Raw genomic sequence first — 115,343 nt, forward strand, 5'->3', positions numbered from 1 at the left:
GAACGGTCCAAACAGCTTACAAGGTGCTGAAGTAGCAGCAACTGATTTACGTGCTGCAGCTGCATTAATCTTAGCTGGTTTAGTATCAGAAGGTTACACTCGTGTAACTGAGTTAAAACATCTTGACCGTGGCTATGTAAACTTCCATAAGAAATTAGCTGCATTAGGTGCAACTATTGAACGTGTAAATGAAAAAGTAGAAGAAGTGAAAGAACAAGAAGTTTCTGATCTTCACGCTTAATTGAAATAGTCTCTATGTCTTTTGACATGGAGGCTATTTTTTTGGGCTTATTACTGTTATAGTCAAGAAATTCTATACTTATGCACGTACCAGTAAAAATATTTAGAAAATTTTTGTTTTATATGGTTCCCCTTAAGTATGTTCTAAAAGAAAGAGTTGTTCCATAAGAATGAATGGAGTAAAGCTTTTTCATATTGGGGGAAATAAGATGAAATTTTCAAAGCCACTTTTTATTACAGTAGTGCTTCTCATAGCGCTCGTTATCATTGTACCTGCTGCTCTTGTGATTCCGTTTGCGAAAGCAAAAGTAGAGGGAAAAGCAGCTTCTAAAACTCCTCCAGCGATAGAAAGTATACCAGCTCCAGGGAAAGTGGATACAGCGGTTCAAGTTGCTGTGTATCGCGAGAAACAGAAAAAGGTAGAGTCATTACCTATGGAGGAGTATGTGACCGGTGTAGTAGCTTCTGAGATGAATGCCAGTTTTGAAATAGAGGCGCTAAAGGCGCAGGCATTAGCAGCGAGAACATTTGTCGTGCAGCGTATGCTAAGCGGAGGTAAGAAAAACAATGCGGACGTGACAGATACGGTGAAAGATCAAGTGTACAAAAGCAAAGAAGAATTGAAAAAACAATGGGGCAATAACTACGAAAATAATTTGAAGAAAATCGAAGAAGCTGTTTCGAAAACCGCAGGACAAGTTTTAACGTATGACGGAAAGCCAATCTCAGCATCCTTCTTCTCAACGAGTAATGGCCGGACAGAAAATGCGGCTGATTATTGGGGAAATGATTATCCGTACTTAAAGAGTGTAGATAGCCCGTGGGATCAAGCCTCTCCGAAATTTACGAGCGAGCAAACCTTTACCGTAGCTGACTTTCAAAAACGTCTCGGTGTGAAAGTGCTAGCAGACGGAAAAGTTGGCGACATTAAAGGGCGTACGGAAGGAAAACGTGTAAAAGATGTAGCATTTCAAGGGAAAACATTAACCGGAAGAGATGTGCGTGACAAATTAGATTTACGCTCCTCTGATTTCACGTGGAAACAAGAGGGAGATAAAATCGTTGTTACGACGAAGGGCTTCGGTCACGGCGTTGGCATGAGTCAATACGGCGCGAATGGTATGGCAGCAGAGGGCAAGAAATATACAGATATCGTCGCTCATTACTACAAAGGCGTTGAAATAAAGACGATGAATGATTATGAAGGTAAGTTGATGGTGAAGAAGTAGGTGTCAGGGTCTCCTGGCACCTGCTTTTTGTTTAAAATATCATAATTTTCCATTAATTGTTTGGTATAATAAGATAAAAAGTATTTGGGGGAGACAAAATGGCGTTACTGGAGTTGAAACAGTTAGGTAAGACGAACCAGTTACCGGCAGTTGAACTGAAGGTTGAGAAGGGGCAATGTGTTGTTTTGCAATGTAATAACCATACAGCTAAAGTGTTGCACCGCATTATTATTGGTCAGGAAGAAGCTTCAACTGGCAATGTGCTATTTGAAGGTGAAGCGATTGGAAAGAGAAATTATTCTCGCATCGGCTTTTGTTTTTTGAAAGATGAAGCATATGATCGTTTGAAGGTAATGGAATACTATAAGTTTTTATTAGGGCTGTATGAATCAAATATGAGTATAGAAGAAGTTGTACAATATGTCGGCCTTTTAGATAAATTAAACGTTAAAATAGAAAAACTATCATTTTCAGAGAAACGTCGTCTTCATATTGGGCGAGTTATGATTCATAATCCGGATTTAGTTATTTTGGAAGAACCAGAGCAAAATGTAGATACAGAGAGTACGATTATGATTCGAAAAGCAATTATGAAAATGAAAGAGCAAGGAAAGGCGATTTTTATTACATCATCTTTCCTATCAGATGCCCTTTCGTTAACAGAAGATGTATACATATTAAACAATGATGGTGTGAAAAAAGTAGAGATTGAACAAGAGGAAGCAGAAGAGGTTGATGAAGAAAAAGTCGTTCAAATGATTCCGCAAATGAAGTTAGAAAGAATACCAGCGAAAGTAAACGATAAAATCATCTTATTAGACCCAATGGAAATCCATTTCATTGAAACGCAAAACGGAGTGACTCATATTCACGTTCGTGAAGGTGATTTCGTATGCGTATTAACATTAAGTGAACTAGAAGCGAGATTAACAGGTTTTGGTTTCTTTAGATGTCATCGCTCTTACCTTGTGAATTTACAAAGAGTACGAGAAGTAATTACTTGGACCCGTAACAGTTTCAGCTTAATTTTAGACGACGAAAGAAAAAGTTCAATTCCGCTTTCGAAAGGACGAATGGATGAGTTGAAAGGTGTAATTGGGCTATAAAAAGTGCTCCAATAAGCTCAAAATATGATCCATTCACCGGTAAAAATACTCCTTTTACCGGTATTTTAATGCGTAAACCCTTTGATTTTCATATGATTGAGTCAAGAAAAGCGAAACAAACAAACGAAAAGCGCTAAAGCGACTTTCATCTATAAAAGAAAAAAACAAAGGGGATGACGAGATGACATTGGCAATTGAAATGAAAGATGTAATGAAAAGTTTCAACGAAAAAACAGCACTTCGAAATGTAAATATTGAAGTGAAGCAAGGAGAAATTTTTGGATTCCTCGGACCGAGTGGATCTGGGAAAACGACGACAGTAAAAATATTAACTTCTCAATTACTTCATAGCGTTGGAACGGTAAAAGTATTAGGGAAAGATATTACAGGGCCAAGCAGCATCGATTATAAACGAATTGGTATTTTAACAGACAACAGTGGTTTATATGAAAGACTTAGCATTTATGATAACTTACTATTATTTTGTGACTTATATGATTGCAAAAAAGAACGAATCGATGAAGTATTAGCGCAAGTGAACTTATTAGATGATAAAAAAACATTAGTAAAAAAACTATCAAAGGGAATGAAGCAGCGCGTTACACTAGCAAGAGCAATCCTTCATAAACCAGATATCCTCTTCTTAGACGAACCAACATCTGCACTTGATCCAGTAAACGTACAAAACATTCATAAAATCTTAAAGGATTTAAATAAAGAAGGAACGACGATTTTCTTAACGACGCACAACATGGACGAAGCAGAAACGCTTTGTAACCGCATTGCCTTTCTATGTGGCGGAGAAATTGTAGCGCTTGATACACCGGAGAACCTTCGCTTACAATACGCGAAAGATCAAATACAAGTCGTGTTAAAGGATAAGAAGAAAGAAACGGTACAAAAAGATGAATTAGGTGCAAAACGCATTTCAGAATGGATGAAAAAAGGTGAATTACTATCCATTCACTCAAACGAACCAACGCTAGGCGATATCTTTATTGAAGTTACTGGGAGGGGATTATAATGACATTTTCAATGAGACGTGTATCAGCTATTTTTAGAAAAGAAGTACAAGATTTTAAGACGAATTCACAAGTGCTGCTAATGGCATCTTTACCAATTATATTTGCATTTATATATAGCAGGTTTGGACAAGGGAGTGCAGGGGTTGGCATTATTACTTTAATGGCCTTTCTATTTGTTGCTGGGTTTGTTCAATCGATGGTAATTGCAGAAGAGAAAGAAAAACATACGTTACGTGTGTTGATGCTATCACCGGCTTCTTCTGTTGAAGTTCTTTTTGGGAAAAGTATATTAACAGCATGTTTAACGTTAGGTATTTCTATTGTAAACTTATTCATTTTAGATCAATTAAGTGGAAATTTCTTATTGCTAGCATTTGTTTTCTTATGTGGAACAATTCTATTTACTTTAATTGGAACAATGATTGGATTACTAGCTGAGTCTGTCCCACAAACATCACTAATTGGAATGCCGATATTAATGACGATGTATTTAGCTGTACAATTTGAGCCAATGGTTGAAAATAAAGTAATTAAGACAATGATTAGTTATCTTCCAACATCTCATCTCGAAAAGGCAATTAAAAGCTTAGTAGAGGGTGCAGGATTTAGTAGTATTAGTGGCCATATGATAAATGTTGGAGCTTGGCTTATTATTTCACTTATTGCATGTTTAATCGTGTATAAAAAGAAACAATTAGATTAAAAACTGAGCCAAAACGCTCAGTTTTTTCTTTTTTCTATCATTTCCTCGGAAATTTTACAATTCCTATACATATTTTTACAGATTTTGTCGAAAAGTAATTAGTTATACGTTGTATAGGATGCGTGAATATTGTTCAAAATGATTGCTGAGGTGATGATGGAATGCGAGGAAGAAATAATAAAAAGTCGCAAAAGGTAGTACATTTATTTCAAAAAAGATGGGTATTTCCGGCACTATACATTGCTTGTGCAGCGGTAATTTTAATGGTTGCACTATGGTTCCAAGGAGCTAATCCGAAGAAGACTCCGAACCAAGATCAAGCAACGCCGTATACACAAACAGAAGATCCAGCAGTACCAGTAACGAAGTCTTCAGAAGTAGTGAAAATGCCAGCTCCTGCTAATGCGGAAGTAGTTGTACAGAAGAAGTTCTATGAAGATGCAGCAACTGAGGCGGAACAAGAAAAAGCACTTGTCTTTTATAACAACACATATTCCCCGAACAAAGGAATTGACATTGCTGCGAAGAATGGAAAAGAATTCAATGTTACAGCTGCTTTAAGTGGTACAGTAACGAAAGCTGAAAAAGATTCACTTCTTGGTTATGTTGTAACAGTTGATAGCGGAAATGGTGTAGCAGCTTCTTATCAAAGCTTAGGCAGTGTAAAAGTAGAAAAAGGTGCACGAGTTGTACAAGGTGAAGTATTAGGAAAATCCGGTCTAAGTGCAATGAATAAAGAAGCAGGTTCTCACGTTCACTTTGAAGTACGTAAAGACAATGTGGCTGTGAACCCTGAGCGCTACTTAAATAAGTCAGTAGCAGAAATTAAAGCTGATGCAGGTGCTGCAAAGGCAACGAACGCTTCTGGTAAAAAAGCTGATGACAAATCTCAAAAAGAAGAAAAGTCAACGAGCACGAAACCAGAAAGTAAAACAGAAGACAAGTCTCAAAAAGAAGAGAAATCAACTAGCGGTTCAACTAGTGACAAAAAAGAAGAACCGAAGAAAGAAGAAAAATCAACAAATGGTTCTACAGAATCATCTAACAGTTCTTCTTTACAAGAATAAGAAAGTGAAAAAATCAGTTCTCACTAGGAGAGCTGATTTTTTTATTTCCATATAAAAATACTCATTTTCGAGAAAAAAGTTGCAATAACAAGGAAAAATGACGAGATTCTCGAATATATATTACAAAAAGGAGGGGATACTGTGTCATTTTTGTTTGTTCTGTCGACTGCTATTATTTTATTGTTTGTTTTATTTACTTTATATTATTACATTGCCGGTAAGAAAGAGGTTCCCCACCATCAATTGTTAGAAGAAGAGTTAGAACGAGAAGAATGACGCCTTGTATACAAGGTGTCATTTTTTTCGCCAAAATAGTCACTGTTAACGTATTTCTCACAAAAAAACGTAATTTTTCTTAACTTAGTCCGCAAAAATAGTGAACATGTAGCATATATCAGTAGTGCGGGCAATACAATGGTATAAACCAAAGCAAAGAGAGTGTTTGAGGTGAGAAATCGTGAATCATTTCATTATAAATCCAAGAATGTTTAACGCTTACAAACAGCACTCACACTTACTTCTTAGTCGTATGCAGCGAGGCTCATTTCACCCTTCTCACATCCAATTTAGGGAGGCGAGTGGTGTGCACGATTACATCAAAGAGAGAACTATCAAGATTGGTAAGTATATCGTGGAGACAAGAAAGACAGTGCGTGTCATTGCAAAGGAATTTGGGGTATCAAAGAGTACAGTCCATAAAGATTTAACGGAACGTCTACCAGAAATTAATCCAGAGCTCGCAAATGAAGTGAAAGAAATTCTTGATTATCATAAGTCTATTCGTCATTTAAGAGGCGGAGAAGCAACAAAACAAAAGTATAGAAAAGAAGATGTAGAAAAGCCGGTACGTCAATAAAGGTACAATCGTGAACATTCCGTTTCAATTCGGTAATATTTTTCAGAAGAATTCTTTTTGCGAATATTACGTTTCTGTTAAATTTATGATAAAATCAGAAATTAGGTGTAAAAGAATTCGGGTGTAACCTGATTTTGAATATCGAGGAGGAAAAAACGGGAATGTTTGCGCGAGATATCGGAATTGACCTAGGTACGGCTAACGTATTAATCCATGTTAAAGGTAAGGGTATTGTATTAAATGAGCCATCTGTTGTTGCTATTGATCGTAACACAGGTAAAGTATTAGCAGTAGGTGAAGAAGCAAGAAGTATGGTGGGACGTACGCCTGGTAATATTGTAGCCATTCGTCCACTAAAAGATGGTGTAATCGCAGATTTCGAAATTACAGAAGCAATGTTAAAGTATTTCATTAACAAATTGGACGTAAAGAGCTTCTTTTCAAAACCTCGCATTTTAATTTGTTGTCCAACAAATATCACATCAGTAGAACAAAAAGCAATTCGTGAGGCTGCTGAACGTTCAGGTGGTAAAACAGTATTTTTAGAAGAAGAACCAAAAGTAGCTGCAGTTGGTGCTGGTATGGAAATCTTCCAACCAAGTGGTAACATGGTTGTTGATATTGGTGGAGGTACAACAGATATCGCTGTACTATCTATGGGTGATATTGTTACCTCTTCCTCTATCAAAATGGCTGGCGATAAGTTTGATATGGAGATCTTAAACTACATTAAACGTAAGTATAAGCTATTAATCGGAGAACGTACTTCAGAAGATATTAAAATTAAAGTTGGTACAGTATTCCCAGGTGCACGTAGCGAAGAACTTGAAATTCGCGGACGTGACATGGTAACAGGTTTACCACGTACAATTACAGTATGCTCAGAAGAAATTACAGAAGCATTAAAAGAAAATGCGGCTGTTATTGTACAAGCTGCAAAAGGCGTACTAGAGCGCACACCACCAGAATTATCAGCGGACATCATCGACCGCGGTGTCATTCTAACAGGCGGTGGAGCTTTACTACACGGTATCGACATGCTTCTAGCAGAAGAACTAAAAGTACCAGTGTTAATTGCTGAAAACCCAATGCACTGCGTTGCGGTTGGTACAGGTATTATGTTAGAGAATATCGATAGATTACCAAAGCGTGCTTTACGATAAAGTGAAAGGAACTAAGGTGTAAACCTTAGTTCTTTTTTTGTATTTTTATTTTTTTATTTCGATTTTTTGAGAAAATAGAAGAAAAATAAAGAAAAACGAAGAATATAGGTAAAATATTCATATATATGGTTAAATTTAATATTTCCGTATTTGAAAACGTTTATAATATAATGAGTCGAATACGACATTAAGGCAAATCATGTTTTAATACATATTGCCTTTCCCTAATCTGGGCATACACTCTTTTCTACCTCCGTGTCAGTTGCAAGGATATGCAACTATTTTAAGGGAATAGAGTGTGTGCATTTTTTTGTATATAAAGCTGAAAAGATATTAAAGTTTCACTTTATAATGACAAACAATAAACAAAATGGGATAATAAACAATATGTCCAAGTGGTAAGACCAATATTACAAAAGGGGCGATTGTTATATGCTAAATATAGAACAAATTAAAGAAATCATTCCTCACCGCTATCCATTTTTACTTGTTGATAAAATATTAGAAGTAGATGAAGGAAAAAGAGCGGTTGGAATTAAAAATGTATCCGCAAACGAAGAATTCTTTAACGGGCACTTTCCTGACTACGCAGTTATGCCCGGTGTACTTATTGTAGAAGCATTAGCACAAGTTGGAGCAGTTGCTGTATTAAAGAAAGAAGAAAACCGCGGAAGACTTGCTTTCTTCGCAGGTATCGACAACTGTCGTTTCAAAAAACAAGTACGTCCAGGTGATCAACTTCGTCTAGAAGTAGAAATGACGCGTGTACGTGGTCCAATCGGAAAAGGAAAAGCAATCGCAACAGTAGATGGTGAAGTTGCATGTGAAGCTGAAATTACATTTGCGATTGGTGATAAAAAAGAATAGATGTGAATTAAAAAAATTCTTCTGCAACATGCAGGAGAATTTTTTTAATTCATATATTTTTTATCCGAAATATTAAAATACAGATTAATCAGAATTCTTGTTGTAAATGAATGGAAATTCGTATATAATGACGCTATAAATATCTTGAAATTAAGATAAATGATAGCGCGATAAAAATAGAGACGCGGTTGTCACATTATAAAGGTTATGAGGTAGGACAAAGCTTATTATGATTGGTTATGATGAAGTGTAGAGGAAAGTGATGGGGAAAATTAACAGTATAAACAAATGAAAAATGAGCGTAGCATATCGAACATAGAGAGATAAAGGGGAAAGTGTCGCATTTTGAAAAGAGGAGATCATACCATGTTCGGGAGAAAAAAAAGAAAACCATTACGACAATTAATTACACATAAAGAGCCTAAGTCACGCATTACGGAACAGTACCGTAATATCCGTACAAATATTGAATTTACATCTGTAGATAACCATATTCGTTCTATCATTGTCACTTCGGCAGATCCAGGTGATGGGAAAACAACGACCATTTCTAATCTAGCAGTTGTTTTTGGACAACAAGGTAAAAAAGTATTGTTAATTGGAGCTGACTTACGTAAGCCAACATTGCAAAATTTATTCGCTGCACACAATCCAAATGGATTAACGAATTTATTATCAGGACAAGCATCATTTGTGCAATGTATTCAAAAAACAGACATAGAGAACGTATATGTTATGTCAGCGGGTCCAATCCCACCAAACCCAGCAGAGCTACTTGGGTATCGTAAAATGGACGAATTACTTCTAGAGGCATATAACATGTTTGATATCGTTTTGATTGATACACCACCTGTATTAGCCGTTACAGATGCACAAATACTCGCTAATAAATGTGATGGAGTTATATTAGTAGCACGCAGTGAAAAAACAGAAAAAGATAAACTAATAAAAGCAAAACAAATATTAGATAAAGCATCTGGAAAACTACTTGGTGTTATATTAAACGATAAAAGAGAAGAACAAGAACAATATGGATATTATTAGAAAATAATGTATGAAATAGTATTTTTTAAAGCTAGTAATTTTTTGCTAGCTTTTTTGAATTATTTTAAAATTAAGTATCGTATTATATAAAAAACATGATATAATGGAATTTTTGGCAAATTGATGGAATGTGTTGTCATATTTAAGATTATTTTGTAAGATTATATATGTTTTTAAATAACAATCGTACATAGATATTACTAAAATAAAAAAATGTAAGATTATATGTTATAATTTTTGTTATGTGTAAAATTTAGAAAGTTGGAGGAACTTATGGAAGAAACAATTAGTTTGAAAGAGTTATTTCATATTTTAAAAAAACGTTTAGCAATGATCCTCGTAATCGCCTTTGGTGCAGCTATTGTAAGTGCTATCATTAGCTTCTTCTTTATGACACCAATCTATCAATCTTCGACGCAAATTCTTGTTAACCAGAAGAAACAAGAGGGATCGATGTTTCAAGCTGGTGAAGTTCAAACGAATATTCAATTAACGAATACATATAAGGTTATTATTAAAAGTCCAGTAATCTTAGAACAAGTAAATGAAAAATTAAATTTAAATATGACAGCGCAAGCTTTAACGAAGAAGGTTAATGTTGCGAATGAAAAAGATTCACAAGTTATTTCTGTTACAGCTGATGATAAAGATCCAAAAGTAGCTCGTGATATTGCGAATGCAACTGCGGATGTATTTAAAGGTGAAGTTGCAAAAATTATGAACGTGGATAACGTAACAGTACTATCTAAAGCAGAAGTTGCAGAAAATCAATCTCCAATTAAACCACGTCCAATGTTAAATGTGGCAATTGCCTTCGTTGTTGGCTTAATGGCCGCAGTTGGTCTTGCATTCTTACTAGAATACTTAGATAACACAGTAAAAAAAGAAGAAGATGTAGAGAACTTACTTGGTTTACCAGTGTTAGGTATTGTAGCTCGTATGGATGAAGAAACAATGAACGTGAAATCACACGCTCCATCATCAAGAAAAGTGAGGGGACAAACAATTGGCTCTTAATTTATTTAAAAAGAAGAAGAATCATCGTCAACGTCGTCAATTAATTGCTCATCAACAACCGAAATCACCAATTTCAGAACAATATCGTAATATTCGAACGAATGTTGAGTTTGCAGCTGTTGATACGAATTTACATTCATTAATGGTAACATCAGCGAATCCAAGTGAAGGGAAAACGACGACAACAGCAAATATGGCAGTCGTGTTCGCTCAACAAGGAAAGAAAGTATTATTAATTGATGCAGATATGCGCAAACCAGCGATGCATCAAATGTTTCAAGTTGATAATATTTTCGGATTGACGAACGTGTTAACACATAGTGAACGTTTAGAAAAATGTGTACAAACAACATTGGTTGATAACTTACACTTTTTAGCTTGTGGTCCAATTCCGCCGAATCCAGCGGAATTGTTAGGATCAAAGTCAATGCAAGAGCTGCTTGCGCAAGCGTACAGTATGTATGATTTAGTTATCTTCGATTTACCTCCAATTTTAGCTGTAACAGATGCGCAAATTATGGCAAATGTATGTGATGCTTCTATTCTTGTCGTTCGTAGTGAATCGACAGAAAAAGAAACGGCGGTAAAAGCAAAAGGATTGTTAGAGTCAGCTAAAGGTAAATTGTTAGGCGTTGTTTTGAATGATCGCGAACGTGAACAAAATTTATATTATTACTACGGTGCAAATTAATGAAAAGAGTGAGATATGGGAGGAACATATCTCCTTTTTTCCCTTGAATATGAGATGTCTCATATTCAAGGGAAAAAAGATTATTATAAGAGAGGGAGGACAAAACAAATGATTGATTTACATTGTCACATTTTACATGGTATCGATGACGGTGCACAGACAGTAACTGATAGTTTAGCAATGGCACAGCAAGCTGTGGCAGAAGGCATACATACAATTGTCGCAACACCACACCATCAAAATGGAAAATATATAAATGAACGTACCTCAATTATTCATCAAGTAAAACAACTAAATGATGCACTACAACAACATGAAATCCCGCTGAAAGTTTTACCAGGACAAGAAGTCAGGTTATACGGTGATTTACTAGAAGACTATGAAGCGGGTAAAATCGTTACTTTAAATGAAACAAACAAATACATATTCATTGAATTTCCATCTAATCATGTACCTCGTTATGCAGAACAACTATTTTATGAACTACGTGTAAAAGGAATGATCCCAATTATCGTTCACCCCGAACGTAATGCCGAGTTAATCGAGCGGCCAGATAAGTTATATAACCTTGTCAATAAAGGTGCATTAACACAAGTGACAGCAGGTAGTTTACTAGGTAAGTTTGGTAAAAAAATTAAAAAGTTTTCACTGCAGCTTGTGGAACATAATTTAACACATATGATTGCATCAGATGCACATAACACAACAACAAGAGGATTTCATCTAGCAGAAAGCTATGAACTGATAGAGAAAGAATTCGGCGCAACTGTTATGAATGATTTAAGAGAGAATCCGTATTTAATCATTAGCGGGAAAGCAATTTATAAAGAAGATCCAGAACAAATTCGTCGTAAAAAATTGTTCGGTATTTTTTAAATAAAGAATTGGTGATGTCTCCTAACCGTTATCAACGGAGGCACTCGGTCGTGCTGTGGGTAGAAATTTTTATTTCGAACCTACCTTAGACGCTTGTCGTCGGGAGTATGACGTGAGGATGGGTTAGATGCCCATAATTTATTTCTAATAGAAACTCTACCTATGGAGTTATAAAAATGACTCTATAGGTAGGGTTTTGTTATTGTTACATATAAATAAATGGATATTGGAGGGCTACAATTGAAAAAAGTGAGAAAAGCAATTATCCCAGCTGCTGGTCTTGGGACGAGATTTTTACCAGCAACGAAAGCGATGCCGAAAGAAATGTTACCTATCGTCGATAAACCAACAATTCAATACATAATAGAAGAAGCGATAGAATCAGGAATTGAAGATATTATTATTGTTACTGGAAAAGGAAAACGTGCAATTGAAGATCATTTTGATCATTCATTCGAACTAGAACAAAACCTTTTAGAAAAAGGAAAGTATGAAATGCTTGAAAAGGTACAAGCTTCTTCAAGAATTAACATTCATTACATAAGACAAAAAGAACCAAAAGGACTTGGACATGCAGTATGGTGTGCACGTAAATTTATTGGAAACGAACCATTTGCGGTATTACTTGGTGATGATATTGTACAAGCGGAAAAGCCTTGTTTGCGTCAATTAATGGATCAATACGACGGAACACAATCATCCGTTATTGGTGTACAAACAGTCCCAGAAAATGAAACACATCGCTACGGTATTATTGATCCAGTTGAGCAAAATGATCGTCGTTATCAAGTACGTCAGTTTGTAGAAAAGCCGGTTCAAGGTACAGCACCGTCTAATTTAGCGATTATGGGACGTTACATATTAACACCGGAGATTTTTATGTTTCTTGAGAACCAACAAACAGGTGCTGGTGGAGAGATTCAATTAACAGATGCGATTCAACGATTAAATGAAATTCAACGAGTGTTTGCATATGATTTTGAAGGAACTCGTTATGATGTTGGAGAAAAATTTGGATTTATTAAGACAACGATTGAAATAGCCCTTCAACATAAAAATTTAAATGAAGAGTTAATTAATTACATGGACGAAATTGTAAAAAGAGAAAAGATAAACGTATAAAGGAAAGGTGATATATTTGGGAAATCGTGAGATAGCAAGTGAGCCATTAGAACAAAGTGCGTTAGAAATAAGAAAGCCTAGCGGCATGTATTTATGTTTAAAAAGGGCTATGGATCTACTTGGAGCAATGGTTGGATTGATAATTTTCTCTCCAATATTTCTTTTAATTTCGATTTTATATATGGCAGGGGACAATAAAGGTCCTGTTTTTTTTAAACAGGTTCGTATGGGGAAAGATGGGAAAGAATTTTATATTTATAAGTTCAGATCCATGGTTGTGAATGCAGAGGAAAAATTAAAGGGAAATAGGATATTATATAAAAAATATATAGATAATAATTATAAATTAGAACCAAATGAAGATCCACGCATAACAAGAGCTGGACAATTTTTAAGAAAAACTAGTTTAGATGAACTTCCACAATTTTTAAATGTTTTAAAAGGTGAAATGAGTCTTGTTGGTCCAAGACCCGTAGTCCAAGAAGAGTTAATGGAGTATGGCGAAAGAAAAAATGAGTTTTTATCTGTAAAACCAGGCCTTACAGGCTATTGGCAAGTCAGTGGAAGAAGTGATGTAGGATACCCAGAAAGGGTAGATTTAGAGTTATATTATGTTTATAACGCATCATTATGGTTTGATATTAAGATTTTGCTATTAACTGTCAAGAATGTTGTAGTCGGCAAAGGAGCATATTAAATTTTTTGAGTTGTTTAGAAAGTAGGAGAAATATATGGGAATAAATGTTGAATTACACACCCATACTTGCTATTCACATGATAGTACCTTAGGCAAGTGGTTCTATTTACTCATGTTAAAATTAAGAAGAATAAATGTGGTAGCGATTACGGATCATGATGAAATTGAGGGTGCATTAAAATTCAAACCTTTTCTTGAGAAACATTCCATTAGGGTAATTATTGGAGAAGAAATATTTTCTAGTAAGGGTGAAATAATAGGCTTATTTATAAATGAAAAGATAAGCCCAGGAAAATCCCCAAGAGATACAATGTTAGAGATAAAAAGACAAGGAGGAATAGTATATATTCCTCATCCGTATGATGAAAAAAGATATAAAACAGTTTTGGTGGAAGAAGAAATTCAAAAAAATATAGATTTAATTGATATCATTGAAGTTCACAATGGTAGAAATATAAAGAGGTATTTTTCAGAAATTCAATTAGAAATTGCGAACAGATATAATACAACTAAGGCTATAGGTAGTGATGCGCATACATTTATAGAATTAGGTAGAAATTACAATGTTATGGAAGAGTTTAATGGTGATCCACAGAAATTCAAAGAAAATTTAAAAACGGCAAAACATGTTCAAAAAGAATGCCTACAGGTGGCTCATCATATAACTAAGTTTGCTAGGATTTTTAAATTAATAAAAAGAGGTAAATACAGTGAATTGTATAGAATTATCAATAAGAAATTTGGAAATAGAAAGCAAAAAATTAGCAAATAAAATTGAACAGGATTTTCAGCCAGATGTAGTTATATTTATAGCTAAAGGGTCATTTTTAATAGGACAAACAATAAGTGAGCACTTAAGGGTGCCGTTATTAGAAATTCAAGCAGTACGTAAGGGAAATAAGTTAAAAGAATTTATAAAACCTGTAATAAAAATTATTCCTAAATTCCTTAAAGAATATTTAAGACGTAAAGAAATTCAATCCGGAGTTCATAATCAGAATGTAGATAGAGAAATTTATTTTGATATGAATAAACATGAGATGAAGAATATAAATAAAATTTTGGTTGTAGATGATTCAGTAGACACGGGTCACACAGCTAGTCAAGTGGTAAAATATTTAGGGAATATGTATACTGAAACGGAAATTAAATTTGCAAGTTTAAATTATTTTAAAGATAGTGCGAATATTTTTCAGGTGGATTACTCTTTATATAAAAATCACATTTTAATGGGGCCTTGGTCCAATGATTCCAAATATAATAAAGAATTTATTGAATTATATAATCAATGGAAGGAGGTAAACTATGGAGAAGCCTAAAATTAGTATAGTTGTAGCAGCATATAATGTTGAGGATTATATTGAAAAGTGTTTGGAAAGTCTTACTGCACAGAGTATTAAGGAAATTGAAATATTAGTTATAAATGATGGTTCACGTGACAATACAGTAAATATCGCTAATGAGTTTACAAAGTGTGATAAACGTATACGAGTAATTTCTCAAGAAAATGGTGGCTTAAGTGCCGCAAGAAATACGGGAATTAACCATGCTAATGGAGAATTTATAGCATTTGTAGATGGTGATGATTATTTAGATAAATCTATGTATGAGATTTTGTATGAAAAAACCATTACAGATAATCTTGATCTGGTAGTTTGTGGATTCAAAAAGGTTTGGTTGGATGAGGATGCAAATAAATTACGTGAGAAAGAATATTACTTTAACAAAGAGTTATTGAATGGTAATGTTCTAGAAAATTTTTTGTGTAAACATGATGAGCCTTTTGTTGTAGCTTGGAATAAATTATATAGGACAGAAATAATTAAGAAGAATAATATATATTTTGAAAATCGTGCTTTTTTTGAGGATGTTGGGTTTATGCCTCGATACCTTTACTATGCTAATAAAGTTGCTTGTTTAGATAATGCAATGTACTATTACGTGCAAAGAAAAGGATCAATTACTAAGAGCTATAACTCTATGATTGAGAGTTCTTTAATTAATACTTTAAGATTAGTTAAAGAATTTTTTAAGAAGGATATATCTCTTAGACCATGCATTGATACTTTAGAATTAAGGTTGAAAATATATCATTTAAATTACTTAATAGATAACAAAAAGGATATAAAGGCGATAAGACAAGAAATTATCGGAAATGAAAAGTTAGCCGGAAACTTACCTTTTAAACATAAGGTATCAATATTTTTGTTGAAAAATAATATGTATGAATTTATTTACAAAAATATTTGGGGGAAATTTAATGAAAAATAAGAAAAGCTTAAAAAGGTATTAAATCCATGGAAAAAAATTTGATGAAAACATATGATAAATTAATTATATACTTTATCATGCTTGCAATATTCAGCTTATTTATAGAAGTTAAGATATATATACCCATATTTATTTTAATAACATTTATGTGTTTACCATATTTTAAAAATATCAATAAGTGGCAGATGTATCTGTTTTTCTTTTTAATATATGGAGTAGTACTTAATATTTTTTATATTAATAATTTTGATATCAATTTATATATAAAATTTATTGTGAACCTTAGTTTTTTATTGGTAGTGCCCAGCTTTTTGGAAAAATTGCCAGAAAACCCTGAGACTAAAGATAAATTCAAAATATACCTAGAGCTAATTATTATTTTGAGTTCTATACAAATAATATATATATATGTTGTTCAAAATATACCTTTTACCTATTTTTTAAATATACAAAGTTCTATAGATGCGTACGCTATTACTAGGACCGTGGAGCCGATTTTTGGCCATAGTAATAAAAACATCTGGGCATCTAAATTGTTTTTAATACAGTTAATATATGTATATTTTATTTTGAATGGAAAAATAAAAATCAGAGAATTTCTTATACTTTTCCTATCAATTAGTAATATAGTACTTCTTTTATCGAGAACAGCTCAAATTGCAATGGTTATACCACTTGTATATGTTTTTTATAAAAAAATATTTTCTAGGAATAGTTATATTAGATTCTTTTCTTTATTTCTAGTTCCCTTATTATTAATTGGTCTAATTGGGCTAGTAACAGATGTTATTTTAAGGGTTGGTGATCCAAGTGAAGATGGCGGAGCATCTAGAATAGCATTGTGGAAAGCATTTTTTGAAAACTTTAATCAAACAAATTATTTGGTTGGAAATGGCTTATATTCAAGCTATCAGTTCTTAATGGAATATGTTCCACATTTGGTGAATACTAATATGCATAATTTTATTATAAATATTGCTATGGAAACAGGCATATTAGGAGTAATTATATATATTTTGTTTTTTGTATTTCTATTCAAAAGTCTCCTGTTAAATTTAGGGAAATACAAGATTGAATTTTTGTTGGTATTTATCTTGCCAGTTGTAATAATTTTATCTTTACAATATTTAGGATATGACAATGATATTGTTTTATATTTCGCGTTGCTATTTTTAATAAAGAATTTTTATATGAAAGATTTGGAGAAAAATAGGGAATAAAATCGGTAGATTTAAAAGTGGTTTAAGGTAAAACTGTTATTACCGTGATGAATGCAGTTTAGAAGGGAATATCATTAAATATGAAGCGAGTATTGGTAAATAGTTATTGGTATTATCCTGAAAATACAGCACGTGCTTTTCAGGTGAGAGGAATTGTCAATGCCCTATTAAAAGATGGGTATAAAGTAGAATTGATTATACCTCATAGTGAATTATATAAAGACTTAAGTGAATTAGAGACAGAGGCACTAACTATACATCAAGTTAAACCAGGTTTTATCCTTCATAGGAGTAAAAATAGATGGGATATTAATCGAAATATATTGAATGAACAAAGAAATAATTTCTTAAATAAACTATTGAAAAAAGCCTATGATTATTTGGTTTGGCCTGATAGGACGATAGAATGGGCTATTAATGCATATCGTTATATAAAAAAAAGAAAATTATATAATAACTGTGAAGCTATTATTACTGTTGGATTACCAGTTTCTACGCATATTATAGGGCATTTATTGAAAAAAAAATTCCCCGATATAAATTGGATTGCGGATTATGGAGATCCATTTTCATATAATCCTGATCGTGTGATAAGAAAACATGATAGTTTTTTTGAAACTAAGATTCTTGATAATGTAGATTCTATTGTAATTCCCACTAGCAATGCAATAGAATGTTATACGAATTTAGGGGTTAATAAATCAAAAATCAAGGTAATCCCCCAACTTTTCGAAGAAGAAATTAGAGAAAGTAATTATGAGATTGATTCAGATAAATTTAATATAATGTATGCGGGCTCTTTTTATAAAGGAATACGAAGTCCTGTAGAGTTTATTCGAGCTTTGAAGTTATCTCATGAAAAAAATGAAAAAATATTCTTCCATTATTTTGGGAATGTAACAGCTTTAGAGGAATTTTTAAAAGTTGAAGATATAGATGTTGAAGAACTCCCTATCCGGATAAATGGATTCAAAGATAGGAGTGAGATTATAGGAATTATGAAAAAGATGGATACATTAATAAACTTAAATAATGAAAGTACCAGTCAAATTCCTAGTAAAATTATTGATTACCTATATACGGATAAGTTTATTTTAAATATAGGGTCTAGATTGAATGATACTTTTGCAAACGTGGATAATCAAAAAGAAAAGATAGCAAATAAATTAGTTGAAATTAGTTTATCAGACATGGAATTTGATTATTCAGAATTGAAGAAGATGTATAGTTATAAATATAATTCTAAGAGGTATGTAGACTTGGTAAACAATAAATAAATTAGACTGGATCGATGGTTTAAATAGTTATATTTAAAAGGAAATATTCACTAAGTGATATAAAATAAATGGATAGGATTGATGGATATGAATAAAAAAATTTGCGTAGTTGGTTTGGGGTATATTGGACTACCGACTTCAGCCATATTCGCTCAAAATGGATATCAAGTTACAGGGGTAGATGTTAACAAGCTAGCCGTTGATATGATTAATGAAGGACAAGTTCATATTGAGGAAGTTGGATTAGGAGAATTAGTTAAGGAGGTAGTATCTAAAGGGAAATTAAATGCTAGTTTACAACCTACTGATGCGGATGTTTTTATTATAGCAGTTCCTACTCCACATAATGCAGATCATACAGCCAACTTAAAGTACGTGGTAGAAGCAACGTATTCTATTTTACCATTTTTAAGAAAAGAGAGTCTAGTAATCGTAGAATCTACTATTCCACCAAGAACAATTGATGATGTAGTAGCGCCAATTATTTCTGAACAGGGGTGGAATGTAGGCGAGGATATTTATTTGGCTCATTGTCCAGAACGTGTATTACCAGGTCGTATTTTAATTGAACTAGTAGAAAATACAAGAATTGTAGGTGGAATAAATAAAAAATCTACTCAAAAAGCTGCAGAGGTATATAGTAGTTTCGTAAAGGGGAAAATCCTTGAGACTACTGCAGTTACTGCGGAAATGTCTAAACTTATGGAAAATACATTCCGGGATGTAAATATTGCACTAGCTAATGAGTTAGTGAAAATATCGGAAAGTTTAGGAGTAAATGCTCTAGAAGTTATTGAGTTAGCAAATCATCATCCTAGGGTGAATTTGCACTTACCAGGTCCAGGGGTAGGTGGACACTGCCTAGCGGTAGATCCATATTTTATTATTGAGAAAGCACCGGAACAATCCTTATTAATTTCTGATGCACGTCTTATTAATAATTCAATGCCATCTTTCGTGGTAGAACAGATGAAGAAGATTGTACCAAATAATACATCTAAAATTGCTGTTTTGGGGATCACATACAAAGGAAATATTGATGATGTTCGTGAAAGTCCTGCTATGGTAATAGTGGATATGCTTATAAAAGAAGGGTATGAAATAGCAGTTCATGATCCACATGTTTATAGTAACCAAGTGAATTTTGAATTGTATAGTTTTGAAGATGCTGTAAAAGATGCTGAGTGTATGCTTATATTAACAGATCATAATGAGTTTAAACAATTAGATGAACAGTTAGTAATTGATAATGCAAAAAAATCAATTATTTTTGATACTCGTAATTGTGTTGAGATTAAAAACAAAAAGATTAGTTATTACAATTTCAATAGTTTATATAAATTAAGAGAGTTTAAAACAATTGAAATGTAATGAGAAATATAAAAAACCTCCTTTTAATTAGAAGGTTTTTTAATTCCTATTTTTCTTTTATGTTGAATTTCTCCTTCTGGTAAAGGTAAGATGGTTTTTATGAAATAGTTATAAATAGTAAGATGGAGAGGAAATCTCATGGATAATAAAATAAAGAGTATAGTATTACTTCTTAGTAAAACATTCACTGTTTGTTTAAATTTAATATCTATAATGATTATATCAAGATGTCTAAGTGTAGAGGTATTTTCTGAATATAGGCAGATTATTATTGCTATAACCTTGGTAGTGTCAATAGCATCGTTGGGATTACCATCAGCTGCATTATATTTTATGTCCTCAGAGAATAGAAATATATATTTACCTAATTTTTACGTAGTTATGTTAGGGTTAAATATATTATTAATTCCAGTGTGTGCGTTAGGCATTTATTACTTTGATTACAACTTTAATACAGATTTGTTTACTAATTATTTTTGGCTATTTTTAATTTTGTTTTTACTGAGTTTTACAAATGCTTCTATAGAAAATATTTTTATAGCATTTAATCAGTTTAAACTAATAATATTAGTATCATTGCTACCTAATTTTTTCTTCATTGTACAGTTATTACTTTTCTTATATAGTGGAAAGGGCATTGAAGGTATTGTATTAGCGCTGCTGTTAAGGGAAGTTTTGAAAATAATAATATTGTTTTATTTTATATATAAGACAAAATTTGAGGTTAGAAATGTATCTCTTGTGAAAATCAGGGAAATAATCATGTTTAGTGTACCAATAGGATTAGCATCTATAATTGGTGTAATTAATATAAATTTGGATAAACTAATTACAGGGAAGTTACTAAGCAAAGAGGAATTTGCAATGATTGCTACCGCTTCCTATGAAATCCCAGTTTTAGGTTTGATAGGAATGTCCTTGTTTAACATATTAATTCCATCATTAAAAGATAAATATAACGTAAGTAATAATAGAGAAATAATAGACTTATGGATGCGGGCAGGAAAAGTAATGATTACAATAATAGTGCCTATTACAATAGCTCTTATTATTTTTGCTAAGGAAGTTATAGTTATTCTTTTTTCAGATAACTTTCTAAATGCTACAAATCTTTTTAGAATTTATCAATTGAATGCACTAGCGCGGATATATTATTATGGGGCTTTTTTCTTGGCGTTGGGTCTTAATAGATTATATACAATTAATTCTATAATTAATTTACTTAGTAATTTATTTATAAGCTTCTTTTTAATAATTAAATTTGGTGTCGTTGGCGCAGCAATTGCAATTGTAATAAACACTTATTTTCTAGTTTTTATTCAATGCTATCAAATTGCCAAAACATTAAATGTGGATATTAAAGAAATATTTCCAGTGTATGAACTTATAAAGGGAATAGTTATTACAGGCATTATTACTCTTTCTATTTATGGTATATACATATATATATTTACATTTAATTTATGGATTGGACTAATTATGATGGTATTGGCGGTTATAATTTGTGTGATAGTCTTAAATTTATGTATTAACGATGAAATTCTTAAGTATGGTAATAAAATATTTTGGAAGTTGAGGGAGAAAAAGTATGTTTCCTCTAAATAAGATGAAAAATGCAATTAAAAATTATACTTATTTCAAGGATTATTTTAGGATAAGGGAAAATAAAATTCCAATTTCATTAAAACAATATATATATTATAAGTTATTTAATAGAAATAAAAAAATATATTGGCCTGTACATCCTAGATCAATTGTTTCGGGAAATGTAAGTATAGGTATTAATAGTTCAGTAGGGGCAACACCCGGTTGTTATATACAGGGTATAGGGGAAGTATATATAGGGGATTATACACTCATTGGTCCTAATGTAGGAATTATAAGTGCAAATCATGATATCTTGGATTACAGGGAGCACTTTGGAAAAAAGGTTGAAATCGGAAATTATTGTTGGATTGGAATGAACTCTGTAATTTTACCCGGAGTAACTTTAGGAAATCATACAATTGTAGGAGCAGGGTCTGTTGTGACAAAAAGTTTTGATGAAGGGTATTGTATTATTGCGGGAAACCCAGCTAGAATAGTAAAGAGATTTAATAAAAATGAGAAAATTGATTACAAAGATGAGTACGAATATTATGGTTATATACCAAAAAGTGATTTTGAGAGATATAAAGAGAAGTATCTAAATCATTAATAAATTAAATTATTTAAAATCTAATTATCTAGTATAATGGAAGTGAATAAGAACAATTAAAAATGATATCTCTAATAGAGTCATATCATTAGGAGGAAGGGAAAAGAATTGAAAAAGAAGATTCTCTTTTGGTTTTTAGGTATTATAGGCTTTCTGATAATTGCAGGGGGAGCATATGCATACTATGTTTATTCTAATGTATCAAATACATTAGATGCAGTACATAAGCCATTAGATCGTGATAAGTCTGAAAAACGTGATAAGAAAGTAGATGTCGCTGATAATAAGCCAATATCTATTTTGTTAATGGGGGTGGATCAAAGAGCGGATGAGACAGGACGTTCAGATTCGATGATGTTATTTACTTTAAACCCACAAAAAAAATCTATGAAAATTACTAGTATTCCACGTGATTCTTATACAGAAATTGTAGGTAAAGACAAAAAGGATAAGATTAATCATGCATATGCTTTTGGTGGAATCGATATGGCTGTCAAAACGGTGGAAAATTTCCTTGATGTACCAGTCGATCACTATATTGAAGTGAACATGGCCGGCTTTAAAGATGTTGTCGATGCAGTTGGTGGAGTAGATGTTAATAATGATTTAGCATTCAAATATGAAGGATCACAATTCGCTAAAGGGAATATACATCTTAATGGTACAGAAGCATTAAGATACTCTCGTATGCGTTACGAAGACCCACGCGGTGACTTTGGTCGCCAAATGCGCCAACGTCAAGTCATCCAAGCTGTAATTAAAAAAGGTGCAAGTGTATCTTCTCTAGCAAGCTACGGTGATGTATTAAAAGCAATTGAGAAAAACGTAAAAACAAGTTTAACTCAAGAGCAGATGTTTGATATTCAGAAGAACTATAAAGATTGCATGCAGAACAGTGAAGAAATCCAAATCCCAGGTGACGGCCACAAAGCCGCTGATGGTATTTGGTACTACTACGTTCCAGATGCAGCGAAACAAGATTTAACGAATAAGTTAAGAGCACATCTTGAATTGACTAAGTAATATGTAATAACCCAACTCCTTTGGTAGGAGTTGGGTTTATTTTTGCGTGAATTTATATTAGTATTATATGTTGTGAGAATAATAGATGAGGTGAATCGATGAATAAGAAAGCAGTACTTGTCCTAGTTATTTTTGTATTGTTTGTTGCTTCGGTTGTGAGCGGTAAATTATATTGGAATAAGAAGGTTGCGAATGCAACAGGACAAACGAGTGAAGTAACGAAAACGAAGTCTGAAGTGAAAGATAGTGAAGCGAAGAAATTAGAGAAGAAACAAGATGCGAAGTCATCTTTTAATGAAGCATATGCGAAGAATTTACCAGATGAAGTGAAAGAAAAGTTAAAGAAAGCTGCTGAGGAGAAAAAGGCAGTAAATCTTGTTATTGTTGGTGATGAAGCTTCTTCATCTGAAAAAGGTGCTTGGGCAGCTAAGTTAACGGCTAACCTAGATGCTTCTTATGGTAAAGGTTTATGGAATGTGACGGTAAAGGAATATAAGGGTGAAAGCACAGACGAGCTGATTGCGAATAAACGTGATAAAGAGATTGCGAAAGAAAAGCCAGATGTGATTCTATTCGAACCACCGTTTATTACTGACAATGGTAAAACTGGTAATGGAAACTCTGTAGCAAGTACGCAAAAATTTGTACAAGCACTTTCTACTAGTGCAAAGGGTGCTACAATTATGATTCAGCCATCAAACCCAGTGTATGGTGCGAAGAATTATCCAAAAGCAATTGAGGCGTTAAAGCAATTTGCGACGCAAAATGGTTATACATATGTGGATCATTGGGGAGCATGGCCTGATGCATCAAAGAAAGCTATCCTACCATATTTAAAAGAAGAATTTGGTTTCCCAAGTGATAAGGGGCATGAAGTTTGGGCGCAATACGTAACTGATTATTTTGTAGCTAAGTAATGAAGGAGAGATAAAAGGTGTACGAGTTCCTGTATACCTTTTCTTTTTATCATTAAGAGATCTGAAAATAGTAGGAGGAAAACAATGAACTCAATCTTAATCTGCGGCGGAGCTGGATACATCGGTTCTCACGCTGTGAAAAAATTAGTAGACGAAGGTCTGTCTGTAGTAGTAGTAGATAACTTACAAACGGGTCATGAGGATGCAATTACGAAAGGTGCAAAGTTTTATAATGGCGACCTTCGTGATAAAGCATTTTTAAGAGATGTGTTTACACAAGAAAATATTGAGGCGGTTATGCATTTCGCGGCTGATTCTTTAGTTGGAGTTAGTATGGAGAAGCCTCTGCAATATTATAATAATAACGTGTATGGTGCACTTTGCTTATTAGAGGTAATGGATGAGTTTAAGGTAGATAAGTTTATTTTCTCTTCTACTGCGGCGACGTATGGTGAGGTAGATGTAGACCTTATTACTGAGGAAACGATGACAAATCCAACGAATACGTATGGAGAGACGAAGTTAGCAATCGAGAAGATGCTTCATTGGTATAGCCAAGCTTCTAATTTACGTTATAAGATTTTCAGATACTTTAATGTGGCTGGTGCAACTCCAAATGGTATTATTGGGGAAGATCACCGTCCAGAGACGCATTTAATTCCTCTTGTATTGCAAGTGGCGTTAGGTCAACGTGAGAAGATTATGATGTTTGGTGATGACTATAATACGCCAGATGGTACTTGTATCCGTGATTATATTCATGTTGAAGATTTAGTGGCAGCTCACTTCTTAGGTCTTAAAGACTTGCAGAACGGCGGAGAGAGTGATTTCTATAACTTAGGAAATGGTAATGGTTTCAGTGTTAAAGAAATCGTTGATGCAGTTCGTGAAGTTACAAATCATGAAATTCCTGCTGAAGTAGCACCGCGTCGTGCGGGAGATCCAGCACGTTTAGTTGCTTCTTCTCAGAAAGCGAAAGAGAAGTTAGGTTGGGATCCTCAGTATGTAAATGTGAAGACAATCATTGAGCATGCTTGGAATTGGCATCAGAAGAAACCTAATGGGTATGATAAGTAAGACTAATAAGTGAAGGAGAGGGTATTGTCGTTCAACATATGTTCGACAATACCCTCTCTTTTTTTATAAGATTTTTGCTATACTAAACTGTACTATAATACAGGTTGGAAGGAGGAGAACAATGAAAATACTTGTAGTGGATGATGAGTCGAGTATTCGTAATTTGATTCGGATGCAGCTTGAGATGGAAGGATATGAAGTGCTTACGGCGGCTGACGGGAGAGAAGCTTTAGAGAGATGGAATGAAGGGCCAGATGTTTTGATTTTGGATGTTATGCTTCCGGATACAGATGGATATGAATTACTTCGTTTGTTCCGAGAGAAGGATCGGGATATTCCAGTGCTCATGTTAACTGCGAAGAGTCAGATGAATGATAAATTGCTTGGCTTGCAGCTTGGGGCAGATGATTATGTGACGAAGCCGTTTAATTATGCGGAGCTTATTCTTCGGGTCAAGAATATGACGCGGCGCGTGAAGAAGAAAGAGGTAACGGTAAGCCATGAAGTAATCGAGGCGGGAGAGATAACGATCTGTCCTAAGGAAAGAAAAGTGCATGTGAGTGGACAAGAGGTTCAGTTAACGTACAGAGAGTTTAATTTATGTCAGTTGTTTGTTTCCAATCCGCAGCGTGTATTTATGAGAGATGAGCTACTTGAGAAAGTATGGGGATTTGAGTATATCGGAAATACGAGAGCGGTTGATATTATGGTACAAAGATTGCGGAAGAAGCTCGGGAATAGCGGGGAATATATTAAGACAATTTATGGCGTTGGCTATAAACTAGATTGTTAAGTGGTGATGGTATGTCTTTAAAAAGAAATATGGTGTTTGGAATCGTTGGACTATTAATCCCGATATTTGTTCTTTTGTACGCAGTTGTTTATATTACGTTAGAAAAGAATATGTATCATAACGCGGCAAATTCTTTAGAAAAGTTAAGTGTAGAAGCACAAATTTATACGATGAATTATTTAGAGAAGGAAGCAGAGGTAGAGACGCTCGGTCCGAATTCACTTTTAATCGCTTCTTATTTAGCGAAGCGCATGGATGTCCGTGTACAGATGATTGGGAAGAATGGAGATGTTGTGGCGGATACGCAAAAGGGAGCGCTTCTTCATCGGAATATTGATATTGAGAGTTCCTTGAAGGGGAAGAAATCTTATGTGTTTGAAGAGGGAGACCCAGCTCCAATTCTTTTGTTTTCAAGCCCGGTTTATTATGGAAACGATGTCATTGGAAGTGTTCGTTTTATAAATGAGTTAACGGGTGAGAAGGAAGTTTTAACAAATGTCGGTTGGACGTTTTTAATGACGTCTCTTTGCCTCGTAGCTGCAGGTATTTTCTTTGCAATTCGTTTGGCGAAGTCTCTTCATAAGCCGATTGATCAGTTAAGACAAATGGCGCACCGGCTTGCGAATGGTGATTATAAAAGTAAGATTGAGCTAAATGAATATGTGGAAATTGCGCAGCTTTCAGCGTCTTTTAATGCGATGGCTGATGGGATTGAACTACATATTAAGCAATTGAAGGAAGAGAAAGAGAAGCAGAAAGATTTCTTAGACCGTATTACGCATGAGCTAAAAACACCGCTAACGGCGATTATTGGCTATGTGGATTTAATTCCGAAGTTAAAGGCGAAGGAAGATGTACAGGAGAGTTTGCGCTATGTCGCTGTAGAAAGTGAGCGTTTATTATCACTTGTAGAGGAATTACTTAAGTCTTCAAAGTACGGGACGAGTACGTTTGAAATATCACCTACAGTTGTTAATATAAAGGAGTTAGCCGAAGAAGCAGTTTCAATCGTGAAACCTCGTCTGCAGAAGTTTGAAATTGAAGTTATCAATGAGTTAACAGATGTATATGTTGTTGCCGATTTCGATAAGACGAAACAGATCTTCTTAAACGTGCTTGATAATGCGATAAAATATAGCGACGCTGCGCAAATTCGTATGAATGTCATTGTAAATGAACGTGAGGCAAAAGTTTTTGTTCATGATGATGGCATTGGTATAGATGAAGGTGTGCTGGCAGAGTGGAATGAATCGCCAGAAGGGAAGGTACTTTCTTCTAGTTACGGGAATGGTTACGGTTTGTATATTTGTCAGGAGATTATGAATAAGCAGGGCGGAAGCATGCGGATTGAGAGTAGTGAAGAGGTTGGTACTACCATATTTATTACATTCTTACTTCCGAGAAGGATGGAAGACATAAAAAACTTGAAAGCGGTTAAATGATACATTTATGAAACAATTATGCGGTATTTTCGAAACAACGTTTTTTTATCTTGGAGGTAGGCAGAAATGAAAAGGCTATCATTTCAAATTCTTATGTTTGTCCTTTGTATAATTGTTTCTCTTATTTTGTTTTATGTGATGGAGAAGCAAATATATAATCGGATCACAATTGTGAATGACAAACAAGCTGTTTTACAAAGAGTGAATGAATCCCTGCCTACTGAAATGAAGGTTAGGCATGAAAAGTGGGGAGAAATTGTTATAACGGATGAAGTTCGTTTGCATACGATTGTTTCATTCTTTGACCGAATTCAAATCAATCCGAGTGAAGCTAAGAATCAAGAACAAGTATTTACTGGAGAAGTAACGTACTTGAATGGACAGAAACGTACTTTTGCAGTAGGTGACTTGTTCCAGTACGGGGCTGATATGTACGGAAAGAATGGTACGGATCCAATGATTTCAGCATTGCAAACGTATTTGTTAAGCCTGTATTACACACCAGAACGTATTCATGATTTTTTTGCGTCAGCACAGGATGTCATAGTACGTCAAGGTGATGTAGAACGTGCGGTGAATGTTACGCACATACTTGATTCGATTCGGTATGCAAAGCAAATTACAGATTACGGAGAAATTCAGAAGTTATTACAATCACAGAATGAACCGATCGCTTATGTTACCGCTTATAAAACTGGTAAGCGTATAAAGAATGAGCGTGAAGACATTCTTACTATTTCTGTGTATCCATCGTATTTTGTTGTGCAATATCTCGGTGATAATAATGGGAATGTCATGTATATGAAAAGCTCCCTCGCAAATGTATTTGTAAAGGAGAATGTGTCATGAGAAAGATAGCCTTTTTCTTCTTTTTGCTAGTAATTGGAGGAGCGATGTCTAGTTGCTCTCGAGATACGACCTCTATTAAATATAATAAAAGTGGTCTCCCTATTTTGAATGATCGTCATCTTGTTGCGTATGTAGCGGCTCGCGAGGAAGTGGGGGAAGCGTTGCTTTCATCATTTTGTAAACCACGCGGCTGTACGTATGAATTTATTCGTCTTTCGACAGAAGAGCTTCTTCGGAGGGTAGAAGAGGAAGCTGGAAATCCGAAAGCGGATATTATTATTGGCGGTACGGTAGATGCACATCAAATGATGAAGCAAAAAAATCTATCTATTCCTGTTACGAGCCAGCATGCGAACCGTATTTCAAAAACTGTTAAAGATAAAGATGGTTATTGGTACGGTTATGAAGTAGAGAAGCTGGCAATTGCGATCAATAAAGAGCGGTGGAACGAAGAATTAGCACCGCTCGGACTTCCTTATCCATCAAGGTGGCAAGATTTATTAAATCCGGTATATAAGGGAAAGATTGTTATGCCAGATCCAAATGTTTCAGGAACAGCCTATACGTTTTTTCAATCACTTATTGATACTGTAGGTGAAGAGGAAGCGAAAGAATATGTTAAGAACTTTGCAGGGCAAGTTGGTGAAGTAACAGTGAATGGTTACATGCCAGTAGAGCTTGTTGCGAGTGGTGAGTATATGATAGGCATCAATTTCATGGGAGACCAGAGAATGCTTCAAAAACAAGGCTTTCCAGTTGTAAGTATCGTACCTGAGCAAACAGGTCTATCTGTTAATGCGATTTCGAAACTAAAACGTGCACCGAATGGTATTATTGCGGATTTATTTATTGATTATTGTTTATCAGAAGAAGCGGGTCACATTTTAGAAAAGGTTTCGTTTGGCGTGCCAACGATGTTTGCGAAGAACGAGAAAGAAATAGAAGGACAGCCGGTTAGAAGAACGAACCAACATATATCAAATAGTGGAATAATCGAGATATGGAATAGACAACGTCTCTCTCAGAAGTGAGAAAAGGAGACGAAAGAATATGTTTAAATGGCTCAAGCCAGCACCTGCAATTGAAAGATTGCCTGCGGATATGATCGACCGTGTATATCGATTACTACGTATTCGTGTGTTAATCGGAATTTCAGTTGGATATGCTGCTTATTATTTAGTTCGTAGTAATTTTAATTTATCTACTACATATTTAGTTGATGAGTTCGGATTTAGCACTACACAAATTGGGTTATTGGGTGCAGTAATGGCTGTTGTTTACGGACTTAGTAAATTCTTTATGGGTAATTTATCTGATAAGGCATTTGCTCAACGATTTATTGCAGTAGGTTTATTTTTATCTGGACTTGTTAATATTTGTTTCGGCTATGCATCTTCCTTTGGGATGATTTTAACATTACTTGTTCTAAACGGTATTGTGCAAGGTATGGGTGCACCACCTTGTAGTATCGTTATGACGAAATGGTTTTCAAAGAAAGAACGCGGTACGAAAACAGGTCTTTGGAATATTTCACATAACGTTGGAGCACTACTTGTTCCGCCATTCATTGGAATTGGTGTAGGTATTTTTGGGGAAAGTCATTGGCAAGGTGGCGTATTTATTTTCCCAGCGATTATCGCAATGGTAATTGCAGTTCTTGTTTGGATTAATGCGAAAGATACACCAGAATCAGAAGGTCTTCCGCCAATTGATGAATATCGTAATGACTATGAAGAGCTTGAAAAAGTAGATAACGCTAACAAGATGTCACCAAAAGAAATCTTAATGAAGTATGTAGTGAAAAATAAATTTGTATGGTTCTTATGTATTGCGAATGCATTTGTTTACTTAATTCGTTTCGGTGTTATTAACTGGGTACCAATTTATTTAACAACAGTTAAAGGTTTTACAAAAACAGAGGCGCATTTTGCGTATTCAATATTTGAAACAGCAGCGATTCCAAGTTCTTTAATTGTCGGTTTTTTAAGTGATAAATTATTCAAAGGGAAACGTATGCCGTTATGTGTTATAAGTATGGCTGGGGTTGTTGTTGGAACAATCGTGTATTGGCAAGCAACTAATATTATAGTTGTGAGTATTGCAGTTTCTATTATCGGTTGTTTAATTTATGTACCACAATTCTTAATCGGTTTAAGTGCAATGGAATTAGTACCGAAATTTGCAGTAGGTACGACAGTTGGTATGTGTGGTCTGTTCGGTTATGTTGGAGGAAGTTTCATAGCAAACGCCGCAATTGGTATTATTGTTGATCGTTCTGGCTGGGATGGTTGCTTCATGTTACTGTTAGCAGGTGGTATTTTATCAACAATATTCTTATTGATTGTTCAAATAGGACATGAGAGAAAAGCTTCTAAAGTAGCATAATATTTCATCTTAAAAAGCTATCCAGTTTATATACTGGATAGCTTTTATATTTTTATACGAGGAAAATCAGTATGTAAAATTGCAGTTTAATATGTAAATGATTTTTATTAATTAATATAATTTTTTTAGATTTAATAAACCAATTACGTACATAGTTAGACCGAAAAATCCGCCGCCACAGATGAAAATTACAACTTTAAATAAAGAAATAGAGATTTCCTCCGAACCTACATAGGGAAGGATATAATTCATAAAAACAAACATTTGAAAGCCCCAAAGCAAACCTGCTTTTAAGCCAGCTTTTCTTAATTTTTTCTTGTGTTGCAAATATTCTTCTTTTGTTGCACATTCAGTATCACTTAAACCTTTTTTCTTGAATTTAAAGGCTAAATAATTAGCATAAATCATATTAGATAGAAAAACTAATATAGTTCCTATAGATATTGTATGGTTCATAGTATCAACAAGTAACATAATAAGCATGACCAACATATTTAACCACCATAAACCAATTCCAGCTACAGATAATTCTTTATTGATTTCTTGTTTTTGATATTCATCTCGCTCACTCATTGTTCCAACGAAATTATTATAAACCCTTTCTTTCCATTCAATTTTCATCATTTAGTTCCCCTCCCAAAATAGACTGTTTAAATCTGTTTTTAGTGCTTTTGCTAATTCGATACATAAGGCTAAAGAGGGATTATATTTATTGTTTTCAATTAAGTTTATTGTCTGTCTCGCCACTTTAACTCTTTTAGCTAATTCTAGCTGCGATAGACCTTCAGATTTTCGATATTGTTTAACGTTATTCAAATATAAACCTCCTATTAATAGTTGTAGACCTTGTGTACCAGAATGTCATGTATATGTGACATTTTATAATTGAATAAATTAAATGTCAAATATATATGACAAAAATGGCAGTGGTACAATTAGGAAAATGATTTTAAGAATTTATCTTGTTAAGTAGTTTATTAATAAACGATAGCTTTTCTTATATTACTATAATCTTTCCTTAAATCTATCTTAAAAGACATAATGTCATATTTCTAATCATTGGAATTTTTGTTACAATATAAATGGATGTGTAAAACTTTGTAAAAAGAATGTAATAATATGTAATTCGTTTTCAGAAAGTTTTATACAATTTTATATTAAACTATTAAGTTATAAAAAGGAGAGAGAATATGGTACCAAATACGGTTCGTACTCCAAACAAGAAGAAGAAATGGATTATTATCGGGGTTATTGCACTAATTGTTATTGTAGCAGCAATTAATATTTTTGTAATGCAAGGGAAGAAGAAGGGGGCATCAACATCGGCTGATGCTGTAAGTTTCGAGAAGGTAACAGAGCGAAAGCTGAATAATACGAAGTTAATTTCTGGTCAGGTGAAGCCTGGGAATATTGAAAGTTTTTATGCGGATCCAGCCAAAGGAAAAGTGAAAGATATTGAGGTAAAAGAAGGGCAAGAGGTAGAGAAAGGTGCGAAGTTATTCTCTTATGATAATGAAGAGATTAATCTTCAAATGAAGCAAGCTGAGCTGGATCAGAAGATGGCAAATATGCGTTATGATCAAGGGAAAAAGAAGATTGATTCGCTGAAGAAAGAAATTAAGAAAGCGAAAGATAGCGGAGCTGGGAAAGAAGTAACAGATCCGATGGAAGAGCAAGTAAGTGAGTTAGAGATAGCACAAAAGACAACTGATCTTGAGAAAGAAAAAGGGAAGTTGCAGAAAGAAGAGTTAAGTAAAAAGCAGAAAGAGCTTACGATTTATAGTAACTTTGCTGGTGTCGTTCAAAAGTTAGATAAGGATGCGGCGCAAAGTTCCTCTCAAGCGTTAGGTGGTCAAGGGAAAGCATTTTTACAAGTGGCTTCTAAAGATCCATTCCAAATTCAAGGTACGTTAACTGAGCTTCAAAAATCACAAATTCAAAAGGATCAAACATTTACTGTAACTGCGAAAGCAAATAATAAGAAGAAGTGGACAGGTAAGATTACAGAAGTAAGTGAATTCCCAACAAGTGCAGAGATGGCGCAAGCTGGCGGTATGGGTGAAGCGACTCAAAATATGTCTCAATATACATATAAAGCAAGTCTTGATAGTCAAGATGGTTTATCTCCAGGTTATCACGTTTCTCTGCAAGTAAATTTAGAGAATAAGAAGATGGTTGCTGTTCCGACTAAGAGCATCGTAGAAAAAGACGATGATACATTTGTTTATGTTGAGGATAAAGGGAAGCTTCGCAAACAGAATGTGAAAAAAGGTTCTACTGATGGAGACTGGACAGAGATTACTGAAGGCGTAACAGTGGGGCAAAAGGTGGTTAAAAATCCTTCCGACGATGTGTATGACGGAATGGAAGTGAAAGAGAAATGATTACGTTAAACCATATTGCTAAAACGTATTATCAAGGAAAATTGGCAGTGCCGATTTTGCACGGTATTAGTTTAACGATTCAGAGCGGCGAGTTCGTTTCGATTATGGGACCGTCTGGTTCTGGTAAATCAACGCTTATGAATATTATCGGTTGTTTAGATCGTCCAACAGAAGGCGAATATATGCTGAACGATGTGAATATCTTAACAGCAGACGAGTCAAAGCTTGCTTTAATTCGTAATGAATATATCGGTTTTGTGTTTCAGCACTTTAATTTGCTGCCGCGTCTTTCAGCAGTCGAAAATGTTGAGCTTCCGCTCGTATATGGCGGCGTGAAGAAGGCAGAGCGTCGTAAGCGTGCTTTAGAGGCATTAGGTAAAGTCGGATTAGCAGACCGCGTGCATCATTTACCGAACGAATTGTCAGGTGGACAGAAGCAGCGTGTCGCAATTGCAAGAGCGATCGCGAATAATCCAACGTTCATTATGGCCGATGAGCCGACTGGTGCACTTGATACGAAGTCTGGTGAGCAAGTTATGGATATTTTCACGAAGCTTAATGCGGAAGGTACGACGATTGTTATGGTTACGCATGAAGAGGAAGTAGCAGCGTATTCTTCCCGCCGCATTGTACTGCGAGACGGGAAAATTACAGAAGATAGAAGGTGTGCGGTATGAGTTTACTAGATAGTATAAAAATTGCCCTCTCTTCTATTTTAGCTCATAAATTGCGTTCAGCTCTTACGATGCTCGGTATTATTATCGGTGTTGGTTCCATTATTACTGTCGTTGCAATCGGGCAAGGCGGGGAAGCAATGCTGAAGTCGAAATTCGCAGGTTCTGGTGGTAATAATCTTATGCCAATTCAATTTCAACCAGATATTAATGATGAGTTTGCTATGGGTGGATTTGAAATGCCAAAGTTAACGGAAGAGGATATTTTGGAAGTAAAACAAGTCAAAGATGTTTCACACGTTATTACGACAAACCGGAATTCAGAGGTGCTTGATGTAAATGATAAAAAGGCAAATCTGAATGTTATTGGTCTTGATAATGAATATTTTGCCGTTAATAAAGTAAAGGTCGTAAAGGGACGTACTTTAAGTGAATCAGATATTACTCATGCAAATAACGTTGTGATGATTAGCACAAAAACAGAAGAAACGTTATTTAAGGACGTAAACCCAGTTGGACAAATTATTGAGATGAAGGGGCAGCCAATGCAAATTGTTGGTGTGTATACATCTGATAATGAGTTTATGGGATTTGAAATGGAAGAAGCGCTAATCCCTCTTACGTTATGGCCTGTTTTATACGGAACAGATGAGATTCAAAACATCGCAATTCAAACTAAAAATGTAGACGATTTAGAAAAAGCTGGGAAACAAGCTGTTGATGTACTGAATAGTCGTAAGCCAAGTGAAATTCCAGGTAAATACGAACTGGTGAATTTAAAAGAATTACAAGAAAATGTTTCTAAAGTCACTAGCATCATGACGATGATTATCGGCGGTATCGCGGGTATTTCATTAGTCGTTGGTGGTATTGGCGTTATGAACATTATGCTCGTATCTGTAACGGAGCGTACGCGCGAAATTGGAATACGTAAAGCACTTGGAGCAACGCGTAGTAAAATTTTATTACAGTTTTTAATTGAAGCAGTTATGTTAACACTTCTAGGTGGTTTGATCGGAATTGGTCTTGGATATGGCGGAGCATATATCGTTTCCACGTTCGCAAAATGGCCACCTCTTGTTTCATGGGAAGTTGTCGTTGGCGGCGTATTATTCTCGATGACACTCGGCATTATTTTCGGATTAATTCCAGCAAATAAGGCTGCGAAATTAGATCCAATTGAAGCATTACGTTATGAGTAATTACTAGTGTAGTAGAACTATATACTACCGTTCTAGTGGGCGGTTCGTAGCCTCTATATGAGGAAGTGAACCGCCCGTTAGAACGGGTTATATAAATAGAAGGAGGCGTTATAATGGAAGCTAATGTGAATACGCAAAAAGCTGGTGGCGAGAAGCCATCATTGTTCGGAATGATTACTTCTCCTGGTTTACAGTTTGAGAGAATGAAGACGACTGAGAAAGTTTGGGGTATGTTCTTCATAGTGGCGCTATTACAAGGACTTGTGGGTGGTTTAAATTCGTATATTACGTATACATCACCTGAGATGATTGAAATGCAAAAGAAATTGGGAGGCGAATTTGCAAAGCAGGGTTCGCTTGCATCAGATGTAGTTTCTGGTACGATATGGGGAATAGTAGGTGTTATGATTGCAACATTAGTTGTTGCAGCTATTTATAAGGTGTTTATGATGTTCTATGGGAATGATACTTCTTATAAAAAAATAGTAATGATTATTGTATATGCGGATATTGTTGTTGTTATTGGTGGACTTATTAATGGTGTTATAGCTTTAATTTTAGGTGCTGGACCAACTGCGTATACAAGTTTAGGACCACTATTCGATCAAGGTTCACTTGCATATGGAATTGGTAATACAATTGAATTGTTCTATTTATGGAATTTAGTTTTAATTTGGTTAGGATTACAAGTTACAGCAGGATTAAGTAAAGTGAAAGCAGCTATTCCAATTATTGTTTTATTCATTATTAAAGCGGGATTCCTAGCTGCGATTGTTGTATTGATTGCAAAGTTCTTACCTGGTTTACCTGTATAATAATATGATTGAATTAAAGGGTGACTCTTTAAGGGGGTCACCTTTTTTATTTTTACCCTTATTTCAAATAAGACCAGCAAAATTTCAAATTCTACCCATTGTAATTTCAAATTTCAGCGATACTATTTAAAATTACCCACAGTGAATTCCCCTCTTTATTTTTATATTGTGGAGGTACCGGCGGAATAACAAAGAGGTATACCTTTTAGAAGTGGGTACTGTGTGAAGCCAGCGACTTTTAAAGAGGCAGTTGTTTTGTATGAGGGAATGATCGTAAATCAAATAAAGAAGTTAGGGATTTATCAAGATTATGAAGAGTATTATCAATGTGGGTTAATCGGTCTTTGGCATGCGTATGAAAAGTTTGATGCGGAGAAAGGGAGTTTTCCTGCATATGCAGTTATAACGGTACGTGGTTATATATTAGAGAGGTTGAAAAAAGAATTCACAGTGCAAGAAAAGTGTGTATGTGTAGGAGAGTATGAGGATATCTTTCGTTTTGAAGATATTGAAATGAAAGTGAAGGATTTTATGAGTGTATTAGATGAGAAGGAGAAGTATATTATTTTTGAACGTTTTTTTGTAGGAAAGACGATGGGGGAAATCGCTTTAGAGACAGAGATGACCTATTATCAAGTGAGGTGGATATATCGGCAGGCGCTTGAGAAAATGCGAAATAGCTTAAGAGGATAAATAGTATCATAAGAATGGAAGGCAAGGGATATTGCTTTCCATTCTACTTATTTTGTTAAGGTAGTAAATGTAATAAGAGGTTTTTAAATTGTAGTGAATCTTGCATGTTCATACGTGATAATACATATCCAGCTTTTAATAATTGTTGTTTTAACTTATGGGGACTGATATGTATAGTTGTAGTCGTGCCATTTGAAAAATGAATGGTAGCTTTTTTACTCTGTTTGAAAAATTCTATGTCATCTATATGATTATAAAATAACCATATACAGTTTGGAGAAGAAGGAGACTCTGTTGGGAAAGCACAAATATATTCTCTATGATTAATTGGAATCGGGACATTTTGTTTGAAATGAAAGTTTGTTTGAACTGCTTTCCGTCTGCCTTGATAAGTAGAGTGAACATTGGTTAAACAAGATTTTTTTATGAGCTGGAGAGCGGTTTGACAGGAGTAAAGATGGTTCCCACTACTGTCGATCACTTTTGTGTAATAAGAAGGGTGCTTGCAGGGTTCTAACATCATTGTTGAATTAGAAATAATAATAGCATTTTCGTCATTCATAACTTTAATTCCCCCTTTATAAATGATAATAATTCTCAATATAATTATATACGAATTAAGTAAATTAATTGTTAATCTTTTATTTCATATTGTAAATTTTAGCTATTCGTTTACAATCAATAGATGATAGTCTTTCTAATTTGCATCGCTTGTACATATATATGAAAATAGAAAAGAGTAGGCGGTGAGATAGTATGAAGAAAAGGTATATTATTATGGCTCTAGTTGTTGTTCTTCTAGTATATTTAGCAAATAGTAATCCGAGTAAAGGTGAATATACGGATTGGGCAGCGAAGCAGTTTATGAAACGTAATGATGTAAGTAAGAAGCTAGACGAAGTTCAAAAGGAAAATGAAGAGGGGCTCCTTGGCGATTTAGCATCGGCTGGTAAGAAGTTGGCGAAAAAATATGTTGAGCCGCAAGTTGGATTGTTAATCGATCATTATACGAAGCGAGATGATTATATATTCTTCTCAACATATAAGACGGAATTTGATATCGGCGGAGAACACTATAAATATGTATGCGTCGGTTTTTCAAAAATCTTTATTCCAATTGAAATGCCGAAGAAAAAAGACGAATCTGCAAAATGATGCAGATTCGTCTTTTTGTCTATAAGGTAATGGGAACTTCAGATACAGTCCTTTCTACGAGACGAGCTCCTTTTTTTCGGGTATTTTCATTAATTGATGAAAATACAGATGAGGCAAGGATCGTATCCATTACTTGATTTACGACTTGTGCATCAATAGGTGTGATCGGCTTCTCGATAGAAAAGACAACTGTTTTTCCATCTTCTTTCGCGAAAATTAATTCTAGTACTTGCATACATTGTTTCCTCCTTTTTATTTATCTTGTAATCAGTGGGGGCATCCCCACTGATTACATTGCCACCTTAAAGGTTAGAAAGATCTGATGTGCTAACAAGTTGTACAGCGTGAAGTGGTGATGCTTGTAAAGAAGCAAGAGCACGTGCTACGTTTTGTACTTTCTCTAAGTTTGCGTTTGTTTTTACGCGCTTAAATTGTTTGTTCTTAAAAACTGTTTTTCCATTCTTATCTAATCCATTGTTTAAGACGAGACGTAAAGTTAAATCCATTACGATTGTTTCGACTGCCATGTTTATCACCCCCTTTCACTATATAAATAGGATGCAAATGTCATGTTTTGGCGTGAAATTTATTCTTTTTTTTGGTACTCTTAAAAGACTAAGAGAGGGGTTTCGGAAGAATGAATCGTAAATGGTTATTTTGGATTCCTGTTTTACTATGGATGGGGCTGATTTTCTATTCCTCGGCACAACCATATAAAAAGCAGGATATGCGTTCGGATATTGAACAATATGTAAATGTGGAGTTTGTGAAAGAGCATTTTTCATGGGTATCTATCGATTACGGTGGTGGTACACCTGTTAGCATTGCAAATAAAGGTGTAGGCGGATTTATTGAGTTTTTCCTTCGTAAAGGTGCTCATTTTATGGTGTTCTTTATGCTCGGTTCATTGACGTATTATGCATTTCATCGATCGGGTTGTTCGAGAAAACGATGTTTCATGTACGCGCTCCTTTTCGTTGCGGGATATGCAACATTTGATGAAATTCATCAATGGTTTACGGGCGATCGTACACCGATGTGGCAAGATTCATTACTGGATACGTGCGGTGGATTAACAGGGATTATAATAAGTAATTGGTTTTGGAATAGAAAAAGGAGCTAATCTTGTGAGATTAGCTCCTTTTGTTTATACACCAAGTAATTCTTTTAGCTCATCTGTAGATAGTTCTGTCATCCAACTATCGCTTGTAATGACGGCGTTGTTTAATGATTGTTTTCTTTCTAACATTTCATCGATTTTCTCTTCAAGTGTCCCCGTTGTAATCAGTTTATGAACGTGAACGAAACGCTTTTGACCAATGCGATATGCACGATCTGTTGCTTGATTTTCTACCGCTGGATTCCACCAACGATCGTAGTGAATGACATGGTTGGCAGCTGTTAAGTTTAACCCTGTACCACCTGCTTTTAACGATAAGATGAAGATGTCATACGTTCCGTTTTGGAACTGTTCGATCATTTTGTCACGTTCTTTCTTCGGTACACTACCGTTTAAGAAGAGGACGCGCTGACCGAAATGTTTTTCTAACACATCTTTTAGCATGTTCCCCATACCGATGTATTGCGTGAAGATTAAACAACTTTCATTTTGATCCTTTATATTTTCAATGAGTTCCATGAGCGTGCTCGTTTTCATGGAACGTTCGATAATGTTTTTCGGTTCTGTTTCTTTTAAATAAAGAGCAGGGTGATTACAAATTTGTTTAAGTTTGTTCAGCATGAGTAATATAAATCCGCGTCGTTCAATTCCGCTTAATCCTTCTACATTTTGCAACGTATCTTGAACAAGTTGTTCATATAAGGAAGCTTGTTCACCAGTTAGTGGACAGTAAGCTTTCTGTTCTTGTTTATCTGGTAAGTTTAATGCGACTGTTTGATCTTTCTTCGTACGACGCAGTAAAAACGGCGAGATAAAACGTTGAACTTGTTGGATTTTTCCTTCGTCACGGTCCTTTTCAATTGGTGAGACGAAGCGGCGCTGGAATTGTCCTAAGCTGCCAAGATATCCATGATTAATGAAGTCGAAAATAGACCAAAGCTCGGCAAGGCGGTTTTCCATCGGTGTTCCAGTTAATGCGATTTTGTGATTTGCTTGTAAGTTTCGCACTGCTTTAGACTGTTTCGTATGTGGGTTTTTAATATTTTGTGCTTCATCCAAAATAACAGCATCCCAGCATAACGTACTAAGTTCTTCCTCATCAAGCTGAGCTAATGCATAAGACGTTAATACAACATCTGCTGATTGAAGGAAATCTTTAAAGGATTCCCCTTTAGCTCGGTTACTGCCATAATGTAACTGAACGCGTAAATTCGGTGCGAAACGCTCAAATTCTTTTTGCCAATTTCCAAGAACAGATGTCGGAGCCACGATTAAAGCAGGACCTGTTTGGAGATTGTTCTCTTTTATATATAGTAAGTAAGTGATCGTTTGAATACTCTTTCCAAGCCCCATGTCGTCAGCTAACAATGCGCCGAATCCAAGCTTTCTTAAATATAATAACCACTCAATGCCATGTTGTTGATACGGGCGGAGTGTAGCGTTTAGTGAAGAAGGGACATCTACTTTCGGAATATCTCCAATGTGCAATAGTTTTTGGAATAAGTCTTCATAATATCCATCTAGTTCAATTTCAATATCGTTAAATGGACTATCTTCTTCTACAATTTCTGTTTCAGCCGTGTTGGATAAATGTTGCTGAAGGACATCTTTCATTTCAAGTCCATACTTATCAGCACGATTCATGAGCTTTCGTACTTCTTCAATAAAGGCTGGATCTAGTCGCATCCATTGACCATTTATATTGAATAACCGCTTGTTTTGTTCAACGAGTTCAAAAAATTCGCTTTCTGATAAATCAATGCCGTTCGTTGAAATGCGCCAGTCAAAATTAACGAGTGTATTCATGCCGAAGAAAGATTGCGTTTGCGTAGCATTTTGCTTCAGTTGCACACGTAATTTTGGTTTTGTCGCTTTTAAATTTTGCCACCACGATGGTAATAAGATTGTAATACCTGCGGCGAGTAATTCGTTACTTGCTTCTGTTAAGAAGTTCCACGCTTCTGTTTCAAAGAGTTCACTTCGGAATGTATCCCCTTCTTTTAACCACGGTACGAGCTTACTGAAGCTTTCTTGTGTTTCAAGAATACGTTCTTCATAATCGTGCCATCGTTTTGGTAAAGAATCGATACTTTCATATACATATATGCGATGTGCCCCGCGCTTTGGTGTAACAATTGTTTCAAGCTTCCACATTTCAAATTCTTCTTGCGGCTCTTGTAGTCGTAGTCCGATTGTAAAGGGAAGGTCATCTTCAATGTAACCAATTTTTCGAAGCCAATCTTCTTCATGTAGTGCTGCGTCTAATTGTCTTTTCGTAAAGTCGTAATGTTCATAAAGTCTCTTTGCATCTTCCCATCCGTCATTTGAACGGTTATCTTGTAATATGCTTTCATTTACTGCAGCCGAGAAAAGAGATGCCAATGTTTCATCTTCGATTGGAGTATTTTGAACTTTCCAAGATGGTTGTTTAGGCCAGCGCTCCATATCAGGTACGAAGCTACCGCTTGTGAAGGCATCCCATAATTCGTTCGCATCTTCCGTAAGTGCTGTAATAGGGCCGTTCATTTGAATACGGGCAAAGGAGTTCATCGGTTTATTCGCGATGTATTCAAATGCTTGTGCGTTTGTTAGCATAACCCCTTGTCTTCCTTCAAAGCTTGCTTCTTTTAGAAACGTGCCGTAGAAGGAAGTGGAGTGCCATGTAAATGCATTTCGTTTCCAACTTGTTACGGATAATGGAGTACCGCTATCATCTTCTCCCCAAAGGAACCAACCGTGACTAACGTGCTGGAGCCTAATTGTTACTTCAGTTTGATTGATCATCGATTAATTTTCCTTTCCGTAATTCCTCTTGTAGTGCACGCAGACGTGAATGTAAGTTTGCGATGTGAATAATGAAAGCATCCCATTCATCGGTACGCTTTAATCGTTTATATAATGTACGTAATTTCTTTAAGTAACGAACTGCACGTCTATATGATTTGCGATTTCGCTCTTCAATAGCTTCGGTAGTAGCAAGGTGATAAAGAGGAAGGGCTGCTTCTGGTGCTTCCTTTTCAATATCTTTCAGCGGCTCTTTCAAAAGTTCAATCGCTTCAAATCCATGTAAGAGTTGAAGTTCTGCCCATGTTCGATACTGTTTTTTCGCGAGTACGTATTGCTCATAGTTTGCGAAACTATATGGTAATAGCTCTTGCAAAATCATTTCGAATCCAGCTTGTTCATTTGTATGAGTTGCATACGTTTCATACATGATGACGAATAAGCGAACGATATCTTTTATGAAAATTGTATTTTCGTGCTCATGTATCGTTTTCTTCACTTGTTTATACGTAAAGGAAAGCCAGTTTTTCGCACGATCCCATTTCATTGCATTTAATAACTCTTCTAACCAATAGAAGTAAAGACTTACAACAGAAGCAGGCTGTTTTTTTAGTAAGTCCATCGCTAATCGATCTTCGTCATTTAAAAAGAGTAGATGAGAAGATGCTAATGCTTTGGAAAGTGGATTCATTTTCGTATCGATTCGTTTTTCTTCTTCTTGTAGTTGCTCGTTATTGTGTAACAGTTCACTCCATATGTGACGATAAATAAAGAACCTCTCTTGCGTATAGGCATCAGTGGAGAAGAATACTTCGTGAACGAGACGAGCTGTTTCCTGCAGAATTGATTTAGACTCTGAAGGAATCGATTCTGATTGTAAGTCCCGAACGATAGATTCCACCTTATCTACAAATAGGCGAACGACGTTAACAGGCTGATGATAAGAATACGTTTTATTTGCTTCAAAGTCCTGAATTTCTTCTAATAATTTTTGAAAGCAATAAAGCGCTGCATGTAACCTGAACAATTCATGTATCACAACGATACGCGGAGCCTTCCGCTCAAGTTTCGTATAGAAGTCCGTAAAAATACTCATAAGAAAATACATTTGTTTATAAGTAAGCCGAGCTTGTTCTTTTTTAAATGATTTATATTCGCTATCAAAATAGGATTGCCAACTTTTATAATCCGTTTCTTCAAAAGCTGATGATTGCAATACTTGTCTTGCAGTTCGAATAGGAGGAAGAGAAGGTTTCGTATTATTTTTAAATAAATTTAATACATCTCCTACTTGCCCGAAACTAGATGCTGCCGATAGTAACACAGCGAGCATATGCTCACATTGCGTTGGTGCGAAGCAATCGCAATAGCTTTCAGCTACGTTACGAATCGGGATATGGACGCTATATACGCTGCCTTCAGCATCTACAGTTCCTGATAGCGTATAGCCATCAAAGTCAACGTTGTAGACAACACCACTACGATATAGGTGCCGAGCTGTAGCGACATGTTCCTGATCAGCTGTTTGCTGTGGATCTAGTCCTTGAACGAACTCATTCGCAATCATCATAATTTCATCTTTCGTAATTGAGTGTTGCAGCATAATATTCCTCCGTACACATATTTCTTTCCTTTACCATTATAAACAAAAAATGCTCAAAACAGAAAAAATGAAATTTAGATTACATTACTTGAAAATCATGGTAATATATAAAATGTTAATTTCGTATATTACTATATATTTATGGAGGGATTAGGTTTTGTCAGATTTACAATCGAAGTTTGGTAGTGGTATGAACAAATTGCAAGAGGGAATCGAGCAAGGGAAGATGAAATTACAAGTAGCCCAAGAGGTTGCGCAATTAAAGAAAATTACGCAAGAGAAACTACAGGCGAAAACGGAAATTTTGCTGGAACTTGGTCAAATGGCCTATATGCAACTCCGCAATGATGAAGTTCGAGTAGATGTGTTAAAAAATATTATAGAACCAGTACAAGATCTGGATGTAGCTATTTATAACACACGTAAGCAAATAGCTAATTTACAGAATCAAGGACAGAAAGGGCAATGTAGCTGTGGCGGTCCCTTATCAGTAAATGATAAGTTTTGTGGACAGTGTGGGAAAGAAAATGAGTTACTCCTTCAATCAAAAAATGATGAAAATGAATCATGTACTTCATGTGGTGAACAAATTGCAACAGAGGCTACATTCTGTCCAGTTTGTGGTATGAAGCAAAGTAAGGAGTGAGGAACATGTATTGTAAAACTTGTGGTTTAGAACAATCGGATGTAGCGAATTATTGTACACATGATGGATCAAGTACAGGTAGTGTAGAAAGTGAAGTTACGTTAGCACCGAAAGACTCAAAGTATTGCCGAACTTGTGGAGTGGAAAGTAAAGGGACCGCTACATATTGTGAGAAATGCGGGGATTCCTTATTAGGTATTATAAAAAAAGAAATGAAAACGAGATTACCAGACGAAAGTTTACAATTGCATGTAAGTCCATCTGGAAGCACTTTGAAAAAAGGTTTACTTGGTGGTGGGCTTGCAATTGCATGTATGTTTATAGCCGGTTGGATTGGTAGCTTAGTTGTCGATGCGGCGATTAACGATCTAGTGAGAACGATGCTCACAAAGATGGACGGTATGCTGAATGAGACTACTGTTAATCAATCTTTCATTGGCATAGCACCATTAATTTTAATGTATCATTTAATAGGCCTTGAAGTTAGTGGGAGCGGGGCATATACGATGTCATTTATCCTTCATTTCCCATTGTTCATCTTGTTAGCAATTCCGGCACTTATATTAGGTGGAATTGGATTCTTTGTAGAGAAAAGCAACCCTTCTGTTATTTGGCGTGAGAAGTTACTAACATCGAGTGTTATCGGTATTGTATATGGAATTTTCTTGTGTATTGTCAGCTTTATTGCAGGTTCTTCTACGACAATTTCTCAATTTTATAAAACGATGACAATCAGTATTGGTTATTCACATGTTAGTAGTTTATTGTATGGCATTATATTTGGTTTATTATTTACCTTTATTGGTATGTGTATTCAAGCCGGGCCACACCGTCTATTATCTTCTATAAGTCGAAGTATTCCATATGCAACATCTATTTATTATAGTGTGGTAACTGTATTAAAAGGATTGCTTATTACATTTGGTATTATACTTATTACAATTTTATTTAGCAGTTCAAAGTCAGTGGGACCAATTGATTTTCCAGAGAAAACATATAAAACATTCATTTCATTAGAAGCAACACCATACATGTGGAATATGGCTCACTTTGCTCCAACAGCAATTGAATGGGGAGATATGGATAGAGAAATGAGAAGATACGCAATGGAAAAAGGGCCATTGCATTTATCTTATACGTCAGGAATATCAATAAATGGTACGTCATTAAAAGATTTGGAAATTGCTAACGGAGCTAATCTTCAACGAGTAAAAGAAATTGATGACTTTAATTCCTATATGCACTGGTGGGGGTTATTAATTTTATTACCATGTATTTTACTATTTAGAGCTGGAATGAAATTGGCTCAATATCCGATGAAAAATATGTACGTAACTATCGCTGTGTTTAGTGTGGTGTATACTGTGATGATGCTTTGTGTAAATGGATTGGCCAAAATTCATGTTGAGGCCTCAGGGAGTAAAGAAGTGATGAAAGAATTTGCTGGGATTTCCGGTCCATTGTTTTCTATTCAAAGTAGCACGCTGTACTTAATAGTAGGTAGTTTTCTTCTTTCTTACGCATTAACATTCGCCGGTATGAAGTTAGGGAAAAAATAAGGGGGAGAGCCATTTGAAGTTTTGTGGGAAATGTAATAAACAAGTTGCAGATCATTTGAACTTTTGTTCCGAGTGTGGAAGTAAGGTAGATGTAATTGCTGATCAGGTAGCTTCTTCTCGTTCAGAAGTGCAACGAGAAATAAAGCCAGTGAAAAGTAAGAAAAATATAATGTTACTCATAGGCTTTGTTGTTATCTTTGCTATATTGTTTGGTGCGTATAAATTTGGAGCAAGCAAGTTTTCGAAAGAAAAGCAGGTCAATGCTATGATTGAAGCATTCCAAAAGAAAGATGCGAATGCAATTGATGAGTTTGTAAAAGTAGATGATCCGAGTTTGAAAGTGAAAGTTGACGATATTAAAGGATATATCCGTTATTTAAAAGAAAATCCTTCTTATAATAAAGAACTGCTATCTTATTTACAAAGAGAGACAGTAGATCAAAAACTAGCAAGTGATAAAGCATCATTTAAAGATGGTCAAATTATAGAAGACGGGAAAGAATGGTTCTTATATCCGAAATATAAATTTAATATGAAATCTTATTATATGAATGTAAGCACAACTGCGAAAAGCGCTGAAATATATGTGAATGATAAGAAAGAGACAGAGTTATCGAGTGATAAAACTTCAAAAGAAGTTGGTCCATATTTCCCTGGTTCTTACGTTGTAAAGGCAAAAGCGAAGACGGAACTAACTGAGTTAGAAACAGAAAAAGAAGTGGACTTGGCAGATGAAAAAGAGGCGAAAGTGGATGTGACATTATCATTAGAAGGAAATTATGTAACCATTTCTTCTGATGAAAATGATGCAACTGTATTTGTGAATGGAAAAAAACGTGGAAAATTAAGCTATGGAAGTTATAAGCTTGGTCCTGTATCCACAGATGAAACAGTAGAAGTACATTTAGAGAAAACTACTGATTTTGGTGTGATGAAATCTGAAAGTGTTAAAATCGGAGACCAGAGCACGTATTACTTAAAATTCCCGAAAGAAACATCCAGTTCGGCTGTCGGCGACTTTGTACGAAATCATCTTTATGATAATGTGCGTGCGATTTCATTAAATGATTTTAGCCTAATTGAAAATAATTATGATAAGAGCGGGAAATCGTACAAGGAAGACCGTGATTACATACAATATTTACACAAAAAAGGAATTACAGAAGATTTATTAACAATGGAAATTCGTAATGTAGAGCGTCAAAGTGCTACGAAATATAAAGTAACGACATATGAAGAGTATCATATTCGTTACGGTGATGGCTCTGTGAAGTTCAAAAGCTTTAATAATGATCATATCGTTACTGTGAATGGAAATGGAAAGATATTGTACCATTCTCTTGGAGCGAATAATACGTTGAAATCAGAGGAAGTATCTGGTCCAACTCATTAATGCAAAAGACTATCTCATGATTGAGATAGTCTTTTTTCGATTAGAAGCGTGTTTCCTTTAATATCGCTTGTACATACGGATCATGTAATATTTGCTCTATGATTGGTAACATGTTTTGTTCGAATGGAATGTCGATAGGGAATGGCTTTTGTGAGCCGGGTTTGACTCCATATTGGACAAATTTGTAATGTGTATTTTCTTCAGACTTGAGCACAATTAATTTATAGCGATTGTCGTCGCCAGCCAGTGAAAAATCAATAGAAGTAGCGTCATATGTTACTTCATCTTTATATATATACGGTTTTGGTGTACCGATCCAGTCTACTTTTGCTTGTACATTCATGAGTATAGCCTCCTTATAACTATTATAAAAAAATAAAAGCCAGCTCTCAACAAAGAGAACTGGCCTTAGCAGTCATTGGTTATTTTAAAATTTTCACTTTAACAGTTTTGCGGCCCCATTTTTGAGCAGCACTATCTGATCCAAGTAGGATGTCGATACGGTTACCTTTAATTGCACCGCCAGTATCTCCAGCGATAGCTTCTCCGTAACCTTCTACCCATACTTTAGATCCTAATGGGATTACTTTCGGGTCAACAGCGATCATTTTCATGTTTGGGTTCGCTGTTAAGTCATGACCCATTGCAGTTAATACACGGCCGCCATATGTGCCACCGTTTTCGCTCGGATGAGCTGTATATGCTGTAGCTACAACTGTTAACTCACGACCACCAGAAGGTGTACTAGTTTCAGCAGCCTTTACAGCAGGCTTAGCAGCTTGTTTTGCAGGTGCTTGAGCTGGTGCTACGGCTTTAGCAGGAGCAGGTTGTTCTTGTTTCTCAATAACAGGTGCTGTACCTGTTAAGAAAGGAACGTGAACATAAGCTGTTTTTCCGTTATATTCGAATTGTAACCACTCATTTTGTACTTGGTTCGTTGTTTCGATCATATCGTCTTTCTTTAACGTTCCAAGAATTTCTGAGTTTGTGTTCGCTTCAGCACGTACGTTTAATACGTTAGCTGTTACGTAGTAGATGCTTTTAGTGAACTCTGCACTTACGAATGCGTCTTTACCATCTAAAGTGATTTTTGACCATCCGTTCTCTGTATTTTGAACATCTATTTTATTACCGCTTAGTAATTTACCGACAACTTTTGATTCAGTAGTAGGGTTTTCGCGTACATTTAGTACGTCTGTTGTTACAACAGTTTCTGCATTAGCAGATGATGTGAAAATCCCAAGACCAAAAACTGCTGCTGTTGCTATACCAATTAATTTTTTCATGATAGCCTCCATTGCGTTTGTTTTCGTGTCCTCATTATAGCAACAGATTTTTTCGGATTTGGGGAAAACACACAATTACAAACCATTCGTAATAAGTCGTTAACATGCTGTAATATAACAAAAAATATAGGAAAGCGTTTTTCATTCTATATGATTAGTAGGTTTCTGATTATATTCAAAATATTTAATACAAGATATTGTTTTCGGCGTAAATAAAAATATTACAGGAGTGTTACATAATGTTTACTAAACGATTACATTCCTTGAGTATTTTACCGTTTTATGGGTAATATAGTTATATAAACATAAACATTTCGTTTGTGAAACTATAAACACGTGCTATATACTAGCAAAAAAACCGCATAATTGTTACAAAAAGAAAGGGTTGCAAGGAAGAAAAATGCCCTTTTTTACATCTGTAACACACCTTTTTTTGGGGAAATACATTCCCATCCGCATTTTTCTCGCACAATTTGACAGCAGTATTTCGATCTTTTAGCTCTTGCAGAGTGAAAAGATTATACGGAAGGTAAGGCTGTCCATAAGAATTCTAGTTGGTGAAGGTGAAAGTAAGAAAATCACCGCAAAATTATAGTTTTCTATCCGATTTTACATATCGGAATTAATGTTATTTACAAAAGTAAAACCTACGAAGGGGGATTTGATGAGGAAACTGACAAAAACATTCATCGTTTCATTAACATTATGTATTGCATTTACAATTTGGGGGATTATTCCCGAATCTATTATCGGAAAAGGTAGCTTAGGAAATGTAACAACCGCAATTCAAACTGCATTAGTTAGTAAGTTTGGATGGTTTTATATTATTTCTGTTTCTATTATTTTAGGTGTGTCTATCTTTTTAATTGTTTCGAAATACGGTTCTATTCGTTTAGGGAAAGATGATGACGAGCCTGATTATAGTTATATGACATGGTTTGCTATGTTATTTAGTGCTGGTATGGGTATCGGCTTAGTGTTCTGGGGCGTTGCCGAACCATTAAACCATTTATACGCGCCTCCGTTTGGAGAAGGTGCAACTGAGGAAAGTGCGCGTCTTGCACTGCGTTTTTCATTTTTCCATTGGGGATTACATCCGTGGGGACTATATGCATTTGTAGCGCTTTGTATTGCTTACTTTACTTTTAGAAAAGGAAAAGCAAGTACAATTAGTGCGACAGTAGGACCGTTATTTAAAGGCGGGGACCATGGGCGTATTGCTCATTTATTTGATGTATTAGCTGTTTTTGCTACTGTGTTTGGCGTGGCAACATCATTAGGTCTTGGCGCAAAACAAATTGCCGGTGGTGTTAGTTATTTAACATCTATCCCGAACTCATTAACGACGCAGTTAGTCATTATTGCAATCGTAACAGTGTTATTTATGTTATCTGCGCAGACAGGTCTTGATAAAGGAATTAAATATTTAAGTAATACAAACATTATTTTTGCGTTTGCACTTATGATTATTGTATTGTTTGCAGGTCCAACAAACTTTATTATGAATTACTTCACTTCGACAATCGGTTCTTATATTCAGGAATTGCCAAGTATGAGTTTCCGATTAAGTCCATTAGATGAAGGTGGAAATCAATGGATTCAATCATGGACAATTTTCTATTGGGCATGGTGGATTGCATGGTCACCATTCGTAGGTACATTTATTGCTCGTGTTTCACGAGGGCGTACCATTCGTGAATTTGTTATCGGTGTGTTACTCGTACCGACAATAATTGGTGCTCTTTGGTTCTCAGTCTTCGGCGGGACGGGTATTCATATGGAACTGTTCGGTGATGCACATATCTTTGAAAAAATTAAAGAGATGGGAACAGAAGTAGGATTATTCGCCATGTTTGATCAGATGGGAAGCTTTGGATCAGCGTTATCTGTTCTAGCTATTCTTCTTATTTCTACATTCTTTATTACATCTGCAGATTCAGCGACATTCGTTTTAGGGATGTTAACGACACATGGTAGTTTAAATCCACCAAATCGCATTAAAATGATCTGGGGTATCGTTTTAGCTGCTCTAGCTTCTATCTTATTATATGTAGGTGGATTAGAAGCCTTACAAACAGCGGCTATCATTGCAGCATTCCCATTCGTCTTCGTTATTTTCTTTATGATGGCAGCATTATTTAAAGAGTTACAAAAAGAAGGGCGTATGAAGCGTCATAAATAATAGAAGGAAAAAGAGTTGATTATGTATCAGCTCTTTTTTTATATAGAAGGAACTTGAACTGCAAGTAAGGGAAATAAAATACTTTACTATATGAGTAGTATGCCTTTTATATGAATGAAAATCGATATATTTCGACAATGTTCGATGTTTTGCAAATTCTATTCGTATTTTTGACAAAAAATTGTCGGAAATGTGTTGTCACGTTTATATATATGTGCTATATTATTTCCTGTAAGCGATTTCAAATAGTTTTAAAGCGCATTCAAGGGGGACATCTAGAATAATGAAACGTTACGAAAGAAAGTGGAAGCATATTTGTTTGAAACGTGTGGCACATCGTAGTGTCCAAGAAAGCACGGAACCTAAGACTGAAACGCGCAAAGAGCAGCAAGAGAAGCAATTGGTTCTACAAAAATAGCAATCACTTTTTCGTATATAAATGAAGGTCGATCGTTCGTTGGGGGATGGACGTGAAATTACTTTCAGCTAAGGGGTATTGTCTGATATATAATTTATACGGCAATAAATAAGCACAGAGCATACGGCGCTCTGTGCTTATTTTTATTATTTATCTTTTTTGAATCGAACAGTTTTATCCCAGCCAATGACTTGTTTCTTGCTTTTTGCACGTAAGTATAAAATTAAGCTACGAATGAATAAGTACGTAAAGAGCTGTGCGTACGTAAAGTACATGATAACACTAATAAAAATATTAGTTGGTGTAAAGGTTCGTTCCACACTCTGGGCACTAAATAATTGAGAAACATATGTAACATATGCGACATACCACATAAATAGTAGTGGAATGCTATATTGAATTTGGAATATCCCGAGTAACCCAATTACAAACCAAACGTTCGAAATGATTAAGAATAACCAAAATACAACATACACTAAAACTTGTTGTAAAGAATGGACGAGCAGTTTTCCTTTAAAGAAACTTAATGAAGAAAACATTTTTTCTAAAATGTACAAGTTCCCTTGAAGCCAACGTGTACGCTGCTTAATAAGGATTTTTAAATGCTCAGGTTCTTGTTCCCATGTAATTGACTCTGGAACGATTGGCAGGAGATAACCTTTTTGTGTAATTCGTAATGTTAATTCAGCATCTTCAGCAATTGCATAAGGGTCATAGCCGCCAAGCTCTTCTAATGCAGCGCGACGAAGAAGCATGTTTGTTCCTGTTAGTGAACCTGTTTGGAATAGTAACCAGCGTCCGGATTGCATAAGGAGCTGGAAGATTTGAAATTCTAACGAAATCATTCGTGTTAGCCAGTTTCTTTTTTCATTTACAGTACGAACATGCCCAACAGCTCCAACAGCATCCTCGGTTGTTTCAGCGTGTTCTACAAGCATTCGCAGTGCATGTGGTTCAGGCTGGTTATCTGCATCATAAACACAGAAGTATTCACCATCTGAAATACTAAGGCCATAGTTTAATACACGTGATTTCCCTTTTGGTTCACCAGGTGGAACGCGAATGTGACGAATATGAGCATAAGCTTTGTCAAAATCGTCACCAATTTCAGGTGTCTCATCTTGCGAGTTATCGTTTAATAAATAAACAGTTAGTTTGCCTGGATATTCAATCTTTGCCATCGCCTCTAAAGTATCCTTAATAACGACGCCTTCATTGTGAGCTGGTATTAAAATATCGACGCTTGGGTAATGTTCTAGCGTACGATCTTTTTGTTTCCTACTTCGGTGAACTAAACCTGCGAGTGTTAAGAAAGAATAGTAAACGAGTAATCCAGAGAATAGAAAGGCTGTAAAAATAAGTACATACTTAATTGAAAATGTGATGCTGATCCAAAAAACGAGTACGCAAAATAGAAGGAATAAAAGAAGTATAACGAGTGTCATCATAATAACTTCGGTCCTTTTGTAGCGATTTGTTCTCGTTTAATCTTGATGTCTTGAATAGCCTCATCTGCAAGCCATTTTTCCATTTTAGGCTGTAGACGGTTCATTACAATATCGGCACCCGCTTCATTTGTATTTTGTAATAAAGTGACTAATGTGTTGTTATCATACTCAGCAACAAGGTCAAAGTCAGCTCTTACCGTTTCAACTAATAAGGAAGCTACACGGTCCATAACACTTTCCTTTGTATATTTACTAAAGGAAGTGAAATCAAAATAAATCATAACGCCTGTTTCATTACGACGATTCATTGCATTGATTAATAATGCTTGTCGTCTCTCAAATTCTTATCTTGTTAATAATTTCGATTCTCCGATGTATTGTTCTAACGTTCTCACACGTTCGGTTAATTCTTTATTTTCATGAATAACCTTCTTTAATAGATGAGTGGAGATATATACAATGAAGAAATTTGCTGCCATTAGGAAGTGAGTAATAATGTATTCCCATTGTTCTGATGTACTCCATAAGTAAAGCCATGCTTGGTAGAACAGGTAGAATACCGAAATAATGGTTCCTAATATGAAGAAAATAAATGCAGTTTTATCAGGCAAAAATAGAAATAGTACATTAACAATTACATATATAATTGTAAAAATGAGAGCATGCTCATATTGCGTTACATGTACAGTTGTAAAATAAAATAAAATTTGTAAAATCCACATAGAGAGGACTTTATAGAAGTTATCTTTCACAAAACTTTCCTCCTTAAAGATAATTCATACAAGGATACTTGTAGTATGCGCAATTATTAAGAAATAGACCGGATGACTATATTCTTTTTGAGAGAGCAACAATAAGTAGTATCCCTCTTTTGTAAGAAAAAATAAACAGACTTGATAATTATTGTATCATAATGTTTTTATATTTCGGCATAAAGTATTTAATATATGCTAAGAAAATAAAAAGTCCCCTCTTTAGAAAGAGGGGACTTGCTTTATTTTATAAGAACATCATACCTGCAACTGCTGCGTTTAAGAAGTTAGCTAGTGTACCAGCGATAACTGCTTTAATCCCTAATTGTGCAATTTGTTTACGGCGAGTAGGAGCTAATGTTCCTGTTACACCTAATTGAATTGCGATAGAAGAGAAGTTTGCGAATCCACAGATTGCGAATGTTAAAATTAGATTTGTTTTTGCAGAGAACTCTGCCATATGTGGTCCTAAGTTTGCGTATGCAACGAATTCGTTGATTGCAAGTTTTTGACCGATAAAGCTTGCTGCTTGTACGGCTTCACCAGGAGAAACCCCGATTAAAATTGCAAATGGTGATAGTAAGTAACCGAAGATTAAATCAAGGCTAAGTTTAATATCGAACCAAGAGCCAATCCATCCTAATAGGCCATTTAATAAAGCGATTAATGCGATGAAAGCCATTAACATTGCTGCTACGTTAATAACAAGTTGCATACCTTCTGATGCACCACGTGCTGCTGCATCAATAACGTTTGCATCTTCACGCTCTGTAGAAAGTTCAACGTTATTATCTACTTTTTCTGTTTCTGGCATAATTAGTTTTGCAATTAATAGACTTGATGGAGCTGCCATAATTGCTGCTGCTAATAAGTGTTCTAACGGAATACCCATTGCTGCATAGCCGACAAGAACTGATCCAGCAACAGCTGTCATACCGCTTACCATAATAGCGAAGAATTCACTATTTGTTAAACGTGCTAAGTAAGGTTTGATTAAGATTGGAGCTTCAGTTTGTCCTAAAAATACAGTTGTTACTGAGTTTAAACTTTCTGCTTTAGAAGTTCCAAGAAGTTTACTTAATGCGCCACCAACGATACTAACAAATTTCTGCATAATACCGAAATGATATAAGATTGCTACTAATGAACTAATAAATACGATTGGAAGTAGTGCTTGAATAACGAATACAAATCCCCAAGGTCCTTTTGCGTTGACTAAATCCCCAGCAACGAACTTAATTCCCTCGTAAGAAAAATTAATTAATCCTTGAACGCCATCTGCAGCGTGTTTTAAACCTGCTTTTCCGGCATCCCAGCGTAATACGATAAATGAAAATGACATTTGTAATGCTAGCGCGATTAAAATTGTGCGCCAATTAATAGCTTTGCGGTTGGAAGATAGTAAGAAAGCGATTGCTAATACTCCAATCACGCCGCCAATTCCCCATAAAAGATTCATGCAGTGTATGCTCCTTCCTCATAGTAAAAAAATGTATAAAACAGTTGTCTATACTTCTGCAAATATAACATCTTAAGTAACTTATCATAATGGACATCAGAGGTCAAACGTCTAACGAAAAGTTTAAATAAAAAGAAAATTCTTCAAAAAAACACATATAAAATGATTAGACATGAAATAGGTTATGTTTTTTATGTAAAAATATACATTATGATAACGTTATGGATCATTATTGTAGAATATAGTGTATGAAATAGGAAAATAGATACATTATTTTTTTAAGGAAATAGGTTATACACATTAAAAAGAGCCTTCTAGTAATCTAGAAGGCTCTAAAAATATAACTTAAGGTGCTTTCGTATAACCTAAGAAGTGCTTACTCCAATAAGAATTGCTTAATGAAGCGATTGCTACACCTTTATCTCCAGCTTGGATAAATGATCCGCCCCCAAGGTAAATACCCATATGAGAAGGACCTGATTTATAAGTGTTTTGGAAATAAATTAAGTCACCAGGTTGTGGATTTGAAGTTTGTGGTAGGCTACCCCAATATCCTGCAACACTTTGACGGCTAATGTTATGACCAAATTTCTTAAATACGTGGTAGATGTAACCACTGCAGTCAACACCAGTAGCAGAAGTTCCGCCCCAAACGTAAGGTACACCTTGCATTGATTTTGCATATGCAAGTACGGAAGAACTGTTGCCGCTATTATTGCTTGTATTGTTATTATTATTGTTGTTGTTTTGATTGTTGTTAGGCTTATTATCTACTGCGCCACCAACTGGTGTTTTAGAAAGGTAACGTGTGCCGATATAACCAGTTTGGCCGTTGTAGTTAATTTTGCTCCATCCAGAGTTTTCAGAGATTACTTGAACCTTCTGTCCTTGTGGAAGTGCGCCTATGATTCTATAATTTGTACCTTCACCACTACGTACATTTAAGGCAGAAGCATTAATGTAGTAGTCACCAATTGCACCTTGATTAGGTTGTTCAGGTTGTTTTGGTTGCTCAGGAGTAGTAGTGCCACCTTTAACGAATTTCATGAATTCGCTACTAACGTAGCCTGTTTTTCCTTGATAGTTAACTTTAAACCAGCTACCTTCAGAGCCAATTACGTTTAATGTCGTACCATTTAATACGCCACCAATTACGCTATGGTAAGTAGCAGGGCCTGTACGTACGCGTAGAGATGTTGCGTTAACAACGTAAGTACCGCCAGTTTGGACAGTTACATTATTATTTTGTTCTTGTTTGTTATCTTGGTTGTTTCCTTGTGTAACGTTATCGTTAGAACCGCCTTTTGTTACGTAGTCTTTACTTACGTAAGCTGTTTGGCCTGCATAATTGATTTTGAACCAATCTTGAACTTCGCCAACAACTTGTACGACTTGTCCTTTCGTAACAGAACCTACAGTTGTGTGAGAAGTGCTAGGACCTGTACGAACACGAAGGGAAGATACATTTACTGTATAGTTTCCGCTTGCTGGTTTTACAGATTCTTGGTTGTTATTATTCGTATTGCTGTTTGAAGAACCTGCATTAGAAGAAACACCAGATACGAATTCGCCACTTACATAGCCAACTTGTCCATTATGATTGATTTTTACCCAACCATTTTCTTGACCAATTACGTTTAATGTTTGTCCTTCATATACACGTCCTGAAACAGAACTAGAAGTGTTAGGAGCGGTACGTACACGTAATACATCAGCAGTAACTTTATTTTTTCCACCTGTTGTACTTACATTTGAATTGCTCGCACCATTTTTTGATACAAATTCGCCACTAACAAAGCCTGTTTGTCCATTCATGTTAATTTTGTACCAACCATTTTCTTCGCCAATCACGTTTAGTGATTGACCGTTATAAACGCGCGAGATGATGTCGTGAGAAGTACTTGATCCTGCACGAACATGTAATACGCTAGCGTTTACCGTATAAGATGAGCTGTTTGATGCAGAAGCTTGGACAGTTGTAGCAGCTTTTTGTGTATTTTGTTCAGGGGCAGCTTGAACACTATCAAGTGTAGGTGCTGCTCCTCCTGCTACAGACACTGCCGCAAGACCGGCAAGGTATTTTTTCATAATTTGTCGATTCCTTTCTGTCTGTAATGTAGTGAAGAAATATTTACCAACTGTTAAAAATTCTAAAGAGCATGTCGATTACTGTCAAGACTTATGCGGGAATCTGAATATGACAAAAAGATTACAAGAAAAAATCAAGGTATAAATCTATACCTTGATTTCCATTTAAATACATATATTGAATGTAGAAAGGATAGAAATTATTCGTGTTTAAGAAGATGACATATTGGATTGTAACAAACTCTGAGAAAATGATCGTTGCAGCATTTTCGTGATAGGGCCAACTTGACCATCTCGGATTGCGGTTCCATCAAGATGAGTCATCGACAAAATTTCAATCGTCGTTCCTGTAAAAAAGCATTCATCCGCTTGATAAACATCACGAACGCTGAAAAGCTCTTCTTGTACTGGAATACGAAGGGTTTTCGCTAAAGAAAGAACATATTGACGAATAATGCCATTTAAAATAAGGTGATTAGCTGGATGTGTGTAAAGAGTTCCGTTTTTAATTAGAAAGAAGTTAGAGTGGCTGCCCTCAGTTACAGTACCATTTCGTACGAAAAGGGCCTCTTTACAACCTTTTCGTTCCGCTTTCGTAGTAGCTAATATATTCGGTAATAAGTTTAATGATTTAATATCACAGCGTAGCCAGCGCGTATCCGGTTCTGATATGGCACGTACACCATATTCAATCCATAACGCTGGTCTTTCTTTCTTTGTAATATAGGCATAGATTGTTGGAGGGACGTCATATGAGAACGTATGGGTACGAGCTTGTACACCACGAGATACTTGCAAATAAATCGTTCCATCTTCGTGGAAATTATTATTTTCGATTAGTTTATAAAGTAGGGTAATCAGTTCCGCTTTTGAGAAAGGGAGTGTTAATTCTATTTCTTCCATGGAGCGATATAATCTTGTGATATGCGGATCTAATAAGTGAAAGTTCCCTTTATATAGACGAATAACCTCGTAGACACCATCCCCAAACTGCAAGCCTCTTTCCTCAAGGTCTATGTACGTTTTTTGTTTCGTTGTATCAATAACTGCATCATTCCAAAGTACAAATCTTTCATATGCCAATTTTCGTCCCATCCTTTCGTAAGTGCATAAGTAAAGTGAAGTTTTCATTCATTTGGAATAAAAATCACTACAGTAATTTTTATGTGAGTAATTCTTTACATATGACGTATATGTATTTGTAAATGGTAGAGAAGTGGTAGTGATTTACAGCATTTCGTATATACAAATTCGAAAATAAGAAATAAGAATCCTGCTTTTAAATAAAAAAAAGCAACATTCTTATGGAATGCTGCACAAGGAGGGTAGCTATCTTTCATAGGGACATCGTCTTATTGAATGTTTTGTGTATGGAAACAAAACATATTGAAAGACAATTATAAGAAAGTAGAAATAAACGATTCACATATTTCTTTAAGGGATCTTACTACAGATGAGAGATAAGAAATATATAGAACCTCGTTTACATATTTTATTATAGAGATACTTCATTAATTTTATGTGAATATTTGGTAAAGGTTATGTAATGTTAAAGTTAATGAATATAAGTAATTGTATGGAGGAATATAAAAAAAGAGGCTGAGATTACTCAGCGCTCTTCTTTTCTTCTTTAATAGCTGTCTTTACTTCACCAGTTTTGATCTTGTTGCTTTCAGAGAAGCGAAGTAAGTCACCCTCAATGATTTTGTCAGACATGCTCAATTCATTTTGGGCGCGATCAATAAGTGGTTGAGATTCTTCTTTTGGTAGTTGTACAACTTCGCCAGTAGCACGGTCGTAGAATGTACTGTTCGTATACATGTACTTATCTGTAACGAAGCTACCATCACGAAGAACAACGAATCCTTTATTGTCAGGTGAGAATACGTCATGACCGAATCGAACGTCATTCGTAGAATCTACACCAAGTAAGTTTAGAATAGTTGGTTTAATGTCAATTTCACCAGTTGGTTTTGAAATTGTTTTACCTTCCTTTTGACCTGGAACGTGAATAAACATCGGTGTTTTTTGTAAGTTCATATGGTCAAACGCAGTAATTTCTTCTTTTCCTAAGAACTGAGCCATTGCACGGTTATGGTTTTCAGAAATACCGTAGTGGTCACCGTAGAATACGATAACTGAGTTGTCGTAAATACCTTCTGCTTTTAGACGTTCAATAAAGTGTTTCATTGCTTCGTCTAAGTAGCGAGCTGTTACCATGTAACGGTCAAATACGCCATCGCCAGAATTGTATTCATCAATTAATTTTGTATTGTCATCATAAGTGAATGGGTAATGGTTTGTTAAAGTAAGGAAGCGAGTATAGAACGGTTGCTTCACTTGTTTTAACATATCGATAGATTGATCAAAGTACTCGATATCTTTTAATCCCCAGTTTAATTTCGTTTCTGGCGTAATCTTATAGTCAAGCTCGTTGTAATAACGATCATAACCAAGTGCCGGATACATAATGTTACGGTTCCAGAATGTTGCGTTGTTTGCGTGGAATACTGCAGTGTAGTATCCTTGCTGACGTAAAATTTCTGGAGTTGCTGTGTATTCGTTGTTACCGTGTGTGAAGAATACAGCACCACGGTCTAGTGGATACATTGAAGTATCTACTAAGAATTCAGCATCAGATGTTTTTCCTTGCCCAGTTTGATGGAAGAAGTTATCAAAGTAATAACTTTCTTTCGTAAATTGGTTTAAGAATGGTGTAACTTCTTGTCCGTTAACTGTTGCACCAATTAAGAATGTTTGTAATGACTCAAGAGAGACAACGATTACGTTCTTCCCTTTTGCAGTACCAAACATATTTGGATCTGGTTTGCTTTGCGTTGTTTTTACGTAGTTTTCTGTTTCCTGTAACTTACTACCGTCAGCAAATGCCTTTTGTGAACTTGATTTTGCTTGTAAGCCAAGATCATACACTTGGTGTACATATAAACCTAAGTTTTTAACAAGCATAACGCGGTCGAATGAACGTGTTAATAGTTCTGGACGCTCAGCTTCTGCCAATCCTAAGTTTGCGAAGAAAATAGCAATTGTTGACACGAAGTATAGGGAACGCATTGGGCGTGCTACACGTTCTGTCGGTGCAAAATTCTTCATCTTCTTCAATAAAATGAAGAATACGATAATATCAGCAAATGCGAGGATAATTTTGTAGTTAAACAATTCTTTTACACTAGAACCTAAACTTCCGAAGTTAGATGTTTGTCCTAGTACTGGTAAAGTAACGAAGTCATTGTAGAATCCGTAGAACATTACGTTACCAACAAGAACGATTGTTAAGACAAAATTAATTCCAAGTGCTATATAGTTACGTTTTTTCCCTTTTGCAAATAATGCAAGACCAACAAGCAGTAATGATGCTGCTAATGGGCTCAGGAATAAAATGAATTCTTGCATGAAAGATTCAAGTTTTAAATCAAAGCTTGTGCGTGTAATAAGATATGTCTTCAACCATAAGGCTAAAGCTACGAATGCAGTGAAACGCACATTTTGAAATTGTGATTTCAAGGTTTCTTTCATTCATTTCCACCCTTTCTCTATCAGGCTTGGTCGATTTTGGAGCGAAAAATGCTAAAATAAAAAATACATAGTTTTCTTGGCCATAATTAGAGGTTCTATATTCACCCATATACGACTATAACTATGCATACCCTTTTAGTTTCTTGTGTTACTCATAAGCATAACGTCATTTCTGTATTATACAACAAAATTCATTTCTGAGAAACACTATAACATTTTACATTTTTTGTATGAGATTTGTCACTACCAGAGAAAACTTTAACATTCGTTTATATGTCCGTCAACTAGAAAATATAACAAAGGTAGAGCAGAATGTTAAGTGAAAGTGAAAAATCTCTTGTTGAGAAATAAGAAATGACAATGGGTAAGTGGTTATCTAGAAACCTATTATATGAAGGGAAATATGTAAAAATTAACGAACACTTGTTCTTTTTTGGTTTGTTTGTTACAATGAAAGTTCATTGATAGATTATGTGTAATTTTGATGAACTTTTACTGAAAACATATTGTAGCTTATTTCTTTTAAAAAATAGGGAGGCCTTTACATGGAGCAAAAATTTTCAGTTGAAGCATTTTGGAAGAAAGTAAAACATGTCGCAAAGCAGGCAGGGCAGTCAGTCATTTATGCAAGTTTACTGTTGTTTTACGTTTTGCAGAAACCAGATGTTCCAAAACGAGTGAAAATTATTGTAATTGGAGCACTTGCTTATTTTATTGCACCGATTGATGCGATTCCAGATTTCGTTGCTGGAATTGGTTATACGGATGATTTAGGGGCGTTAATGGCTGCATTATTACAAGCGTCGCTATACGTCGATGATGCTGTAAAAGATAAGGCGCGAGTGAAGTTGGCAGAATGGTTTGGTTCGGATATAGACACATCCTTTATCGATCAGAAATTAGATCAATAGGTAAGAACTGTCACATGGTGACAGGGCGAACGTAAGCGAGGAAGTGCATTATGCCATCAGGAAGAACGCATACGAAAATAAACTTAATATCCCTTCCGGTTGTTTTGTTTATGCTCTTTTCGTATGGACTAACAAATTTTGATTTTTTATTAACTTTTGCAATTGGCTTTTTAGTAGGTACTACATTTTTAACACCGGATTTAGATACGTATAGTAATGCGTATAATAAATGGGGATTCCTGCGTATATTTTGGTATCCGTATAAGAAGGTGATGCCGCATCGCTCCTTCTTTACACACACAATTATACTTGGTGATGTGATTCGTATTGCATACATGTTAATTGTGTTTTCTCCGTTTTTATTCCTATTAAATGTAATCGTGCTTGACGGGAATTTAATAGAAATGGCGAAGGAACATGAGGTTGAAATTGTAACGTTCGTAATGGGAATTGTTGTGGCAAGCACGCTTCACATTATAGCGGATAAAGTGAATACGCGCCGTAAGAAAATGATGAGAAAAAAGAAGAAACGTAGAAGATAAAAAAACCGTCCCAAAAAGTATTTTGGGACGGTTTTTTCTTATTAATCAAACGTTTGTTTAAAATTAAGCTTTCAGTACTTTAATACCTTTCACGATGTTCCAAATGAAGTAGTATAAGCTAATGATTCCGCAAATACATAAGACAATCATTGTACCGATGCCCAGTGTTACATCCGGTTGATCAGATCCAAGACCCATAACTCCTAAAATAATCATGCCAATGAATGTAGCAATACTTGGGATAATGTGTGTCCATAGAGCACGTTTTGCATGTGGTTTCGTTTCCGCGTCTCCCACAATCCACACAATAATCGGGAATAAGATAGGGGCAAATAATACACTAAAGTATGATAAAGCTGCTAATATTTTGTTTCCGTTCATATATATCACCTCATAAATAATATCCGTTGTTATACCTTTATTATGCAGGAAAGGTAGCGAGCTTTCTATCGATGAACATTACAAGAACGTGACGATTTTGTAAGATTTTTTCGTTAAATAATAAAATTTTCAAAAAAATCTTTTTAAATGGAAATTGTTATGGTACAGTATAAAAGAAAGTTTTTGAAAACGTTTTCTTAAACGTTTTTTATTTTTAGGTTGAAAGGTATGATGACCTGATAGTCTATTGATGAGGTTATTCTACTTAAAAGGGGATTCTTTAGGGGGAGAGAACAATGAACACATGGACACAAGTTTATGATCCGTTCGGAAACATTTGGATTTCGGCAGCGGTCGCACTTATTCCGATTATCTTTTTTTTCTTAGCTTTAGCAGTTTTCCGCATGAAGGGATATGTGGCAGGATTTATTACAGTTGTACTTACAATTTTAGTGGCGTTATTCGCTTATAAAATGCCGTTCACGATGGCGATGGCAGCGACTGGATATGGGTTCTTATACGGATTATGGCCAATTGCTTGGATTATCATTATGTCGGTATTTTTATATAAAATATCTGTGAAAACAGGTCAATTCGATGTCATTCGTGCATCTGTATTATCCATTACGAATGACCATCGTTTACTCGTTATTTTAATCGGTTTTTCATTCGGAGCATTTTTAGAAGGGGCAGCAGGATTCGGTGCACCAGTAGCGATTACGGCAGCGCTTCTTGCAGGCCTTGGGCTAAATCCTTTATATGCAGCAGGTCTTTGTTTAATTGCAAACACAGCACCAGTAGCGTTCGGAGCGATGGGAATTCCGATTACAGTTGCTGGACAAGTAACAGGTATTGATCCACATAAAATTGGACAAATGGCTGGACATCAATTACCGTTCTTATCATTATTTGTTCCATTCTTTATCGTATTTTTAATGGATGGGTTGAAAGGAGTAAGACAAACGTGGCCTGCTTTACTTGTAGCAGGTAGCTCATTTGCAATTACGCAGTTCATAACGGCGACATTCTTAGGACCAGAACTTCCGGATATTACGTCGGCACTTGTAAGTTTAGTTAGTTTAGCGCTGTTCTTAAAAGTATGGCAACCGAAAGAAATTTATCAATCTGGGCAAGGAAATAGAGAAGTAGCTGCAACAACAGCGGCGTCGATGCCGAAATTAACGTTAGGAAAAGTAGTAAAGGCATGGTCTCCATTTATCGTATTAACGGTTATGGTAGTCATTTGGAGTCAAAGTTTCTTTAAAGCATTATTTGCTCCAGGAGGCGCGTTAGAAAGCCTTGTATTTAAGTTTGAAATTCCAGGCTTGCACAATTTAGTAATGAAAGCAGAGCCTATTGTAAATAAAGCGACGCCTTACGAGGCAATTTTGAAGTTTGATGTATTATCAGCAACGGGAACAGCAATTTTAATTGCTTGTCTCATTTCCATGTTTATTTTGAAAATGAGTGTAAAAGATGCAGTGGTAACATTTAAAGAAACTTTAAGTGAACTTAAAATGCCAATTCTATCTATTGGATTCGTATTAGGATTTGCATTTATCGCAAACTATTCTGGGCTATCTTCTACACTAGCGTTAGCACTAGCAGGAACTGGCGGACTATTCCCGTTCTTCTCACCATTCTTAGGATGGATTGGTGTATTCTTAACAGGGTCTGATACGTCAGCGAATGCATTATTCTCAAATTTACAAGCAATTACAGCGCAGCAAGTCGGTGTATCTGAAGTACTCCTCGTTGCAGCAAATACAACGGGCGGTGTAACTGGAAAAATGATTTCTCCACAATCGATTGCAATTGCTTGTGCAGCAGTTGGACTTGCGGGGAAAGAATCAGATTTATTCCGCTTTACAGTGAAGCATAGTTTGTTCTTCGTAATAATTGTGGGGATTATGACTTATGTTCAGGCCTATTATTTAACTTGGATGATTCCGTAAAGAGCGAAAGAAATAAACTTTGCATTTTTCAGATTATCGTGTATGATGAGAAAGTATTGAAAATTAAATCAGTGATAAACTAGGGGTGCCTAACGTATGCGTAGGCTGAGAGAGAAGCGCGTGAACTTCTTAACCCTTTGGACCTGATCTGGCTCGTACCAGCGTAGGGAAGTTAACGGCTTTACATAATGATGTCTTTTATGAGCCAGGTCCTTATTTTTTTATGGACCTGGCTCTTTTTATTTTGGCATACGCTGGCCATATCTCGTCCTTGTCACGTACAGGGGGGCAACAAAGGTTATGAAACAGTCTGTTTCAGCTGAGCAAATTGAATTGAAATCGAGTTTACCAGGAAGTAAGAAAGTGTATGTGGATGGACCACGAGAAGGTATGAAGGTGCCGATGCGTGAGATTGAACAAAGTGATACAAACGGCGTTCCGAATCCGCCAATTCGTGTGTATGATACGAGCGGTCCTTATACGGATCCAGAGTATAAAGTGGAGTTAGAAAAGGGGTTGCAGGCGCCGCGCCACTCTTGGATTCTAGAGCGCGGAGATGTAGAAGCATACGAAGGGCGCGAAATGAAACCAGAGGATGACGGTGTGAAGGTGGCTTCAAAACATACACCTGTTTTCCCGCAAATGGATCGCAAACCGCTTAGAGCGAAGCAAGGTGCAAATGTTACGCAAATGCATTATGCACGTAATGGCATCATTACGTCTGAGATGGAATATGTTGCGATTCGTGAAGGGGTAGAACCTGAGTTTGTTCGTAAGGAAATTGCGGAAGGTCGCGCTATTTTACCAGCGAATATTAACCATCCTGAAGCAGAGCCGATGATTATCGGACGTAATTTCCACGTGAAGGTTAATGCAAATATCGGAAACTCTGCTGTATCTTCTTCTATTGCAGAAGAAGTAGAGAAGATGACGTGGGCAACTCGCTGGGGTGCAGATACGATTATGGATTTATCTACAGGTAAAAACATTCATACGACGCGCGAGTGGATTATTCGTAACGCACCTGTACCAGTTGGAACTGTACCAATCTATCAAGCGCTTGAAAAAGTAAAAGGAATTGCAGAAGATTTAACGTGGGAAGTGTATCGTGATACGTTAATTGAGCAAGCGGAGCAAGGCGTAGATTACTTTACAATTCACGCTGGCGTATTACTTCGTTACATTCCGATTACTGCAAAGCGTACGACAGGTATCGTTTCGCGCGGTGGTTCAATTATGGCGCAGTGGTGTTTATACCATCATAAAGAAAACTTCCTATACACTCATTTTGAAGAGATTTGTGAAATTATGAAGCAGTATGATGTTTCGTTCTCTCTTGGAGATGGATTACGTCCAGGTTCGATTGCAGATGCAAATGACGAAGCGCAGTTCTCTGAGCTTGAAACACTTGGTGAATTAACGAAGATTGCTTGGAAACATGATGTGCAAGTTATGATTGAAGGGCCTGGGCATGTACCGATGCATTTAATTAAAGAAAATATGGAGAAAGAGCTTGATATTTGTCAGGGCGCACCATTCTATACACTTGGACCGTTAACGACAGATATTGCACCAGGTTATGACCATATTACATCCGCAATTGGAGCTGCGATGATTGGCTGGTTTGGAACAGCGATGCTTTGTTATGTAACGCCGAAAGAACATTTAGGTTTACCGAATAAAGATGATGTACGCGAAGGTGTTATTACGTACAAAATCGCTGCGCATGCAGCTGATCTGGCGAAAGGGCACAAAACGGCTCATCAGCGTGATGATGCACTTTCAAAAGCTCGTTTTGAATTCCGTTGGCGCGATCAATTTAATTTATCTTTAGATCCTGAACGTGCAATGGAGTATCACGATGAAACGTTGCCAGCAGAAGGTGCGAAAACGGCTCATTTCTGTTCCATGTGTGGACCGAAGTTTTGTAGTATGAGAATTTCACATGATATTCGGGAATATGCAAAAGAAAATGATTTAGAAACGACAGAAGCAATTGAAAAAGGAATGAAAGAAAAAGCGAAAGAATTTAAAGAAACAGGTAGTCATTTATACCAATAACACGTTACACCTCTTTACTTGATTGATCACACTGTAGTACCTAATTTAAATATAGAAGAAGCCCGATTTGCTAAGACGGTAGCAAAGCGGGCTTCTGTTGTTTATCCCGCTATTTGCCGGGCAGTAAGACCCCCACCTCAAAATTCAGCGGAAGCAAAGAAGTTAGGTGGGGGGGGCAACTGCCCGTAAAAGCCCGATTGGTTAGGGCTGATAATCAGTGGGGGATGAACAACCCCCCCCACTGATTAAAGTTTCACTTTATAAGGCGAAGAAGAGATGTACCCAGTAGAATAAGAGGAATAATGTAACGACTGTTGTGAGTGGAATAACGATAAGGGATACACTTAAATAGTCTTTCCATTTTACTTTAATTTTGTTTTGTTTCAGGATATACATCCAAATGAGAGAAGCTAGCGTACCGATTGGTAATAATAGTGAACCGATGTCACTACCAATGATATTTGCGAGATAGATAGTTTTTAATGTGACTGGATCTAATCCCATTTCTGTTAACGTAATGGTACCAATCATAAGTGCAGGGTGATTATTGAAGACATTGGAGAGGAGAGAAACGAGTCCACCCATTGCAAAGCTAGCATAAAGCAGATGTTGACTTACAACTGGTTCAAGCCATTGGACAAGCGCTGCTGTTAATCCTGCGTTGTGGAGCCCGTAAATAATGACATACATAGAAAAAGCAAAAATCAAAATGTGCCAAGGTGTCTTTTTCAAAATGTCGACAGGGTTCGTTCGTAAGTAGTACCATCTCCAAATGAGAAGAACGAGTGAACCGAGTACGGCAACAATCTCGATTGGGATGGATAAGAAGGATGCAACGAATAGAAGACAGCGCATAAGGAAGACGAAGCCTAATACTTTTAGCATGAACCTTGTCCGTTTTTGTTTCGTATCAACTGAATTTTTTCCTTTTAACGGATGAAAGTTTTTCGTGAAGAATATTTCTTCAATATCATATGAAGAAACAGGCAATTTTTTCGGAAGTTTTTTCTTCAAAACCGTATACATAAGCCATGACATAAACAATAGTCCTAATGTTGCAGGTACAAACATCATAGCAGTATGCATATAAAGAGTCATATTCACGATATTTAATGCGATTAAGTTTACGATATTACTTACACCAATTGGTGCACTAGATGCAGTAGCGATTAAAGCACCGCTTAATAAATAAGGGATTTGTTGATGCGGTTTTAATTGAAGATTTTTTAGGAGAAGAATTAAAATTGGCGTTGTAATTAAAATACTACCGTCGTTATTAAATAAAAGAGTCATAAGAAAACATAATAATTGAATATACCAGTATAAGCGGCGCCCGGAGCCTTTTGCTAAGTTTGCAAGTTTCGCTGCGGACCAGTGGAAGAATCCGAAGCTTTCTAATATAACCGCCATAACGATGGTCGCTAATATCGTTATGGAGGCACCGCCAATTTTACTAATAATGTCCATGACGTCTGGTTTTGATACAAGTCCAGTAATCAGGATAATGCCAGCGCCAATTGCTGCCGGCCACGCCTCATTTAAACCACGAGGTCGCCAAAAGATAACAATCATTGTTAAGAAGAATACAATAATAGTAATCCATATTTCAATGCTCATATTTTACCTACCTTTCTACTTTTCCTTAAAGTAATGTAGCTTGTCTTAAGGTTTGTATTGGTAGTATATTCAGCAAAAAATAAGAAGAACTAGACGTATAACGGAGTGCAATGAATATGTGTTTTTCAAGTTATGGGACAAGTATCTCTCTTAGTGAAATAACTATGGTGAGAGGAGTCTAGAAATTAATGGGGCAGTAAGATAGTAAATAAAATTTATATAGGTGATTATGGAGATATATCAGCGATTATTGAAATATATCGGCGCAACTCAAAATATATTAGCGATTTTTAAATTATATCAACTTATCGACAAAACATGACAAAAGGAGCCCATCCCAAAATACCTTTTGGAACAGGCCCTACAATATTATTTTTCCTTCAAAAAAGTTCGATCCTTCAAGAATAAATTCCAGAAGAAAATAAATCCTGGTAATAAAATTGCAATCCCAATTGCATATAGAATAAGCAATGCATAGAATGTTTCGACCGTTGTAAAGCTTGTAAATACAGTTACATCAGGATAAATAATATACGGTAAATGCGCAACGCCGTAAGCATAACTTGCAAATGCATATTGAGCGACGACTGCTAAAACGGCAATGCGAGGGTATCCTAGTGTGTCATACTTCTTGTTTGTCCACCAAAGAGAAGAGTATCCGATAATGAATAAAACGATAGAAACTGTAAACCATGTGAATTGCTTTATGAGCCCTTGCATAAGCCAGTGTGTTTCCGGATCCATTACAACGAGGGCGATAATCGCCGTAACGAGTGTTGCAGGACCAAGGATGATGGCGTTTCTTCTATAAATTCTATACGAATCTTCTGAACCTTGCTCTCTCGCAAAATCAGCAAGAAAGAGGGAGGAAAGAAATAATTCCGAAGTTAGCCCAAAGAGCATATAACAATAAATAACAGGACTAGAAAGAAGTTTTCCATATAGGAGTACTTCTTTTCCTTCAGACATTGTAATATAAGCCCCCTCTGTAACAGGTAAAACGGTAATTAATAAGGCTGGAATTAAGAGCCCAGTAATACCTGAAATAACCCGAAGAAGGTACTGATATTTTGGCACAGAGTAAGCAAATACCATGAATGTACTGCGAATTGCAATGAGTATTAAAATTAACATAACTGGTACGAACATGACTGTCGCAAGGGTGAAAGCGGCTTTCGGAAAGAAACCGAGAAAAGCGACAACGACAAAGACGAGAAATGTATTTGTTACTTCCCAAGTCGGTGATAAGTATCGGTTGGCAAGCTTGGCAGCTAGCGTTGGATGTTTTGCGTATACCATGCCCCAAAAACCTGCTCCAAAATCGATGGACCCTAATATACTGTATACGAAAATAAGAGCCCATAAGATGATGATTGCAATACTTTCCTCATGCACGAGAATCGCCTCCTTCGTGATGTAAATCATTTGTAAGCGGATGTTTCTTAAAGAATGTCCGTAGTACAAAAACTGTTAAAATACCGAGTCCAATATATAAAATGATGAATAGAATAAATAAAGGACCGACAAAATCAGCGCGTGTAGAAGCGTCGACTGTACGTTGCATACCGTAAATGGTCCATGGCTGACGACCGCTACAGCTGAAAATCCACCCAAATTCAATGCCGAGCATCATAACTGGTCCACATGCGGCAGCTCCCCAAAGAAGCCACTTCGGTAATTCTGCTCCTTTTTTTCTGTAAACGAAGTACCAATATAAGAGAGCAATCGCTGCAACTGCAAAGGTAAAGGCAGCAGTGCCAACCATTAAATTGAACAGTGTATGCGTGTAAAATGGTGGCCATGTTTCTTGTGGAAATTCATTTAGACCTTTTACGACGGTGTTAGGGTCTAGTCCTACTAGTAGGCTAAGCATGTTCGGAATTTCTAGTGCATAGTTTAGTTCAAGTGTGTTAGGGTCTACAACGCCGCCAATGGATAACGGTGCATGTGATGTCGTTTCAAATAAAGCTTCAGCAGATGCCAGTTTTTCAGGGGAATGCTTATGTAAGGCAATTGCCGATTCATGTCCCGAAAGCCACATCGTAGCGCCTGTAATAAATGTCACGACGAGTCCTAATAGTAGCCCTTTTTTATGATACGCCACTTCACGTTCACTTACATTTTTCTTTAATAATTTAAATCCAGCGATAGAGGCAATGACGGCAGCTCCAGTTGCATAGGCTGTAATCACAACGTGGAATGCGCTTGTGCCAAAACTCGGATTAAAGAAAGCTTTCCACGGATCAACGTTAAAAACTGATCCATCTGGCCCCATTGAGAAGCCCGCGGGTGTATTCATCCATGTATTTGCTGATGTAATAAGCACGGCGGATGCCGTGGCACCAATCATGACGAAGAATAGCGAGATTAATCTCATGAATGGAGGTAGTTTGTCAGCTGCATATACATAAATGGACATGAACAAAGCCTCTAAAAAGAAGGCGAAAATCTCAATTTGAAAGGGCACAGAAATAACTTGCCCAACAATTTTGGCAAAACCAGGCCAAAGAAGTGAGATTTGCACACCGACAATTGTTCCAGTTGGAATGGCTACACCGAGAAGGATGGCAAAAGCCTTTGTCCACCTTTTCGCCATAATGGCGTAGTCGGAATCTTTCTTCCAGTGATAGAGTATTTCACTTATAAAAATCATCAATGAAAGTCCGACACCAAGTGTTGCGAAGATAATGTGGAATGCTAGTGAAGAACCGAAAAATGCTCTTGCTAATGTTACCGTATCCATATGTAAACTCCTCTTCTTTTTTGCCATTATTTTCTGATTGAATTGGAAGATTTATTCAAAAAAACTACCAAAAATATATATGTATTTAAAAAGTGGATATGATAATATTATGTTTGAATATTCTAAATAGAAAGAAGTTAATATTTTGTTTGTTTTTTAGTAAGGAATATTTTATAATCTTTTATGCGAACATAAGTTCTGTTTTCGGAGTGAAGAAGTTTATGTGAAATGGAGAGGATGTTTTATGTATCCTGAAGTCATTAAAAAGATGGCATTTTCAAAAGAGCATAGAGATTTATTATTGAAGCTGTATAATAAAGAGATTACGCGTAGTGAGTATGATCGACTCGTAGAATCGCTATATAGACCTTCTAAAGAAGCTTGTGAGGGATAAAGGAACGGGAGACAATCTAATAGATTGTCTTTTTTACATTTACGTATGTTCTGGTAAAATTAAGGATAGCCTTAATAGGGAGGTGAAAGGATTGCGGAAACGTTTATATATAGGGGTTGGGGTTGTTCTCTTAATCGCTTTAGGTGGAATTGTATTTTGGTCAGCTTTGCAAGGAAACCGTACGGAACATTTTATTTTAAGACATATGGTGAATGAAAATGGGACGCTTGCTACATATCGTTTAGAAGATACAAAAGCAGGTACCGGTGAAGCGAAAGGCCGTGAAGCTTTATCGGAATCAGCAGGGCTATGGCTGCAATATACACTCGATAAAGACGATCAAGCGTTATTCGATGAACAAGTTAAAGTTATTCAAAATAACTTTGTACATAAGAACCAAATTGTTTTATGGAAAATCTCTGAAAAGGGAGAAATGCAGTCAGCTACAAATGCACTTATTGATGATCTTCGTATTATAGAACAGTTATATCGCGCTTATGAAATGTACAAGGAAGAGCGCTATAAAAACTTGGCAGATCAATTGAGTGATGCTGTAATTCGTTATAATATGAAAGGTAATTATTATGTTGATTATTATGATGCAGATGCAAGGAAACAAAATGATTTTGCAACAACGTCATATATAAATCCGCGCGCATTCTCCTATATGAAAAAGTATGGAAAAGTTTCTGCTCAGCAATATGAGGAAGTCGTTCAATTTTTAGCGGATTATCCAAGGCATGGATGGGCATTCCCGAAAGAGTATAAAGCAGATGGTACATTTACGTACGACAAAGAAGTGAATCTTATTGACCAATCATACGTTGCATATCATCGTAGTTTAGGTGGTCTTTCATCAGATGCTTATTTGGAATTTATAAAGAAGAAATTCCAGGAGGATGGAAAGCTATACGGTCGTTACAATTTAGAAACGGGAAAACAAACTGTGAATTATGAATCGCCAGCCGCTTACGGATTAACGATTTTGTACGTACTACAAACAGGTGATACAAAGTTCGCAAAGGAATTATATGATCATATGGCCACATTCCGAAATGACAACGTATTTAGTAGATATTACGGTGGATATGTAACAGGTGAAAATAACAATACGCATATTTTTGATAATGTTTTGCCGCTTTTAGCTGAAATAGAATTAGAGAAGAGTGAAAAATAAAAGGTGCCACCCTATGGGGATGGCATCTTTTATTGTTTGATATCATTTTAAGTCCTAATATTGGAGAAGTAATTAATTACGAATTTACGGAATTTCTGAGCAGTTTTCGATAAGTAACGTTTTTTTGACCAGCTTAACCCAATCGTTCGCTCACAATTTGGTTCAATAATACGTAACTTATTTAATGCTAAAGTAGAGTTTTTTAATAAAGTTAAACTTGGGACAAAGGCGATGCCGAGGCCTTGCTTAATCAGGTCGCTAATCACGGTTGGTTCATCTACTTCAAAAGCAATATGTGGAGTGAAGCCAGCTTCTTTACAAAATTCATCTGTTAAGTGCCGAAATCCGTAACCAGTGTTCATACTAATGAACGGTTCGTCTTTTACTTCATGCAAATATACACTTTCACGTTCTGATAAACGGTGCCCTGAAGGGACGACTAAGAAAATTTCTTCTGTAATAAGTGGTTCCCAAATAATCTCTTCGCCTTCAATTGGCACAGAAGAAATGCAAAAGTCAATTTCTATATTATCTAGTTGTCGTTTCATAGAAGGAGTAGATGCGAGAAATTGTTGGAATCGAACGTTAGGATGTTCTAGTAAAAAAGAACCAATTAGCTCGGGTAATATTCTTGGAATAGAAACAGCCAACGTAATAGAGCTTTGTTGTAAGTCAGCTAAATCTTTAATTTCTCGTTCGCCTTCACTTAATTCATGAAAAATGCGCTCTACTCGTTTTAAAAATACTTTCCCGAAAGAGTTTAATGTAATTTGTCGACCTTGGCGGTCAAATAACGGAACGCCTAAGTCCTTTTCTAATCTAGCAATTGTTTTGCTGAGCGAAGGCTGTGCGATATGCAATTCTTCAGCGGCTTTTGTCATATGCTCTAATCGTGCAACTGTTTGAAAGTATTTTAGTTGAAGAAGTTCCATTTTGATTCTCCTTTCTATAGACCAAAAGGAATGGATTGATAATTAAAGATGTATTATACAGTATGGAAATGGACGTGTATAGTAAATCTGTTAAACCATTCTAATGGTGTGAAATTCGGAGAAGGAGTATGTTTCATGAAAGGAATTCAACTTGTATTTAAAGATTGGAAAGCGATGTGGCACCATAAACATGGGCGTATCGCTTTAATTTTTTTGTTAATCGTTCCTTTAATTTATTCAGGGTTCTTTTTAGCTGGATATTGGGATCCATACGGAAAATTAGATAAATTACCTGTTGCGATTGTAAATTTAGATAAAGGTGCTGCAATGGATGAGAAAACAATTCATGCAGGAGACGATTTTGTAAAAAATTTAAAAGAGAATAAGGAACTGGCTTTTCATTTTGTATCAGAAAAAAATGCTGAGGAAGGGCTAAAAGAAGATAAGTACTATATGGTTGTTACGATTCCAGCCGATTTCTCTAAAAAGGTAAGTACACTTATGAATGAGAAACCAGAACCAGCACAATTGCAGTACAAAGTAAATCCGGGTAAAAACTTTGTAGCAGCGCAAATTGGAACGACAGCTGTTGAAAATATGAAAACAAAAATTTCAAATAGTATTACGAAATCTTATACAGAAGGTGTCTTTTCAAAGTTTCAAGACTTAGCACAAGGGTTGCGTGATGCAAGTGATGGTGCTGGAAAGTTACATGAAGGAACGACAGATGCAAAAAATGGGGCAAATCAGCTTGCAGATGGTATTCATCGTTTAAGTGACGGGACATCAAAAGTGAAAGAGGGAAGTGAAAAACTTGCTTCTAGCCAATCAGCTCTAACTGGCGGAGCCAATGAGCTCAGTCAAGGAGCAACCTCACTTCATACCGGTATGGAGTTACTAGCACAAGGTGAAAAAACTTTACAATCAGGGGTTAGTGAATTAAGTGCTGGTACAAATGAATGGGTGAACGGAAGTGAGAAACTTGCTGAAGGGCAAGTGAAAGCGGACAATGCAGCAAATAGTGTAAAACAGCAATTAGAAGAGTACGTGAAAAGTCATCCAGAAGTGCAGCAAGACCCTGCTTTTCAAAAAATCGTTGCTACTTCTAATGGATTAGCTAAAGCAACAAACAGCTTAAATAATAGCCAGCAACAATTGACTCAAGGTGCAAAGAAGCTTGCGGATGGTCAACATAAGATGGAAGAAGGTATGAATACATTCGGAGTTAAGTTAAATGAGGCTACTGTTGGAACGAAAAAGATAGCAGATGGTGCGGCGAATTTAGCTGATGGATTTACGAAATGGGGAACTGGATTTACATCATTACAAGAAGGTGTAAATCAACTTGCGAGCGGGGGAACAGAGCTGAATCATGGTGCTGATCAGTTAACGAACGGACTTGTTAAACTTGACGATGGTGCGAAAGAACTTTCTACGAAATTGGGAGAGGGCGCAGAGAAGATAGCGGATGTTCGCAATGATGATGCACGCAATACGATGTTCTCAGAGCCAGTTCAATTAGTGAAGTCAACAGTTTCTGACGTGCCTAATTACGGTTCAGGTATTGCACCATATTTCTTATCGCTTGCATTTTATGTTGGCGGAATTATGGCATCAAATATTTTACCGCTTGGCCGTAGACAAAATATGAAAGTAAGCGGAACGGTACATTTTATTAATAAATTAGGGTTAGTATATGTAATTGGACTTATTCAAGCACTACTTGTGGATGTGGTTGTGCTAGGAGTTATGAAATTAGAAGTTGCAAGTGTGCCACTCTTTGTTTTATCAAGTATCGTTATTTCTTTTACGTTCATGACGTTTATTCTTATGTTAGTAACGGTATTTGGTCTTGTTGGAAAGTTTTTAGCGGTAACGCTTCTCGTCTTGCAATTAGCGACGAGCGGTGGGACTTTCCCAGGAGAATTAAATATAGCTGTTCTTAGCAAGATTGGACAATTTCTCCCAATGTCCCATTCTCTTAGAGGATTGCAAGATGTGATTTCTTTAGGAGATTGGTCGCAATTACAAATGCAAATTTTAATATTGTTATGCTATCTCGTTGTTGCTGGTGGAATTGCTTGGATTACGAGCCATATACAACATAGGGAAACGAATGTAGAAAAAGTTTCTTAAAATAAAAAGAAGTTATCCGATTTTTTTTGGATGGCTTCTTTTTACTTTTCTTGTAGCAAAAAGCACATTGTTTTATTTTTTTATACATCAGTTCCTATATAAGAGAAGAGATGTATGGTGAGATTAATTAATTTGTTTTTCTATATATGTACGCTTTAAGTATTTTGAATATTCTAAAATTGGAGTATGCCAATTGTTAGAATATTATGGAAAAGTTTTTTTGAAATAAATATAATGAACGTACAATTTAAATATTGGCATTGTTTTACATGATAGGAAAGGTATCCAAATGTTTTTAATGTAGGAAAAGGAGACATACATAGTTTATATGTTGGGTTGTTTGGACTTTTTACTGGATGATCATTCAGTAAATTTTCTTATACATATAAGGATGAAGCGTTCCTTTGGAAATTACCGATACTCACTCTTAATGATGTAAATTCATTTTCCTTTTCGAAATGGAAAGTACAATGCAAATGCCGTAGTAATAAGTCAAGAAGTCTGGGGAGGAGTGGGATATCGTATATGAACATATGGAGGCGAAAAAAGAAGCTAAGAGGACAAAAATCCTTTTTAGTACTGTTGATGCTTTTATTAGTGTTCGCGGATATACCTATCAGTTTTATTGACAACATGACGATGCATGCGGAGACAGATTCTGTAACAGAACAATCGAAAGGTACAGAGGTAGGTTCTGTAAAAGAGCAGCCAAATCCAGAAGCTTTGAAAGATTTTGATCCAGGTCCACCTTATGAGCAGAATGTAGCAAAGGATATTCCTGTAGAGGTTGGAGAGGAACGGATTGGGACGTCTTCCTGGATAAAAGATATTGCACCAGCAAGTTTAGTAGATAACACGTGTGTTCAGCAAAATAGAGTTATCCTTAAAAATGGTGGATTTGAAAAGCCAAGGGTAACGAAAGACTTCTTTATTAATCAAGATAATGTAGAAGGCTGGAGAACGACAGATCGTTATAAAGTAATAGAAATTTGGAGAACGAGAGATAGAATACCGATGGCGTCACCACTTCCAGCAGAAGGAGAGCAATTTGCCGAACTAAATGCAAGGGAACCTGGCATGTTATATCAAGATGTGAAAACGACTCCAGGACAAACGATTTATTGGCGATTAGCTCATAGGGGAAGAGATGGGAAAGATACGATGCGAGTTCGTATCGGATCAGCAAGTGCGAATATTACTTCCTTACCTACTATTCAAACGATGGAAGATGATAATAAAGCATGGGGCCGCTATAGCGGTACTTATACAGTTCCAGCAGGTCAAACGTTAACTCGATTCGGTTTTGAGGCTGTAAAAACATACGGAAACGCTCTATCAGTAGGAAATTTCCTAGATGATATTTTCCTTGGAACAGAACCTTGTGTTACGGCAACGAAATCTGTAAGTCCAGAAGGAAAAGTGTATGCAGGAGATGAGTTGACGTATACGGTGAACGTTAAAAATCACGGCGGAGATGTTGCCGGTGAAGCAATGTTCACTGACATGATTCCAGATGGAACAGAATATGTGCCTGGTTCTATACAAGTAAAAGCCGATGGAACCGAAAAAGCTATAACAGATGCAGAAGATAATGATGCAGGCTTTTATAAAGATAAAAAAGTCACTGTTAAATTAGGCGACGTACAAAATACAGAAGAGGATCCAAATGGAATTACAGTTCAATTTAAAGTAAGGGCTTTACCAAGTTATATTGGAAAGCAAGTTACGAATAAGGCAAGAATAGATTATAGCAACTTGTTGAAAGGCTCAAAAGAATATACAAATTCCAATGAAGTTGTAAACGAGGTTATTGCAAGAAACCCTGAAATAGAGTCGGTTAAAGAAGTGAAAAATGTACAAGGTAAGAGTAGGTACGAGGTCGGAGATACAATTGAATACACAGTTAAAATGCGTAACAAAATTGAGAATAGCATTGCGAAAAAGGTTGTAATAGAAGATTCATTACCAAACGGGGTAGATTATGTACCAGGGACCATTAAGGTAGATGGAAAAGCGGTGACGGACGCTGTAGATCAAGATAGCGGCCACTTTACGATAGGTAAAGTGATTGGGAATTTAGGTGATATTACAGATACAGGATGGCATACGGTCACCTTCCAAGCGAAAGTAAAATCGGATCAGTTAGATAAGACGATTCGTAACATAGGAAAAATAACAGGTGAGAATATTGCACCGCAAGAACCAGAGAAATCTATTGTAATAGAACCGAAAGATCCAAAGTTAGAAACGGAAAAAGAAGCGAAGAACTTACAGCAAGGTAAGAGCATATATGAAGTCGGAGATACGATTGAATATACAGTGAAAATGCGTAATAACGTAGCGAGTAGCATGATAAAGAATGCTATTATTGAGGATCCATTACCAGAAGGTGTGGAATATGTGCCGGGGACGATTCGAATAGATGGGAAGGTTGTCACAGATGCTGAAGATGGAGATAGTGGCCATTATAAAGATGGAAAAATAACCGGAAAGTTTGGAGATATTCGAGATACAGAGTGGCATACAGTAGTGTTCCAAGTAAAAGTGAAAACGAATCAAGCAGGGAAAGAAATAGTAAATAAAGCGAAGGTAACGGGAGAGAACATTACACCGCAGGAACCTGAAAAACTAGTAAAAGTAGATTATAAGAATCCGAAAGTAGAATCAGTGAAAGAAGTAAAGAACTTACAACAAGGTAAGAAGTATGAAGTAAAAGATACGATTGAATATACGATTAAGGTTCGTAATACAGTCAAAGATAGCATCATAAAAAATTCTTTAGTAGAAGACGAATTGCCAGAAGGTGTGGAATATGTACCAGGATCAATTCGGGTGGATGGCAATATAGTAACGGATGCCGAAGATACTGACATTGGTCATTATAAGGCTGGAAAAGTAATAGGGAAACTCGGAGACATTCAAGATACAGAATGGCATACAATCGTATTTCAAGTGAAGATAAAAGATGGTTATGAAGATAAAAAAATACTGAACGTAGGTACGGTAAAAGGAGATAATATTTCTCCACAAAAACCATCAGTAGAAATAGCAGTGGAACCTCCTCCGTCAGGGAAGATTGAAATTGAAAAAGTAGATGCAAAGGATCATACGTTGAAACTGAAAAATGCAGAGTTTCAAATTATCGATAAAGATGGAAATGTAGTCGGAAAATTAGTAACCGATGAAAGTGGAAAAGCAATTTCTGAACCGCTCGTATTCGGTAAATATGAAATTAAAGAAATAAAAGCACCGACAGGTTACATGATCTTGAAGGAATCAATTCATGTAGAACTTACATCACCTTTGCAAAAGTTGAAAGTAGAGAACAACAAGAGTGAATGGGTCATTCCGAATACAGGAGGGTTTGGAACAAATCTCATTTACTTATTTAGCACATTACTCATTGTGTTAACGCTATTTCTCTATTTCCGAAAAGGGGACAGTAATTTATAAAATATAAAGGGGGCAATACGAGTATGAAAAAGGTATTTAGTATGGTTTTAGCATTTATATTAATACTTTCAACGCTGCCAAGTGCATTTGCAGCAAATGAGGTTCCGAAAACAGGATCTTTAACAATTCATAAGTATGCGCATGAAAAAGATGGACAACAAGGTGAAGCAGGAACTGGTGAACCTGGTCAGAAAGTTCCTGAAGGGGCAACACCGATAGAAGGAGTAGAGTATGAGGTTATACAAATTGCATCTTTTGAGGTAATTACAAAAGATGGAGAGATTGTAAAAGAAGGTGAAAAGGAAGTTAAAAATGCAATACCGATTAAAGATAAAACAGGTAAAGATGGTACTGTGAAATTTGGTAATCTTCCAATCGGTCGTTACTTAGTGAAAGAAGTTAGTGGTCCAGCAAACGTTAATTTAAATACGGACCCATATACAATTGAAATTCCAATGACTGATAAAGAAGGTAAAAAGTTAAACTATGATGTTCATATTTACCCGAAAAATGAAATCAAGCGTGGAGCAGTAGAATTAACGAAAGTAGACGATGCAGGAAAACCATTAAAAGATGTAGAGTTCACGCTATATCATAAAGGGACTGATAAAGTAGTAGTAGATAAAGCAGGAAAAGAATTAAAGGATCTAAAGACAGATAAGGATGGGAAAATCCGCGTTGACGGTTTATTGTATGGAGAATATTATTTCAAAGAGTCAAAAGCACTAGAAGGATATGTTTTAGATCCTAAAAAATATGAATTTAAAGTTGAAAAATCAGGTGCATTCCCTAAAGACGGTCAAGCAGGTTATGGGGAAATTATAAAACTAGATAAAATTATAAACTATAAAAAACCAACAATTGATAAGAAGATTAACGGTAATTTAAATGGTTTACCAATTAACGTAGATGAAGAATTCACATACGACATTAAAACGAAACTACCAGGTGATATTCATCTGTATAAGAAATACGTAATAACAGATAATGTAGATCCAAGATTAACAATTATCGGTACACCAGTTGTTACAATTGATGGTGAAAAAGTATCTTCTGATGTTGTAAAAGTAACACTAGGTGAAAAGACTGCTGCAGGTCAATTAGTGACGGTTACTGTAGAGAATTTTAAAGCTTTAGAAGGTAAAAAAGAACTACATTTGCAAATCAAGGCGAAAGTAAATGGAGATATTAACGGTGGAACAGTAATAGAAAATATAGCAAAAATCGATTATGAAACTGGTGATAAAGTAACACCACCAGACGATGAAACAACAACACCTCCTGTAAAGGTTATCGTAACTGATGGCAAAATTTCATTGAAAAAAATTGACGGTGCAACTAAAGATGCTTTAGAAAGTGCGAAATTTGAATTACGAAAAGATGGTAAAGTTGTAAAAGTAAAAGGTGTTGACGTTGTCGGCGTATCTGATAAAGATGGGATGATTAATTGGAACAACATTCCTTACGGTGAATACGAAATCGTTGAAATTGAAGCACCGAAGTATACGGATAAAGGTGAAGTGAAATCTTATCAAAAATTAAGAGAGCCAATTAAAGTTAAGATTGATAAGGATAACCAAACGGTGAAATTAACTGTAGAAAATAATAAGAGTGGCTGGATCCTTCCTGCAACAGGTGGAATTGGGACAATTCTCTTCACAGTAGTTGGCCTTGTATTAATGGGCGCAGCGTTTATGTTCTTAAGAAGAAAAGCTTAATAAGCGTACGAGTATAGGGAGAAAAGAGGGAGAAAGAACATCTTCCTCTTTTCGTTATTTACTGCCCGATAAATAGCGAGATAAATGGAACTACATATGCATAATAAAGGGGTATATTATGAAACGTAATATTATTTTTGGATGCATCTTTTTAGTAGGACTTAGTATTTTTTTATACCCGACGGTGAGTAATTGGTTAGCGACAAGAGCGCATTATTCTGAAGTAAGTACATATGACAAAAAGGTGAAAGAGCTGCAAAGGGAAGAAATTAAACGTAAAGAAAAAGAAGCGAAAGAGTACAATGAGAAACTACAACAGGAGAGACAGACCGTTACAGATCCATTTCGTTCCGATAAGAGTGGAAATTCCAGTTCTTACGTAGATATGTTGAATGTAGGAGAAGTAATGGGCTATGTAGAAATTCCTAAAATTAATGTGAAGCTTCCTATATATCATGGAACGTCTGAGGATGTTTTAAGTAGAGGGGTAGGTCATATAGAGAATTCCTCTTTGCCAGTTGGCGGAGAAGGAACGCATTCTATTTTGACTGGACATAGGGGGTTACCATCTGCTGTATTATTTACAGATTTGGATAAATTAAAAGAGGAGGATATTTTTTATATTCATTCTTTAGATAAAGTATTAGCATATAAAGTAGATCAAATTAAAGTAGTGCTACCAGAAGAAACGGATGATTTAACAGTAGCTGAAAATCAGGATTATGTGACACTAATTACATGTACACCATATGGTGTAAACACGCATAGGTTGCTCGTTCGAGGACACCGTGTTCCGTATGACGAAAAGGAAAAAGAAAAGATTAAGGAAGTTGTTGGAGTAGATAAACGAATGATAGGAGCAGGTGCTATCATTGTAGGTGCATTTCTAATTGCTTTATATAGAAGAAAGAAGCGTAAAACTATAGAGAAAATATAAAATGGTTCTCCTTTCAATGTATATGTATGAAAGGAGAACCATTTTTTGGAATATTATTTGCGTTCCATTACCGCAAAGTAATTGTTTTCATTATCAGCAAAGTTAAAAGCTCTGCCAGTAGGTAAATCTACAACTTGTCCAACAGTAACGTTTTTCTCAGAAAGATCTTTATATAGTTGATCTAAGTTGTTAGAGAAGAACATAAGTGAAGGAGTACCTAAGTTTAATTCAGGTTGCATCTTTGCAATTAACTCTTTATCGTGAAGGACGATGCTTGTTCCTGCTTCTTTTGACGGTGCAATTTCAATCCAGCGAAAACCTTGTCCGTTATTTTCTTCCGCAATAATTTGGAATCCTACTGTCTCAGTCCAAAATTGCATGGCTTCATCTTGATTATTTACATATAACATAATTTGTCCAATTTGATTAATCATAGGTGTATCCTACTTTCTTTTCTTGTATGGAATTCTATCCCGCATTAACGGGCAGTAAGACCCCTACCTCAACATTCAGCAAAAGAAAAGAAGTTAGGTGGAGAATCAACTGCCCGTAAATGCCCGATTGGTGAAGGCTAATAATCAGTGGGGGATGAAGAACCCCTTCACTGATTAAAGTTTCACTTTATTATATCAAAGATATGGTTTGAATACCTTTTCGTGATTTTTCCGAAGTGCAATCTTAGCCCATTTCATATTTGCCCTAGGAGAAGGTCCTGTAATCCATGTATGAAATGGTAGTGTACTGCATATGACCATTGTTGAAATCGAGATTATGGCTGTTATTGTAAATAATAATAAGCTATACAATATTGTGTTTTCTTGCAGTATGAATAAAGAAAGAAACTTTGTACATAGTTGCAAGAAGAAAAAGTGAGCTAAATAAGCACCATACGTGTAATTCCCGATAAATCGTAAAGCTTTATATAAGAAACCGCGTCGTTGTACGATTGTAATAGATAGCACGTAAAGTATGATAATTTCGCATACGATATATAAAAACATAGATGGCTTTAAATAAGTCGAAACGGTTAAATGAATAGAGTTTGCTCCGTAAAAACTAAATAACTCATAATTGATGAATAAAAATAAGATAAAAAATAAGATTGTAATAAGCGGAATATGTTTTATGACAAATGTACGCCACGCTTTTAGTGCGACAGCAGCGATTCCTCCCATGACGAAATAGAATGAGTAGAAGAAGAAGGAACGGTCTGTATAATGTAAAATGGTTGAGCTAGTCAATTTCTCTCCATTAAAAATGTAGTGCGAAGAATACCACATTAAGAGGAAATATAGGCAAGCAAAGACGGTCATATATTTATATATGTCTTTTTTATTTTCTGTTCGTTTTTGAAACCAATAAAATAGTGTGCACAGCAAAGGGAACAGTAGGTGAATTTGAAACATCATAATCACATACCAAAGATGGGGTGCGGCTGTTCCGAGTAATAAACTTTTTATTCCGCCTTGTAATGTGATCATATCGTTTGTTGTTAATAAGTAAAGAATAGACCAGAAGAGATAAGGAATGAGTAAATGTGCGGCTTTTTCAGAAATATATTCTTTGTATACTAATTGCTTTGTATAGTGACGAATTAAGTGGAAGCCGACGATAAATATGAATGCAGGTGCTGAAAATTTTGCAAGGTTAAATAGCATGCCCATAATGAGGGATTGCTCAAGTAAGACATTTCCTTGATTCATTGTATATAATAAGGAACTTTGCAAAACGACAGCAAGGAATGCAATGCTTTGCAAAACTTTAAATTCTGGTGCGCTTTGTGTCATCATGTCCAACTCCTTTTCCATACATGATTATAGTACGGAGAATGGATAATGGATGTGGAATATCTGTGAAGATTTTAACAAATTTGTGGCGGAATGGATTATATCGACGATTTTTCGGATATATCGTTCATAACTTCAAATATATCAACGATTTTTTCAATATATCGACGTTTCGACAAGGGATATCGACTTATCAACAAATAACGACAAAAAGAGGATGCTCAAAACGAGCATCCTCTTTCTATCTATTAAGCAAATTTGTTTTTGATCCAGTTCTTACCTTCTACAAGGCGAGCTGTCATTACGGCACAAGCGTTATCTGCTGTTACGTTTAACATCGTTGCAGGAGGATCAATGATTGTACTGATTGCTGCGATAATTGGCAATGCTTCTGGCGGGAAGCCATATAAAGAAACGATTAACATTTCACCAATCATACCGCCGCCTGGAATAGCGCCCATTACTGTTCCTACTAATAGAGAAACAACAAGTGCGATTGCTAATGTTTTCGGTCCTTCGAATTCCATGTTGAAAATACCGAATAAGAAAGCAATTTTTAATACGCCGCCTAAAACAGAGCCGTCTTTATGAAGTGTAGATCCAAGAAGGACAACTGTTTCACGAACGTCAGAAGAGATACCCATTTTCTTCGTTGCTTCTAAGTTCGCTGGAATACTTGCGGCACTACTACAAGTTGCAAGAGATGTAACTGTAGGAGAGACCATGTTCTTCCAAAATACTTGTACACCTTGCTTGCGACCTGCAAGGTATGCATAGAACGTAAAGAATACAAAGAAGTAAATAAGAGACGCTGGATAGTATACCATTGCTGCTCGGAAGTAAGTTCCAAGAAGCTGTGGTCCGAATTCACCAACTAATGCTGCGAAGTAAGCAGCAAGTCCGATTGGAGCGTAGTACATAATGAAAGATACGACTTTCATTGAAATTTCTGCACCAGCTTGTAAGAATGTAGCGAATGGTTTTCCTTTTTCACCAACTGCTGAAGTTGCAATCCCCATTAAAATAGAGAAGAAAATAAGAGCTAACATATTTTCACGAGATAGTAACTTCGAGAAGTCAGATACTGTTAGAATACCGACGATTTGATCTGCAACACTAACTGCTTTTTCAGCTTTGTCAGGTTGGGTTAGTTCTAATACAACACCTTGTGCTGGCGGGAATACTTTCACGACAATAATCATAAAAATAGCAGCTAAAATACTTGTAAATAAGAAAGTCCCAGCCATACTAGACATAATTTTACCGAAACGTTTTAATCCATCCATATTAGCAATGGATGACGCGATGCTAAAGAACACTAACGGTACAACAATCGTAAACATTAAGTTTAAGAAAATGTCACCAAGCGGCTTTAAAGCAACTGCATCGGCACCCATGAAATAACCAATGAAACCACCAATTAGGATAGAAGATAATAAAATAAGTGGAAAGCGATATGCCTTCATAAATATATCCTCCTATCAATTAAAAAAATCATACTGAATTATTATAGCGAGTTAAAGCCCTCTTTACTAGGAGAATACGGATAGATGGAATAGCGTGAAAACCGAGAAATTTTTGTTTTTAAGCTCGGCATACAGCAGGAAATCTAGACATATATATTTGTAACCTAGTTGTGGTAAGGGATGTGCCATCATTTAGGTTGAGAAGAAGGGGGAGGGAAGCGAGATGAATATTTTGCTTTGCTGTGCAGCGGGAATGTCTTCCAGTTTGATTGTTACTAAAATGGAGAAAGCAGCAGAGGCAAGAGGAATAGAGGTAAAGATTTGGGCTGTATCAGGTTCTGAAGTAAATAGCCATATTGATAAAGCCGATGTACTTTTACTTGGGCCACAAGTACGTTATTTATTACCGAAAATGAAGGAATTATGTAAGGAGAAAGGGGTACCTGTTGATGTCATTCAATCCGTTCATTACGGACTTTGTAATGGGGAAGCTATCTTGCAAGCAGCTTTGTCAATGAAACCATGAGGAGAGTGGGATAGATGATACGGTTTTTAGAGAAATATGTAATGCCGGTAGCAGGGAAGGTTGCAGAACAAAGGCACTTGCAAGCAATTCGAGATGGAATTATTTTAACGATGCCTTTTTTAATCATTGGATCATTTTTCCTTATTATTAGTGCATTACCAATACCAGGTTATAATGATTTTATGGCAGGTTTGTTTGGGGAGAATTGGCAGAGGGCTTTAGGGTATCCAGTTAGCGCGACTTTTAATATAATGGCTTTAATAGCTGTTTTTGGAATCGCTTACAGGCTTGGGGAATATTATAAAGTGGATGCTTTAGCATCCGGAGCATTGTCCCTTGTGACGTTTTTACTTGCGACGCCATTTCAAGTTGCATATATTATACCAAGTACAAAAGAGAGTGTACTTGTAGAAGGTGCTATCCCAGCTGCATTAATGGGAAGCCAAGGGTTGTTTGTAGCAATGATTATTGCACTTATATCTACTGAACTTTATCGGTTTATTGTACAAAAAAAGATAATTATAAAGATGCCAGAGACAGTTCCACCAGCTGTGACGCGCTCATTTGCGGCACTTGTTCCAGGATTTATTGTTGTAACGGTTATTTGGATTTTACGCTTAATTATAGAAAATACTTCTTTTGGCAGTATCCATAATATTGTAGGGCAAATTTTGCAGGAACCACTTAGTGTACTTGGTGCTAGTCTTTGGGGCGCAATAATAGCTGTTATTCTCGTTCATGTTCTTTGGTCATGTGGAATTCATGGTGCTACTATTGTTGGTGGTGTAATGAGCCCTGTTTGGTTGTCGTTAATGGATCAGAACCGGATTGCTTTCCAAGCGGGGCAAGATGTACCAAATACGATTACCGCACAGTTTTTTGATTTATGGATTTATATGGGTGGTTCTGGTGCAACACTTGCTTTAGTTGTCGGAATGTTATTGTTTGCACGAAGTCAGCAATTAAAAAGTTTAGGAAGATTGTCAATTGCACCTGGTATATTTAATATTAATGAGATGGTAACTTTTGGTATGCCGATTGTCATGAACCCAATTTTATTAATTCCATTTATATTAGTTCCGGTTGTGTTAACAATTGTTTCTTACTTTGCAATGGAATGGGGATTAGTTGCTCGTCCGAGCGGTGCTGCTGTTCCTTGGACGACACCAATTCTATTTAGTGGATATTTAGGATCGGGCGGGAAAATTTCAGGTGTTGTTTTACAACTTGTTAACTTTGCGCTTGCATTCTTCATTTATTTACCGTTCTTAAAAATATGGGATAAACAAAAAGTGGCGGAAGAAAAGGGGGAGTAAAGAACTAAAATGGATACGATAGAGACGAAAGCTTTTCATTTGATTTTGCATGGGGGAAATGCGAGAAGTTGTTCAATGGAAGCAATTGATTGTGCAAAGCGTGGAGAATTTACAGAAGCAGAAGCGAAATTACAAGAAGCGTTAGAAGAATTAAAAGAGGCGCACCGTGTACAAACGGACCTCATCCAGAAAGAAGCTGGTGGTGAAAAGACCGAAGTCACCCTTCTGATGGTGCATGCGCAAGATCATTTAATGAATGCAATTACGGTGAAGGAATTAGCGAGTGAATTTGTAGAATTATATAGGAAGATGTCAGTGACTGAATGAACCTTGCGTATGCAAGGTTTTTTTATCCCGCATTAACGGGCAGTAAAACTCTCACTTCAAAATGTGGCTGGAGCAAGGAGGTTAGGAGGGAGCTTAACTGTCCGTAAAGGTCTGATTGGTTCAACTAATAATTAGTGGGAGATGAACACCCCCACTAATTAAAGTTTCACTTTATGTATGTGTCTGGACCATCAGTGGAATATGTGTTCCACTGATGGTATTTACAATCCTCCTTTTTACAAATGAGTAAGAGTGATATTTAATCGACAGTAACAATTTCTCCTATACCACGAATCAGTTTTTTCATATGCATCTCATTTGGTTTTAATATACTTACGATATAATCAATCGCTATTTGCGGTTCAACGGTTGTACCGCACGTATAACAGTCGATAGCTGCAAAGTTTTTTTCGGGATAAGTGTGAATAGAGAGGTGGCTTTCTGATAGTAAAACTAAAACAGTAACACCATGCGGATCAAATTCTTTTGTACTTACGTTTAAAACGTGGGCACCAGATTGATCAGCAGCGTGAACTAAATGATGTTCTAAAAAGTAAATATCATCTAATAGGGAAAAATCCACTCCCCATAAATCTACTATTATATGCTTACCGAAAGTAGAATATTCCATAAGGTAACGCTCCTTACTATAATGTTGTTAAAATTCCATTTCCTGTTTGTAACATTGATGTAGGACAAGATTCGATTCTGAGTTTAAAAGAGCGAGATTACGTTGTTCTAAATGTTCTTCTCTAAATTGAAATAAAGGAGAAAGAAGAGAAGGTAATGTTCGAGGTGTTGGCACTACATATAATTGCTCAATTTGATCGAGTACATAGGCAGAATTAGCGGCAATATGAAATCCCCAGTCAGTTCCGAAAGAAGGAACGATTGTATGATAACTTTTCACAGTTAATCCCGCATGTTCAATTGTATTACCGATACTCCAATATACAAGAGGTGCATCAGCAGGTGAATTAGATTGGCAGACGAATGCACCATCTTCTGTTAAGAATGTAGCTATCCGAGCAAAAAGTTCGCTTGTATATAAAGTACTTAAAATTTCTGTTGCTGGATCAGGAAAATCAATAATAATTACATCGTATAAGGATGAAGGAGAATTTAGAAATTCTTTCGCATCACATACGTGCACATTCACGCGACTATCCAAAAATGAATTGTTGTTTAAAGATACTATTTCTGGAACATTACTTGCCATATTAATCATTGCCTCATCTAAATCAACAAGGTCTACATGTAGCACAGTTTCATATTTCAAAACTTCTCGCAGGGCAAGACCATCGCCACCACCTAATATGAGAACACGTTTTGGATCAATTACTTTTGACATAATTGGATGCACAAGAGCTTCATGATAAATTTGTTCATCGACGGAACTAAATTGTAATTGCTTGTCCAAATATAAACGGATATCGCTTACTTGTAGCAAATGAATATTTTGATAATTGCTTTTTTCATTCAATAAACTTGTATGTTCACCAGCTTGTATTTCTTTTAAAGAAATTTCATCCCATATATCTAAGTTGTGTGAATCCGTGGGTACTATGACTACATTTTCCGTTTGTGCTTGCTTGTCCTGTTTGTCCTGTTTGCCTTGTTTACCGTGCTTGTCCTGCTTATTTTCTATTTCCTGCTGTTCTAGTTCAAATTTGTTAGAGTCTAATTCAGAACGTTTGTCTTTTTTATAGCTTGTTATTCTATAAATCTTTATTTTGCTTTGTTTTCTATGTTTTGGCATAGGAATCCCCTTTCGAATTGTGTTACTTTACTCTATTCTATGTGATTTAGTAGAGTTTGCTTGGACAATAGATAGAGGAGTTTTTTTAATAGATTTTCACGCTAAAAAAATTTTTTTAGTGTTTTTTGTTTTAAACACAACTAGACAACTAAACACTAATCTATTTTCATACAGTTATGTGTTAAAAGCGTGTTGTTTTATAACACACTGTGTGTTTTTTGGTCGACACACTAATTGAAAGCGTTAACACACAAAGAAAATGGTCGAAAAAGTGCTGAATTTAGTGGTTTTAAAAAGTTGGCACGCTAATTGCATTAATAAATAGCGTAAAGAAAAATAAATAAAATATAAATTTTTTATACTACACAAGGGGGATTTTCAAATGAATATTTTATTATGTTGCTCAGCAGGGATGTCTACAAGTTTACTAGTTACAAAAATGGAAGCGGCTGCAAAAGCTCGCGGTTTAGAAGGAAAGATTTGGGCTGTATCTGGGGATGCAGTAAAAACAAATATCGATCAAGCAGACGTATTATTATTAGGACCACAAGTTCGTTACATGCTTTCTTCAATGAAAACGCTTGCTGATGAGAGGAACGTTGGAATCGACGTTATCAATCCAATGCACTACGGCATGATGAATGGAGAAGCAGTTTTAGATCATGCATTAACACTTAAAAAATAATTAGGGGGGAAGTAAAATGCAAAAGTTTATTGCATTTATGGAGAAATATATTGTTCCTGTCGCTGGTAAAATCGGATCGCAACGTCACTTAGCTGCGATCCGTGACGGATTTATTGCAGTTATGCCACTTATTTTAGTTGGTGCACTGGCATCACTAATTAATGGTTTTCCATCTGAAGCTTTCCAAGATTTCATGAAAGGTTTGTTTGGTGAAACGTGGAAACAAGTTGGCGGTGGAATGTGGACTGGTTCTTTTGCGATTCTAGCACTGATCATAGCATTTACAACAAGTTATAACTTAGCAAAATCTTACGGCGTTGATGGTTTGTCAGCAGGTATTATTTCATTTGGTGCGTTAATTATTCTTACGCCAACAACACCGAAAGAAGGCGGATTGAACTTAGTTTGGACAGGTGCACAAGGGTTATTCGTAGCAATTATTGTGGCACTCCTTGTTACTGAAGTATTCCGTTTCTTCGTACAAAGAAACATTACTTTTAAAATGCCTGATGGAGTACCACCAGCAGTTTTAAGATCTTTTGCAGCTATAGTTCCAGCATTTGTTATTTTAACAGTAGTTGCAGGTATTCAATTAGCAGTGAAATTAGCTGGTACAAGTGTTCATGAATTTATCTTTAATACGATTCAATCACCACTGCAAAGTTTAGCAGGGACATTACCAAGTGCAATTGTCATTGTACTCCTTGTTCATCTTCTTTGGTTCTTCGGTTTACATGGTCCGAATATCGTTGGTGGTATTATTGAGCCATTATACTTACCGGCATTAGAGAAAAACATGAAGTTATTCCAAGGTGGTACATCTGCATTTGATGTTCCAAACATTGTTACAAAACCATTCTTTGATACTTTCGTATATCTGGGTGGTTCTGGTGCAACATTAGCGTTCTTAGTAGTTGTATTACTTGTAGCAAAAAGTGCACAATTACGCGGTGTATCTCGCTTATCAATTGGACCAGGTGCATTTAATATTAACGAACCAGTAATCTTTGGTACGCCAATTATTTTAAATCCAGTTTTATTCTTACCGTTTATCATAACACCAATTGTATTGGTAATTACTTCTTATACAGCTATATCTATTGGTTGGGTACCAAAAACAGTTGCGATGATTCCATGGGCAACACCACCAATTATTAGTGGTTATCTTGTAACAGGTGGGCATCTTTCAGGCGCAATTCTACAGTTATTCAACTTTGTAATTGCGATGGTAATCTATTATCCATTCGTTGTATTATGCGATCGTTCTGTTGTTCGTACTGAAAAAGCAGCAGCACAAGGAAATAACAACTCTGTACCTATGTAACACAGTAATTGTTCTCACAGATAACACTATCTGTGAGGACAATCACCTTTATATCATGTTCAAAAAGATGAGACCCATCTACAAGAACACCAAACTATCATTCATAAATTAATATTTTAATAGAAATGTTCAAACTGAAGGGGTATGTAAGTCGGTTGAACGATAATAGAGAGGGCGGTAATTATGATGACTACAGCAGAACAAATTCCATTCCAATTGATTTTAAATAGTGGTAATGCACGAAGCTTTGCGATGGAGGCACTTCAATTTGCCAAACAGGGGAAAATGGCAGAAGCTGATGAAGCGATGGTAAAGGCGAAAGAAGCGATTAATGAGGCGCATCATTTCCAGACAGAGCTCATACAATCAGAAGCAAGAGGAGAAAAAACAGAGATTAGCGTTCTTTTAATTCATGCACAAGATCATTTAATGAATGCGATTACAGTAAAAGAATTAGCAGCAGAGTTTATCGATCTTTATAAAAAGCTTGAAGCGAAAGGGGAATAAAGCATGACTGGAATTAAAATTGCTACAATCGGCGGTGGATCTAGTTATACACCAGAGTTAATTGAAGGATTTATTAAACGTTATGATGAGCTTCCTGTTCGTGAAATTTGGTTAGTAGATATTGAGGCAGGAAAAGAAAAGTTAGAAATCGTTGGTAACTTAGCGAAACGTATGGTAAAAAAATCTGGTTTACCAATTGAGGTACATTTAACGCTTGATCGTCGCGAAGCATTAAAAGATGCTGACTTCGTAACGACGCAGCTTCGCGTAGGTTTATTAGAAGCTCGCGCAAAAGATGAAGCAATCCCGTTAAAATATGATGTAATCGGTCAGGAAACGAATGGTCCTGGTGGTTTATTCAAAGCATTGAGAACGATTCCTGTTATTTTAGATATTTGTAAGGATATGGAGGAGCTTTGTCCGAATGCATGGTTAATTAACTTTGCAAATCCAGCTGGTATGGTAACAGAAGCTGTTCTTCGTTATACAAATATTCAAAGAGTAGTTGGTCTATGTAACGTTCCAATCGGAATCCGCATGGGTCTTGCAAAATTGCTTGAAGTAGATGCAAGTCGTGTTCACGTTGATTTTGCAGGTTTAAATCACATGGTATATGGATTAGACGTATACTTAGATGGCGTAAGTGTAATGGATCGTGTGTTAGAACTTGTAACAGATCCAGAAAAGCAAATTACGATGGAAAATATCGCTGCGCTTAACTGGGAGCCAGACTTTATTCGCGGCCTTCGTGCAATTCCATGTCCATACCATCGTTACTACTACAAAACACGTGAAATGCTAGAAGAAGAGAAAGAAGCTTCGGTTGAAAAAGGTACACGTGCAGAAGTAGTAAAACAATTAGAAGATGATTTATTCGAGTTATATAAAGACCCGAATTTAGATATTAAACCACCACAATTAGAAAAACGTGGAGGCGCTTATTATAGTGACGCAGCATGTAGCTTAATTACGTCTATTTATAATAATAAAGGTGATATCCAGCCTGTTAATACACGAAACAACGGAACAATTGCAAGCTTGCCACATGATTCGGCTGTTGAAGTGAACTGTATTATTACGAAAGAAGGTCCAAAACCAATTGCAGTTGGAGATCTTCCAGTACCAGTTCGCGGTTTAGTACAACAAATTAAATCATTTGAGCGCACAACAATTGAAGCTGCTGTTACAGGGGATTATCATAAAGCGCTGCTTGCTATGACAATTAATCCACTTGTACCATCAGATAAAGTGGCAAAACAAATTTTAGATGAAATGTTGGAAGCGCATAAAGAATATCTTCCGCAGTTCTTCAAAAAGGTAGAGAAATAAAAGCGGCGCTATTTAGCCCGCTTTTTTTATTCTATTAGGAGGTATTACGATGATTAAATTAATTGTAAATGCAGATGATTTCGGTCTTACAGAAGGTACAAATTACGGCATTATTGATGGACATATAAATGGACTTGTAAATTCAACGACGATGATGATGAATATGCCAGGAACAGAGCATGCGGTACGCTTAGCAAAAGAGTATAAAACATTAGGAGTAGGCGTACATCTCGTATTAACAGCAGGTAAGCCGCTTCTTGGGGACGTACCATCACTTGTAAGTAGCGATGGATTGTTTCATAAACAAAGCGTCGTATGGGAAGGGAACGTAAATCCAGAGGAAGTTGAGAGAGAGTGGATTGCTCAAATTGAGAAATTCTTATCTTACGGATTAACGCCAACTCATTTAGATAGTCATCACCATGTGCACGGATTACCGATTTTGCACGATGTTCTGGAAAGGTTAGCTGCTACATATAATGTTCCAATTCGTCGTTGTGAAGAAGAGCGAGCGGTGCGTCCATTTTCTGACGTGTTTTATAGTGATTTTTATGCGGATGGTGTGACGGAAGATTATTTTGTGAAGTTAAAAGAAAGGGTACAAGGTGAACAAACGGTAGAAATTATGGTTCATCCAGCGTATATTGATCCAGAGCTTGTAAAGCGTTCTTCTTACGTAATGGATCGCGTGAAAGAATTGCGTATTTTAACAGAGAGTGAGTTGCCTGAAGGAATAGAGCTTGTAAAGTTTTAATAGAAAAAAGACGGCTACATTATGCCGTCTTTTTTTATTTACAAAATGGATAGAATATATCCGCCAAAGGCTCCAAGTATAACGATAACCCAAGGTGGTGTTTTCCAAAAAGCGAGCAAGCAAAATAGAAGAGACGCAAAGACAAAATCTACAGCGTTCATAATTGTGCTTGTCCAAATAGGATCATAAAAAGCGGCAATTAAAATACCAACAACAGCCGCATTGACTCCAAGTAGTGTGCCTTGTATGAAAGATATTTTTCTCACACTGTTCCAAAATGGTAAAACACCAATAACGAGTAAGAAAGCAGGAAGAAAGATCGCAATTGTTGCGAGTATTGCTCCAAGCGTTCCGTTTAACACTGCTCCTATATAAGAGGCGAATGTAAATAGTGGTCCTGGCATTGCTTGTGTTAATCCGTATCCAGCTAGGAATTGTTCTTTCGTCATCATTCCGTTTTGTACGAACTCACCTTCAAGAAGGGGGAGGACGACGTGTCCGCCTCCAAATACAAGTGCGCCAGAGCGATAGAAACTATCGAATAAGGCGATGTAATAAGAGAACGGTCTTAAAATTGGTAGCAGTAGTAATAGTCCGAAGAATAAGACGAGACACGAAACTGCTATCTTTTTTGAAATAGGTACTTTTATATTTTGAGATTGACTAATTGGTTGGTTGCGATATAAAAGCCAGCCGATAAAGCCAGATATGATAATGAGAGTGACTTGTGTCCAGCTACTTGGCCATAATAGGGCGATTGCGGCAGTTGCAATTGCAATCGTCGCACGATTTCGGTCTGGCGTTAATTTTTGCGCCATTCCCCATATGGCATGAGCGACAATAGCGACTGCTACAAGTTTTAGTCCATGAATCCAGCCAGTACTTCCAAGGTCGAACTGATTAAGGAATGAGGCGAAGAAAACTAAAACAAGCACAGACGGTAAAGTGAATCCAATCCATGAAATAATAGCTCCGAATACCCCGCCTCTTAATAATCCAACGCCCATACCAACTTGGCTGCTAGCAGGACCAGGGAGGAATTGACATAGTGCTACTAAATCTCCATAGATTCGTTCATCCATCCATTTTCTTTTTTGTACATATTCGTGGTGGAAATAGCCTAGATGGGCGACGGGGCCACCAAACGAAGTAAGTCCTAATTTAAATGAGACGAGAAAAATCTCTAATAATGTGTGAAAAGTGTATTTGTTATTCTTCAAAATGCCCTCCTAGAATGTTTTTCTAAGTGCATTATACAAGAGGTAGTAAAGCAAAAGGAACGATTCTAATGTAAAGATTATGTGAATCTTTTCTTCGTAATTAACACTTGAAAAAGTCATAAATGATTATGTATAAACCATAAAGTAGTAGAAGTAGTGCTGGGAAATTTATATAAGGAGAATGCCCGTATGACAACACATTTCTTTGCGAGGTTAACAGGTAAGAGGGAAATACCTCCTGTAAATACAGAAGCTTATGGCGTAGCAGAGTTTATATTTAGTGAGGATTTAAAGAAGTTGCAATATCGGGTCATATTGAAAAACATCGAAAAAGTTACATCATGCCAAATTCATTTAGGGAAAGCAAATCAAATTGGTCCAATTGTTTTAAGTTTATTTGGTCCATTAAAGCAAGGTATTAGTGTTAATGAAGGAGTCGTCACTGGTGTAGTTAATGTGGGGGATTTTGAAGGGCCTTTACAGGGGCGAGCGTTTGATAGCTTACTGCAAGAAATCATTCAGGCGAATGTATATGTAAATGTTTATACGAAGTCCCATAAGAAGGGTGAAATAAGGGGGAGAATTAGGAAAGTAAAGAAGTAGAAAAAAGGCTGTTCATCTGGAACAGCCTTTTTTGCTATAAGGTACAAATTTTAATGAATATAGCCGGTAAATCGATATATCTTGAAAATCGCTGATAAAATCTGAGTTGCGCTGATATATCTTGAAAATCGCTGATAAAATCTGAGTTGCGCTGATATATTTTGAAAATCGCTGATAAAATCTGAGTTGCGCTGATATATTTTGAAAATCGCTGATGAAATCTGCGTTACGGTCGATATATTACAAAACTGCCACGATTAATTTTTTACAGGCTGATTTTTAATGAAGAAGTCCATAACATAAAACACTTCGTCATCAGGTATTTGTATTTCAAATGTATTTTCAATTGGCTGCAATGCTTTTTTTACTTTCATATACATCCAGTATTCATCTTGTCTTCGTTTCTCTTTATCTGGATGAGGGAGGAGGCTTTCTCCCTTTTGAAGACGGTCAACCATACAGCTCATATGCAGAATAACACCCATTAAACTGTCAGGAGTTAGCTGTAAGGAAATTAATTCTTGAATTGTATTCAATGCGTAACGGATCGTTTTAATAAGTAATGCTCCGTCGTTACGCTGCATTTGTTGTTCAAGAATATCAGCCATTTTTGCATATGTTTCTTCGTACGTAATTAATTCTTGAATTGGCTGAATCGCTGTGTAGTTTACAATGTCTTGGAAATGATATGTTAAGCATGGCACTTGTACATCGAAATTCGTGACGATACAAATAATGTTCCGCTCTTTTTTTATGTTCTCAATCATTTTCGTTAAATCTTTTTCATGGACGATACTAATCGGAATGATTTCAATTAAGTCTTTGTCAAATCGCAAATAGTTCTCCAACATTTTTTGAATAGCTAAAGCACTGCCTTCCCCAGTTAAACAAGCTGTCAAAATAACAGATTTCATTGGTGATAGTGGTTTTTTCTTTTCTTCTTGTACGTTTAAGTAAAACGGTGTTAAGTTCTTCACAGTTTCATATAATGCATCTAACGAGTAGCCAAGCTGAGCTTTTCGAGCCGCTTCTAGTGCATGTGGAGTGCTTGTCATGGAAAGAACACGCACTGGAATTTTGAACTCAGTTTCTAATATATCACCAATATAAGCGAGAGATCCCATATCAACGAGTATGAGAAGCCCGTTTACATTTTGGAGTGTTTTCATATACACTTTCACACGCTCTAAGAAATCTTTCGGCGATTCATGTAACGGCATATCGATACCGGTTACTTCGTCAATGCCGAGCAGTTCATTTGCGACGTTTGCCATTTCTGTTGCTATGCCGTTGCCGTGCGCTAATATTAATACTTTTACTTCTGTTTGTGAGGCAGGAATTGGATCAACAACGAAGAACATTGTTAAAAAGCCTGCTTCATCGATAGGCATTGTTATTTGTAATTCGTCTTCCAGTAGTTGAATGCATTGCATAGCTACGGAAAAAGCTTCTTTATATTTCGTACGAATTTGATTTAATTGCGGGTGATGAATTTGTTTTCCAGCCTGTAAACGTTGTAGAGTTGTCTGTACATGTAAACTTAAAGCGAGAAATACTTTTTCATCGAACGTCTTGGATAAATGTTTTTCAGCAAGTTCAGCAATTTTTTCACAAACGGAAACGATATTACGATCTACAATTTTAAAAACATTTTCATGACTTGTCTTTTTTGACATTTGGTTAAAATATTGTACGAAAAAGCTTTGAATATCATTTTCTATTAGTAATTCTAATTCTTCCTCTTCAATACCACGAGCTTGAAGTTCTTCATATTTATAGTCAATATAATCGTAAATAGAAGACTGTTTTTCATTTTCTATTTTATGATTACTCCAACCTTCATCACCTGTAAATATAAATGTTTCATTCGGTATTTGGTATAGATGACGGCTTTTTCTTTCAATGAAGAGCCCTTCCTTCATATACCAAGGTAAGTCTGTGCTTGAAACATAGACAGAATCACGTTTCTTTGTCACGAAGTCAGAATAGGCTTTCGCACAGGCAATTTGTACATCCGTTTTTAATTGGCCGATGTTATTGGGACAATTGTAAAAGACGAAAGCACGCATTGCATTCGGACTAACGTGAATTTCTTTTCGCAAGCGAATTGCTTCATTTGTGAAAAATAGTTGCAGTAAAGCAAAACGTTCTTTATGTGTACGCTCACGAAGTGGTGGCAGCGTGACAGTCATTGGTATACGTCTTGTAAATGTTTTTAATAAAAATGAATTTGGTTCTTCTGTTGTTGCAGTAATGATCAATACTTGTGCTTTACGTTCGTTTTCTGTTTCTCCAAGGCGGCGATATACTCCGCGGTCAATAAAGGTGAAAAGCATTTCTTGTCCCTCTGGAGGAAGGCGATGTACCTCATCTAAGAAAAGAATCCCTTCATGTGCTTTTTCAATTAACCCTTTTTGATCACTTGCCCCTGTATACGCTCCTTTTTTAATCCCAAATAATTGCCCGAGTAGTAGCTGTGGGTTATTTGCATAATCAGCACAGTTAAAGACGATAAATGGTGCATTTTTAGGAAGCTGTTCAACTTCAATTGCATATTCGTGCATTAAAGAAGCAAACATGGATTTTCCGACGCCTGTTTCTCCGAGCAGTAAAGTATGCATACCGTTTGGAGGATAGAGAATAGAAGCTTTCGCTTTTTCGATTGCGATTTTAAGGCTCGTATTTTCAACTGCAAATGTATCTAATGAAGTTACTTCTTTTGAATGCGTTTCCAACGAAGTGTTCGTTTCTATATAAAAACGAACAGGACGCGTATTTGTTTTTAATAAACGTTTATCTTTTACGAGTTTGTTTAAGTCGCTACTTACATTGGCTCGATCTAGCTGCAACAGGGTAGCGAGTTCTGATGCAGTTACACCTTCTGTATAATTGCCTTTTTGTATTGCGTTAAAAATGAGATCTATTCGTTTCATTTCTATTCACCTCGAAACTTCATCACTATTTAAAATTTTACACAAAAATGGGAAGGGTGGGAAGAGAAAAATAAAACAGCTTTAGCACATAGGCACTAAAGCTGTTACAATCTTGTGTCTTTCCAAAAGTTTACTTCGAGATGAGAAGATGGATTATAGGGAAGAAGCTTGTATCCTTGTGACTGTAAGTAATCAATTACTTGTGGCAGTATTTGTACGGTTACACTCGAATCATGCATTAAAATTACTTCGACTTGTTCATCGCTCTGATTACGTACCCTTTCTAGTATGGCAGAAGGATTATCATAGCTTTTCCAGTCATATGTATCGATTGTCCAATCCCACATTTTATACTGGGCTGATACAAGTGCATCACGGTAATTCTTTTTTAAGTAAGGCATGCTACCATACGGGACACGAACGAGATGTGAATTTAATTTTGTAACTTGCTGAACGATGCTTTGTGCTTGTTCCATTTCTGTAATTAAAGTAGATGGGTCACCAGTGTAAAGGCGTTTTACATCATGGGACATACTGTGAAGTCCGATATAATGTCCATCTTTAATTAATCGTTGCATTGTCTTTTTATAATGTGGTACTTTTCCACCAATAACAAAGAAAGTTGCTTTTCCGTTCTTTTCTTTTAAGATGTTTAAAATTTGCGTAGTATATTTGTTTGGTCCGTCATCAAATGTTAAGTACGCGATTTTTTGGGTAGAAGAGGTAGTTTCGGTATTTGGATGATGTTCAGCAGGGGGAATGGTAGTTGCTCCTGCATGAGATGACGCGTACATAGTAATCGTTAAAAATAAAATAATGTATTGAAATACTCGCTTGATCATAACATTCACCCTCAGTTTGACAATCAAGATGTAAAAAAGAAAATATAATCCTTTTCTTATTATGTATATCTTTCTCCAATAGTGGAACTCTCAAACAAGCTATATTTTGGAAATATGAAATGGGGAGTAAAAAAATAGCATCCTCTTATAAGAAAGAGGATGCTATTTGAATATTTCATAATAGTAAAGGCTATACTACAATTAGTCTTCGCGTTTTTTCACTTTTTTATAAAAGGAAATAATTGGTTTGTAACGTTCGTGTACAAGCCCGATTACTTCAGCAATAATCTCTGTAAAGAAGATTAAAACGAAAAGAAGAATAATGGATAACCATAATGTCGCACTAGAGAAAATGATTGCATTTACACTAAAGAAAATACCGAATGCGTATATAATTAGTACCGTTTTACGATGAGAGAAGCCCATTGCAAGTAGACGGTGATGTAAATGCGATTTATCTGGTGCTGAAATAGGTTTTTTATTTACGATACGGCGGATAATTGCAAATGTCGTATCAAATACAGGTACGCCTAAAATAATAACTGGAACGATAAAGCTGAATAACGTTACACTTTTGTATAATCCAAGTAACGATATAACAGAAATACAGTATCCTAAAAATAGTGCTCCTGTATCTCCCATGAAAATTTTTGCTGGATGGAAGTTGTAGAATAAAAATCCAATTGTACTTGCTAATGTAATTAATGCTAGTGGTAAGATAATAGCAGCTCCAGTGCCCCATGGGCTAGTGAAGGCCATATATGCTAGCGTTGCAAGTACGATAGATGAAATACCAGCAGATAATCCATCTAAGCCATCAATTAAGTTGATTGCATTTGTAATACCTACAATCCAAAATACTGTAATCGGATAAGCAAGCCATCCAAGTTCAGTATCCCCGAGGATTGGGATGTATAATACTTGCACTAATAATCCACTTTTTACAATCATAATGGCAACTAATAGTTGTCCACCGAATTTTACCTTCGCAGATAACTCGTACATATCATCTAAAATACCGATGATTACAATGATAATCGCACCTAGCGTTATCGATAACATTCTTTGTTCGTATAAGCCACCGACAACAAATCCAACAGCCACACCAATAAATATTGCTAACCCGCCAAGACGAGGCATAATCTTTTGGTGCACTTTACGCGCGTTTGGCTTATCTGTTGCTCCTATTTTAAAAGCTAACTTAATAACTAAAGGAGTAACGACGAGTACAGTGATGAAAGATGCCAAAATGGCATAAATCACTTGTGAGTCCATTAATACCCCACCCTTTTATAGTCTAACGTAATTTTTTTTAATATATTTATCTGAAAATTATGATGTTTATTTACAGGCTCATAACATATGGTATCACAAAAAGATTAGAATTCAATCTTTTTTTCGTTTTATGGTAAATGGAAGCAGATAGAATATATGACAATGGTATACAGAATGTTGAATCGTTTGAGAAGGTTAATCGTATTGGGCTTTGGAATATGACATTTTCTCTTTCTCTTTAATAGCGAATAATTTTATTTCAATATTATAAGTGTTACACGTAGAAATGAGTAAGTTCCGTGTTAAAATGTGGGAATTTTTCAAGCCTGAACGTGCAGCTTTAATCTCTGTAAAATTTCTATTGGTTTTATGGACAATATTTAATTTTACAAAAACTTAAAAAAGAATGAAGCAAGCAATTCATATAATAAAGAAGTAAAAGAGTTTTCTCATTTTTAATGTGAGAGGGGGAAGCACAGGGGAAATTCTATGTATTCGTATATTTTCTATTGTATATTCCTGTGCGAAAAGGAAATGAAAATTACGATAATAGGTACCGGATACGTTGGATTGATTACAGGAGTAGGATTGGCAGTATTGGGACATTCGGTTACATGTTTTGATATAAATGATGAGAAAATGGAACGGATAAAACAAGGGGATCTGCCTATTTATGAAGCTGGCTTATATGAATTAATACATGATGCGTGTGAGAATAATCGTTTAACTTTTACAACAAGTAAAGAAGAAGCATTTCATGATGCAGAATTTATATTTATTACAGTTGGAACGCCATCGTTATTAGATGGGACAGCAGATTTAACATATATTCAAAATGCATGTTTTGATATTGGAGCATATGCGACTAAAGACATTATTGTTGTTACAAAAAGTACTGTTCCTGTAGGGACGAATGGTGCTATGAGGGGATGGATTGAGGAGACATTACAAAATAGGCATGAATTACATATTGTATCGAATCCCGAATTTTTACGGGAGGGTTCAGGGATTTACGATTTTTTTCAGGGAGATCGTATTGTAATTGGAGCTGATAATGAGGAAGCGGCGCGAAAAGTTGAGAATTTATATAGTAAATTACATTTGCAAACGTATGTTACAGATATAAAAAGTGCAGAGATGATTAAATACGCATCGAATGCCTTTTTAGCGACAAAAATTAGTTTTATCAATGAAATTTCAAATATATGTGAGAAGGTAGGAGCTAATGTATTAGATGTTGCAAAAGGAATGGGAATGGATAAGAGAATTGGGTCGTCTTTTTTAAATGCGGGCATTGGTTACGGGGGATCGTGTTTTCCGAAAGATACGAAAGCGCTTGTGCAAATTGCAGGGAATGTGGCACATGATTTTCGTTTGTTAAAAGCCGTCATTGAAGTAAATAATAAACAACAGCTATTATTGATTGAGAAAGCGAAGAAAGTAATAAATATGAACAAGAAGCGAATTGCAGTGCTGGGAGCAGCATTTAAACCGAATACAGATGATATAAGAGATGCACCGTCCCTTATTATGATACAAGAATTAATGAATATAGGTGCAGACATAGTACTATATGACCCGAAGGCGATTCAAAATATGAAAAATATCTTTGGGGAGACTATACAATATAGCGAATGTATAGATGAATCGATTAGAGGAGCGAGTGCGGCTTTTATCGTGACAGAATGGGAGGCTATCCGAACGTATCCGTTAGGAAAGTACGTACAACTTATGAGAGAACCTATTTTATTTGATGGAAGAAATTGTTATACTAATGAGGATGTTAAGAAACAAGGAATAGATTATTATTCTGTTGGAAGAGAAAGTATTCATAAGAGGGATTTTTCCGTTATTCGTTAAAAAGGTATGTATTCATGTATATTCTTATATGTCATAATAGGATTTGTAACTAGTGAAAGAAAAGAGGCAATGAAATGACTGAACGTTTAAAAGTAATGACAATTTTCGGGACACGTCCAGAAGCAATTAAAATGGCACCTCTTGTATTAGAGTTGCAAAAGCATCCAGAGAAAATTGAATCGATTGTGACTGTTACAGCACAACATCGTCAAATGTTAGACCAAGTATTAAGTATCTTTGGAATTACACCAGATTTCGATTTGAATATTATGAAGGATCGCCAAACTTTAATCGATATTACAACGCGTGGTTTAGAAGGTTTGGATAAAGTAATGAAAGAAGCGAAGCCGGATATCGTACTTGTACATGGTGATACGACGACGACGTTTATTGCAAGCTTAGCTGCTTTCTATAATCAAATTCCAGTAGGTCATGTCGAGGCAGGACTTCGTACATGGGATAAATATTCTCCATACCCAGAAGAGATGAATCGTCAATTAACAGGTGTAATGGCAGATCTTCATTTCTCACCTACAGCAAAATCAGCAACGAACTTACAGAAAGAAAATAAAGATGAATCACGCATTTTCATAACAGGGAATACAGCGATTGACGCACTAAAAACGACTGTAAAAGAAACATATAGTCATCCTGTACTAGAGAAACTTGGAAGTGATCGTCTTGTACTTATGACAGCTCACCGTCGTGAAAACCTAGGAGAGCCAATGCGTAATATGTTCCGTGCAATTAAGCGTCTTGTTGATAAGCATGAAGACGTACAAGTTGTGTATCCTGTTCATATGAACCCTGTTGTTCGTGAAACTGCAAATGATATTTTAGGAGATCATGGCCGCATTCATTTAATTGAGCCGCTAGATGTAATTGATTTCCACAATGTTGCAGCTCGTTCATACTTAATGCTAACTGATTCTGGTGGTGTACAAGAGGAAGCTCCGTCATTAGGTGTACCGGTTCTTGTTCTTCGTGATACAACAGAGCGTCCAGAAGGTATTGAAGCAGGTACGTTGAAATTAGCGGGAACAGACGAAGAGACAATCTTTAGTCTTGCTGATGAGTTGTTATCAGACAAAGAAGCTCATGATAAGATGTCAAAAGCATCTAATCCGTACGGTGATGGCCGTGCATCAGAGCGTATTGTAGAAGCAATCTTAAAACATTTTAATAAATAAAAAAACAGCCAAATCGCATGCGATTTGGCTGTTTTATTGCTGATTTCTCATAATCCACTCTGCATGAGCATTCGTAGAAGGAGGGGGATCAGTTGGTGTTTTGTTCTGATTCTGATTCTGATTCGTTTCTTTCTTCGCTTTCTCGTTAGAGTTCGAATTTGAAGAAGGAGTGGATTCCGTTTTTGTTGTTGAATTTTCTTGCGTGGTTACCTTTTCTCCTAGTTCTTTTTTAATTTCGTTACGTACTGCCTCAACACCGTTTGGATCTGGAAGGAAGTAATAAATACCACCTATTTTTTTGTCTTCTCCTTCAAGTTTGAGTGTTTGTATTGTGGAAGGATCAAACCCAGAAAGTTTCTTGTAAAGAGCAAGGCCATCAGAAATAGGAATGTCAGTTTTTATATATTTTCCAACGACTGCTGTCAAATCTTTAATTTTAAATACGGTAGAGGTGGAATTTAGTTTTTGAACAACAGCAGCTAGTAATTGTCTTTGTCTAGCGGCACGACCATAGTCACCATTCGGATCTTGCTTTCGCATACGAACGTAAGCGAGTGCTTCTTCACCATTTAATTCTTGTTGTCCTTGCTTAAATTCGATTTTTTTGTAGTAATCCACGTCTGAACGCTCCCAAAAATCGAAGGGAACATCAACAGTAACACCGCCAACAGCATCAACAATACCTTTAAAGCCTTGGAAATCAATTTTAAGATAATGGTCGACAGGCACTTTTAGAAAACCTTCGACAGTTTTGATTGCCATTTCTTCTCCGCCGTAAGCATGCGCAGCGTTAATTTTGTCCTCTTTATTCTTTCCGACAATTGGAACGCGACTATCACGAGGGATACTCATAAGCGAAATCTTTTGCGTTTTCGGATTGACTGTCGCAAACATTAATGAATCTGTACGACCGTTTTGACCGTCTGTTGCATAATCTTCTATACCCATAATAAGGAGTGTAAAAGGCTCCTTTGTAATTTCTACATCTTCGGTTCTCAAATCCGATTTTTCACGAGTAAAACCACTATACATCCCCATGAGAGAAGAGTAGGAATTTAATATATAAAGTCCTACACTGCCAAATAAAAATAAGAAAATAAGGAAGTAGAAAAACTTTCTTCTTCGTTTCTTTTTTATTCTGCTATTTTGGAGATGATAATAACGTTCTTCCATATATAATCTCCTTAGTTCATTTGTAGGAAAGTAATTCACTACATTAATCTTTAAAGGCGATACAGTATCTATTCTTAGATAACATCTTGTTCTAAGTACAACATATCTCCTTCTGTAATTGTACATTTCCCATTTGTTAATTCAATCATCCAATCCGTGAATGCTTGTTTTCCATCTTCTTCTACATACGTATCAAATGTGACATTTTCGAGGTAATGTATATCTTTAATGGCATATTTTGAATTGCGTAATTCATTTTCAATTTTGCCAAGTAATGTGTAATCAATTTCGGTCTGCATAACACGCATTAATTTTCGCTCGACAACACCGACATGATTAATGCCTTCGCTTGTACATTTTCCATATGCGCGAATTAATCCACCAGCGCCCAGTTTGATGCCACCAAAATAGCGGGTAACGACAACGACGGTATCTTTTAAACCGCGTTTTTTTAGTACCTCTAACATAGGTACGCCAGCTGTACCGCTAGGTTCACCATCATCATTTGCTTTTTGAATTTGATCTTGTTCGCCAATTAAATAAGCAGAACAATTATGTGTTGCATTCCAGTTTTGTTTTTTGATTTTTTGTATGAATTCTTGAGCCTCTTCTTCGGTTGTAGCACGACTAACATAACAGATGAATCTTGATTTTTGAATAACAATTTCGTGTTCACCGTAGTCTTTTATTGTTAAATATTGTAATAACACTTGTATACGCTCCTATCCATCAAAATGACTAGTACTTTACATTTTAAAAGCGGGCGTTTTTATATTCAAACATTTTTTATAAATAAGCTGAAATTTTTGGTGAGTGTTTTACCTTTTTGTTGTAATTTGTCGAGATGATGAGTATAATTTCAAACCCGCATTTTCATGTATGGATGCACCATTTTTAGTTTTCGTGTAAAATTAGGAAATAAAAACTTTTTTATAAGGCAGGTACGAAAATGAAAACAGCTATTGTTACTGATAGTACAGCATATATACCGAAGCATATTCGTGATGAACTCAATATATATATGATTCCATTAAACGTTGTGTTTGGAACGGAATCTTATCAAGAAGAAGCTGAAATTTCAGCAGATGATTTTTATGTAAAAGTACGTGAGCAAGAAGAACTTCCAAAAACTTCTCAACCAGCAATCGGAAAGTTTGTTGAGCTATATGAAGAATTATCTAAGGATTATGATGCAGTTATTAGCATTCATCTTTCAAGTGGGATTAGTGGTACATATCAAACGTCAACGACAGCTGGTCAAATGGTAGAGGGTATTGATGTATATACGTACGACTCTGAAATTAGTTGTGAAGTACAAGGATTCTACGTGCGTGAAGGTGCAAAGCTAGCAAGCGAAGGGAAGGATCCAAAAGAGATTATCGCCCGTTTTGATGAAATGAAGAAAACGATGGACGCTTATTTTGTAGTAGATGATTTACACCATTTACAACGTGGAGGCCGATTAAATAGTGCGCAAGCTTTCATCGGTAGTCTGTTACAAGTAAAGCCGGTTTTATATTTTAGAGACAAAATCATTATCCCGTTTGAAAAGATTCGTACGCGTAAAAAAGCGTTAAAACGTATCATTGAAATTTTTGATGAGCAAGCAAGTAAAGGTGTACCTATGGAAGCAGTTATCATTCATGCACAACGTGAAGAGGAAGCGAATGAATGGAAGGCAGAATTAGAAGCAAAATATCCTCATGTTACAATCCGTACAGGTTATTTCGGTGCTGTAATTGGAACGCATTTAGGTGAAGGTGCACTAGGTCTTGGATGGTATACGAAGTAATAAAGATGTAAAAAGCTCTCTTTCGGAAGAGGTTTTTTTTACGGATATTTTACGTGAAGTTGACAAGTTAATATTTGGAAATGGTAAAATGTACGTAAAATAAAATAATGAGGAAAGTTTTATAACTTACTTTTTACAAGAAACTATATTATAATAGAAGAGAGGTGAAACATATGGAGCATAATTCTTGTTTATGTCCAAAGTTTGAGTCAGCTTTTACTTTGCTTAGTAAGAAATGGACTGGCTTAATTATTAAATCTTTGCTGGAAGAGTCAAAACGTTTTAGAGAAATCGCAGATATTATACCGAATATGAGCGATCGTATGTTATCAGAGCGTTTAAAGGAATTGGAAAGCGAAGGCATTGTAGTTCGTAATGTTTATCCAGAAGTACCAGTTCGAATCGAGTACGGCTTAACGGACAAGGGAAAAGCGTTAGAAAGTGTTATGGATGAAGTCCAAAATTGGGCTGAGAAATGGATGAAATAACGTTTTGATTTCATCCGTATTAGTATATTTAATAAAACGTAAGGGAAACCTTACGTTTTTTTTCTTTGCTTACAAAAAGTATTTAAAATTCTACACATACGTACAAAAATATGCATATTTTGCGATAGTGTTACATATAATATTACATTTGTTTTACAAAAGCGTAACATTAGCAAAAAAAATCCCGAATTATGGTATAAATTTTATAGGTTATATACGGAAAAAGAAAAAAGAAAGCGGTGTAAAAAATAAAATGAAAAAGCTAAAAATGGCATCTTGCGCATTAGTGGCAGGGTTAATGTTTTCAGGACTAACACCAAATGTATTTGCTGAAGATAAAATTTCTGACGTGAAATCACAAATTAATACACAAAATGACACTTTACATAAACAACAACAAGAACGTGATGAATTACAAAAACAAATGAATGACTTAAACAAAACAATTCAAGGTTTAGATAAGTCTGTTCAAGAGAATGCTGCAAAGCTTGATGAAACAACGAAAAAAGTTGCGGACACTGAGCAATTAATCGAAAAGAAAAATAAAGATATTGCAGAATTACAAACGAAAATTGCAAAACGTGAGGAGTTATTAAGAAAACGTTTAGTTGCACTTCAAGAGCAACCAAACACAAACGTTGTAACAGAAGTTCTTGTAAACTCTAAAAATATTGCAGATTTAGTTGATCGTTTAAATTCAGTTTCTAAAATTCTTGAGTCTGACGAAGACATCATGAAAACACAACAAGAAGATCAAGCGAACGTGAAAAAAGATGTTGAAACGGTAAAAACAAAGCAAAAAGAATTAAAAGAAGCACAAGCTCAAATTGAAACTGCTAAAAAAGAACTTGATGTTGAAAAAGCGAAAAAAGCAGCGGCAGTAAACGATTTAAGCGGTAAAATGGATACAGTTGTAACTTCAATGACAAGTACGGAAGATCAATTGAAGGAGCTTGAACAACAGGCATTAAAATTACAGCAAATTGCTGAAAAAGAAGCACAAGAAAAAGCAGCGCAAGAAGTTGCTGCTCAAAAACAAGCAGAACAAGCTGCTCAGCAAGCTCAGGCTCAACAAGCTCCAGCTCAACCAGCACAAGCAGAGCCAGCAGCACCAGCAAACAATGCTGTACAAGCTCCAAAAGAAGAATCTAAAAAAGAAGAGCCTAAAAAAGAAGAAGCGAAAAAACCAGCACCAAAACCAACACCAACACCAGCACCAGCACCAACAAATGATGTTGTTGAAAAAGCTAAAGGCTTAGTAGGTCTAAAATACGTATGGGGTAGTGCGTCAATTTCAAATGGTGGATTTGACTGCAGTGGTTTAATCTCTTACGTGTATGGTTTAGGTCGTCAAGATACTAGAGGTCTATGGAACTCTGTACAAAAGATTAGCCCATCTGAAGCAAAACCAGGAGATCTTATCTTCTTACAAGGTACTTACAGAGCAGGCGTATCTCACGTTGGTATTTATATTGGTGGCGGTCAAATGATCCATGCTGCTGATGAATCAACGGGTGTTACTTACGGTAGTGTAAATAGTTCTTATAACCAAAAACATTTCTTAGGTTACGGTAGATTATAGGATTATAATTGAATAAAAAACGTGTATAAAGTCGATAGCTTACTATTTTATAAGTAGGTTATCGGCTTTTTTGCGTTTTTACGAGATTATAAGAAAGGCTTATAGTAATGCTGGAGGTGAGTGCTAATGCTTGCTGGAAAACAGTTGCTATTAGAAGAACTCTCTTCAGATTTACGGAGAGAATTAAGTGATTTGACAAAGAAGGGAGAGGTTGTATGTGTACAAGGTATAACGAAGAATACTTCTAAATATATATGTCAGCGCTGCGGAAATATAGAGCAGCGGCTATTTGCATCATTTTTATGTAAAAGGTGCGGTAAAGCATGCGCGTATTGCCGGAAGTGTATCACGATGGGGAGAGTTAGCGAATGTACTGTACTTGTTCGCGGGATTCATGAAAGAAACGGAGACGGGGAGCTAAATCCATTACAGTGGAATGGGGCTTTATCGATTGGTCAGGAGTTGGCGGCGCAAGGAGTTATAGAAGCGATTAAGCAGAAAGAATCTTTTTTTATTTGGGCTGTGTGCGGGGCTAGAAAAACAGAAATGTTATTTTACGGTATAGAAGAGGCGCTCCAAAAAGGAGAAAGAGTTTGTATCGCAACGCCAAGGACTGACGTTGTACTGGAATTAGCGCCGAGATTACAAGAAGTGTTTCCAAGTATAACTGTAGCTGCTTTATACGGAGGGAGTGTAGATCATAAAAAAGATGCAGCGTTAGTCGTTGCAACGACTCACCAACTGTTACGTTACTATAGAGCGTTTCATGTGATGATTGTAGATGAGATTGATGCCTTCCCGTATCATGCAGATCAAATGTTACAGTATGCAGTTAGGCAAGCAATGAAAGAGAAAGCAGCGCGTATTTATTTAACTGCAACCCCTGATGAAAAGTGGAAGCGTAATTTCAGAAGGGGGAAACAAAAAGGTGTTATTGTGTCAGGACGATACCATCGTCACCCGTTACCAGTTCCTCTATTTAGTTGGTGCGGAAATTGGAAGAAAAGCCTCCATCATAAAAAAATTCCTCGCGTGTTACTACAATGGTTAAAAATGAACTTAAATAAAAAGTATCCTATTTTTTTATTTGTTCCTCATGTGCGATATATAGAAGAAATAAGTCAGTTGTTGAAAGGATTGGATAATAGAATCGATGGCGTGCATGCAGAAGATTCGATGAGAAAAGAAAAAGTAGCATCTTTCAGAAAGGGAGACATTCCGTTATTAGTTACAACGACAATTTTAGAAAGAGGAGTAACTGTGAAGAATTTACAAGTGGCTGTGTTAGGAGCTGAAGAAGAAATTTTTTCAGAGAGTGCGCTCGTACAAATTGCAGGCCGAGCGGGGCGTAGTTTTGAAGAGCCATATGGTGAGGTTATGTATTTTCATTACGGTAAGACAGAGGCAATGGTACGCGCGAAAAAACATATTCAAAGTATGAACAAAAATGCGAAAGAACAAGGATTGATCGATTAATGCATTGTTTACTTTGTGATGAGTATATGGTGGAAACAGTTAGTTGGTACACCTTCTTTGTAAAGTCCCCAAAAAAATATGTATGTGATAGATGTGAGCAAAAACTTTCCTATATTATAGGAGGAATTTGCATGGATTGTGGTCGTCCTTTAGATGACTTACCTACTCGATATAAAGAAAATGATATTTGCATGGACTGTGTAAGATGGAGGAATGAGGAAGGATATCGTCCTTTTAAAAATCGTTCGTTGTACGTGTACAATGATGATATGAAAGGTATACTAGCGCAGTTTAAGTTTCGAGGTGATGCGGAGTTAGTTCGTATTTTTTATCAATCTTTTCGGGAGTTATTTCAAAAGTATTTTACGGACGTTTCAACTGTTATTGCTGTTCCGCTTAGTAGGGAACGAGAATATGAACGAGGTTTTAATCAAGCAGAGTTATTAGCAGCATGTTTGCCTGTCAAAAATTTTTATTCATCATTAAGAAGGAAGGAAACAGAAAAGCAAAGTAAGAAATCGCGTAAAGAAAGGCTTTCGGGAAGTAATCCTTTTTATTTTCAGAGAGAAGAGATGTTTCATGGTCAACACATTTTACTTGTTGATGATGTATATACGACAGGAATTACAGTGAGACAAATTGGAAGTCTTTTCTATGATAAAGGAGCAAGCGAAGTTTCTAGTTTGACGCTCTGTAGAAGTTGATCTGTAACTGTCGAAAGAGATAATAAAAAGACGATAAGTCTTCTTTGACTTCGTATGTTGTCATTCGTTATAGTGAAATTATGGGGCAAATGCCCTGATTTTTAGAGTGAAGGGAATGGAATGAACATGCAAGGAAGAGTAAAATGGTTCAATGCAGAAAAGGGATTTGGGTTTATTGAGCGTGAAGACGGTGATGATGTGTTTGTTCATTTTTCTGCTATTCAACAAGATGGATATAAGTCATTAGAAGAAGGGCAACAAGTTGAGTTTGATATTGTAGAGGGAGCACGTGGACCGCAAGCAGCTAATGTTGTAAAACTGTAGGTATATTGTTTTTGGGAAGAGAAAGCTGCGCTTGTGGCAACGTTATATATATGGTAGAACCTCTTGTTTTTTTGCAAGGGGTTTTTGTTATGAATGGAGTTGTCAAAAAGTTGTTTCTTTTCTGTAACGAATTGTCCACAGTTATATTCGTTATTCACGATGTTAATAGGATAAAATAAAGATAGAAACGATGCATCTTTTCATTTCAACAAAAAACGATAAAAAAATCGCAATTCCACTAATTTTTTTAAAAAAGTTAGAAGGAGTTTTTAAGCCGGTGTCGAAATTATAGTACATAGGCTTGAAAGGAGGAATTCATCTATGAAATTCAACATTCGTGGTGAAAATATTGAAGTAACTCCAGCATTAAAGGAATATGTAGAGAAAAAACTAAGTAAGTTAGAGCGTTATTTTGATACATTCCCAGAGATTAAAGTTAATTTAAAAGTATACTCTGACAAGCAACGTGTCGAGGTAACAATTCCATTTACTGATTTATTACTTCGTGCAGAAGAAACTAATAGCGATATGTACGCTGCTATCGATTTAGTAGTTGATAAACTTGAGCGACAAATTCGTAAACATAAAACAAAAGTAAATCGTAAGTTACGTGAGAAAGGTTCTATGAAAACGAACTTTATCCTTCCAGAAGCAGTAGCTGTTCTGGATGAGGTAGAAGAGGATGAACTAGAACTTGTACGTACAAAACGATTCGATTTAAAACCGATGGACGTTGAAGAGGCAATCCTACAAATGGATATGCTAGGACATAATTTCTTCGTCTTCACAAATGCTGATACAAATGAAACTAACGTTGTATATGGCCGTAAAGATGGGAAATATGGTTTAATTGAAACTAAATAATAATTCAAAAGCGCAGCCGAAATGGCTGCGCTTTTTTTGTATTTTTATTTTTCGCAGCAAGGTTAAAAAACTTTGTAAGTAGCCGATTTCATTAAGAAGTAATTTTAGGCATTATTTCGTTAAAATCGCATGAGAAAATTCAAAACTTAGAGAAGTGAGTTACTCGTTATTATTTGGAACAAGCATAGGAATGTAGCTATCTTTACAAGTAATTCTTTGCTAGGAGTATATTATTGTTTTTGAAAATTTAACAAAATGTTCGCAAGTGTAAAAGTAACATTAAATATTCTGAAATCAATTGAAGGTATGTTGAGGGGTTGTTACTATAATATCGTATTATATTGATTCTGTTCCGTCAGTGGAAAAATAAAATCAATATAATGCTACAAATTATCGGAGGTGCTTTTAGTGAGCATTAAGAAAAAAAGTCGTTTTATGCTTGGATCTGTTTTATCTTTAGGTATTTTAGCTAGTACTTTCGTTTTAACCGAACCAGCTAATGCTGATACAAGGGATGATCATGTAGAATTTACCTTTAGACTTTGGAATGCATATGATTATACTAATGCACGTCCTAAAGAGACACCTACTTCTATGTATATGCGCGTGAAGAGTAGTGAAAAGGGCGGTGGTTCTTTCAACGTTTGGACAGAAGCAGATAAAAATAAAGGTAAAGGTGATAGAGATTGGGTAAATGTTTCAGGTGAGTCAGGTAAGCATGAAGGAACGGTGCGACCAGGTAAAACGTATCTTTTCCAAAATTACGCATATGAAAACTATGGGAAAAATGTACCTGTGAGATTCGGTGGTTATTCTAGAGAAAATAATGCTTATCCTACTGCTTGGAGTCCTGATAGTGTAAGACCTAGTGGACCTTACACTGAATATTGATTTAGAAATTATAAATTAAAATTATTTATTGTGTAACGTTAGAAAAAGTCGTCTAGTTCGTCATCTGGATTATACGACTTTTTCTACTATTTCATTTTTTGAATAGGAGGGGCTGCAATGAAGCTTATTTCAAAATATATTTTATTCTGTTGTTTTATATTGATTATTTGTTTATTAGCTTCTTGCCATAAGAAAGTAGATGAACCTATTGTAAATATTGAAGATACTTTAACGGAAAAAGATAATTTGAAAAGTATTCAGTTGAAAGAAATTAATAAAAATACTGTTTTTGAACAAGTATTTTTGGAAAATGAAACTGGTGATGATTTCTTTCAAGGGCAAATAGATAGAAATGATATTGCAATAAAAGATAATCTTTCAAATAAAAAAATAAAGTCAGGAGTTATACCAGAAAATTATTATGTTTTTTTGACAGGTGTTACGAATAAAAAAAAACCAACGTATCTTTTGGGGCGGATTGAACAAATTGATGGGAAAATAATTCAGTGGAAACAAGAAGTTAAGAGTGTAAAAAGAAAAGGTACAAATGATGTTTATCAGTATGAAGTTGAGTTTCCTAAATTTGAAGGAGAGAGAGCAAATGTTTCTTTTCGTTACATCTGGTTAAATAAAGAAAATAAATGTTATGGTGTTGCGGATCAACTGTTCATATTAAAAAAGATTTGAATTTCATTAATGGTTTATGGAGGAGCTGTAGATGAGTTACTTTTTAAGAAGGATTTTAAAAGGTAAAATGTTTTGGTTGTCTTTATTTATTATGTTAGTAATTATTGCTGCTCAATATATTTCTATGCTAGTAACAACTAAAGGATTTAATGATACTGGGATTATAAAGGTATCACCATATTTATCTAATATTTTATATTTTACTAGATTACCATTTTATAGTGAGTTTTATCTACTTATATTTCCTATGATCTCTGCAATGGCTGTAGCAGGGATTTATAGAATCGATAAAAATTATGGATTTATTTATCCTGTTATTTCTAAAATGGGAACGGGTTATTATTTTAAGCTACTTTATTTTATTAATTTTATTGTATCTTTTTTTATTATAAGTGTCCCTTTACTATTTAACTTTTATTTATATGCAATGACTTATCCAACAGTTGCTCCGCATCCGGTATTAAATTATATGGCTGCTACTGTTTCACCAACAGCTCAATTTCATACGGTTTATTATGAGTATCCTACTTTATATTTTCTTATGTATGTATTTTTAAATGGTTTATACGGTGCGGTTTTGTCAAGTTTGGCTTTATCAGTTTCGTTTTTTATAAAACGAGTTTATTTTATTTATTTAGTGCCATTTATTTTACATATTTTTTGGCTTGGTATTGGAAAGGGAATTCTCAATCCTAAAGATTATTTAATTAAAGATCTCGGCTTTTTTGAATTAAAAATTTTTCTTAGTGTATTGTTATGTATTTGGTTTTGTTCTGTAGTTCTTTATTTACGGGGGAGTAGGAAGCATGTTCTTTTATAATGTAATGAAAGAAACTATAAGGATGAAATATATTTGGTTAAGTATTCTTTTTTTACTTAATGTCAGTATCATAGGTTGTTTGTTCAATTATTTTGAACCTGGAATTGTAAAAGAGAAAATGAACGAATTGGAAGCCTTGTATAAGGTTATGTCGTTTTATAATTTATCGACTATATTTATTCCTTTAACTATCGTTTTTTCTGTATATTCTATGTCAAATTTTTTTAGTATTTATGTAGTGTATCGAGTGAATAATGCATTGAAGTTAGTTTTTATATATTATTTGAAACTATTCGTTTTTGTTTGTTTTTTTGCTGGGAGTATGATTTTACAGTTGTTTTTGATGTCGAATATGATGGCTGTAACTAGTGTTGATGTAAATTATCCATTATTATTTTGCATTCAACTATTTGCGAATATTTTTATATGCATGATAAGTGCTTTCTTGCAATTATTTTTACCTAGTTTACTTGTAATAATATGTATGATTACTGCTGTTTTATTAGATAGATTTATATTACATGGATTTTTATTTACAAATGCTTTTTATATAAATGTGTTTGAAGATGCTACTGGTTTACTTATACGCTTATTTGGATGTTTTTTTATCTTTTTTATAAGTGTATGGATTTTATCTAAAAAAAGTTATATTTCTATGAATGATGAGACAGAGGTGATCTAGTTTACATTATGATTTTATATTATTTGTTAAAAAGAGATTTACATGTAAGGTTTCGAGATTCCATCAAGATAATGGCTTTTTTATTCTTAATTTACGCTATGATTGTAGTTACTTTTTTATACAATCAGCCTCTTAGTAATGGTAAAGAAACTGTATTAGTAGATGTTACCTTTTATCGATTTTTTCATGGAGTAGACTTTGTGGATTTATCTTATTTTTATAAGGAGGGGCGATTTTCTATCCCTTTTTATTGGATATTCTTTCAAATCGTTCCTTTGTTGCTAGTAGGGAAGTTTGCCCTTTCAGATATTCAACAGAATGGTGTTTATTTATTTCCTCGTGTTAAGAAGAAGCATTTTCTGTGGTTAACGAAAATGCTATCTTTGTTTTTTTACATAGTTTGTATTTGGGTTGTTATGTATTTTATTTGGTTTACGGTATACTATTTGCTTCCTTATGGCGAGAGTTCTTTATATATTCAATTTCCTTATAAGATATTAGGTACTATGCTAATTCAAATCATTATCAGCTTTTTATTAGCTTTAATTTTTGAGCTTTTAACGTTCTATATACCAATAACTATTGTTTTTTTACTAATGTTGTTGTACCTATTTTTGTCTATTTTCTTTCATAGTATTTATTTTTTAGGATCTTTTGTTATGCCAAATCGTTGGTATTTTGTTGATCATAGTTCAATTCAATTGACTTTAGGTAATAATCAATCTATTCAATGGAATGATTTACTTCTAATAGGAGTAGTAATTGTTGTTGTAATGATTTTATTAGGTAGTTTTTGTTTTAAAAAACTAGATGTGATAGGTGAATAATTTATGGACAATTATATTAAATGTGAATGTATGACGAAAAGATTAAAGGGAAATATTGTGTTAGATAATATTAGTTTGTCAGTAAAAAAAGGAGAGTTTTTAGTTTTGAAGGGGCATAATGGTTCTGGTAAAACAATGATTTTACGTGCTATATCAGGATTAATGCGTTTAAATTCTGGAGTTGTTTATATAGATAATGAAATGATTGGAAAACAAAAGCAATTCCCTGATTCTATGGGGATATTGATTGAATATCCAAGTTTTATTCCAGGGTATACTGGTTTTCAGAACTTGAAGTTTTTATCATCGATTAACAATAAAATCTCTGATGAGGAAATTTATAATATTATTCAAAGGGTTGGACTTGATAAAACAGATAAGAGAAAGTATAAAAGATACTCTTTAGGTATGAAACAACGTTTAGGGATAGCGCAAGCTTTAATGGAGCAACCAACACTATTGTTATTAGACGAGCCAACGAATGCTTTAGATAGTGATGGGATAAAAGATGTTTTGGATATTTTGAAAGTAGAAAAGTCTAAAGGAACGACTATTGTTGTAGCCAGTCATGATGTGCATGTTCTAGATAATGAAATGGTAGATCGTATTGTACATGTTAATAATGGAAAGTTGGTAGATTAAGAGTGACAAGA

Annotated in this window: 107 protein-coding genes, 1 pseudogene and 1 riboswitch (1 of these 109 only partly in view); of the genes and pseudogenes, 77 read left to right on the plus strand and 31 right to left on the minus strand. The window is 35.7% G+C overall.

The genetic code is table 11. The features are described from left to right. The 32 genes from murA to pgtP all read left to right on the plus strand — a co-directional run. Positions 1–241, plus strand: the final stretch of a protein-coding gene (gene murA, locus QCI73_RS01110) for a UDP-N-acetylglucosamine 1-carboxyvinyltransferase (RefSeq protein ID WP_353822368.1). Its footprint begins 1,064 nt before the window's first position; the window shows 241 of its 1,305 coding nt (coding positions 1,065–1,305); the start codon falls outside the window, past its left edge; the stop codon is at positions 239–241. A 208-nt stretch (positions 242–449) separates the two neighbouring features. After that, a complete protein-coding gene (gene spoIID, locus QCI73_RS01115) occupies positions 450–1,469 on the plus strand; it encodes a stage II sporulation protein D (protein WP_353822369.1) in 1,020 nt (339 codons plus the stop codon). A 98-nt stretch (positions 1,470–1,567) separates the two neighbouring features. Beyond that, complete coding sequence (locus QCI73_RS01120) at positions 1,568–2,575, plus strand: LytTR family transcriptional regulator DNA-binding domain-containing protein (RefSeq protein WP_353822370.1); 1,008 nt, start codon at positions 1,568–1,570, stop codon at positions 2,573–2,575. Positions 2,576–2,756: 181 nt separating this feature from the next. After that, a complete protein-coding gene (locus QCI73_RS01125; protein WP_353822371.1) occupies positions 2,757–3,599 on the plus strand; it encodes an ABC transporter ATP-binding protein in 843 nt (280 codons plus the stop codon). Continuing rightward, on the plus strand, positions 3,599–4,303 hold the full coding sequence (locus tag QCI73_RS01130) for an ABC transporter permease (RefSeq protein ID WP_076869436.1): 705 nt from the start codon (positions 3,599–3,601) through the stop codon (positions 4,301–4,303). The genes QCI73_RS01125 and QCI73_RS01130 overlap by 1 nt, the downstream gene beginning before the upstream one ends. A gap of 161 nt (positions 4,304–4,464) precedes the next feature. Continuing rightward, positions 4,465–5,370, plus strand: a complete 906-nt coding sequence (gene spoIIQ, locus QCI73_RS01135) for a stage II sporulation protein SpoIIQ (RefSeq protein WP_353822372.1) — start codon at positions 4,465–4,467, stop codon at positions 5,368–5,370. Between the two features lie 141 nt (positions 5,371–5,511). After that, positions 5,512–5,646: a hypothetical protein gene (locus QCI73_RS01140; protein ID WP_000008903.1), complete on the plus strand. Its 135-nt coding sequence runs from the start codon at positions 5,512–5,514 to the stop codon at positions 5,644–5,646. A gap of 307 nt (positions 5,647–5,953) precedes the next feature. After that, the gene (gene spoIIID, locus QCI73_RS01145; protein ID WP_000544012.1) at positions 5,954–6,226 is read left to right on the plus strand and encodes a sporulation transcriptional regulator SpoIIID; all 273 of its coding nucleotides are present in this window, start codon (positions 5,954–5,956) and stop codon (positions 6,224–6,226) included. Between the two features lie 161 nt (positions 6,227–6,387). After that, the gene (gene mreB / locus QCI73_RS01150; RefSeq protein ID WP_000457987.1) at positions 6,388–7,389 is read left to right on the plus strand and encodes a rod shape-determining protein; all 1,002 of its coding nucleotides are present in this window, start codon (positions 6,388–6,390) and stop codon (positions 7,387–7,389) included. A 432-nt stretch (positions 7,390–7,821) separates the two neighbouring features. Continuing rightward, a complete protein-coding gene (fabZ, locus tag QCI73_RS01155) occupies positions 7,822–8,256 on the plus strand; it encodes a 3-hydroxyacyl-ACP dehydratase FabZ (RefSeq protein ID WP_000931959.1) in 435 nt (144 codons plus the stop codon). Positions 8,257–8,622: 366 nt separating this feature from the next. Beyond that, a complete protein-coding gene (locus QCI73_RS01160; protein WP_000467939.1) occupies positions 8,623–9,300 on the plus strand; it encodes a CpsD/CapB family tyrosine-protein kinase in 678 nt (225 codons plus the stop codon). 273 nt (positions 9,301–9,573) lie between these two features. Next, positions 9,574–10,317, plus strand: a complete 744-nt coding sequence (locus QCI73_RS01165; protein ID WP_353822373.1) for a YveK family protein — start codon at positions 9,574–9,576, stop codon at positions 10,315–10,317. After that, a complete protein-coding gene (locus QCI73_RS01170; RefSeq protein ID WP_353822374.1) occupies positions 10,307–11,008 on the plus strand; it encodes a CpsD/CapB family tyrosine-protein kinase in 702 nt (233 codons plus the stop codon). The genes QCI73_RS01165 and QCI73_RS01170 overlap by 11 nt, the downstream gene beginning before the upstream one ends. A gap of 108 nt (positions 11,009–11,116) precedes the next feature. Next, on the plus strand, positions 11,117–11,884 hold the full coding sequence (locus QCI73_RS01175; protein ID WP_353822375.1) for a tyrosine-protein phosphatase: 768 nt from the start codon (positions 11,117–11,119) through the stop codon (positions 11,882–11,884). 240 nt (positions 11,885–12,124) lie between these two features. After that, entirely contained in the window at positions 12,125–13,006 is an 882-nt protein-coding gene (gene galU / locus QCI73_RS01180; protein ID WP_353822376.1) for a UTP--glucose-1-phosphate uridylyltransferase GalU, read from the plus strand. Between the two features lie 85 nt (positions 13,007–13,091). Continuing rightward, positions 13,092–13,703: a sugar transferase gene (locus QCI73_RS01185; protein ID WP_270695348.1), complete on the plus strand. Its 612-nt coding sequence runs from the start codon at positions 13,092–13,094 to the stop codon at positions 13,701–13,703. A gap of 34 nt (positions 13,704–13,737) precedes the next feature. Next, the gene (locus QCI73_RS01190; RefSeq protein WP_270695337.1) at positions 13,738–14,475 is read left to right on the plus strand and encodes a PHP domain-containing protein; all 738 of its coding nucleotides are present in this window, start codon (positions 13,738–13,740) and stop codon (positions 14,473–14,475) included. After that, positions 14,414–15,022, plus strand: a complete 609-nt coding sequence (locus QCI73_RS01195) for a phosphoribosyltransferase (RefSeq protein WP_270695336.1) — start codon at positions 14,414–14,416, stop codon at positions 15,020–15,022. The genes QCI73_RS01190 and QCI73_RS01195 overlap by 62 nt, the downstream gene beginning before the upstream one ends. Then, positions 15,009–15,974: a glycosyltransferase family 2 protein gene (locus QCI73_RS01200; RefSeq protein ID WP_353822377.1), complete on the plus strand. Its 966-nt coding sequence runs from the start codon at positions 15,009–15,011 to the stop codon at positions 15,972–15,974. Before QCI73_RS01195 ends, QCI73_RS01200 begins: the two co-directional genes overlap by 14 nt. A 41-nt stretch (positions 15,975–16,015) precedes the next feature. Continuing rightward, a complete protein-coding gene (locus tag QCI73_RS01205) occupies positions 16,016–17,194 on the plus strand; it encodes an O-antigen ligase family protein (protein ID WP_353822378.1) in 1,179 nt (392 codons plus the stop codon). 80 nt (positions 17,195–17,274) lie between these two features. Next, on the plus strand, positions 17,275–18,471 hold the full coding sequence (locus QCI73_RS01210) for a glycosyltransferase family protein (RefSeq protein ID WP_270695332.1): 1,197 nt from the start codon (positions 17,275–17,277) through the stop codon (positions 18,469–18,471). Between the two features lie 87 nt (positions 18,472–18,558). Further along, on the plus strand, positions 18,559–19,842 hold the full coding sequence (locus QCI73_RS01215) for a nucleotide sugar dehydrogenase (RefSeq protein ID WP_353822379.1): 1,284 nt from the start codon (positions 18,559–18,561) through the stop codon (positions 19,840–19,842). Positions 19,843–19,980: 138 nt separating this feature from the next. Continuing rightward, positions 19,981–21,447 carry an oligosaccharide flippase family protein gene (locus QCI73_RS01220; RefSeq protein ID WP_353822380.1) on the plus strand — a complete coding sequence of 489 codons (1,467 nt, stop codon included), beginning with the start codon at positions 19,981–19,983 and terminating at the stop codon, positions 21,445–21,447. Then, on the plus strand, positions 21,431–22,039 hold the full coding sequence (locus QCI73_RS01225) for an acyltransferase (RefSeq protein WP_270695327.1): 609 nt from the start codon (positions 21,431–21,433) through the stop codon (positions 22,037–22,039). The genes QCI73_RS01220 and QCI73_RS01225 overlap by 17 nt, the downstream gene beginning before the upstream one ends. 108 nt (positions 22,040–22,147) lie before the next feature. Next, positions 22,148–23,062 carry a polyisoprenyl-teichoic acid--peptidoglycan teichoic acid transferase TagU gene (gene tagU, locus QCI73_RS01230; RefSeq protein ID WP_483299576.1) on the plus strand — a complete coding sequence of 305 codons (915 nt, stop codon included), beginning with the start codon at positions 22,148–22,150 and terminating at the stop codon, positions 23,060–23,062. Between the two features lie 98 nt (positions 23,063–23,160). Next, positions 23,161–23,979, plus strand: a complete 819-nt coding sequence (locus tag QCI73_RS01235) for an SGNH/GDSL hydrolase family protein (protein WP_353822381.1) — start codon at positions 23,161–23,163, stop codon at positions 23,977–23,979. 84 nt (positions 23,980–24,063) lie between these two features. Continuing rightward, a complete protein-coding gene (gene galE, locus QCI73_RS01240) occupies positions 24,064–25,056 on the plus strand; it encodes a UDP-glucose 4-epimerase GalE (RefSeq protein ID WP_353822382.1) in 993 nt (330 codons plus the stop codon). A 121-nt stretch (positions 25,057–25,177) separates the two neighbouring features. Next, positions 25,178–25,849: a response regulator transcription factor gene (locus tag QCI73_RS01245; RefSeq protein ID WP_000699576.1), complete on the plus strand. Its 672-nt coding sequence runs from the start codon at positions 25,178–25,180 to the stop codon at positions 25,847–25,849. 11 nt (positions 25,850–25,860) lie between these two features. Continuing rightward, the gene (locus tag QCI73_RS01250; RefSeq protein ID WP_098298439.1) at positions 25,861–27,291 is read left to right on the plus strand and encodes a HAMP domain-containing sensor histidine kinase; all 1,431 of its coding nucleotides are present in this window, start codon (positions 25,861–25,863) and stop codon (positions 27,289–27,291) included. A 66-nt stretch (positions 27,292–27,357) separates the two neighbouring features. After that, positions 27,358–28,140, plus strand: coding sequence for a DUF3919 family protein (locus QCI73_RS01255; RefSeq protein WP_048552974.1), 783 nt, complete (start codon positions 27,358–27,360; stop codon positions 28,138–28,140). Next, a complete protein-coding gene (locus tag QCI73_RS01260; protein ID WP_001225632.1) occupies positions 28,137–29,171 on the plus strand; it encodes an ABC transporter substrate-binding protein in 1,035 nt (344 codons plus the stop codon). Before QCI73_RS01255 ends, QCI73_RS01260 begins: the two co-directional genes overlap by 4 nt. Positions 29,172–29,190: 19 nt before the next feature. After that, positions 29,191–30,525 carry an MFS transporter gene (pgtP, locus tag QCI73_RS01265; RefSeq protein ID WP_000477581.1) on the plus strand — a complete coding sequence of 445 codons (1,335 nt, stop codon included), beginning with the start codon at positions 29,191–29,193 and terminating at the stop codon, positions 30,523–30,525. Between the two features lie 111 nt (positions 30,526–30,636). Here pgtP and QCI73_RS01270 read toward each other — a convergent pair whose 3' ends face one another. Together QCI73_RS01270 and QCI73_RS01275 are read right to left on the minus strand one after the other, a co-directional pair. After that, positions 30,637–31,149, minus strand: coding sequence for a DUF3278 domain-containing protein (locus QCI73_RS01270; RefSeq protein WP_061529316.1), 513 nt, complete (start codon positions 31,147–31,149; stop codon positions 30,637–30,639). Further along, a complete protein-coding gene (locus QCI73_RS01275; RefSeq protein WP_001067019.1) occupies positions 31,150–31,341 on the minus strand; it encodes a helix-turn-helix transcriptional regulator in 192 nt (63 codons plus the stop codon). A 374-nt stretch (positions 31,342–31,715) separates the two neighbouring features. On the opposite strand from QCI73_RS01275, the gene QCI73_RS01280 reads away from it, so the two are divergent. The 5 genes from QCI73_RS01280 (at position 31,716) to QCI73_RS01300 (ending at position 36,293) form a co-directional block, all read left to right on the plus strand. Beyond that, positions 31,716–32,909 (plus strand): efflux RND transporter periplasmic adaptor subunit, encoded by a 1,194-nt coding sequence (locus QCI73_RS01280; RefSeq protein WP_353822383.1) that lies wholly within the window; start codon positions 31,716–31,718, stop codon positions 32,907–32,909. Continuing rightward, positions 32,906–33,586 (plus strand): ABC transporter ATP-binding protein, encoded by a 681-nt coding sequence (locus QCI73_RS01285; RefSeq protein WP_000631602.1) that lies wholly within the window; start codon positions 32,906–32,908, stop codon positions 33,584–33,586. Before QCI73_RS01280 ends, QCI73_RS01285 begins: the two co-directional genes overlap by 4 nt. Further along, positions 33,583–34,785 carry an ABC transporter permease gene (locus QCI73_RS01290; RefSeq protein ID WP_048552979.1) on the plus strand — a complete coding sequence of 401 codons (1,203 nt, stop codon included), beginning with the start codon at positions 33,583–33,585 and terminating at the stop codon, positions 34,783–34,785. Before QCI73_RS01285 ends, QCI73_RS01290 begins: the two co-directional genes overlap by 4 nt. A 113-nt stretch (positions 34,786–34,898) precedes the next feature. After that, a complete protein-coding gene (yknW, locus tag QCI73_RS01295) occupies positions 34,899–35,600 on the plus strand; it encodes a YknW family membrane protein (RefSeq protein ID WP_109631357.1) in 702 nt (233 codons plus the stop codon). 222 nt (positions 35,601–35,822) lie between these two features. Beyond that, complete coding sequence (locus tag QCI73_RS01300) at positions 35,823–36,293, plus strand: sigma-70 family RNA polymerase sigma factor (protein WP_353822384.1); 471 nt, start codon at positions 35,823–35,825, stop codon at positions 36,291–36,293. A 55-nt stretch (positions 36,294–36,348) separates the two neighbouring features. Here QCI73_RS01300 and QCI73_RS01305 read toward each other — a convergent pair whose 3' ends face one another. Next, positions 36,349–36,855, minus strand: coding sequence for a competence protein ComK (locus QCI73_RS01305; RefSeq protein ID WP_001990040.1), 507 nt, complete (start codon positions 36,853–36,855; stop codon positions 36,349–36,351). A 194-nt stretch (positions 36,856–37,049) separates the two neighbouring features. Here QCI73_RS01305 and QCI73_RS01310 point away from each other — a divergent pair, with 194 nt between their 5' ends. Then, on the plus strand, positions 37,050–37,448 hold the full coding sequence (locus QCI73_RS01310) for a DUF4359 domain-containing protein (RefSeq protein ID WP_000747726.1): 399 nt from the start codon (positions 37,050–37,052) through the stop codon (positions 37,446–37,448). 19 nt (positions 37,449–37,467) lie between these two features. Here QCI73_RS01310 and QCI73_RS01315 read toward each other — a convergent pair whose 3' ends face one another. Then, positions 37,468–37,683, minus strand: a complete 216-nt coding sequence (locus QCI73_RS01315; protein WP_001197597.1) for a DUF2922 domain-containing protein — start codon at positions 37,681–37,683, stop codon at positions 37,468–37,470. Positions 37,684–37,750: 67 nt separating this feature from the next. Then, positions 37,751–37,975: a DUF1659 domain-containing protein gene (locus QCI73_RS01320; RefSeq protein ID WP_061529311.1), complete on the minus strand. Its 225-nt coding sequence runs from the start codon at positions 37,973–37,975 to the stop codon at positions 37,751–37,753. A 110-nt stretch (positions 37,976–38,085) separates the two neighbouring features. Here QCI73_RS01320 and QCI73_RS01325 point away from each other — a divergent pair, with 110 nt between their 5' ends. After that, entirely contained in the window at positions 38,086–38,571 is a 486-nt protein-coding gene (locus QCI73_RS01325; RefSeq protein WP_076873373.1) for a VanZ family protein, read from the plus strand. A gap of 24 nt (positions 38,572–38,595) precedes the next feature. Here QCI73_RS01325 and QCI73_RS01330 read toward each other — a convergent pair whose 3' ends face one another. Further along, positions 38,596–41,352, minus strand: coding sequence for a DEAD/DEAH box helicase (locus QCI73_RS01330; RefSeq protein WP_353822385.1), 2,757 nt, complete (start codon positions 41,350–41,352; stop codon positions 38,596–38,598). Beyond that, entirely contained in the window at positions 41,336–42,955 is a 1,620-nt protein-coding gene (locus QCI73_RS01335) for an SWIM zinc finger family protein (protein ID WP_353822386.1), read from the minus strand. Before QCI73_RS01335 ends, QCI73_RS01330 begins: the two co-directional genes overlap by 17 nt. Positions 42,956–43,112: 157 nt before the next feature. Here QCI73_RS01335 and QCI73_RS01340 point away from each other — a divergent pair, with 157 nt between their 5' ends. The 3 genes from QCI73_RS01340 to QCI73_RS01350 are packed head-to-tail and all read left to right on the plus strand — an operon-like array spanning position 43,113 to position 46,553. After that, complete coding sequence (locus tag QCI73_RS01340) at positions 43,113–43,601, plus strand: zinc ribbon domain-containing protein (RefSeq protein WP_353822388.1); 489 nt, start codon at positions 43,113–43,115, stop codon at positions 43,599–43,601. A 5-nt stretch (positions 43,602–43,606) separates the two neighbouring features. Next, positions 43,607–45,160, plus strand: a complete 1,554-nt coding sequence (locus QCI73_RS01345) for a hypothetical protein (protein ID WP_353822389.1) — start codon at positions 43,607–43,609, stop codon at positions 45,158–45,160. A gap of 13 nt (positions 45,161–45,173) precedes the next feature. Continuing rightward, on the plus strand, positions 45,174–46,553 hold the full coding sequence (locus QCI73_RS01350; protein ID WP_353822390.1) for a zinc ribbon domain-containing protein: 1,380 nt from the start codon (positions 45,174–45,176) through the stop codon (positions 46,551–46,553). A 40-nt stretch (positions 46,554–46,593) separates the two neighbouring features. Here QCI73_RS01350 and QCI73_RS01355 read toward each other — a convergent pair whose 3' ends face one another. Together QCI73_RS01355 and QCI73_RS01360 are read right to left on the minus strand one after the other, a co-directional pair. Further along, entirely contained in the window at positions 46,594–46,896 is a 303-nt protein-coding gene (locus QCI73_RS01355; RefSeq protein WP_001102524.1) for a DUF3910 family protein, read from the minus strand. A 79-nt stretch (positions 46,897–46,975) separates the two neighbouring features. Beyond that, complete coding sequence (locus QCI73_RS01360) at positions 46,976–47,839, minus strand: cell wall-binding protein EntA (RefSeq protein ID WP_353822391.1); 864 nt, start codon at positions 47,837–47,839, stop codon at positions 46,976–46,978. Between the two features lie 664 nt (positions 47,840–48,503). On the opposite strand from QCI73_RS01360, the gene opuD reads away from it, so the two are divergent. Further along, positions 48,504–50,021 (plus strand): glycine betaine transporter OpuD, encoded by a 1,518-nt coding sequence (gene opuD, locus QCI73_RS01365; protein WP_001229108.1) that lies wholly within the window; start codon positions 48,504–48,506, stop codon positions 50,019–50,021. Positions 50,022–50,585: 564 nt separating this feature from the next. Here opuD and QCI73_RS01370 read toward each other — a convergent pair. The 6 genes and pseudogenes from QCI73_RS01370 to QCI73_RS01395 all read right to left on the minus strand — a co-directional run bounded on the left by QCI73_RS01370 (position 50,586) and on the right by QCI73_RS01395 (position 59,720). Further along, positions 50,586–51,887, minus strand: coding sequence for a glycosyltransferase family 2 protein (locus QCI73_RS01370; RefSeq protein WP_000988770.1), 1,302 nt, complete (start codon positions 51,885–51,887; stop codon positions 50,586–50,588). Continuing rightward, positions 51,884–52,639 (minus strand): annotated as a pseudogene (locus tag QCI73_RS01375) (dGTP triphosphohydrolase). Before QCI73_RS01375 ends, QCI73_RS01370 begins: the two are co-directional and overlap by 4 nt. 247 nt (positions 52,640–52,886) lie before the next feature. Then, positions 52,887–54,098, minus strand: a complete 1,212-nt coding sequence (locus tag QCI73_RS01380; protein ID WP_001051025.1) for a NupC/NupG family nucleoside CNT transporter — start codon at positions 54,096–54,098, stop codon at positions 52,887–52,889. A gap of 345 nt (positions 54,099–54,443) precedes the next feature. Further along, on the minus strand, positions 54,444–56,186 hold the full coding sequence (locus tag QCI73_RS01385; protein ID WP_353822392.1) for a C40 family peptidase: 1,743 nt from the start codon (positions 56,184–56,186) through the stop codon (positions 54,444–54,446). 210 nt (positions 56,187–56,396) lie between these two features. Further along, positions 56,397–57,281, minus strand: coding sequence for a D-amino-acid transaminase (locus tag QCI73_RS01390; RefSeq protein WP_353822393.1), 885 nt, complete (start codon positions 57,279–57,281; stop codon positions 56,397–56,399). A gap of 510 nt (positions 57,282–57,791) precedes the next feature. Further along, positions 57,792–59,720, minus strand: a complete 1,929-nt coding sequence (locus QCI73_RS01395) for an LTA synthase family protein (RefSeq protein WP_000665331.1) — start codon at positions 59,718–59,720, stop codon at positions 57,792–57,794. Between the two features lie 545 nt (positions 59,721–60,265). On the opposite strand from QCI73_RS01395, the gene QCI73_RS01400 reads away from it, so the two are divergent. Together QCI73_RS01400 and QCI73_RS01405 are read left to right on the plus strand one after the other, a co-directional pair. Then, the gene (locus QCI73_RS01400; RefSeq protein ID WP_000435501.1) at positions 60,266–60,631 is read left to right on the plus strand and encodes a YkvA family protein; all 366 of its coding nucleotides are present in this window, start codon (positions 60,266–60,268) and stop codon (positions 60,629–60,631) included. Positions 60,632–60,681: 50 nt separating this feature from the next. Beyond that, entirely contained in the window at positions 60,682–61,173 is a 492-nt protein-coding gene (locus tag QCI73_RS01405) for a metal-binding protein (protein WP_061529302.1), read from the plus strand. Between the two features lie 63 nt (positions 61,174–61,236). Here the strand turns inward: QCI73_RS01405 and QCI73_RS01410 are convergent, their stop codons facing one another. Continuing rightward, complete coding sequence (locus QCI73_RS01410) at positions 61,237–61,554, minus strand: magnetosome magnetite crystal formation protein family (RefSeq protein WP_061529301.1); 318 nt, start codon at positions 61,552–61,554, stop codon at positions 61,237–61,239. Between the two features lie 296 nt (positions 61,555–61,850). Between QCI73_RS01410 and lldP the strand changes: the two genes are divergently transcribed. Both lldP and thiC read left to right on the plus strand, forming a co-directional pair. Then, positions 61,851–63,509: an L-lactate permease gene (gene lldP / locus QCI73_RS01415; RefSeq protein ID WP_327923267.1), complete on the plus strand. Its 1,659-nt coding sequence runs from the start codon at positions 61,851–61,853 to the stop codon at positions 63,507–63,509. 71 nt (positions 63,510–63,580) lie between these two features. Beyond that, positions 63,581–63,696: riboswitch (TPP riboswitch) on the plus strand. A gap of 113 nt (positions 63,697–63,809) precedes the next feature. Further along, a complete protein-coding gene (thiC, locus tag QCI73_RS01420; protein ID WP_353822394.1) occupies positions 63,810–65,570 on the plus strand; it encodes a phosphomethylpyrimidine synthase ThiC in 1,761 nt (586 codons plus the stop codon). Between the two features lie 258 nt (positions 65,571–65,828). Here thiC and QCI73_RS01425 read toward each other — a convergent pair whose 3' ends face one another. The 3 genes from QCI73_RS01425 to cydA all read right to left on the minus strand — a co-directional run bounded on the left by QCI73_RS01425 (position 65,829) and on the right by cydA (position 69,930). Continuing rightward, positions 65,829–67,187: an arsenic transporter gene (locus tag QCI73_RS01425; RefSeq protein WP_000021134.1), complete on the minus strand. Its 1,359-nt coding sequence runs from the start codon at positions 67,185–67,187 to the stop codon at positions 65,829–65,831. A 369-nt stretch (positions 67,188–67,556) separates the two neighbouring features. Next, positions 67,557–68,582, minus strand: coding sequence for a cytochrome d ubiquinol oxidase subunit II (locus tag QCI73_RS01430; RefSeq protein WP_227585429.1), 1,026 nt, complete (start codon positions 68,580–68,582; stop codon positions 67,557–67,559). Continuing rightward, positions 68,575–69,930 carry a cytochrome ubiquinol oxidase subunit I gene (gene cydA, locus QCI73_RS01435; protein ID WP_071728280.1) on the minus strand — a complete coding sequence of 452 codons (1,356 nt, stop codon included), beginning with the start codon at positions 69,928–69,930 and terminating at the stop codon, positions 68,575–68,577. Before cydA ends, QCI73_RS01430 begins: the two co-directional genes overlap by 8 nt. A gap of 244 nt (positions 69,931–70,174) precedes the next feature. On the opposite strand from cydA, the gene QCI73_RS01440 reads away from it, so the two are divergent. Both QCI73_RS01440 and QCI73_RS01445 read left to right on the plus strand, forming a co-directional pair. Beyond that, complete coding sequence (locus QCI73_RS01440; protein WP_000283184.1) at positions 70,175–70,324, plus strand: hypothetical protein; 150 nt, start codon at positions 70,175–70,177, stop codon at positions 70,322–70,324. A 91-nt stretch (positions 70,325–70,415) separates the two neighbouring features. After that, positions 70,416–71,501: a transcriptional regulator gene (locus QCI73_RS01445; RefSeq protein WP_353822395.1), complete on the plus strand. Its 1,086-nt coding sequence runs from the start codon at positions 70,416–70,418 to the stop codon at positions 71,499–71,501. A gap of 47 nt (positions 71,502–71,548) precedes the next feature. Here QCI73_RS01445 and QCI73_RS01450 read toward each other — a convergent pair whose 3' ends face one another. Then, positions 71,549–72,433 (minus strand): LysR family transcriptional regulator, encoded by an 885-nt coding sequence (locus QCI73_RS01450; protein WP_353822396.1) that lies wholly within the window; start codon positions 72,431–72,433, stop codon positions 71,549–71,551. Between the two features lie 135 nt (positions 72,434–72,568). On the opposite strand from QCI73_RS01450, the gene QCI73_RS01455 reads away from it, so the two are divergent. The 4 genes from QCI73_RS01455 (at position 72,569) to QCI73_RS01470 (ending at position 80,677) form a co-directional block, all read left to right on the plus strand. Next, complete coding sequence (locus QCI73_RS01455) at positions 72,569–74,569, plus strand: YhgE/Pip domain-containing protein (RefSeq protein ID WP_353822397.1); 2,001 nt, start codon at positions 72,569–72,571, stop codon at positions 74,567–74,569. 525 nt (positions 74,570–75,094) lie between these two features. Beyond that, positions 75,095–78,022 (plus strand): isopeptide-forming domain-containing fimbrial protein, encoded by a 2,928-nt coding sequence (locus QCI73_RS01460; RefSeq protein WP_353822398.1) that lies wholly within the window; start codon positions 75,095–75,097, stop codon positions 78,020–78,022. 23 nt (positions 78,023–78,045) lie between these two features. Next, the gene (locus tag QCI73_RS01465; RefSeq protein WP_353822400.1) at positions 78,046–79,740 is read left to right on the plus strand and encodes a SpaA isopeptide-forming pilin-related protein; all 1,695 of its coding nucleotides are present in this window, start codon (positions 78,046–78,048) and stop codon (positions 79,738–79,740) included. Between the two features lie 118 nt (positions 79,741–79,858). Continuing rightward, positions 79,859–80,677: a class C sortase gene (locus QCI73_RS01470; RefSeq protein ID WP_000827780.1), complete on the plus strand. Its 819-nt coding sequence runs from the start codon at positions 79,859–79,861 to the stop codon at positions 80,675–80,677. A 53-nt stretch (positions 80,678–80,730) separates the two neighbouring features. On the opposite strand, the gene QCI73_RS01475 is transcribed toward QCI73_RS01470, so the two are convergent. From QCI73_RS01475 to QCI73_RS01485, 3 genes are all read right to left on the minus strand, one after another. After that, the gene (locus QCI73_RS01475) at positions 80,731–81,111 is read right to left on the minus strand and encodes a VOC family protein (protein ID WP_000609839.1); all 381 of its coding nucleotides are present in this window, start codon (positions 81,109–81,111) and stop codon (positions 80,731–80,733) included. 195 nt (positions 81,112–81,306) lie between these two features. Beyond that, positions 81,307–82,464, minus strand: a complete 1,158-nt coding sequence (locus tag QCI73_RS01480; RefSeq protein ID WP_070807186.1) for an acyltransferase — start codon at positions 82,462–82,464, stop codon at positions 81,307–81,309. A gap of 248 nt (positions 82,465–82,712) precedes the next feature. After that, positions 82,713–83,930: a dicarboxylate/amino acid:cation symporter gene (locus QCI73_RS01485; RefSeq protein WP_000649370.1), complete on the minus strand. Its 1,218-nt coding sequence runs from the start codon at positions 83,928–83,930 to the stop codon at positions 82,713–82,715. A 223-nt stretch (positions 83,931–84,153) separates the two neighbouring features. On the opposite strand from QCI73_RS01485, the gene QCI73_RS01490 reads away from it, so the two are divergent. From QCI73_RS01490 to QCI73_RS01500, 3 genes are read left to right on the plus strand one after another with little or no spacing between them, the layout of a single operon-like run. After that, the gene (locus QCI73_RS01490; RefSeq protein ID WP_001023546.1) at positions 84,154–84,456 is read left to right on the plus strand and encodes a PTS sugar transporter subunit IIB; all 303 of its coding nucleotides are present in this window, start codon (positions 84,154–84,156) and stop codon (positions 84,454–84,456) included. Positions 84,457–84,470: 14 nt separating this feature from the next. Further along, positions 84,471–85,772: a PTS cellobiose transporter subunit IIC gene (gene celB, locus QCI73_RS01495; RefSeq protein WP_257811457.1), complete on the plus strand. Its 1,302-nt coding sequence runs from the start codon at positions 84,471–84,473 to the stop codon at positions 85,770–85,772. Positions 85,773–85,781: 9 nt separating this feature from the next. Then, positions 85,782–86,099 (plus strand): PTS sugar transporter subunit IIA, encoded by a 318-nt coding sequence (locus QCI73_RS01500; protein ID WP_000379638.1) that lies wholly within the window; start codon positions 85,782–85,784, stop codon positions 86,097–86,099. Between the two features lie 259 nt (positions 86,100–86,358). Here the strand turns inward: QCI73_RS01500 and speD are convergent, their stop codons facing one another. Beyond that, the gene (speD, locus tag QCI73_RS01505; RefSeq protein WP_353822401.1) at positions 86,359–86,730 is read right to left on the minus strand and encodes an adenosylmethionine decarboxylase; all 372 of its coding nucleotides are present in this window, start codon (positions 86,728–86,730) and stop codon (positions 86,359–86,361) included. A 27-nt stretch (positions 86,731–86,757) separates the two neighbouring features. Further along, positions 86,758–87,858, minus strand: a complete 1,101-nt coding sequence (locus tag QCI73_RS01510) for a polyamine aminopropyltransferase (RefSeq protein ID WP_353822402.1) — start codon at positions 87,856–87,858, stop codon at positions 86,758–86,760. Positions 87,859–88,240: 382 nt separating this feature from the next. On the opposite strand from QCI73_RS01510, the gene QCI73_RS01515 reads away from it, so the two are divergent. The 5 genes from QCI73_RS01515 to chbG all read left to right on the plus strand — a co-directional run bounded on the left by QCI73_RS01515 (position 88,241) and on the right by chbG (position 92,457). Then, positions 88,241–88,543, plus strand: a complete 303-nt coding sequence (locus QCI73_RS01515) for a PTS sugar transporter subunit IIB (RefSeq protein ID WP_001023569.1) — start codon at positions 88,241–88,243, stop codon at positions 88,541–88,543. A gap of 16 nt (positions 88,544–88,559) precedes the next feature. Continuing rightward, entirely contained in the window at positions 88,560–89,867 is a 1,308-nt protein-coding gene (celB, locus tag QCI73_RS01520) for a PTS cellobiose transporter subunit IIC (protein ID WP_001168828.1), read from the plus strand. 183 nt (positions 89,868–90,050) lie between these two features. Continuing rightward, positions 90,051–90,374 carry a PTS lactose/cellobiose transporter subunit IIA gene (locus QCI73_RS01525; RefSeq protein WP_000989050.1) on the plus strand — a complete coding sequence of 108 codons (324 nt, stop codon included), beginning with the start codon at positions 90,051–90,053 and terminating at the stop codon, positions 90,372–90,374. 3 nt (positions 90,375–90,377) lie between these two features. Next, a complete protein-coding gene (gene celF / locus QCI73_RS01530) occupies positions 90,378–91,703 on the plus strand; it encodes a 6-phospho-beta-glucosidase (protein WP_000145749.1) in 1,326 nt (441 codons plus the stop codon). A gap of 49 nt (positions 91,704–91,752) precedes the next feature. Beyond that, the gene (gene chbG / locus QCI73_RS01535; protein WP_353822403.1) at positions 91,753–92,457 is read left to right on the plus strand and encodes a chitin disaccharide deacetylase; all 705 of its coding nucleotides are present in this window, start codon (positions 91,753–91,755) and stop codon (positions 92,455–92,457) included. Positions 92,458–92,495: 38 nt separating this feature from the next. On the opposite strand, the gene QCI73_RS01540 is transcribed toward chbG, so the two are convergent. Further along, positions 92,496–93,677: a chromate transporter gene (locus tag QCI73_RS01540; RefSeq protein ID WP_061529283.1), complete on the minus strand. Its 1,182-nt coding sequence runs from the start codon at positions 93,675–93,677 to the stop codon at positions 92,496–92,498. A gap of 189 nt (positions 93,678–93,866) precedes the next feature. Here QCI73_RS01540 and exsM point away from each other — a divergent pair, with 189 nt between their 5' ends. Then, positions 93,867–94,280, plus strand: coding sequence for an exosporium regulatory protein ExsM (exsM, locus tag QCI73_RS01545; RefSeq protein ID WP_000207029.1), 414 nt, complete (start codon positions 93,867–93,869; stop codon positions 94,278–94,280). A gap of 257 nt (positions 94,281–94,537) precedes the next feature. Here the strand turns inward: exsM and QCI73_RS01550 are convergent, their stop codons facing one another. From QCI73_RS01550 to QCI73_RS01560, 3 genes are all read right to left on the minus strand, one after another. Then, positions 94,538–97,213 carry a sigma-54-dependent transcriptional regulator gene (locus QCI73_RS01550; protein ID WP_353822404.1) on the minus strand — a complete coding sequence of 892 codons (2,676 nt, stop codon included), beginning with the start codon at positions 97,211–97,213 and terminating at the stop codon, positions 94,538–94,540. Positions 97,214–97,317: 104 nt separating this feature from the next. Beyond that, on the minus strand, positions 97,318–98,055 hold the full coding sequence (locus tag QCI73_RS01555; protein WP_000597164.1) for a polysaccharide deacetylase family protein: 738 nt from the start codon (positions 98,053–98,055) through the stop codon (positions 97,318–97,320). Between the two features lie 201 nt (positions 98,056–98,256). Next, positions 98,257–99,330: a glycosyltransferase family 4 protein gene (locus tag QCI73_RS01560; RefSeq protein WP_061529281.1), complete on the minus strand. Its 1,074-nt coding sequence runs from the start codon at positions 99,328–99,330 to the stop codon at positions 98,257–98,259. A gap of 489 nt (positions 99,331–99,819) precedes the next feature. On the opposite strand from QCI73_RS01560, the gene QCI73_RS01565 reads away from it, so the two are divergent. Continuing rightward, positions 99,820–101,190 (plus strand): UDP-glucose dehydrogenase family protein, encoded by a 1,371-nt coding sequence (locus QCI73_RS01565; RefSeq protein WP_080776468.1) that lies wholly within the window; start codon positions 99,820–99,822, stop codon positions 101,188–101,190. A gap of 74 nt (positions 101,191–101,264) precedes the next feature. Next, the gene (gene wecB, locus QCI73_RS01570; RefSeq protein WP_000140134.1) at positions 101,265–102,380 is read left to right on the plus strand and encodes a non-hydrolyzing UDP-N-acetylglucosamine 2-epimerase; all 1,116 of its coding nucleotides are present in this window, start codon (positions 101,265–101,267) and stop codon (positions 102,378–102,380) included. Positions 102,381–102,413: 33 nt separating this feature from the next. Here wecB and QCI73_RS01575 read toward each other — a convergent pair whose 3' ends face one another. Both QCI73_RS01575 and QCI73_RS01580 read right to left on the minus strand, forming a co-directional pair. Continuing rightward, positions 102,414–103,553, minus strand: coding sequence for an LCP family protein (locus tag QCI73_RS01575; RefSeq protein WP_353822405.1), 1,140 nt, complete (start codon positions 103,551–103,553; stop codon positions 102,414–102,416). Positions 103,554–103,627: 74 nt separating this feature from the next. After that, positions 103,628–104,263 carry a YigZ family protein gene (locus QCI73_RS01580; protein ID WP_000926682.1) on the minus strand — a complete coding sequence of 212 codons (636 nt, stop codon included), beginning with the start codon at positions 104,261–104,263 and terminating at the stop codon, positions 103,628–103,630. A gap of 239 nt (positions 104,264–104,502) precedes the next feature. On the opposite strand from QCI73_RS01580, the gene QCI73_RS01585 reads away from it, so the two are divergent. The 13 genes from QCI73_RS01585 (at position 104,503) to QCI73_RS01645 (ending at position 115,332) form a co-directional block, all read left to right on the plus strand. Next, the gene (locus tag QCI73_RS01585) at positions 104,503–105,345 is read left to right on the plus strand and encodes a DegV family protein (protein ID WP_000844764.1); all 843 of its coding nucleotides are present in this window, start codon (positions 104,503–104,505) and stop codon (positions 105,343–105,345) included. A gap of 173 nt (positions 105,346–105,518) precedes the next feature. Next, positions 105,519–105,833, plus strand: coding sequence for a winged helix-turn-helix transcriptional regulator (locus QCI73_RS01590; RefSeq protein WP_000400857.1), 315 nt, complete (start codon positions 105,519–105,521; stop codon positions 105,831–105,833). A gap of 148 nt (positions 105,834–105,981) precedes the next feature. Next, on the plus strand, positions 105,982–107,415 hold the full coding sequence (locus tag QCI73_RS01595; protein ID WP_353824082.1) for a C40 family peptidase: 1,434 nt from the start codon (positions 105,982–105,984) through the stop codon (positions 107,413–107,415). 126 nt (positions 107,416–107,541) lie between these two features. After that, positions 107,542–108,891, plus strand: a complete 1,350-nt coding sequence (gene comFA / locus QCI73_RS01600; RefSeq protein ID WP_353822406.1) for an ATP-dependent helicase ComFA — start codon at positions 107,542–107,544, stop codon at positions 108,889–108,891. Then, complete coding sequence (locus tag QCI73_RS01605; RefSeq protein WP_001998620.1) at positions 108,891–109,595, plus strand: ComF family protein; 705 nt, start codon at positions 108,891–108,893, stop codon at positions 109,593–109,595. Before comFA ends, QCI73_RS01605 begins: the two co-directional genes overlap by 1 nt. A gap of 126 nt (positions 109,596–109,721) precedes the next feature. Then, a complete protein-coding gene (gene cspC, locus QCI73_RS01610; RefSeq protein WP_001162041.1) occupies positions 109,722–109,919 on the plus strand; it encodes a cold shock protein CspC in 198 nt (65 codons plus the stop codon). 321 nt (positions 109,920–110,240) lie between these two features. Continuing rightward, positions 110,241–110,783: a ribosome hibernation-promoting factor, HPF/YfiA family gene (gene hpf / locus QCI73_RS01615; RefSeq protein ID WP_000671190.1), complete on the plus strand. Its 543-nt coding sequence runs from the start codon at positions 110,241–110,243 to the stop codon at positions 110,781–110,783. A gap of 408 nt (positions 110,784–111,191) precedes the next feature. Then, positions 111,192–111,674, plus strand: coding sequence for a hypothetical protein (locus QCI73_RS01620; RefSeq protein WP_000023378.1), 483 nt, complete (start codon positions 111,192–111,194; stop codon positions 111,672–111,674). Positions 111,675–111,791: 117 nt separating this feature from the next. Next, positions 111,792–112,361: a hypothetical protein gene (locus QCI73_RS01625; protein ID WP_327923247.1), complete on the plus strand. Its 570-nt coding sequence runs from the start codon at positions 111,792–111,794 to the stop codon at positions 112,359–112,361. Positions 112,362–112,392: 31 nt separating this feature from the next. Beyond that, the gene (locus QCI73_RS01630; protein WP_327923245.1) at positions 112,393–113,181 is read left to right on the plus strand and encodes a hypothetical protein; all 789 of its coding nucleotides are present in this window, start codon (positions 112,393–112,395) and stop codon (positions 113,179–113,181) included. Next, the gene (locus QCI73_RS01635; protein ID WP_327923243.1) at positions 113,168–113,863 is read left to right on the plus strand and encodes a hypothetical protein; all 696 of its coding nucleotides are present in this window, start codon (positions 113,168–113,170) and stop codon (positions 113,861–113,863) included. Before QCI73_RS01630 ends, QCI73_RS01635 begins: the two co-directional genes overlap by 14 nt. A 71-nt stretch (positions 113,864–113,934) precedes the next feature. Then, positions 113,935–114,690: a hypothetical protein gene (locus tag QCI73_RS01640; protein WP_353824083.1), complete on the plus strand. Its 756-nt coding sequence runs from the start codon at positions 113,935–113,937 to the stop codon at positions 114,688–114,690. A gap of 3 nt (positions 114,691–114,693) precedes the next feature. Then, complete coding sequence (locus QCI73_RS01645) at positions 114,694–115,332, plus strand: ATP-binding cassette domain-containing protein (protein ID WP_044792036.1); 639 nt, start codon at positions 114,694–114,696, stop codon at positions 115,330–115,332. The last annotated feature ends 11 nt before the right edge of the window (positions 115,333–115,343 follow it).

Source organism: Bacillus cereus group sp. MG16 (assembly GCF_040459875.1).
GTDB lineage: Bacteria > Bacillota > Bacilli > Bacillales > Bacillaceae_G > Bacillus_A > Bacillus_A paranthracis.

Bases quoted from the DNA above. Each gene is read 5' to 3' on its own strand.
- QCI73_RS01395 (WP_000665331.1), bottom strand. From the start codon at position 59,720: ATGAAAGAAACCTTGAAATCACAATTTCAAAATGTGCGTTTCACTGCA.
- fabZ (WP_000931959.1), top strand. From the start codon at position 7,822: ATGCTAAATATAGAACAAATTAAAGAAATCATTCCTCACCGCTATCCA.
- QCI73_RS01345 (WP_353822389.1), top strand. From the start codon at position 43,607: ATGTATTGTAAAACTTGTGGTTTAGAACAATCGGATGTAGCGAATTAT.
- QCI73_RS01285 (WP_000631602.1), top strand. From the start codon at position 32,906: ATGATTACGTTAAACCATATTGCTAAAACGTATTATCAAGGAAAATTG.
- QCI73_RS01250 (WP_098298439.1), top strand. From the start codon at position 25,861: ATGTCTTTAAAAAGAAATATGGTGTTTGGAATCGTTGGACTATTAATC.
- QCI73_RS01325 (WP_076873373.1), top strand. From the start codon at position 38,086: ATGAATCGTAAATGGTTATTTTGGATTCCTGTTTTACTATGGATGGGG.
- QCI73_RS01335 (WP_353822386.1), bottom strand. From the start codon at position 42,955: ATGCTGCAACACTCAATTACGAAAGATGAAATTATGATGATTGCGAAT.
- yknW (WP_109631357.1), top strand. From the start codon at position 34,899: ATGGAAGCTAATGTGAATACGCAAAAAGCTGGTGGCGAGAAGCCATCA.
- QCI73_RS01500 (WP_000379638.1), top strand. From the start codon at position 85,782: ATGGATACGATAGAGACGAAAGCTTTTCATTTGATTTTGCATGGGGGA.
- QCI73_RS01330 (WP_353822385.1), bottom strand. From the start codon at position 41,352: ATGATCAATCAAACTGAAGTAACAATTAGGCTCCAGCACGTTAGTCAC.
- QCI73_RS01270 (WP_061529316.1), bottom strand. From the start codon at position 31,149: ATGATGAAAATTGAATGGAAAGAAAGGGTTTATAATAATTTCGTTGGA.
- QCI73_RS01480 (WP_070807186.1), bottom strand. From the start codon at position 82,464: ATGACACAAAGCGCACCAGAATTTAAAGTTTTGCAAAGCATTGCATTC.
- QCI73_RS01260 (WP_001225632.1), top strand. From the start codon at position 28,137: ATGAGAAAGATAGCCTTTTTCTTCTTTTTGCTAGTAATTGGAGGAGCG.
- QCI73_RS01400 (WP_000435501.1), top strand. From the start codon at position 60,266: ATGGAGCAAAAATTTTCAGTTGAAGCATTTTGGAAGAAAGTAAAACAT.
- QCI73_RS01575 (WP_353822405.1), bottom strand. From the start codon at position 103,553: ATGGAAGAACGTTATTATCATCTCCAAAATAGCAGAATAAAAAAGAAA.
- QCI73_RS01290 (WP_048552979.1), top strand. From the start codon at position 33,583: ATGAGTTTACTAGATAGTATAAAAATTGCCCTCTCTTCTATTTTAGCT.
- QCI73_RS01225 (WP_270695327.1), top strand. From the start codon at position 21,431: ATGTTTCCTCTAAATAAGATGAAAAATGCAATTAAAAATTATACTTAT.
- pgtP (WP_000477581.1), top strand. From the start codon at position 29,191: ATGTTTAAATGGCTCAAGCCAGCACCTGCAATTGAAAGATTGCCTGCG.
- QCI73_RS01125 (WP_353822371.1), top strand. From the start codon at position 2,757: ATGACATTGGCAATTGAAATGAAAGATGTAATGAAAAGTTTCAACGAA.
- spoIIQ (WP_353822372.1), top strand. From the start codon at position 4,465: ATGCGAGGAAGAAATAATAAAAAGTCGCAAAAGGTAGTACATTTATTT.
- QCI73_RS01460 (WP_353822398.1), top strand. From the start codon at position 75,095: ATGAACATATGGAGGCGAAAAAAGAAGCTAAGAGGACAAAAATCCTTT.
- QCI73_RS01210 (WP_270695332.1), top strand. From the start codon at position 17,275: ATGAAGCGAGTATTGGTAAATAGTTATTGGTATTATCCTGAAAATACA.
- QCI73_RS01245 (WP_000699576.1), top strand. From the start codon at position 25,178: ATGAAAATACTTGTAGTGGATGATGAGTCGAGTATTCGTAATTTGATT.
- QCI73_RS01185 (WP_270695348.1), top strand. From the start codon at position 13,092: ATGTATTTATGTTTAAAAAGGGCTATGGATCTACTTGGAGCAATGGTT.
- QCI73_RS01165 (WP_353822373.1), top strand. From the start codon at position 9,574: ATGGAAGAAACAATTAGTTTGAAAGAGTTATTTCATATTTTAAAAAAA.
- cydA (WP_071728280.1), bottom strand. From the start codon at position 69,930: ATGGATACGGTAACATTAGCAAGAGCATTTTTCGGTTCTTCACTAGCA.
- QCI73_RS01475 (WP_000609839.1), bottom strand. From the start codon at position 81,111: ATGATTAATCAAATTGGACAAATTATGTTATATGTAAATAATCAAGAT.
- celF (WP_000145749.1), top strand. From the start codon at position 90,378: ATGACTGGAATTAAAATTGCTACAATCGGCGGTGGATCTAGTTATACA.
- QCI73_RS01585 (WP_000844764.1), top strand. From the start codon at position 104,503: ATGAAAACAGCTATTGTTACTGATAGTACAGCATATATACCGAAGCAT.
- QCI73_RS01565 (WP_080776468.1), top strand. From the start codon at position 99,820: ATGTATTCGTATATTTTCTATTGTATATTCCTGTGCGAAAAGGAAATG.
- QCI73_RS01410 (WP_061529301.1), bottom strand. From the start codon at position 61,554: ATGAACGGAAACAAAATATTAGCAGCTTTATCATACTTTAGTGTATTA.
- speD (WP_353822401.1), bottom strand. From the start codon at position 86,730: ATGGAATATTCTACTTTCGGTAAGCATATAATAGTAGATTTATGGGGA.
- galE (WP_353822382.1), top strand. From the start codon at position 24,064: ATGAACTCAATCTTAATCTGCGGCGGAGCTGGATACATCGGTTCTCAC.
- QCI73_RS01555 (WP_000597164.1), bottom strand. From the start codon at position 98,055: ATGATCAAGCGAGTATTTCAATACATTATTTTATTTTTAACGATTACT.
- QCI73_RS01450 (WP_353822396.1), bottom strand. From the start codon at position 72,433: ATGGAACTTCTTCAACTAAAATACTTTCAAACAGTTGCACGATTAGAG.
- QCI73_RS01235 (WP_353822381.1), top strand. From the start codon at position 23,161: ATGAATAAGAAAGCAGTACTTGTCCTAGTTATTTTTGTATTGTTTGTT.
- comFA (WP_353822406.1), top strand. From the start codon at position 107,542: ATGCTTGCTGGAAAACAGTTGCTATTAGAAGAACTCTCTTCAGATTTA.
- QCI73_RS01370 (WP_000988770.1), bottom strand. From the start codon at position 51,887: ATGATGACACTCGTTATACTTCTTTTATTCCTTCTATTTTGCGTACTC.
- exsM (WP_000207029.1), top strand. From the start codon at position 93,867: ATGACAACACATTTCTTTGCGAGGTTAACAGGTAAGAGGGAAATACCT.
- QCI73_RS01635 (WP_327923243.1), top strand. From the start codon at position 113,168: ATGTTCTTTTATAATGTAATGAAAGAAACTATAAGGATGAAATATATT.
- celB (WP_257811457.1), top strand. From the start codon at position 84,471: ATGATACGGTTTTTAGAGAAATATGTAATGCCGGTAGCAGGGAAGGTT.
- QCI73_RS01220 (WP_353822380.1), top strand. From the start codon at position 19,981: ATGGATAATAAAATAAAGAGTATAGTATTACTTCTTAGTAAAACATTC.
- QCI73_RS01590 (WP_000400857.1), top strand. From the start codon at position 105,519: ATGGAGCATAATTCTTGTTTATGTCCAAAGTTTGAGTCAGCTTTTACT.
- cspC (WP_001162041.1), top strand. From the start codon at position 109,722: ATGCAAGGAAGAGTAAAATGGTTCAATGCAGAAAAGGGATTTGGGTTT.
- QCI73_RS01560 (WP_061529281.1), bottom strand. From the start codon at position 99,330: ATGGACTCACAAGTGATTTATGCCATTTTGGCATCTTTCATCACTGTA.
- QCI73_RS01440 (WP_000283184.1), top strand. From the start codon at position 70,175: ATGTATCCTGAAGTCATTAAAAAGATGGCATTTTCAAAAGAGCATAGA.
- QCI73_RS01425 (WP_000021134.1), bottom strand. From the start codon at position 67,187: ATGAGCATTGAAATATGGATTACTATTATTGTATTCTTCTTAACAATG.
- QCI73_RS01190 (WP_270695337.1), top strand. From the start codon at position 13,738: ATGGGAATAAATGTTGAATTACACACCCATACTTGCTATTCACATGAT.
- QCI73_RS01380 (WP_001051025.1), bottom strand. From the start codon at position 54,098: ATGAATCTTTTATGGGGAATTGGCGGCGTGATTGGAGTATTAGCAATC.
- QCI73_RS01160 (WP_000467939.1), top strand. From the start codon at position 8,623: ATGTTCGGGAGAAAAAAAAGAAAACCATTACGACAATTAATTACACAT.
- QCI73_RS01200 (WP_353822377.1), top strand. From the start codon at position 15,009: ATGGAGAAGCCTAAAATTAGTATAGTTGTAGCAGCATATAATGTTGAG.
- QCI73_RS01385 (WP_353822392.1), bottom strand. From the start codon at position 56,186: ATGAAAAAATACCTTGCCGGTCTTGCGGCAGTGTCTGTAGCAGGAGGA.
- QCI73_RS01360 (WP_353822391.1), bottom strand. From the start codon at position 47,839: ATGAAAAAATTAATTGGTATAGCAACAGCAGCAGTTTTTGGTCTTGGG.
- QCI73_RS01455 (WP_353822397.1), top strand. From the start codon at position 72,569: ATGAAAGGAATTCAACTTGTATTTAAAGATTGGAAAGCGATGTGGCAC.
- QCI73_RS01605 (WP_001998620.1), top strand. From the start codon at position 108,891: ATGCATTGTTTACTTTGTGATGAGTATATGGTGGAAACAGTTAGTTGG.
- QCI73_RS01315 (WP_001197597.1), bottom strand. From the start codon at position 37,683: ATGCAAGTACTAGAATTAATTTTCGCGAAAGAAGATGGAAAAACAGTT.
- QCI73_RS01120 (WP_353822370.1), top strand. From the start codon at position 1,568: ATGGCGTTACTGGAGTTGAAACAGTTAGGTAAGACGAACCAGTTACCG.
- QCI73_RS01510 (WP_353822402.1), bottom strand. From the start codon at position 87,858: ATGCCAAAACATAGAAAACAAAGCAAAATAAAGATTTATAGAATAACA.
- QCI73_RS01485 (WP_000649370.1), bottom strand. From the start codon at position 83,930: ATGAAGGCATATCGCTTTCCACTTATTTTATTATCTTCTATCCTAATT.
- QCI73_RS01490 (WP_001023546.1), top strand. From the start codon at position 84,154: ATGAATATTTTGCTTTGCTGTGCAGCGGGAATGTCTTCCAGTTTGATT.
- QCI73_RS01405 (WP_061529302.1), top strand. From the start codon at position 60,682: ATGCCATCAGGAAGAACGCATACGAAAATAAACTTAATATCCCTTCCG.
- opuD (WP_001229108.1), top strand. From the start codon at position 48,504: ATGAGGAAACTGACAAAAACATTCATCGTTTCATTAACATTATGTATT.
- lldP (WP_327923267.1), top strand. From the start codon at position 61,851: ATGAACACATGGACACAAGTTTATGATCCGTTCGGAAACATTTGGATT.
- QCI73_RS01310 (WP_000747726.1), top strand. From the start codon at position 37,050: ATGAAGAAAAGGTATATTATTATGGCTCTAGTTGTTGTTCTTCTAGTA.
- QCI73_RS01470 (WP_000827780.1), top strand. From the start codon at position 79,859: ATGAAACGTAATATTATTTTTGGATGCATCTTTTTAGTAGGACTTAGT.
- mreB (WP_000457987.1), top strand. From the start codon at position 6,388: ATGTTTGCGCGAGATATCGGAATTGACCTAGGTACGGCTAACGTATTA.
- QCI73_RS01630 (WP_327923245.1), top strand. From the start codon at position 112,393: ATGAGTTACTTTTTAAGAAGGATTTTAAAAGGTAAAATGTTTTGGTTG.
- QCI73_RS01525 (WP_000989050.1), top strand. From the start codon at position 90,051: ATGATGACTACAGCAGAACAAATTCCATTCCAATTGATTTTAAATAGT.
- QCI73_RS01215 (WP_353822379.1), top strand. From the start codon at position 18,559: ATGAATAAAAAAATTTGCGTAGTTGGTTTGGGGTATATTGGACTACCG.
- QCI73_RS01205 (WP_353822378.1), top strand. From the start codon at position 16,016: ATGAAAACATATGATAAATTAATTATATACTTTATCATGCTTGCAATA.
- QCI73_RS01465 (WP_353822400.1), top strand. From the start codon at position 78,046: ATGAAAAAGGTATTTAGTATGGTTTTAGCATTTATATTAATACTTTCA.
- celB (WP_001168828.1), top strand. From the start codon at position 88,560: ATGCAAAAGTTTATTGCATTTATGGAGAAATATATTGTTCCTGTCGCT.
- QCI73_RS01515 (WP_001023569.1), top strand. From the start codon at position 88,241: ATGAATATTTTATTATGTTGCTCAGCAGGGATGTCTACAAGTTTACTA.
- QCI73_RS01280 (WP_353822383.1), top strand. From the start codon at position 31,716: ATGGTACCAAATACGGTTCGTACTCCAAACAAGAAGAAGAAATGGATT.
- QCI73_RS01175 (WP_353822375.1), top strand. From the start codon at position 11,117: ATGATTGATTTACATTGTCACATTTTACATGGTATCGATGACGGTGCA.
- chbG (WP_353822403.1), top strand. From the start codon at position 91,753: ATGATTAAATTAATTGTAAATGCAGATGATTTCGGTCTTACAGAAGGT.
- hpf (WP_000671190.1), top strand. From the start codon at position 110,241: ATGAAATTCAACATTCGTGGTGAAAATATTGAAGTAACTCCAGCATTA.
- QCI73_RS01645 (WP_044792036.1), top strand. From the start codon at position 114,694: ATGGACAATTATATTAAATGTGAATGTATGACGAAAAGATTAAAGGGA.
- QCI73_RS01305 (WP_001990040.1), bottom strand. From the start codon at position 36,855: ATGAATGACGAAAATGCTATTATTATTTCTAATTCAACAATGATGTTA.
- thiC (WP_353822394.1), top strand. From the start codon at position 63,810: ATGAAACAGTCTGTTTCAGCTGAGCAAATTGAATTGAAATCGAGTTTA.
- spoIID (WP_353822369.1), top strand. From the start codon at position 450: ATGAAATTTTCAAAGCCACTTTTTATTACAGTAGTGCTTCTCATAGCG.
- wecB (WP_000140134.1), top strand. From the start codon at position 101,265: ATGACTGAACGTTTAAAAGTAATGACAATTTTCGGGACACGTCCAGAA.
- QCI73_RS01355 (WP_001102524.1), bottom strand. From the start codon at position 46,896: ATGAATGTACAAGCAAAAGTAGACTGGATCGGTACACCAAAACCGTAT.
- QCI73_RS01130 (WP_076869436.1), top strand. From the start codon at position 3,599: ATGACATTTTCAATGAGACGTGTATCAGCTATTTTTAGAAAAGAAGTA.
- QCI73_RS01255 (WP_048552974.1), top strand. From the start codon at position 27,358: ATGAAAAGGCTATCATTTCAAATTCTTATGTTTGTCCTTTGTATAATT.
- QCI73_RS01320 (WP_061529311.1), bottom strand. From the start codon at position 37,975: ATGGCAGTCGAAACAATCGTAATGGATTTAACTTTACGTCTCGTCTTA.
- QCI73_RS01390 (WP_353822393.1), bottom strand. From the start codon at position 57,281: ATGGGACGAAAATTGGCATATGAAAGATTTGTACTTTGGAATGATGCA.
- QCI73_RS01625 (WP_327923247.1), top strand. From the start codon at position 111,792: ATGAAGCTTATTTCAAAATATATTTTATTCTGTTGTTTTATATTGATT.
- QCI73_RS01640 (WP_353824083.1), top strand. From the start codon at position 113,935: ATGGCTTTTTTATTCTTAATTTACGCTATGATTGTAGTTACTTTTTTA.
- QCI73_RS01550 (WP_353822404.1), bottom strand. From the start codon at position 97,213: ATGAAACGAATAGATCTCATTTTTAACGCAATACAAAAAGGCAATTAT.